106 protein-coding genes (1 of these 106 running past the window's edge) are annotated in these 115,343 nt (G+C 44.5%); 65 read left to right on the top strand and 41 right to left on the bottom strand.

Features of this window, described 5'->3' with window-relative positions:
- Positions 1-26: 26 nt before the first annotated feature.
- Positions 27-170 (top strand): hypothetical protein, encoded by a 144-nt coding sequence (locus tag BLS64_RS15195; protein ID WP_176763446.1) that lies wholly within the window; start codon positions 27-29, stop codon positions 168-170.
- A gap of 15 nt (positions 171-185) precedes the next feature.
- Here the strand turns inward: BLS64_RS15195 and BLS64_RS07615 are convergent, their stop codons facing one another.
- Positions 186-848, bottom strand: coding sequence for an endonuclease III domain-containing protein (locus tag BLS64_RS07615; protein WP_093112892.1), 663 nt, complete (start codon positions 846-848; stop codon positions 186-188).
- Positions 849-879: 31 nt separating this feature from the next.
- Between BLS64_RS07615 and bcp the strand changes: the two genes are divergently transcribed.
- On the top strand, positions 880-1,329 hold the full coding sequence (gene bcp, locus BLS64_RS07610) for a thioredoxin-dependent thiol peroxidase (protein ID WP_093112891.1): 450 nt from the start codon (positions 880-882) through the stop codon (positions 1,327-1,329).
- On the opposite strand, the gene BLS64_RS07605 is transcribed toward bcp, so the two are convergent.
- The 6 genes from BLS64_RS07605 to porX all read right to left on the bottom strand — a co-directional run bounded on the left by BLS64_RS07605 (position 1,326) and on the right by porX (position 5,917).
- Positions 1,326-1,700 (bottom strand): DUF4258 domain-containing protein, encoded by a 375-nt coding sequence (locus BLS64_RS07605; RefSeq protein ID WP_093112890.1) that lies wholly within the window; start codon positions 1,698-1,700, stop codon positions 1,326-1,328. The two genes, bcp and BLS64_RS07605, sit on opposite strands and share 4 nt — an antisense overlap.
- Positions 1,701-1,706: 6 nt before the next feature.
- Positions 1,707-2,906, bottom strand: coding sequence for an alanine dehydrogenase (locus tag BLS64_RS07600; RefSeq protein ID WP_093112889.1), 1,200 nt, complete (start codon positions 2,904-2,906; stop codon positions 1,707-1,709).
- A 53-nt stretch (positions 2,907-2,959) separates the two neighbouring features.
- Positions 2,960-3,529 carry a hypothetical protein gene (locus tag BLS64_RS07595; protein WP_245693391.1) on the bottom strand — a complete coding sequence of 190 codons (570 nt, stop codon included), beginning with the start codon at positions 3,527-3,529 and terminating at the stop codon, positions 2,960-2,962.
- Positions 3,492-3,635 carry a hypothetical protein gene (locus BLS64_RS15190; protein WP_176763445.1) on the bottom strand — a complete coding sequence of 48 codons (144 nt, stop codon included), beginning with the start codon at positions 3,633-3,635 and terminating at the stop codon, positions 3,492-3,494. The genes BLS64_RS07595 and BLS64_RS15190 overlap by 38 nt, the downstream gene beginning before the upstream one ends.
- Before the next feature lie 278 nt (positions 3,636-3,913).
- Positions 3,914-4,318, bottom strand: a complete 405-nt coding sequence (tsaE, locus tag BLS64_RS07590) for a tRNA (adenosine(37)-N6)-threonylcarbamoyltransferase complex ATPase subunit type 1 TsaE (RefSeq protein WP_093112888.1) — start codon at positions 4,316-4,318, stop codon at positions 3,914-3,916.
- A 48-nt stretch (positions 4,319-4,366) separates the two neighbouring features.
- Positions 4,367-5,917 carry a T9SS response regulator signal transducer PorX gene (gene porX / locus BLS64_RS07585; protein ID WP_093112887.1) on the bottom strand — a complete coding sequence of 517 codons (1,551 nt, stop codon included), beginning with the start codon at positions 5,915-5,917 and terminating at the stop codon, positions 4,367-4,369.
- 41 nt (positions 5,918-5,958) lie between these two features.
- Between porX and BLS64_RS07580 the strand changes: the two genes are divergently transcribed.
- From BLS64_RS07580 to hisIE, 19 genes are all read left to right on the top strand, one after another.
- The gene (locus tag BLS64_RS07580; RefSeq protein ID WP_093112886.1) at positions 5,959-7,188 is read left to right on the top strand and encodes an HD domain-containing protein; all 1,230 of its coding nucleotides are present in this window, start codon (positions 5,959-5,961) and stop codon (positions 7,186-7,188) included.
- A 24-nt stretch (positions 7,189-7,212) separates the two neighbouring features.
- Entirely contained in the window at positions 7,213-8,241 is a 1,029-nt protein-coding gene (gene lpxD, locus BLS64_RS07575) for a UDP-3-O-(3-hydroxymyristoyl)glucosamine N-acyltransferase (RefSeq protein ID WP_093112885.1), read from the top strand.
- The gene (locus BLS64_RS07570) at positions 8,234-9,622 is read left to right on the top strand and encodes a bifunctional UDP-3-O-[3-hydroxymyristoyl] N-acetylglucosamine deacetylase/3-hydroxyacyl-ACP dehydratase (RefSeq protein WP_093112884.1); all 1,389 of its coding nucleotides are present in this window, start codon (positions 8,234-8,236) and stop codon (positions 9,620-9,622) included. The genes lpxD and BLS64_RS07570 overlap by 8 nt, the downstream gene beginning before the upstream one ends.
- Before the next feature lie 5 nt (positions 9,623-9,627).
- The gene (gene lpxA / locus BLS64_RS07565; RefSeq protein ID WP_093112883.1) at positions 9,628-10,413 is read left to right on the top strand and encodes an acyl-ACP--UDP-N-acetylglucosamine O-acyltransferase; all 786 of its coding nucleotides are present in this window, start codon (positions 9,628-9,630) and stop codon (positions 10,411-10,413) included.
- A 10-nt stretch (positions 10,414-10,423) separates the two neighbouring features.
- Positions 10,424-10,990 (top strand): elongation factor P, encoded by a 567-nt coding sequence (gene efp / locus BLS64_RS07560; protein WP_093112882.1) that lies wholly within the window; start codon positions 10,424-10,426, stop codon positions 10,988-10,990.
- 55 nt (positions 10,991-11,045) lie between these two features.
- Positions 11,046-11,978, top strand: a complete 933-nt coding sequence (locus tag BLS64_RS07555) for a UDP-3-O-(3-hydroxymyristoyl)glucosamine N-acyltransferase (protein ID WP_093112881.1) — start codon at positions 11,046-11,048, stop codon at positions 11,976-11,978.
- Between the two features lies 1 nt (position 11,979).
- Positions 11,980-12,390: a nuclear transport factor 2 family protein gene (locus tag BLS64_RS07550; protein WP_093112880.1), complete on the top strand. Its 411-nt coding sequence runs from the start codon at positions 11,980-11,982 to the stop codon at positions 12,388-12,390.
- Between the two features lie 64 nt (positions 12,391-12,454).
- Entirely contained in the window at positions 12,455-13,327 is an 873-nt protein-coding gene (gene sucD, locus BLS64_RS07545; RefSeq protein WP_093112879.1) for a succinate--CoA ligase subunit alpha, read from the top strand.
- Between the two features lie 145 nt (positions 13,328-13,472).
- Complete coding sequence (gene fabG, locus BLS64_RS07540; RefSeq protein WP_093112878.1) at positions 13,473-14,219, top strand: 3-oxoacyl-[acyl-carrier-protein] reductase; 747 nt, start codon at positions 13,473-13,475, stop codon at positions 14,217-14,219.
- A gap of 82 nt (positions 14,220-14,301) precedes the next feature.
- Positions 14,302-16,332, top strand: a complete 2,031-nt coding sequence (locus BLS64_RS07535) for a vWA domain-containing protein (RefSeq protein WP_093112877.1) — start codon at positions 14,302-14,304, stop codon at positions 16,330-16,332.
- 21 nt (positions 16,333-16,353) lie between these two features.
- Positions 16,354-17,169 carry a prohibitin family protein gene (locus tag BLS64_RS07530; protein WP_093112876.1) on the top strand — a complete coding sequence of 272 codons (816 nt, stop codon included), beginning with the start codon at positions 16,354-16,356 and terminating at the stop codon, positions 17,167-17,169.
- Between the two features lie 208 nt (positions 17,170-17,377).
- Positions 17,378-18,235, top strand: a complete 858-nt coding sequence (gene hisG, locus BLS64_RS07525) for an ATP phosphoribosyltransferase (protein WP_093112875.1) — start codon at positions 17,378-17,380, stop codon at positions 18,233-18,235.
- Between the two features lie 11 nt (positions 18,236-18,246).
- On the top strand, positions 18,247-19,539 hold the full coding sequence (hisD, locus tag BLS64_RS07520) for a histidinol dehydrogenase (RefSeq protein ID WP_093112874.1): 1,293 nt from the start codon (positions 18,247-18,249) through the stop codon (positions 19,537-19,539).
- A gap of 1 nt (position 19,540) precedes the next feature.
- Positions 19,541-20,590: a histidinol-phosphate transaminase gene (gene hisC, locus BLS64_RS07515; protein WP_093112873.1), complete on the top strand. Its 1,050-nt coding sequence runs from the start codon at positions 19,541-19,543 to the stop codon at positions 20,588-20,590.
- Positions 20,587-21,723 carry a bifunctional histidinol-phosphatase/imidazoleglycerol-phosphate dehydratase HisB gene (hisB, locus tag BLS64_RS07510; protein ID WP_093112872.1) on the top strand — a complete coding sequence of 379 codons (1,137 nt, stop codon included), beginning with the start codon at positions 20,587-20,589 and terminating at the stop codon, positions 21,721-21,723. The genes hisC and hisB overlap by 4 nt, the downstream gene beginning before the upstream one ends.
- A gap of 45 nt (positions 21,724-21,768) precedes the next feature.
- On the top strand, positions 21,769-22,365 hold the full coding sequence (gene hisH, locus BLS64_RS07505) for an imidazole glycerol phosphate synthase subunit HisH (RefSeq protein WP_093112871.1): 597 nt from the start codon (positions 21,769-21,771) through the stop codon (positions 22,363-22,365).
- A 102-nt stretch (positions 22,366-22,467) separates the two neighbouring features.
- A complete protein-coding gene (gene hisA, locus BLS64_RS07500) occupies positions 22,468-23,187 on the top strand; it encodes a 1-(5-phosphoribosyl)-5-[(5-phosphoribosylamino)methylideneamino]imidazole-4-carboxamide isomerase (protein ID WP_093112870.1) in 720 nt (239 codons plus the stop codon).
- A gap of 90 nt (positions 23,188-23,277) precedes the next feature.
- Positions 23,278-24,033 (top strand): imidazole glycerol phosphate synthase subunit HisF, encoded by a 756-nt coding sequence (gene hisF, locus BLS64_RS07495; protein ID WP_093112869.1) that lies wholly within the window; start codon positions 23,278-23,280, stop codon positions 24,031-24,033.
- Between the two features lie 37 nt (positions 24,034-24,070).
- Positions 24,071-24,700 (top strand): bifunctional phosphoribosyl-AMP cyclohydrolase/phosphoribosyl-ATP diphosphatase HisIE, encoded by a 630-nt coding sequence (hisIE, locus tag BLS64_RS07490; protein WP_093112975.1) that lies wholly within the window; start codon positions 24,071-24,073, stop codon positions 24,698-24,700.
- A gap of 41 nt (positions 24,701-24,741) precedes the next feature.
- On the opposite strand, the gene BLS64_RS07485 is transcribed toward hisIE, so the two are convergent.
- Positions 24,742-27,291: an ATP-dependent Clp protease ATP-binding subunit gene (locus BLS64_RS07485; protein WP_093112974.1), complete on the bottom strand. Its 2,550-nt coding sequence runs from the start codon at positions 27,289-27,291 to the stop codon at positions 24,742-24,744.
- 257 nt (positions 27,292-27,548) lie between these two features.
- On the opposite strand from BLS64_RS07485, the gene gyrA reads away from it, so the two are divergent.
- Together gyrA and BLS64_RS07475 are read left to right on the top strand one after the other, a co-directional pair.
- Positions 27,549-30,125 (top strand): DNA gyrase subunit A, encoded by a 2,577-nt coding sequence (gene gyrA, locus BLS64_RS07480; RefSeq protein WP_093112868.1) that lies wholly within the window; start codon positions 27,549-27,551, stop codon positions 30,123-30,125.
- Positions 30,126-30,142: 17 nt separating this feature from the next.
- Positions 30,143-31,399, top strand: a complete 1,257-nt coding sequence (locus BLS64_RS07475; RefSeq protein WP_093112867.1) for a tetratricopeptide repeat protein — start codon at positions 30,143-30,145, stop codon at positions 31,397-31,399.
- A 47-nt stretch (positions 31,400-31,446) separates the two neighbouring features.
- Here the strand turns inward: BLS64_RS07475 and BLS64_RS07470 are convergent, their stop codons facing one another.
- A complete protein-coding gene (locus tag BLS64_RS07470; RefSeq protein ID WP_093112866.1) occupies positions 31,447-32,196 on the bottom strand; it encodes a C40 family peptidase in 750 nt (249 codons plus the stop codon).
- Positions 32,197-32,213: 17 nt separating this feature from the next.
- Entirely contained in the window at positions 32,214-33,392 is a 1,179-nt protein-coding gene (locus BLS64_RS07465) for an acetyl-CoA C-acyltransferase (RefSeq protein ID WP_093112865.1), read from the bottom strand.
- A 113-nt stretch (positions 33,393-33,505) separates the two neighbouring features.
- Here BLS64_RS07465 and BLS64_RS07460 point away from each other — a divergent pair, with 113 nt between their 5' ends.
- Positions 33,506-35,551: an HD family phosphohydrolase gene (locus BLS64_RS07460; protein ID WP_093112864.1), complete on the top strand. Its 2,046-nt coding sequence runs from the start codon at positions 33,506-33,508 to the stop codon at positions 35,549-35,551.
- On the opposite strand, the gene BLS64_RS07455 is transcribed toward BLS64_RS07460, so the two are convergent.
- Positions 35,552-36,004: a transcription elongation factor gene (locus BLS64_RS07455; RefSeq protein ID WP_093112863.1), complete on the bottom strand. Its 453-nt coding sequence runs from the start codon at positions 36,002-36,004 to the stop codon at positions 35,552-35,554.
- A gap of 110 nt (positions 36,005-36,114) precedes the next feature.
- Entirely contained in the window at positions 36,115-36,522 is a 408-nt protein-coding gene (locus BLS64_RS07450) for a glyoxalase (RefSeq protein ID WP_093112862.1), read from the bottom strand.
- A 161-nt stretch (positions 36,523-36,683) separates the two neighbouring features.
- Between BLS64_RS07450 and BLS64_RS07445 the strand changes: the two genes are divergently transcribed.
- From BLS64_RS07445 to BLS64_RS07435, 3 genes are read left to right on the top strand one after another with little or no spacing between them, the layout of a single operon-like run.
- Positions 36,684-38,042, top strand: coding sequence for an NAD-dependent succinate-semialdehyde dehydrogenase (locus BLS64_RS07445; protein ID WP_093112861.1), 1,359 nt, complete (start codon positions 36,684-36,686; stop codon positions 38,040-38,042).
- A 1-nt stretch (position 38,043) separates the two neighbouring features.
- Positions 38,044-38,466, top strand: coding sequence for an NUDIX domain-containing protein (locus BLS64_RS07440; protein ID WP_093112860.1), 423 nt, complete (start codon positions 38,044-38,046; stop codon positions 38,464-38,466).
- A 7-nt stretch (positions 38,467-38,473) separates the two neighbouring features.
- The gene (locus BLS64_RS07435; RefSeq protein ID WP_093112859.1) at positions 38,474-38,863 is read left to right on the top strand and encodes an acyl-CoA thioesterase; all 390 of its coding nucleotides are present in this window, start codon (positions 38,474-38,476) and stop codon (positions 38,861-38,863) included.
- On the opposite strand, the gene BLS64_RS07430 is transcribed toward BLS64_RS07435, so the two are convergent.
- The 3 genes from BLS64_RS07430 to BLS64_RS07420 all read right to left on the bottom strand — a co-directional run bounded on the left by BLS64_RS07430 (position 38,860) and on the right by BLS64_RS07420 (position 41,632).
- Positions 38,860-39,957, bottom strand: a complete 1,098-nt coding sequence (locus BLS64_RS07430; RefSeq protein ID WP_093112858.1) for an endonuclease/exonuclease/phosphatase family protein — start codon at positions 39,955-39,957, stop codon at positions 38,860-38,862. The genes BLS64_RS07435 and BLS64_RS07430 overlap by 4 nt on opposite strands.
- A gap of 106 nt (positions 39,958-40,063) precedes the next feature.
- Positions 40,064-41,344 carry a mechanosensitive ion channel family protein gene (locus BLS64_RS07425; RefSeq protein ID WP_093112857.1) on the bottom strand — a complete coding sequence of 427 codons (1,281 nt, stop codon included), beginning with the start codon at positions 41,342-41,344 and terminating at the stop codon, positions 40,064-40,066.
- Positions 41,345-41,347: 3 nt separating this feature from the next.
- Entirely contained in the window at positions 41,348-41,632 is a 285-nt protein-coding gene (locus tag BLS64_RS07420; RefSeq protein ID WP_093112856.1) for a DUF3817 domain-containing protein, read from the bottom strand.
- Positions 41,633-41,863: 231 nt separating this feature from the next.
- Between BLS64_RS07420 and galE the strand changes: the two genes are divergently transcribed.
- The gene (gene galE, locus BLS64_RS07415) at positions 41,864-42,916 is read left to right on the top strand and encodes a UDP-glucose 4-epimerase GalE (RefSeq protein ID WP_093112855.1); all 1,053 of its coding nucleotides are present in this window, start codon (positions 41,864-41,866) and stop codon (positions 42,914-42,916) included.
- Positions 42,917-43,036: 120 nt separating this feature from the next.
- On the opposite strand, the gene BLS64_RS07410 is transcribed toward galE, so the two are convergent.
- On the bottom strand, positions 43,037-43,180 hold the full coding sequence (locus BLS64_RS07410) for a YqaE/Pmp3 family membrane protein (RefSeq protein WP_093112854.1): 144 nt from the start codon (positions 43,178-43,180) through the stop codon (positions 43,037-43,039).
- Positions 43,181-43,404: 224 nt separating this feature from the next.
- Between BLS64_RS07410 and BLS64_RS07405 the strand changes: the two genes are divergently transcribed.
- The gene (locus BLS64_RS07405; RefSeq protein ID WP_093112853.1) at positions 43,405-44,517 is read left to right on the top strand and encodes a DEAD/DEAH box helicase; all 1,113 of its coding nucleotides are present in this window, start codon (positions 43,405-43,407) and stop codon (positions 44,515-44,517) included.
- A gap of 1 nt (position 44,518) precedes the next feature.
- Here BLS64_RS07405 and BLS64_RS07400 read toward each other — a convergent pair whose 3' ends face one another.
- The 3 genes from BLS64_RS07400 to BLS64_RS07390 form a co-directional block, all read right to left on the bottom strand.
- Positions 44,519-45,394: a cation diffusion facilitator family transporter gene (locus tag BLS64_RS07400; protein ID WP_093112852.1), complete on the bottom strand. Its 876-nt coding sequence runs from the start codon at positions 45,392-45,394 to the stop codon at positions 44,519-44,521.
- An 86-nt stretch (positions 45,395-45,480) separates the two neighbouring features.
- Positions 45,481-46,101, bottom strand: coding sequence for a YqaA family protein (locus tag BLS64_RS07395; protein ID WP_093112973.1), 621 nt, complete (start codon positions 46,099-46,101; stop codon positions 45,481-45,483).
- A gap of 67 nt (positions 46,102-46,168) precedes the next feature.
- Positions 46,169-46,546, bottom strand: a complete 378-nt coding sequence (locus BLS64_RS07390) for a hypothetical protein (RefSeq protein ID WP_093112851.1) — start codon at positions 46,544-46,546, stop codon at positions 46,169-46,171.
- A 254-nt stretch (positions 46,547-46,800) separates the two neighbouring features.
- Between BLS64_RS07390 and BLS64_RS07385 the strand changes: the two genes are divergently transcribed.
- The gene (locus BLS64_RS07385) at positions 46,801-47,520 is read left to right on the top strand and encodes an SDR family oxidoreductase (RefSeq protein ID WP_093112850.1); all 720 of its coding nucleotides are present in this window, start codon (positions 46,801-46,803) and stop codon (positions 47,518-47,520) included.
- Between the two features lie 34 nt (positions 47,521-47,554).
- Here BLS64_RS07385 and BLS64_RS07380 read toward each other — a convergent pair whose 3' ends face one another.
- Both BLS64_RS07380 and BLS64_RS07375 read right to left on the bottom strand, forming a co-directional pair.
- Entirely contained in the window at positions 47,555-48,448 is an 894-nt protein-coding gene (locus BLS64_RS07380) for an alpha/beta fold hydrolase (protein WP_093112849.1), read from the bottom strand.
- A 6-nt stretch (positions 48,449-48,454) separates the two neighbouring features.
- Positions 48,455-49,141, bottom strand: a complete 687-nt coding sequence (locus BLS64_RS07375) for a type 1 glutamine amidotransferase domain-containing protein (RefSeq protein ID WP_093112848.1) — start codon at positions 49,139-49,141, stop codon at positions 48,455-48,457.
- A gap of 186 nt (positions 49,142-49,327) precedes the next feature.
- Between BLS64_RS07375 and BLS64_RS07370 the strand changes: the two genes are divergently transcribed.
- The 3 genes from BLS64_RS07370 (at position 49,328) to cysM (ending at position 53,613) form a co-directional block, all read left to right on the top strand.
- Entirely contained in the window at positions 49,328-51,580 is a 2,253-nt protein-coding gene (locus tag BLS64_RS07370; RefSeq protein WP_093112847.1) for an FUSC family membrane protein, read from the top strand.
- 357 nt (positions 51,581-51,937) lie between these two features.
- Positions 51,938-52,729 carry a serine O-acetyltransferase EpsC gene (gene epsC, locus BLS64_RS07365; RefSeq protein WP_093112846.1) on the top strand — a complete coding sequence of 264 codons (792 nt, stop codon included), beginning with the start codon at positions 51,938-51,940 and terminating at the stop codon, positions 52,727-52,729.
- A complete protein-coding gene (gene cysM, locus BLS64_RS07360) occupies positions 52,726-53,613 on the top strand; it encodes a cysteine synthase CysM (protein ID WP_093112845.1) in 888 nt (295 codons plus the stop codon). Before epsC ends, cysM begins: the two co-directional genes overlap by 4 nt.
- A gap of 57 nt (positions 53,614-53,670) precedes the next feature.
- On the opposite strand, the gene BLS64_RS07355 is transcribed toward cysM, so the two are convergent.
- Both BLS64_RS07355 and BLS64_RS07350 read right to left on the bottom strand, forming a co-directional pair.
- The gene (locus tag BLS64_RS07355; protein WP_143019281.1) at positions 53,671-54,216 is read right to left on the bottom strand and encodes a hypothetical protein; all 546 of its coding nucleotides are present in this window, start codon (positions 54,214-54,216) and stop codon (positions 53,671-53,673) included.
- 71 nt (positions 54,217-54,287) lie between these two features.
- On the bottom strand, positions 54,288-55,034 hold the full coding sequence (locus tag BLS64_RS07350) for a Crp/Fnr family transcriptional regulator (RefSeq protein WP_093112843.1): 747 nt from the start codon (positions 55,032-55,034) through the stop codon (positions 54,288-54,290).
- Between the two features lie 210 nt (positions 55,035-55,244).
- Between BLS64_RS07350 and BLS64_RS07345 the strand changes: the two genes are divergently transcribed.
- Positions 55,245-56,762, top strand: coding sequence for a DEAD/DEAH box helicase (locus BLS64_RS07345; RefSeq protein WP_093112842.1), 1,518 nt, complete (start codon positions 55,245-55,247; stop codon positions 56,760-56,762).
- Between the two features lie 53 nt (positions 56,763-56,815).
- On the opposite strand, the gene BLS64_RS07340 is transcribed toward BLS64_RS07345, so the two are convergent.
- The gene (locus BLS64_RS07340; RefSeq protein WP_093112841.1) at positions 56,816-59,137 is read right to left on the bottom strand and encodes a transglycosylase domain-containing protein; all 2,322 of its coding nucleotides are present in this window, start codon (positions 59,135-59,137) and stop codon (positions 56,816-56,818) included.
- Positions 59,138-59,314: 177 nt separating this feature from the next.
- Between BLS64_RS07340 and BLS64_RS07335 the strand changes: the two genes are divergently transcribed.
- The 3 genes from BLS64_RS07335 to BLS64_RS07325 all read left to right on the top strand — a co-directional run bounded on the left by BLS64_RS07335 (position 59,315) and on the right by BLS64_RS07325 (position 61,468).
- Positions 59,315-60,166, top strand: coding sequence for an SdiA-regulated domain-containing protein (locus BLS64_RS07335; RefSeq protein ID WP_093112840.1), 852 nt, complete (start codon positions 59,315-59,317; stop codon positions 60,164-60,166).
- Between the two features lie 6 nt (positions 60,167-60,172).
- The gene (locus tag BLS64_RS07330) at positions 60,173-60,883 is read left to right on the top strand and encodes a TVP38/TMEM64 family protein (RefSeq protein WP_093112839.1); all 711 of its coding nucleotides are present in this window, start codon (positions 60,173-60,175) and stop codon (positions 60,881-60,883) included.
- Between the two features lie 180 nt (positions 60,884-61,063).
- Entirely contained in the window at positions 61,064-61,468 is a 405-nt protein-coding gene (locus tag BLS64_RS07325) for a hypothetical protein (protein WP_093112838.1), read from the top strand.
- Positions 61,469-61,535: 67 nt separating this feature from the next.
- Here the strand turns inward: BLS64_RS07325 and BLS64_RS07320 are convergent, their stop codons facing one another.
- Entirely contained in the window at positions 61,536-62,813 is a 1,278-nt protein-coding gene (locus BLS64_RS07320; protein WP_093112972.1) for a dipeptidase, read from the bottom strand.
- A gap of 249 nt (positions 62,814-63,062) precedes the next feature.
- On the opposite strand from BLS64_RS07320, the gene BLS64_RS07315 reads away from it, so the two are divergent.
- From BLS64_RS07315 to BLS64_RS07250, 14 genes are all read left to right on the top strand, one after another.
- Entirely contained in the window at positions 63,063-64,277 is a 1,215-nt protein-coding gene (locus tag BLS64_RS07315) for a hypothetical protein (RefSeq protein ID WP_093112837.1), read from the top strand.
- A gap of 374 nt (positions 64,278-64,651) precedes the next feature.
- The gene (locus BLS64_RS07310) at positions 64,652-65,470 is read left to right on the top strand and encodes a universal stress protein (RefSeq protein WP_093112836.1); all 819 of its coding nucleotides are present in this window, start codon (positions 64,652-64,654) and stop codon (positions 65,468-65,470) included.
- Positions 65,467-67,128: a cation:proton antiporter gene (locus BLS64_RS07305; protein ID WP_093112835.1), complete on the top strand. Its 1,662-nt coding sequence runs from the start codon at positions 65,467-65,469 to the stop codon at positions 67,126-67,128. Before BLS64_RS07310 ends, BLS64_RS07305 begins: the two co-directional genes overlap by 4 nt.
- Positions 67,129-67,321: 193 nt before the next feature.
- Positions 67,322-67,852, top strand: a complete 531-nt coding sequence (locus BLS64_RS07300; protein ID WP_093112834.1) for a GNAT family N-acetyltransferase — start codon at positions 67,322-67,324, stop codon at positions 67,850-67,852.
- Positions 67,853-67,923: 71 nt separating this feature from the next.
- A complete protein-coding gene (locus BLS64_RS07295) occupies positions 67,924-69,804 on the top strand; it encodes a S9 family peptidase (protein WP_093112971.1) in 1,881 nt (626 codons plus the stop codon).
- Positions 69,805-69,928: 124 nt separating this feature from the next.
- Positions 69,929-70,111 carry a hypothetical protein gene (locus tag BLS64_RS07290; protein ID WP_093112833.1) on the top strand — a complete coding sequence of 61 codons (183 nt, stop codon included), beginning with the start codon at positions 69,929-69,931 and terminating at the stop codon, positions 70,109-70,111.
- A 12-nt stretch (positions 70,112-70,123) separates the two neighbouring features.
- Positions 70,124-70,600, top strand: coding sequence for a hypothetical protein (locus BLS64_RS07285; RefSeq protein ID WP_093112832.1), 477 nt, complete (start codon positions 70,124-70,126; stop codon positions 70,598-70,600).
- Between the two features lie 33 nt (positions 70,601-70,633).
- Positions 70,634-71,095 carry a CD225/dispanin family protein gene (locus BLS64_RS07280; protein WP_176763444.1) on the top strand — a complete coding sequence of 154 codons (462 nt, stop codon included), beginning with the start codon at positions 70,634-70,636 and terminating at the stop codon, positions 71,093-71,095.
- The gene (locus BLS64_RS07275; RefSeq protein WP_218124604.1) at positions 71,082-71,462 is read left to right on the top strand and encodes a DUF2752 domain-containing protein; all 381 of its coding nucleotides are present in this window, start codon (positions 71,082-71,084) and stop codon (positions 71,460-71,462) included. The genes BLS64_RS07280 and BLS64_RS07275 overlap by 14 nt, the downstream gene beginning before the upstream one ends.
- Positions 71,463-71,472: 10 nt before the next feature.
- The gene (locus tag BLS64_RS07270; protein ID WP_093112831.1) at positions 71,473-72,306 is read left to right on the top strand and encodes an alpha/beta hydrolase; all 834 of its coding nucleotides are present in this window, start codon (positions 71,473-71,475) and stop codon (positions 72,304-72,306) included.
- A gap of 73 nt (positions 72,307-72,379) precedes the next feature.
- Complete coding sequence (locus BLS64_RS07265) at positions 72,380-73,009, top strand: cation transporter (protein ID WP_093112830.1); 630 nt, start codon at positions 72,380-72,382, stop codon at positions 73,007-73,009.
- Between the two features lie 17 nt (positions 73,010-73,026).
- A complete protein-coding gene (locus tag BLS64_RS07260; protein WP_093112829.1) occupies positions 73,027-73,563 on the top strand; it encodes a 2'-5' RNA ligase family protein in 537 nt (178 codons plus the stop codon).
- A gap of 76 nt (positions 73,564-73,639) precedes the next feature.
- Entirely contained in the window at positions 73,640-73,834 is a 195-nt protein-coding gene (locus BLS64_RS07255; protein ID WP_093112968.1) for a YgaP family membrane protein, read from the top strand.
- A gap of 76 nt (positions 73,835-73,910) precedes the next feature.
- Positions 73,911-75,911, top strand: a complete 2,001-nt coding sequence (locus BLS64_RS07250) for a monovalent cation:proton antiporter family protein (RefSeq protein WP_245693390.1) — start codon at positions 73,911-73,913, stop codon at positions 75,909-75,911.
- A 37-nt stretch (positions 75,912-75,948) separates the two neighbouring features.
- Here BLS64_RS07250 and BLS64_RS07245 read toward each other — a convergent pair whose 3' ends face one another.
- Positions 75,949-78,051, bottom strand: a complete 2,103-nt coding sequence (locus BLS64_RS07245; protein ID WP_093112827.1) for a multicopper oxidase domain-containing protein — start codon at positions 78,049-78,051, stop codon at positions 75,949-75,951.
- Positions 78,052-78,339: 288 nt separating this feature from the next.
- On the opposite strand from BLS64_RS07245, the gene BLS64_RS07240 reads away from it, so the two are divergent.
- Complete coding sequence (locus tag BLS64_RS07240; RefSeq protein WP_093112967.1) at positions 78,340-80,025, top strand: formate--tetrahydrofolate ligase; 1,686 nt, start codon at positions 78,340-78,342, stop codon at positions 80,023-80,025.
- 415 nt (positions 80,026-80,440) lie between these two features.
- Here BLS64_RS07240 and BLS64_RS07235 read toward each other — a convergent pair whose 3' ends face one another.
- Positions 80,441-80,884: a DUF2267 domain-containing protein gene (locus BLS64_RS07235; protein ID WP_093112826.1), complete on the bottom strand. Its 444-nt coding sequence runs from the start codon at positions 80,882-80,884 to the stop codon at positions 80,441-80,443.
- 242 nt (positions 80,885-81,126) lie between these two features.
- Here BLS64_RS07235 and BLS64_RS07230 point away from each other — a divergent pair, with 242 nt between their 5' ends.
- The 9 genes from BLS64_RS07230 (at position 81,127) to ftsH (ending at position 89,379) form a co-directional block, all read left to right on the top strand.
- Positions 81,127-82,584, top strand: a complete 1,458-nt coding sequence (locus tag BLS64_RS07230) for a RimK family protein (protein ID WP_093112825.1) — start codon at positions 81,127-81,129, stop codon at positions 82,582-82,584.
- A complete protein-coding gene (locus tag BLS64_RS07225; protein ID WP_093112824.1) occupies positions 82,581-83,831 on the top strand; it encodes a carboxylate-amine ligase in 1,251 nt (416 codons plus the stop codon). The genes BLS64_RS07230 and BLS64_RS07225 overlap by 4 nt, the downstream gene beginning before the upstream one ends.
- 15 nt (positions 83,832-83,846) lie before the next feature.
- Positions 83,847-84,530, top strand: coding sequence for an N-formylglutamate amidohydrolase (locus tag BLS64_RS07220; RefSeq protein ID WP_093112823.1), 684 nt, complete (start codon positions 83,847-83,849; stop codon positions 84,528-84,530).
- A 67-nt stretch (positions 84,531-84,597) separates the two neighbouring features.
- Positions 84,598-85,632 carry a hypothetical protein gene (locus BLS64_RS07215; RefSeq protein WP_093112822.1) on the top strand — a complete coding sequence of 345 codons (1,035 nt, stop codon included), beginning with the start codon at positions 84,598-84,600 and terminating at the stop codon, positions 85,630-85,632.
- A gap of 92 nt (positions 85,633-85,724) precedes the next feature.
- Entirely contained in the window at positions 85,725-86,168 is a 444-nt protein-coding gene (locus BLS64_RS07210) for a YbhB/YbcL family Raf kinase inhibitor-like protein (RefSeq protein WP_093112821.1), read from the top strand.
- 3 nt (positions 86,169-86,171) lie between these two features.
- Positions 86,172-86,357 (top strand): hypothetical protein, encoded by a 186-nt coding sequence (locus BLS64_RS07205; protein ID WP_093112820.1) that lies wholly within the window; start codon positions 86,172-86,174, stop codon positions 86,355-86,357.
- 1 nt (position 86,358) lies between these two features.
- Positions 86,359-87,399, top strand: coding sequence for a zinc-dependent alcohol dehydrogenase family protein (locus BLS64_RS07200; RefSeq protein WP_218124603.1), 1,041 nt, complete (start codon positions 86,359-86,361; stop codon positions 87,397-87,399).
- A 63-nt stretch (positions 87,400-87,462) separates the two neighbouring features.
- Positions 87,463-88,131 carry an ATP-dependent metallopeptidase FtsH/Yme1/Tma family protein gene (locus BLS64_RS15325; protein ID WP_245693389.1) on the top strand — a complete coding sequence of 223 codons (669 nt, stop codon included), beginning with the start codon at positions 87,463-87,465 and terminating at the stop codon, positions 88,129-88,131.
- Positions 88,132-88,134: 3 nt separating this feature from the next.
- Positions 88,135-89,379: an ATP-dependent zinc metalloprotease FtsH gene (gene ftsH / locus BLS64_RS07195; RefSeq protein WP_305367224.1), complete on the top strand. Its 1,245-nt coding sequence runs from the start codon at positions 88,135-88,137 to the stop codon at positions 89,377-89,379.
- Between the two features lie 53 nt (positions 89,380-89,432).
- On the opposite strand, the gene BLS64_RS07190 is transcribed toward ftsH, so the two are convergent.
- Genes BLS64_RS07190 through BLS64_RS07165 form a run of 6 tightly spaced genes read right to left on the bottom strand, consistent with a single transcriptional unit; the run spans position 89,433 to position 100,131 of the window.
- Complete coding sequence (locus tag BLS64_RS07190) at positions 89,433-89,846, bottom strand: OsmC family protein (RefSeq protein WP_093112819.1); 414 nt, start codon at positions 89,844-89,846, stop codon at positions 89,433-89,435.
- 37 nt (positions 89,847-89,883) lie between these two features.
- A complete protein-coding gene (locus tag BLS64_RS07185) occupies positions 89,884-90,939 on the bottom strand; it encodes an NAD(P)-dependent alcohol dehydrogenase (RefSeq protein WP_093112818.1) in 1,056 nt (351 codons plus the stop codon).
- Between the two features lie 11 nt (positions 90,940-90,950).
- The gene (locus BLS64_RS07180) at positions 90,951-91,997 is read right to left on the bottom strand and encodes an LLM class flavin-dependent oxidoreductase (RefSeq protein WP_093112817.1); all 1,047 of its coding nucleotides are present in this window, start codon (positions 91,995-91,997) and stop codon (positions 90,951-90,953) included.
- Between the two features lie 6 nt (positions 91,998-92,003).
- Positions 92,004-94,835, bottom strand: a complete 2,832-nt coding sequence (glgB, locus tag BLS64_RS07175; protein ID WP_456153881.1) for a 1,4-alpha-glucan-branching protein — start codon at positions 94,833-94,835, stop codon at positions 92,004-92,006.
- The gene (gene treS, locus BLS64_RS07170; RefSeq protein ID WP_093112816.1) at positions 94,828-98,139 is read right to left on the bottom strand and encodes a maltose alpha-D-glucosyltransferase; all 3,312 of its coding nucleotides are present in this window, start codon (positions 98,137-98,139) and stop codon (positions 94,828-94,830) included. The genes glgB and treS overlap by 8 nt, the downstream gene beginning before the upstream one ends.
- A 12-nt stretch (positions 98,140-98,151) precedes the next feature.
- The gene (locus tag BLS64_RS07165) at positions 98,152-100,131 is read right to left on the bottom strand and encodes an alpha-1,4-glucan--maltose-1-phosphate maltosyltransferase (protein ID WP_093112815.1); all 1,980 of its coding nucleotides are present in this window, start codon (positions 100,129-100,131) and stop codon (positions 98,152-98,154) included.
- A 200-nt stretch (positions 100,132-100,331) separates the two neighbouring features.
- On the opposite strand from BLS64_RS07165, the gene treZ reads away from it, so the two are divergent.
- From treZ to malQ, 4 genes are all read left to right on the top strand, one after another.
- Complete coding sequence (gene treZ / locus BLS64_RS07160) at positions 100,332-102,143, top strand: malto-oligosyltrehalose trehalohydrolase (protein WP_093112964.1); 1,812 nt, start codon at positions 100,332-100,334, stop codon at positions 102,141-102,143.
- 96 nt (positions 102,144-102,239) lie between these two features.
- A complete protein-coding gene (locus BLS64_RS07155) occupies positions 102,240-104,666 on the top strand; it encodes a DUF3536 domain-containing protein (RefSeq protein ID WP_093112814.1) in 2,427 nt (808 codons plus the stop codon).
- A complete protein-coding gene (treY, locus tag BLS64_RS07150) occupies positions 104,663-107,302 on the top strand; it encodes a malto-oligosyltrehalose synthase (RefSeq protein WP_176763443.1) in 2,640 nt (879 codons plus the stop codon). Before BLS64_RS07155 ends, treY begins: the two co-directional genes overlap by 4 nt.
- Positions 107,303-107,308: 6 nt before the next feature.
- On the top strand, positions 107,309-108,844 hold the full coding sequence (malQ, locus tag BLS64_RS07145; protein WP_093112812.1) for a 4-alpha-glucanotransferase: 1,536 nt from the start codon (positions 107,309-107,311) through the stop codon (positions 108,842-108,844).
- Between the two features lie 19 nt (positions 108,845-108,863).
- Here malQ and BLS64_RS07140 read toward each other — a convergent pair whose 3' ends face one another.
- The 8 genes from BLS64_RS07140 to BLS64_RS07105 all read right to left on the bottom strand — a co-directional run.
- Positions 108,864-109,184 (bottom strand): four-helix bundle copper-binding protein, encoded by a 321-nt coding sequence (locus BLS64_RS07140; RefSeq protein WP_093112811.1) that lies wholly within the window; start codon positions 109,182-109,184, stop codon positions 108,864-108,866.
- 91 nt (positions 109,185-109,275) lie between these two features.
- Positions 109,276-110,058 (bottom strand): ABC transporter permease, encoded by a 783-nt coding sequence (locus BLS64_RS07135; RefSeq protein WP_093112810.1) that lies wholly within the window; start codon positions 110,056-110,058, stop codon positions 109,276-109,278.
- Positions 110,036-110,758 (bottom strand): ABC transporter ATP-binding protein, encoded by a 723-nt coding sequence (locus tag BLS64_RS07130; protein ID WP_093112809.1) that lies wholly within the window; start codon positions 110,756-110,758, stop codon positions 110,036-110,038. The genes BLS64_RS07135 and BLS64_RS07130 overlap by 23 nt, the downstream gene beginning before the upstream one ends.
- Entirely contained in the window at positions 110,755-111,990 is a 1,236-nt protein-coding gene (locus BLS64_RS07125; RefSeq protein WP_093112808.1) for a nitrous oxide reductase family maturation protein NosD, read from the bottom strand. The genes BLS64_RS07130 and BLS64_RS07125 overlap by 4 nt, the downstream gene beginning before the upstream one ends.
- A 4-nt stretch (positions 111,991-111,994) precedes the next feature.
- Positions 111,995-112,435: a nitrous oxide reductase accessory protein NosL gene (locus tag BLS64_RS07120; RefSeq protein WP_093112807.1), complete on the bottom strand. Its 441-nt coding sequence runs from the start codon at positions 112,433-112,435 to the stop codon at positions 111,995-111,997.
- Positions 112,436-112,440: 5 nt separating this feature from the next.
- A complete protein-coding gene (locus BLS64_RS07115) occupies positions 112,441-113,055 on the bottom strand; it encodes a hypothetical protein (RefSeq protein WP_093112806.1) in 615 nt (204 codons plus the stop codon).
- Positions 113,056-113,145: 90 nt separating this feature from the next.
- A complete protein-coding gene (gene nosZ / locus BLS64_RS07110; protein ID WP_176763442.1) occupies positions 113,146-115,113 on the bottom strand; it encodes a Sec-dependent nitrous-oxide reductase in 1,968 nt (655 codons plus the stop codon).
- A gap of 10 nt (positions 115,114-115,123) precedes the next feature.
- Positions 115,124-115,343, bottom strand: partial view of a fasciclin domain-containing protein gene (locus tag BLS64_RS07105; protein WP_093112805.1) — the end only. 371 nt of this gene lie beyond the right edge of the window; 220 of the gene's 591 nt are visible here — the last part of the coding sequence; its start codon lies beyond the right edge, outside the window; it ends in the stop codon at positions 115,124-115,126.

Below are 115,343 nucleotides of genomic sequence, written 5' to 3'. Positions count from 1 at the left end.
TTCAATTGAAACCAAAACAAGTGATAATGGCAAAACTTTACTCCGCTTCTCCTGAAAAGGTGACAAAAATGACCCCAAAAAAGGAAACCATTGATTTTCTTTTGAACTATTCAAAAGCTTTGAAGGTAGAGACCTATAACAAAATGCCTTTCGAAAGTATTTTGAACTAACACAACAAGACCCGGTTAACGCCGGGTCTTCTTTTTATGATATTCGTTCAGAACTGTCTTTCTTCCGATGGTTTTCGTGATGATATCTTTCTCTAGGTCCCAGCCGCGGGCAGGAGAATATTCCCTGCCATACCAAATGATCTGCAGGTGAAGCTCATTCCAAAGTTCCTTCGGAAATAACCTTTTTGCATCCTTTTCGGTCTGTACCACGTTTTTGCCATTCGAGAGGTTCCACCTGTACATTAGCCTGTGAATATGTGTGTCAACCGGAAAAGCGGGTACATCAAAAGCCTGAGACATGACCACGCTGGCGGTCTTATGACCCACGGCAGGTAATTCTTCAAGGGCATCAATATCGGCCGGCACCTTTCCGTCATGTTTTTCTATCAGGATCTTTGAAAGTCCGTGAATTCCTTTGGATTTCATAGGGGAAAGCCCAACAGGTTTAATGATCTCCCTTATCTCTTCCACGGAAAGTTTCACCATGGCATAAGGATTATCTGCTTTGGCAAAAAGCAGTGGGGTGATCTGGTTGACCTTCACATCGGTGCTTTGTGCCGAAAGCAAAACGGCTATGAGAAGAGTATAGGGGTCTTTGTGGTCTAAGGGAATTGGAACGTGTGGGTAGATCTCATTTAAAGTGTCTATAACGAATTGAACTTTTTCCTGCTTGGTCATTTTATGTAACTTTGAGACAAAAGTAAGTATTATGACGACATTAAAGGTAGGGGATAAGGCCCCTGAATTTTCAGCAAAAGATCAGGACGGAAATGTTCACAGCCTGAAAGATTATAAAGGAAAGAAACTGGTGGTCTTCTTTTACCCAAAAGCCAGCACTCCAGGGTGTACGGCCGAGGCATGCAATCTGCGGGATAACTGGGAGAAATTCCAGGCTGAAGGTTATGAGATCCTGGGTGTAAGCGCCGACTCGCAAAAAAGGCAACAGAATTTCAAGCAAAAATATGAGCTGCCTTTCCCTTTATTGGCCGATGAGGACAAGGAGGTCATCAATGCCTTCGGAGTTTGGGGTCCAAAGAAATTCATGGGAAAGGAGTACGAGGGGATCCACCGTACTACATTTGTCATAGATGAGGAAGGGAAGATCTTTGACGTTATTTCAAAAGTAAAGACCAAAGAGCACGCTTCACAGATCCTTTAATTCACGACATCTACTTTTTGCAGGGTTGCAACACTGTCGCAGTTCTCAAAAAGCAGTTCCAGGTTGTGGATCTGACTTCGGCCGGTAACCAGATAGGTTTTACACGAATCGAGTTTGGTGTTGCTTCGGCTGAAGTCAACATCTCCTTTTTTAAGAATAGTAGAAATATCGGAAGTGTCGACCTGATACATTTCCATTCTTTCAAGGGCTTGTTCAGTGTAAGCCCTTTCTTTTATCCTGATATTTTTAAGCACCCGGGCATCGGGAGTATAGTCGCAGGATGTTTTCTTTCCGCTTAAAAAGAAAGCAAGTATAACAAGACCAATGGAAAATCCTCCAAGGTAGTAACCAAGACGGTGAATGAATTTCATGTAGATTTAAAAAATGAGCAAGTTGATATCTCTATAAGAAAGATCAAACCAATCTGCTATAGATTTGTTGGTTAAAATTCCGTGGTAAAAGTACAAACCATTTCGTAAACCTTTATCAAATCTCAGGGTATTTTCAAGTCCGCCCTGTTCAGCGATGTGCAGCAGGTAAGGAGTGAAGATGTTGCTTATCGAAAGCGAAGAGGTGCGGGCATATCTCGCCGGGATATTAGGTACGCAATAATGTACCACCCCGTGCTTTACAAAGGTTGGCTTTTCGTGAGTCGTCACTTCACTGCTCTCGAAACAACCGCCCATGTCAATGCTCACGTCAATGATCACGGCCCCTTTTTTCATGTTTTCAACCATGGTCTCTGTAACAAGAACGGGCGACCGGTTTTGTCCCCTTACTGCGCCAATGGCCACATCACATCGTTTTAATGCCTTGATGAGGTTCTTGGGCTGCACTGTCGAAGTATGTAATGGCCGACTTAGATTAGCCTGTACGGCTCTAAGTCGGGTAAGGGAATTGTCGAATATTTTAATGTTAGCGCCAAGTCCGAGTGCAGAGCGTGCCGCGAATTCTCCAACTGTTCCGGCTCCTAAAATGACCACTTCAATGGGTGGTACCCCGCTGATGTTCCCGAACATGAGTCCGTTTCCTGCCGGATTGTTGCTCATGATCTCTGAAGCGATAAGAATGGAAGCTGTTCCTGCTATTTCGCTAAGGGCTCGGACAGCAGGATAGGTGCCGTCATCGTCTTTGATAAATTCAAAAGCCAGGGCCGTAATGCGTTTGGCAGCAAGTTTTTGAAAATAGGATTTTTTCTGGGTCTTTAATTGCAGGGCAGAAATTATGGTCGTCTGCGGGTTGATCATTTCGAGTTCGGCAAGAGTTGCCGGCTCAACCTTAAGGATCATTGGGCAGGAAAAGACTTTTTTAGTGTCGGCTGTTATTTTGGCTCCTGCTTCAGAATAATCTTTATCGCTGAACTTAGCGCCGTCTCCGGCCCCGGCTTCTATGATCACCCTGTGTCCGTGAGCTGTGAGAGCTGCAACGGCATCGGGGCTAAGGCATACCCTTTTTTCCTGGTAAGCATTCTCCTTTGGGATACCAATGAACAACTGACCTTTATGCTTATAAACCTCCAGGGTCTCTTCCTGAGGGATCAATTGTTCCTTGGTGAAAGGGGAAACGTGCTCGGTCATAATTTTGGAATAACAGAAATTAAATTACGACTTTTTTTGACAGATACACAAAATCATAACTTCACGTAGTAGTCTTCCCTTATCTCGTCCTCTGGTTTTGTTTCTTGCTGGAAAGATTTAATCTCTTTATAATCTTTATCTGACAATGGTGAGAAAGGGGAAAGATTTTCCCGTTCTATCTCGCTGAGGTCTATTCCGTAGATACGGTCAAAGATTTTGATTCTGATTAAATAAACAAGTGAAAGAATAATGATAAAGGCAGGAGCTAAGTATATTAATTGATTTGTGTCAATAACAACTCCACCTAAATATAAATCTTCATATAAAGCTGAGGCTAACTGGTAAGAATACATTATAATTGGTACAAGAATGGCATGATACCACCAGTGTTTGCAGGTAAAGAACCAGATCAATAGGAGGAGAAGTGGAGTAAGTTTTCCGAGGAATGTCCAAGCAGCTGTCAGAACGTTTTCATAGTACTTACTCTCGTATGTAAAAAAAGAATTTTCCCAAACAGGACCGCTTGGGAAAATTTCGTATAAATAAAATAAATATGGTGAAAAAGCTATACAAATAGCAATTATACTACCCGTTAGTAGGAACTTTGATCGTTCTTGTGTCAACGGCTTGTTTTTTGATCTCATTTTTGTTGTCATTATCCTGGTTGGAAGTTACAAATAAAGTGGCTCCAAAAATAGATACTGCGAATAAGATAGCTTTGATTTTCATGATTATGTTTTTTAAAGGTTGTGTTTCGTTTTGTTTACTGAAGCAAACCTATAAAAAACTAATCCGCTAATAATTAATACATTATTCGTACTTTTGCGCCCTTTTTGAAAGAAAAATCTTCCTTTTCTTAAAATATTATATTAAATCAAAAATAGTTAAAAAAAAATGTTTTTTCGATAATCTACTGCTCTCATCCTCATTTCTTGAGGAAATCTATAGAATTTGAAGGATAAATCTTACACCGCCTTTCCAGATGATCAAGAAAAATTATTTTTAAATTAACAAAACTTTAACATTCTTTCCTCGGAATCCAATGTTATGATCTGCACTTTTTGGTACTCCTCTTCAATAAAATTCTGAATTTTTTCAGGCCATTCTATCAAATTCCAGGCATTGCTTTCCAGATATTCCTCAAATCCCAAATCCCAGGCTTCAGATTCGTCCTTGATCCTATAAAAATCAAAATGGTTAACCGTACCGTTCTCTGTCTCGTAAACGTTCACCAAAGAGAACGTGGGACTTGAACCGGCATCTTCTGCTCCCAGAATTTTAAGGATAGAATTGATCAAAGTTGTCTTTCCTGCACCCATTTCGCCATAGAACAGGATGGTTTTGCTACGCGAATTTTGCAGAAGTTCCTTCGCAACTGCGTCAATTTCAGACAGAAGGTAAGTTCTTTCCATTGAAGACTTATATATAGATTTGGGATTGTAAATATATATAAAATAGTGTTAACGAGGAGATAAGACCGTGAATGGAATGATCATTTCCTCCATAGACACCCCTCCGTGCTGAAAAGTGTTCCTGTAATAGCTCACATAATGATTGTAATTATTAGGATAGGCAAAGAACAGATCCCCCTTGGCGAAAATAAAAGAACTACTCATATTAATAGTAGGAAGATGAATGGTCTTAGGATTGGGCGCAGCCAAAACATCCTTATCTTCATAGGTAAGGCTTTTTCCTGTTTTATATCTTAGGTTTAAACTGGTTTGTTTATCTCCAATAACCTTGGATGGGTTCTTCACGTTGATGGTTCCATGGTCTGTGGTGAGGATAAGCTTAAACCCTAAATTCTGTGCCTGCTGAATGATCTCCAGTAATGGTGAGTTCTTGAACCAGCTTTGAGTAAGGGACCTGTAAGATTTATTTGTAGAGGCGAGTTCCTTGATCACTTCCATTTCGGTCTTGGAGTGAGAGAGCATGTCCACAAAATTGTAGACCACCACGGTAAGATCGTTCTCCTTCTGACTTCTAAAGTTTTCTACCAGTTTCTTCCCGGCCTTTAAGCTGCTTATCTTATGATACTCATGTTTGATGTCAACTCCCAGTCTTTTTAACTGTGCCTGCAGAAAATCATCTTCATGCAGGTTCTTTCCGCCTTCATCTGTATCGTTTTTCCAAAACTGCGGATAAAGTTTTTCCATATCACTAGGCATCAATCCGGAGAAAATAGCGTTCCTGGCATATTGGGTTGCAGTAGGCAGGATGCTGTAAAAAGGTATTTCTGACTCCTTCTTATAATAGTTGTTGATCACCGGTTCAAATGCTTTCCACTGATCATATCTCATATTATCTATAACCACGAGCAGGGTGGGTTGCTCTTTGCTGAGTTCAGGGATAATCTTTTCCTTAAATAAGGTATGGGACATTACCGGGGAATCTGCATTTTTCTCGAACCACTTGGGGTAGTTCTTGTCAATGAACTTGCAGAACTGGGAATTCGCTTCGGTCTTTTGGGATTCCAGGATCTCGAACATTCCTGTATCCTCGATGTTTTCCAGCTCCAGTTCCCAATAGATCAATTTCTGATATAATTCTGCCCAACCTTCAAAAGAATTGATCATGGCCATGTCCATGGCGATCTTTCGGAATTCCTGCTGATAGCTGGAAGTGGTCTTTTCTGAAACCAACCTCGAGTGATCAAGGTTCTTTTTAATGCTTAGCAGGATCTGGTTCGGGTTTACGGGTTTTATAAGGTAATCTGCGATCTTGGAACCGATGGCTTCTTCCATAATATACTCCTCTTCACTCTTCGTTATCATCACCACCGGCACGTTGGCCTGCTTTTCTTTGATCTCGGCAAGGGTTTCCAGACCGGTAAGTCCGGGCATATTTTCATCAAGAAAAATGATGTCGAAATTTTCCTTTTCCACCTCCTCCAAGGCTTCGGTTCCGCTCTGGCAGGTAGAGACCTGGTAGTTCTTTCCTTCCAGGAATAATATGTGGGGCTTTAACAGGTCGATCTCATCATCTACCCATAGTATTTTGATGTCGTTCATATATGTATCTTTGTTCAGATTAATAATTTAAAAAAAATCGCTTGATCTCCAGAAACAAACTCAAGATCCTTAATGATCCAATTTACGGATTTATCACCATACCTAACGAGCTGGTGTTCGATATCATCGAACACAGGTACTTTCAAAGATTACGCCGAATTTCCCAAATGGGGTTGTCCTACCTGGTCTATCCCGGGGCGCATCACACCCGTTTTCACCATGCTTTAGGATGTATGCATCTAATGCAAAAGGCCATTAGTGTGCTAAGGTTAAAGGGAGTGGAGATCTCTGAGGAAGAGGCAGAAGCCCTGCAAATCGCTATTTTACTGCACGATATTGGGCATGGACCTTATTCGCATGCCATGGAGCATAGTATTGTGGAAGGGGTGAGTCACGAAACCATTTCCTCCTTATTTATGAAGGAAATGAACGAAAAATTTAACCAAAGATTAACTTTAGCGATAGAGATATTCAGTGGCAGGTATGAACGCAAGTTCATGTGTCAGTTGATCTCCAGTCAGCTGGATATGGACAGGCTGGACTACCTGAAAAGGGACAGTTTCTACACAGGTGTGGCAGAAGGCAACATCAACAGTGAGCGTCTCATCAGCATGCTTACCGTAGTGGACAATGAACTGATGGTAGAGGAAAAGGGCATCTATTCCGTAGAAAAGTTCCTGCTGGCCCGTCGCCTCATGTACTGGCAGGTGTACCTGCACAAGACCGGGGTCGTGGCAGAGCAGTTATTGATAAGGGTGTTGAAAAGGGCAAAAGAACTGGTGGATGAAGGAAAACAGCTTTACGGCAGTACTGCCCTGCAATATTTTCTGTCCAGGCAGATCACTGCTGAAAATTTTTCTAAGGAAACCCTTCGGGTGTTTTCACAGCTGGATGATTACGATATACTTTCGGCCATGAAGGAATGGGTGCATAATGAGGATTTTGTACTTAGAAACCTGAGTGAAATGATCATCAATCGGGACCTTCTAAAGATCAAACTGAAGAAGAGGCCTATTAAAAAGGATAAACTTCAGAAGCATATCGAAAAATTAAAGGAGCGACATGATATTTCCGAAGAAGAGGCGCGTTACTTCGTATTTTCCGGAGAGATCTCCAACCTCGCCTATAAAAAGGAGGATGAGAAGATACATGTATTGTATAAGAGCGGAAAAGTGACAGATGTGGTAAAGGCTTCAGATCATTTCAATCTCAAGGCCCTGTCCAAACCCGTGACCAAATTTTATATCTGCTACCCGAAACAGAAAGATTAATCCATTTTTTTTACTTTTGCCAGAATGAAATTCACAGCAGAGCAAATAGCAGGTATATTAGAAGGTGACATTGTGGGAGATCCCAATGTAGGGGTCGATAAGTTGTCAAAGATCGAAGAAGGGACAGAAGGAGCGATCACTTTTTTAGCCAATCCTAAATATACATCCTATATATATTCTACAAAGGCTTCCATTACTATAGTTAGCAAGAGTTTTGAGCCGGAGGATGATCTTTCTACCACACTAATTAAGGTAGACGATCCTTATAAAGCATTTTCGAAGCTTCTGGAATATTATAATCAGGTGAAATTGAACAAATCGGGAATTGAAAACCCGAGTTATATTTCAGAAACCGCTAGCTATGGCGAAAACCTGTACCTGGGCGCGTTTTCCTATTTGGGAGATAATGTTAAGCTAGGGGATAATGTAAAGATCTACCCGAACGCATTTATTGGAGACAATGTACAGATAGGGGATAATGTGATGATCTTTCCGGGCGCCAAGATCTATTCGGAGACCGTGATAGGTAACAACTGTGTGATCCACGGGGGAGCCATAGTGGGAGCAGACGGGTTTGGTTTTTCGCCAGACCAGCAGGGAGTCTATTCGAAGGTGCCGCAGATAGGAAATGTGATCATTGAAGATCATGTTGATGTTGGAGCGGGAACGACCATAGATCGTGCTACCCTTGGTTCTACCATAATAAGAAAAGGGGTCAAACTAGATAACCAGATCCAGATCGCCCATAATGTTGAAGTGGGAGAACATACTGCCATCGCAGCTCAAACCGGGGTTGCAGGTTCTTCCAAGATAGGAAAGAATTGCCTTATTGGCGGGCAGGTAGGAATCGCAGGGCACATCCAGATAGGGGACCGGGTGAAGATCCAGGCCCAGTCAGGAATTGGAAGAAATATCAAGGATGATGAAGTGATCCAGGGTTCTCCGGCCTTTGGATACAATGACTGGAACAAAGCTTACGTACATTTTAGGAATTTACCGAAGATAGAAGATCGCTTAACCCAACTAGAAAAAAAAATATCGGATAATGGCTAAACAACAAACCATTCGCAAAGAAGTTTCCTTAAAGGGAGTAGGGCTTCACACCGGAAAAGAGGTGACACTTACCTTTAAACCTGCTCCCAACAACAGCGGGTACACATTTGTAAGAACAGACCTTGAAGGGCATCCGGCTATTGAGGCCGATGTGGCTTACGTGGTGAACACCCAGAGGGGAACCAACCTTGAAAAAGATGGAGTTAGTATCCAGACCAGTGAACACGTTTTGGCAGCCTGCGTTGGGCTGGAGATCGACAACCTGATCATAGAGCTCGATGCAGCAGAACCTCCCATCATGGACGGTTCTTCCAAATTCTTTGTGGAAGCACTTGAAGAGGCCGGTATTGAAGAGCAGGAGTGTGATCGCGAAGAATACGTGGTCAAGGAAGTGATCAAGTATACTAATGAGGAAACAGGAAGTGAGATCCTGGTGATGCCTGCAGACGAATACCAGGTGACCACCATGGTTGATTTTGAGACCAAAGTGCTGGGAACTCAAAATGCTTCTCTACATAAAATATCCGATTTTAAGACTGAAATTGCCGATTCCCGCACTTTCAGCTTTCTTCATGAACTGGAAACCTTATTGGAGCATGGACTTATAAAAGGAGGAGATCTCAACAACGCCATTGTTTATGTAGACAAAGAGCTTAGTCCTGACACCATGGAAAAGTTGAGGGGAGCTTTTAAAAAAGACAATATTTCCGTAAAACCAAACGGGATCCTTGATAATCTAACTTTGCACCATCCTAATGAAGCGGCACGTCACAAGTTGCTTGACGTAATTGGAGATCTTGCCTTAATAGGTACCCGAATTCGCGGAAAGGTGATCGCCAACAAACCCGGCCATTTTGTAAACACTGAGTTTGCTAAAAAACTGTCCAAGATCATTAAGGCCGAAAAAAGAAACAATATTCCTCATTATGATCTTGAAAAAGAGCCTTTAATGGACATCAACGAGATCATGAACATATTGCCGCACCGTCCGCCATTCGTGCTGGTCGACAAGATCATTGAGCTTACCGAAGACACTGTGGTAGGCGTGAAAAATGTCACTATGAACGAACCTTTCTTCGTAGGGCATTTCCCAGGTAAACCGGTTATGCCGGGAGTTCTTCAGGTGGAGGCGATGGCCCAGACCGGAGGAATTCTTGCGTTAAAATCTGTTCCAGATCCTGAGAACTACCTTACTTTCTTCATGAAGATCGACAATGTGAAGTTCAAACGCCAGGTAGTTCCCGGAGATACTCTGATCTTCAAACTTGAGCTAATGGCTCCAATAAGAAGAGGAATATGTCAGATGCAGGCTTATGCCTATGCAAACGGTAAGCTGGTTACCGAAGCCATTTTAATGGCACAAATCGTAAAACAAAAATAAATACTATGAATCAACCCTTAGCATACGTACATCCCGGTGCCAAGATTGCAAAAAATGTGGTGATTGAGCCCTTTACCACAATCCATAACAATGTGGTGATAGGAGAGGGTACCTGGATAGGATCGAATGTGACGATTATGGAAGGGGCACGAATTGGAAAAAATTGTAATATTTTTCCGGGAGCCGTTATTTCTGCTATCCCTCAGGATAAAAAATTTAATGACGAAGACACAACTACAGAGATCGGCGACAATACTACGATCAGGGAATGTGTGACCATCAATCGTGGTACTACAGATCGTATGACAACCAAGATCGGGAAGAACTGCTGGATCATGGCTTATTGCCACATAGCGCATGATTGTGTGGTTGGCGATAACTGTATCTTCTCAAACAACAGTACCCTTGCAGGCCACATCAATGTGGGTGACCACGTGGTACTGGCAGGAATGGCTGCCATTCAGCAATTTTGCAGCATAGGTAGCCACGCTTTCGTGACCGGCGGGTCATTGGTGCGTAAAGACGTGCCTCCCTTCGTTAAGGCCGGGCGTGAGCCGCTTTCATATGTAGGTGTAAATTCCATCGGGTTGCGAAGAAGAGGTTTTTCTACAGAAAAGATCCGTGAGATACAGGATATTTACCGAATCCTTTATCAAAAGAATTACAACAATTCCCAGGCAGTAGCCATCATTGAAGCTGAAATGGAAGCTACTCCCGAAAGAGACGATATTTTAGAATTTATCAAGAATTCCCAACGAGGGATCATGAAAGGATATTTTAGTTCAAATTAATTAAGAGATAATGGCAAGTACAAGTGATATTAGAAACGGTCTTTGCATTCGTTACAACCACGATATTTACAAGATCATTGAATTCTTACACGTAAAGCCGGGAAAAGGTCCTGCTTTTGTTCGTACCAAACTTAAAAGCGTTACCACCGGAAAGGTGATCGACAACACTTTTTCTGCAGGTCACAAGATCGACGATGTAAGGGTAGAAACCCACAAATTCCAGTTCTTATATAATGATGGGGAATTCTATCATTTTATGAATACTGAAGATTACACCCAGATCAGACTTACCGAAAGCGCTTTGGACGCTCCGGGTCTTTTAAAAGAAGGAGAAGTGGTGACCATTTTGATCAATACCGAAGATCAAATGCCGCTTTCTGTGGAGATGCCTGCAAGTGTGATCCTGGAAGTGACCCATACAGAGCCGGGAGTGAAAGGTAACACCGCTACAAACGCCACCAAACCTGCTACTGTTGAAACAGGGGCAGAGGTCAACGTTCCTTTGTTCATCAATGAAGGCGACAAGATCAAGATCGAGACGGAAAAAGGCACATATAAAGAAAGGATCAAGGAGTAAAGAAAAGGGCATTGAAAAATGCCTTTTTTCATGCTTTTTAATTTTACGGCAATAAATGAAGTTTCCTCAAAAATATACGCTTGAGCAGATCGCTACTATTATTTCTTCGGAATTTGTGGGAGCTGCCGATTTTCCCGTCTACGGAATGAACGAGATCCATGTGGTGACACCGGGAGATATCGTGTTTGTAGACCATCCGAAGTATTATGACAAGGCTTTGAATTCGGCTGCGACCGTGGTCCTCATCAACAAGAAAGTAGACTGTCCGGAAGGGAAGGCGCTGCTTATTTCAGATGATCCCTTCAGGGATTTCAACAAGCTTACTAAATACTTCAAACCTTTTGAAAAGGCTTCCGAAGCAATAGCTGCTTCCGCAGAAATAGGAGAAGGTACCGTGCTGCAGCCCAACGTTTTTGTGGGGAACAATGTGAAGATAGGGAAGAACTGTCTTATCCACTCCAACGTGAGTTTGTATGACAATACGGTTATAGGGAACAATGTGATCATCCACGCGGGAACCGTGTTGGGCGGGGACGCTTTCTACTACAAGAACCGCCCTGAAGGTTTTGATAAGTTGATCTCCGGCGGAAGAGTGGTCGTTAAAGACGACGTGGAAATAGGTGCAAATTGTACCATTGACAAAGGCGTGACCGGCGATACTACAATTGGGAAGGGTACGAAGCTGGATAACCTGATCCAGGTGGGGCACGATACCGTAATTGGTGAAAAATGTCTTATCGCCTCACAGGTAGGGATCGCAGGTGCGGTGGTCATTGAAGATGAAGTAACTGTTTGGGGACAGGTTGGATTCCGCAGCGGAATTACCGTAAAAAAAGGCGGCGTCATGATGGGCCAGGCCGGGATCACGAAATCTACCAAAGAAAATACTATCTATACCGGCAACCCGGCGATGGAATCAAGAGCAAAACTCAAAGAGTTGGCACTTTTACGGCAATTGCCTAAATTGATCCAAAATTTAAAAGGTTGATATGAGCTTAGAAGCAAAAGAATGCGTTGAAAAGTTTTACACGTCAGATTTTTACAAAAACCCGGAAACCATCAAGGATTACCTTCATCCCGATGCCCAGTTGTTTTGGAACAGCAGTGCAGGTTTCCATAAGTTGAAGTATCAGGAGATCTGTGACATGTCTAAGGAACTTACCAGGTCTTTTGAGTCGCTAAGAGCAGATATCAGTCACCTGTTGGACGATAACGATACCATCACCATCAGGTTTACCTATCACGTGAGAACAATTGAGAATCCCGATGAAGAACTTCCCATGGCCCATTTCATCGCCATTTGGGAAATGAGGGACGGGAAAATGTTCAAGGGGCACCAAATAAGTCAGCAGGCCGATGACAGCCCTGAAAATCTCGATTCTTTCCTCCCAATTAATTAGAAAATACCTATAGGTTTTCCTTAATAAAAACCTATTTTTGTAACACAAAATTCAAAAATCAACTATGAGCGTTTTAGTTAATAAAGATTCGAAAATAATTGTTCAGGGATTTACCGGAAGTGAAGGTACTTTTCATGCCGGACAAATGATAGAATACGGAACAAACGTAGTAGGTGGGGTGACTCCTGGAAAAGGTGGTCAAAAACACCTTGATAAGCCTGTTTTCAATACTGTGGAAGATGCAGTAAAAGAAACCGGTGCCGATGTTTCCATCATTTTCGTTCCGCCGGCTTTCGCTGCCGATGCTATCATGGAAGCTGCCAACGCAGGGATCAAGGTGATCATCACTATTACTGAAGGAATTCCAGTAGCCGATATGATCAAGGCTACAGATTATATTAAAGATAAAGACTGCCGTTTGGTTGGACCTAACTGTCCAGGGGTGATCACTCCAGAAGAAGCTAAAGTTGGGATCATGCCAGGTTTCGTTTTCAAAAAAGGTAAAGTAGGGATCGTTTCTAAATCAGGAACCCTTACTTATGAAGCGGCAGACCAGGTTGTAAAACAAGGTTTGGGAATTACAACAGCCATTGGCATTGGAGGAGATCCAATCATTGGGACCACTACCAAGGAAGCTGTAGAGTTGTTGATGAACGATGACGAAACAGAATGTATCGTAATGATCGGTGAGATAGGTGGACAACTGGAAGCCGATGCCGCAAAATGGATCAAAGAAAACGGTAACAGAAAACCTGTTGTAGGCTTCATCGCCGGTGAAACTGCGCCAAAAGGTAGAACCATGGGTCACGCCGGAGCTATTGTTGGTGGAAGCGACGATACTGCCGAAGCTAAAAAAGCCATCATGCGCGAGTGTGGGATCAACGTGGTTGATTCTCCTGCAGAGATCGGTAAAAAAGTAAAAGAAGTGATGGGTTAATTTAAACCCTGTTCTATAAATAAAAACCTCTGTGGGTCTGCGATCAAAAGATCGGGAACTTCCGGAGGTTTTTTCATTGTAAAACTCCTGTTTTAGTATATTTGATCTTAAAATAAACCTGACCAGGAAAACAGAATCCTACATTATGAAATTACTAGAAGGAAAAAACGCCATTATTACCGGTGCCAGCAGAGGGATTGGTAAAGGTATCGCAGAAGTATATGCCAAACATGGAGCCAATGTGGCTTTTACATACAGCTCGTCTGTAGAGGCGGCCAATGAGCTTGAAAAAGAACTTCAGCAATTGGGAGTAAAGGCTAAAGGATATAAATCTAACGCGGCCGATTTTGAAGAAGCCCAGGATTTGGTGAAGAACGTGGTTGAAGATTTCGGAAGCATAGATATTCTGGTGAACAACGCCGGTATTACTAAAGACAATCTTTTGATGCGCATGAGCGAGGAAGATTTTGACAAGGTGATAGAGGTGAACCTAAAATCTATTTTCAACATGACCAAGGCGGTACAACGCACTATGCTTAAGCAGCGCCACGGAAGCATCATCAACATGAGCAGTGTGGTGGGAGTCAAAGGAAATGCGGGGCAGGCGAATTACGCTGCTTCCAAGGCCGGAATGATAGGCTTCTCCAAGTCTATGGCTTTGGAATTAGGTTCCAGGAACATCAGGACCAACGTCATCGCTCCCGGATTCATTGAAACCGAAATGACCGGAAAGCTTGACGAGAAAGTTGTGGAAGGCTGGAGAGAGGCTATTCCTTTGAAAAGAGGAGGTACGCCCGAAGATATAGCCAATGCCTGTGTCTTCTTTGGAAGCGACCTGAGCGCCTATGTTACCGGCCAGGTGCTGAACGTTGACGGGGGAATGCTAACCTAAGATACATTTACCGCCTTTGCTTTTGTAAAGGCGGTTTTTTTTATGGCATTTTTTCAGGATATTAGTCTTTTACAACATCCTGATGCCGTTAACTACTGTTTTACTGATCACGCTCGCGTTTTTGACTGCCCTGGCACTGGCAGCTTTTCAGTATTTTTACAAGGCCAAAGGAAGCCGCCTTCAAAATACAATTTTTGCGGCGCTTCGATTCATCACGTACTTTTCAGTTTTTTTACTGCTCATCAATCCAAAGATCAGAAACACTGACTACTATACAGAAAAACCCCGGCTCATCCTGGCGGTAGATAATTCCGCTTCTATTTCCCATTTTGAAAAAGCAGGAGAGGTTCGAAATTTCGTAGATGATCTTAGCAATGATCCAGAACTTCAGGAACGCTTTGACCTGAATGTCTATGGCTTCGGAAAAGAGCTTGAACAGGCATCAGAATTCGATTTTTCAGGAGATCAATCCAACATATCCGGTGCATTGAAGGAACTAGAGCCTTTGACCGAAGGATCCACTGCACCTACCATCCTCATTACCGACGGAAATCAGACTTACGGAGAAGACCTTTTATATTCTGCCGGGAAGTACGGGCAACCCCTGTACCCGGTGGCGGTGGGAGACACCACTTCTTACAGGGACCTAGCGGTCTCACGGGTGAATGTGAACCGGTATGCCTTCAGAAACAATCGATTTCCGGTGGAAATAATGGTGAGATACGTGGGTGAGGGTGATGTGAACACGGAGGTTGAGATCACCTCAGGGCAGAGTACAGTATTTTCCAAGAGCCTTAGCTTAGGCAAAAATGAAAATTCAGCAGTGATATTGGCCGAACTGCCTGCTTCTTCGGTAGGAGTGCATACTTATTCAGTTAAACTGAAACCATTTTCCGAAGAAAAGAATGTTCAGAACAACCAACAGGATTTTGCCATTGAGGTGATCGATGAACGCTCTTCCATTTTGTTGATGTATGAAACCCTGCATCCCGATCTTGGAGCCATAAAGAAGACCATTGAATCCAATGAACAGCGGGAGGTTATCCTAAAAAATGCTTCGGAAGGAGTTGCTGACCTGGAAAAGTTTCAGCTGGTGATCCTTTATCAGCCTGAAAACCGAATGATCCCTATAATGGATCAGCTTCAGGAGAAGAAAAAGAATCACTGGATCATGACCGGCCCTCAAACCAACTGGCGAAGCCTGAATGAGCAGCAGGAACTTTTTCGGCAGGAGATAACGGGGCAGACCGAAGAATTTCTTCCTATTTTTAATCCCAATTTCAGTCTTTTCCAGGTTGAGGACATTGGCTTTTCAAAAATGCCACCATTGCTGGGGAGTTTTGGAAGCCTTTCTTCCGAAGACATTAATGAGATTCTGCTTTTCAAAGAAGTGCAGGGAGTTGAAACAACTGAGCCATTGCTAGCCATTTCTGAAGATAAGGACTTCAAAAGGGCGTTTTTGTTCGGTGCCGATATCTGGAAGTGGCGCAGTGCTTCCTATCTTGAAAATGGGAATTTTGAGGACTTTGACAGCTTCTTCGGAAAACTGGTGCAGTTCCTTTCTTCGGGTAGCCGCAAAGAACGCCTTACAGTTTCTTATGAAAATCTGTACCAGGGAACTGAGGAACTGCTGATCTCGGCCAGGTATTTTGATCGCAACTATGTTTTTGACAGTGAGGCAAAGCTCAGCCTTCGGCTTAAGCCCAAGAGTGGAGAGGAGCGCGAAATACCTTTTTTACTGCGGAACAATAACTATGAGGTTGATCTTGGCAACCTGCCCCCGGGACAGTATGATTTTACAGTGAAAGTGGCGGGTGAAGACCTTAGAAGATCGGGAACGTTCAGGTTGTTATCCTTTGATGTGGAGGAGCAGTTCAGCGGTGCCAACACAGAAAATTTGAAAGCTGTTGCAGCAAAAAAGGATCAGCAGCTGTACTTTTTGAATAAACCTGAAGTGCTAAAAGAACAGCTTTTGTCATCTAAAACATACCTGCCGGTACAGAAAAGCCGTGAAAACAACGTACCTTTGATCGACTGGTATTATTTGCTGGGAATCATCATTCTTGCCTTGAGCGGGGAATGGTTCCTTAGAAAATATTACGGGTATATTTAAAATTTATAACTTTTTCAAATTATGGACAGACTCCCCAAAATTGGATTACCGCTATTATTCGTAGGTATCATTCTCATTATCATTATTGCTAAATCCACAATTACTATTGATTCCGGAGAGGCCGGAGTTTTATATCAGACCTTTGGTGGCGGGGTCGTGACCGATGAACCTCCTTTGGGAGAAGGTTTTCATTTCGTTGCGCCCTGGAATAAGGTTTACGTTTATGAAGTACGTCAACAGTCGTTAGATGAAAAGATGCAGGTGCTTTCTTCAAACGGACTGGAGATCAAATTGGACGCTTCGGTATGGTACCAGCCAGATTACGAAGACCTGGGTGCCCTGCACAAGGAGAAAGGAGAGGCATACGTACAACGTGTTCTTCAGCCTGCGGTTAGATCTGCAGCCCGTGCCGTGGTAGGTCGTTACAACCCTGAGCAGCTTTACGCGAGCAAAAGAGAGGCTATTCAGAAAGAGATCTTTGATGAAACACAGCTGTTGTTGAAAGATCAGTATGTGCAGATCAATGAAGTATTGGTACGTGACGTATCGCTTCCGCCAACCATTAAAGAGGCTATTGAGCGTAAATTAAGACAGGAACAAGAGTCTTTGGAATATGAATTTAGATTGACCAAGGCAGAACAGGAAGCCGAACGTCAGCGAATCGATGCCGAAGGTAAAGCACGAGCTAACCAGATCCTTGCAGCATCCCTTACAGATAAGGTACTACAGGAGAAAGGAATCCAGGCCACGCTTGAGCTGGCACGGTCTCCGAATGCTAAAGTCGTGGTTATTGGATCTGGGGAAGATGGAATGCCATTGATCCTGGGTAACAATTAATTTATAAATAATTGTTTGGTTTTATAAATTAATTTCTACTTTTGCTTCAAATGAAAGCAAAACAATTAGATCATCATCATTCTCATTCGTTCGCTCTTGCGAGGTGAGATTGATATGTGTATAAATCATATATTTTTAAACCCGTTTGAGCAGCTCAAACGGGTTTTTTTATTTCCCTTTCGGACTGCTCAAACTAAAAATTTAATCAATGAAAAGATTACGAGTAGCAGTCCAAAAATCAGGACGACTTAATGAAGATTCTCTCAGGCTTCTTAAAGATGCTGGCATTTCCATTGATAATGGGAAGGAGCAGCTAAAGGCCGCATCAGGCAATTTCCCACTGGAAGTGCTCTACCTTAGAAATGGGGATATTCCGCAGTATCTTAGAGATGGAGTGGTTGATGTGGCCATCATAGGTGAGAATGTGCTCGTCGAAAAAGGGAAAGACATTATAATTGCTGAAAAACTCGCTTTTTCAAAGTGCCGTGTTTCTCTTGCCGTACCAAAATCCGCTAGATACAATGGTATAGAGGATTTTCAGGGGAAAAAGATCGCGACCTCTTACCCCAACACGGTTACTGAATTTCTGACCAAAAATGGAATTTCTGCTGACCTTCATATTATCAACGGTTCTGTTGAGATCGCACCGAATATTGGCCTTGCCGATGCGATCTGCGATATTGTTTCGAGCGGGAGCACCCTTTTCAAGAACAACCTTAAAGAGGTGGAGGTAATGCTGCAAAGCGAAGCTGTATTAGCTGTTTCTCCCTTGATCTCTTCGGAAAGAAAAGAGATCCTTTCAAAATTGCAGTTCAGGATACAGTCTGTATTGCGGGCACGAAAATCAAAGTACATTCTAATGAACGTTCCCAATTCAAAAATTGATGATGTGGTGAAGCTGCTTCCCGGAATGCGAAGCCCCACGGTGTTGCCTTTAGCTGAAGAAGGATGGAGCTCTCTGCACACAGTGATTTCTGAAGAAAGGTTCTGGGAAGTGATCGATGAGCTGAAAGAGAATGGGGCTGAAGGAATTCTGGTCGCCTCAATTGAAAAAATGGTTCTGTAAAAATCTTAGCAATGAAAAAAGTATATAATCCCGAAAAAGATGAATTGAACTCAATTCTTTTACGTCCTTCAAAAAATATGGAAGATGTGGAGCGAACCGTAAATCAGATCTTTGGTGAGGTGAGTTATAGGGGTGATGAGGCAGTAAAGAAATATACCAGCCTGTTTGATGGTGCTGTACCTGATAAAATTCATGTGACCGAGGAAGAGATCAGGGAAGCTGAAAATTCGGTTTCTGAAGAGCTTAAAAAGGCGATTTTTCTAGCTAAGTCCAATATCCAGAAATTCCATACTGCACAGAAAACTCAGAGCGTTTCGGTTGAAACAGTTGCCGGAGTGGAATGCTGGCAGGAAAAAAGACCCATTCAAAAAGTCGGGTTGTACATTCCTGGAGGAAGCGCTCCTTTATTTTCGACCATTCTCATGCTTGCGGTCCCTGCACAAATTGCGGGCTGTCGGGAACTGGTGCTTTGTACCCCTCCCAATAAGGAAGGCAGGATCAACCCCGTTATCATTTATACAGCCAAACTTTGCGGAGTGGATAAAATTCTTAAAGTTGGAGGAATACAGGCCATTGCCGGGATGACTTTCGGGACAGAAAGTATTCCAAAAGTGTATAAGATATTTGGTCCCGGAAATCAGTTCGTGACAGTAGCCAAACAAATGGCAACTAAATACAATGTTTCTATTGATATGCCCGCGGGACCTTCGGAATTGCTGGTGGTGGCCGATGATTCTGCTAATGCAGCCTTTGTGGCTTCAGATCTGTTGTCACAGGCAGAACACGGCGGGGATAGCCAGGTGATCCTGATCTCTCTTTCTGAAGCCTTAATGGAAGAAGTTGAAACCGAATTACAGAAACAGCTGGAGGACCTTCCGCGGAAAGACATCGCCAAGGCAGCAATTGAAAATTCCCGACTCATCTATATAGGTAGCAAGGAGAGGGCGCTTGAGATCATTAATGATTACGCTCCGGAACACTTTATTGTCTGTACAGAGGATACTGACTTTTTTGTCAGCGGAATCGAAAATGCGGGATCGGTGTTCATAGGGAACAATACCCCTGAAAGTGCCGGGGATTATGCTTCGGGTACTAACCACACGCTGCCTACCAATGGATATGCGAAACAGTACAGCGGGGTGAACCTGGACAGCTTTTTGAAGACAATTAGTTTTCAGAAAATTTCGGAAGAAGGTATCCGGAATATTGGCCCGGCTATTGAACTAATGGCAGAAGCTGAAGGTTTGAGAGCGCACAAAAAAGCGGTCTCATTACGACTGGAATCTTTCAAAAAGACGGAATAAAATGAATAGTTTTAAAATAGAAAATCTGGTTCGCACTAATGTCGCGAAGATGAAGCCTTATTCTTCTGCCAGGGATGAATTTAAAGCAGACGGGCGGAAAATGACATTCCTGGATGCCAACGAAAATCCGTTCGAGAATGGGGTGAATCGTTATCCCGATCCACAACAGGCAACATTAAAATCAAAAATCGCTGAGCTTAAAGGAATTTCCACTTCAAAGATCCTATTAGGAAACGGAAGCGATGAGGTTCTGGACCTGATCTTTCGGGCCTTTTGTGAGCCCAGCCAGGATAACATGATCAGTCTTCCGCCTACCTACGGAATGTATAAGGTCCTTGCAGAGCTTAATCAGATTGAGGATAGAGAAGTGCTTTTGAAGGTAGATTTTCAGCCGAATGTTGAAGAGATCCTGAACACAGTTGATGACAATACGAAACTGATCTTTCTATGTTCGCCAAATAACCCGACCGGGAATGTCTTTTCAATGACATTGGTGGAGAAGCTATTAAATGGCTTTAACGGACTTGTGGTGATCGATGAGGCCTATATAGATTTCTCAAATGAACCGGGATGGCTTCAGGCGCTGGAGGATTTTCCAAACCTGGTCGTTACTCAAACCCTTTCCAAAGCATATGGCCTTGCCGGGATCCGCCTGGGAATTGGTTATGCTTCCGAAGAGATCATTGAGATCCTGAACAAGATCAAGCCGCCATACAATGTGAACGAACTTACCCAGCAAAAGGCTGCGGAAAGACTGCGGAACCCGGAAGAGGTTGAATTTGAGATCAAGCAAATCCTGGAGCAACGAGAGTATTTGGAAAAAGAGCTTCAAAAAGTGGATTTTGTAAAGAAGATTTATCCTTCAAAAACCAATTTTTTACTGGTGCGGGTGGATAACGCCGATCTGCGCTACTCACAGCTTCTTGAAAAGGGCATTGTTGTAAGAAATCGCAGTAATCAGCCGCTTTGCGAAAACACCATACGATTCACAGTGGGGACCAAAACGGAAAATAACAGACTGATAAATGCTTTAAATGAAATAGCAGGATGAAAAAAGTACTTTTTATAGACAGAGATGGAACCCTCGTGCTGGAGCCGGAAGATTACCAACTGGACAGTTTTGAAAAACTGGAATTTTATAAGGACGCTTTTCAATACCTGGCGAGAATTGCCCGGGAGCTGGATTTTGAAATGGTCATGGTGACTAACCAGGATGGTTTGGGCACCGAATCTTTTCCGGAAGACACCTTTTGGCCGGTACAGAATTTCATCCTGAAGGCTTTTGAAAATGAAGGTGTGGAGTTCAGGGAAATTATAATTGACAGGACCTTTCCCGAAGAAAAAGCAGATACGCGTAAACCCGGTACAGGGCTGGTAAGTCATTTTTTGAATACTTCGGAATATGACATGAGCAGCTCGTTCGTGATCGGGGACAGGTTAACCGATATGGAACTGGCTAAAAACCTTCAGGCGAACGGTATTTTTCTTATCGGGCATGAAGATCTGGGAAGTGGAGAGCTTTCCGTGAAGCGAGATGAACTGGAAAGAATTATCAAACTGGAAACTGCTAGCTGGAAAGAGATCTATGAATTCCTGAAAAAGAATGAGCGCACCGGTGAGATAAAACGTAAGACCAATGAAACCGATATTTATATCAGGCTGAACCTTGATGGGACCGGAAAAAGCGATATTTCTACCGGAATAAAATTCTTTGATCATATGCTGGACCAGATCGCCAGGCACGGTCAAATGGATCTGGAGATCAAGGTTTCTGGAGATCTTGAGGTGGACGAACACCATACGATCGAAGACACCGCGATCGCCCTGGGAGAGGTGTTTTCAAAAGCTTTAGGTAATAAAATGGGAATTGAGCGCTACGGATTCTGCCTGCCAATGGATGACTGCCTTGCCCAGGTCGCCATTGATTTTGGAGGTCGAAACTGGCTGGTATGGAATGCAGAATTCAACCGGGAGATGATAGGGCAAATGCCTACCGAAATGTTCTATCACTTTTTTAAATCGTTCACAGATGGTGCGAGAGCAAATCTCAACATCAAGGCTGAAGGTAAGAACGAGCACCACAAGATAGAAGCTATTTTTAAGAGTTTCGCCAAAGCTATAAAAGCAGCGGTAAAGCAGGACCCGGAGAAGATGATCCTGCCCAGCACTAAAGGAATGCTCTAGACGTGAGACTTTAGATTTGAGATTTTAGAAATGACAATTAAAAAAATGGGACTACAAAAAATTGTAATTATTGATTACGGTGCGGGCAACATTCAAAGCATAAAATTTGCGCTGGAACGACTCGGTTACAACGGAATATTGAGCAGTAATGCTGAAGAAATAAGAATGGCTGATAGGGTTATTTTTCCGGGAGTGGGGGAAGCGAGTTCAGCCATGAAAAAGCTAAAGAGCACCGGTTTGGATAAAATGATCCCGCAGTTAAAGCAGCCGGTTTTGGGAATTTGTTTGGGAATGCAGCTTATGTGCAATTATTCTGAAGAGGGAAATACTGAAAGCTTGGGAATATTTGACGTAGATGTTGTGCATTTTGAGAAAGGATTGAAGGTGCCGCATATTGGCTGGAACCGAATAACTGATCTAAAAACTTCGCTTTTTAAGGATGTTCAGGAAAGAGAATTTATGTATCTGGTCCATAGTTTTTATGCCCCGGTTTGTGAAGAAACCATTGCCAAATGCGATTATGGAGTAGAGTATTCTTCGGCATTGAAAAAGGATAATTTCTATGGTGTCCAGTTTCACCCGGAAAAGAGCAGTGCGGCGGGAGAAAAAATTCTCGAAAACTTTTTATCAATTAATTCGTAAAAGAGGAGAGAGAAAAGAATAGAGAAAATAGAAAGTCTTTGCTCTCTATTCTCTGGTCTTTCATCTGTAATAACAATACAATTAAAATTATACCAATTCAAAATGAGAATAATACCAGCAATAGATATTATAGACGGTAAATGCGTTCGCCTTTCACAGGGAGACTATAATTCTAAAAAGATCTACAATGAGGATCCGCTGGAGGTAGCGAAAGAATTTGAAGATCACGGAATCGAATTTTTGCACCTGGTAGATCTGGATGGCGCGAAGTCAAAACACATAGTGAACCATAAAATTTTGGAAAAGATCGCAGGGAAGACCTCTCTTAAAATAGATTTTGGAGGTGGCCTTAAATCTGATAACGACCTGCGAATCGCTTTTGAATGTGGGGCAAATCAAATAACCGGCGGAAGTATCGCTGTCAAAGAACCGGAAACCTTCTTTTCCTGGCTGGAAAAGTTCGGAAGTGAAAAGATCATTCTTGGAGCCGATGCAAAAAACAGAAAAGTGGCTGTAAGTGGCTGGACAGAAGAATCAACCGAACACTTGCTTCCTTTTATTAAAAAGTACTTCGAAAAAGGAGTAGAATATGTGATCTGCACCGACATTTCCAAAGACGGAATGCTCGAGGGACCTTCAGTTGATCTATACAAAGAGATACTGAAGGAGGAAAACAGCTTAAAATTGATCGCTTCAGGCGGAGTGGCTGAATTTGATGATCTACCACAACTTCAGGAGATAGGATGTGAGGGAGTGATCATTGGAAAGGCTATATACGAGAACAAAATAAGTTTAAAACAATTGGAGGAATTTATTCTATAAAAGCCAGGAACCAAAAACTAAAAAAAGAGCAGATAACAGAGAAAAGAGAAATCCGAATTTCTCAATACTCACTACTCAATACTCACTACTATGTTGACAAAAAGAATAATACCCTGCCTGGATATCAAGAACGGAAGAACGGTCAAAGGAGTCAATTTTGTGGATCTTCGGGATGCCGGGGATCCGGTAGAACTGGCGGAGATCTATTCCAGGACGGGGGCAGATGAGCTCGTCTTCTTGGACATTTCAGCCACCGAAGAAAAAAGGAAAACCCTCGCCGAACTGGTTCGGAAAGTAGCGGCCAAAGTGAACATACCTTTTACTGTGGGAGGCGGAATTTCTTCCGTAGAAGATGTAGATATCCTGCTTCAAAATGGCGCAGATAAGGTCGCTATCAATTCATCTGCGGTAAAGAATCCGCACTTGATCAATGATCTCTCGGCGAAATTTGGGAAGCAATGTATCGTGGTGGCTATTGATGCCCGTAAGGTGAACAACGAATGGAAGGTGCATCTGGTTGGGGGAAAAGTGCCCACGGAGATCAACCTTTTCAAATGGGCAAAAGAAGTCGAGGCAAGAGGAGCGGGAGAAATCCTGTTCACTTCCATGGACCATGACGGTACAAAAGCCGGGTTTGCAAATGAAGCCCTGGCACAGCTATCCCATGAATTGACCATCCCGGTGATCGCTTCAGGCGGGGCGGGAAATATTGAGCATTTTTGTGAAGCTTTTTCAAAGGGGAAAGCCGATGCTGCCCTGGCGGCAAGTGTTTTTCATTTCAAGGAGATCGAGATAAAAGATCTTAAGGAGGAAATGAAAATTAAAGGAATTGAGGTTAGACTTTAAGGAGGAGTATAAAATAAAGAGAATAGAAAAGAGATCTATGAAAATTGATTTTGGAAAAAACAGTAATGGTCTAGTGCCGGCGATCGTGCAGGATTCAGAGACTAAAAATGTGCTCATGCTGGGGTACATGAATGAAGATGCCTTTAAGAAAACCCAGGAACTTCAAAAAGTCACTTTTTTCAGCCGCAGCAAGCAACGGCTTTGGACAAAAGGAGAAGAGAGCGGCAATTTCCTGAACCTGGTAGACATGAAGATCGACTGCGACAATGATGCCCTGCTCGTTTTTGCAAAACCGGAAGGACCTGTATGCCATACAGGAACCGACACTTGCTGGGGTGATGAAAATGATAAAATTCCCGGATTTTTGGGAGACCTGGAAAAGATCATTTCACAGCGGAAATCTGATCCTGAAGATCAAAAAAGCTATGTAGCCTCACTTTTCAGGAGCGGGTTAAACAAGATCGCTCAAAAAGTAGGAGAGGAGGCGGTTGAAGTGGTGATCGAAGCCAAAGATGATAATGAGGAGCTGTTTCTGAATGAAAGCGCAGATCTGCTATTTCACTATTTGATCCTGTTGCAGGCCAAAGGTAATTCGCTGAAGGACGTTATTAGAGTTTTGGAGGAAAGACATCAAAGACCCAATTCTAGTCATAAAAAAAGCCTGTGATGAAGATCACAGGCTTTGCAATTTATATTTAATCACTCAAATTAAGAATTCGTTTCCTTTTTGGCCTTTTCAACCTTAATGGTCAACTCTTTCTTGTCTTCGTCGAAATCCATGAAGATCTTATCACCTTCGGTAATGTGAGAAGTAATGATCTCTTCGGCAAGGGCATCTTCAATATACTTCTGTATAGCCCTGTTCAACGGACGGGCACCGTATTGTTTATCAAAACCTTTTTCAGCAATGAAGTCTTTGGCTTTCTTCGTCAGCTTCAGGTCGTAACCAAGGGCACCAATTCTCTTAAACAATTTCTCAAGTTCAATATCAATGATCTTGTAAATGTCTTCCTGCTCAAGCGGGTTGAAGATCACCACGTCATCTACACGGTTAAGGAATTCGGGAGCAAAAGCCTTTTTCAATGCGCTTTCTATCACTCCGCGGGCATTCTCATCAACCTGTGATTTTTTGGCTGCGGTACCGAATCCGACACCTTGTCCAAAGTCTTTCAGCTTTCTTGCTCCAATGTTAGAGGTCATGATGATGATGGTGTTCCTGAAGTCGATCTTGCGACCCAGACTGTCAGTGAGATACCCGTCATCCAAAACTTGCAGGAGCATATTGAATACATCCGGGTGGGCTTTCTCAACCTCGTCAAGCAAGATCACCGCGTACGGTTTTCTTCTAACCTTTTCGGTTAATTGACCGCCTTCTTCATATCCAACATATCCCGGAGGTGCACCTATTAATCGGCTCACGGCGAATTTTTCCATGTACTCGCTCATGTCGATCCTGATGAGTGCATCTTCGCTGTCAAAAAGTTCTCTTGACAGGATCTTCGCCAGCTGGGTCTTCCCAACTCCGGTTTGACCAAGGAAGATGAAAGAGCCAATAGGCTTGTTTGGATCTTTCAATCCGGCGCGGTTACGCTGAATGGCCTTCACCACTTTTCCTACGGCTTCATCCTGACCAATAACTTTACCTTTGATAAGGTCTGGTAATTTAGCCAGTTTGTTTATCTCTGTCTGTGCAATTCTGTTCACCGGAACTCCGGTCATCATAGAAACCACATCGGCCACGTTATCTTCTGTAACGGTCTCCCTGTGCAGTTTAGATTCTTCTTCCCAACGCTCCTGGGCTTTGGCAAGTTCTTTTTCGATGTTCTTTTCATCGTCCCTTAACTTGGCAGCCTCTTCATACTTCTGTTTCTTAACAACAGTATTCTTCAGCTCCCTTACTTCCTCAAGTTTTCTCTCAAGTTCCAGGATCTGCTTTGGAACATCGATGTTGGTGATGTGCACCCGGGACCCGGCTTCATCCAGGGCGTCAATAGCCTTGTCTGGCAAAAACCTGTCGGTCATATACCTGCTGGTAAGCTTTACACAGGCATCGATGGCCTCGGGAGTATAAGTCACATGGTGGTGTTCCTCATACCTGTCTTTGATATTGTTCAGGATCTGGATGGTTTCCTCGATCGTGGTAGGTTCTACGATCACTTTTTGGAAACGTCTTTCCAACGCCCCGTCCTTTTCAATATACTGTCTGTATTCGTCAAGCGTGGTAGCTCCAATACATTGAATTTCACCTCTTGCAAGAGCGGGTTTGAACATGTTGCTGGCATCCAGGCTTCCCGTGGCGCCACCGGCACCTACAATGGTGTGGATCTCATCAATGAACAGAATGATATCGTCATTCTTTTCAAGCTCGTTCATCACCGCTTTCATCCTTTCCTCGAATTGTCCGCGGTACTTTGTACCGGCAACAAGACTTGCAAGGTCAAGGGTTACCACTCTCTTGTCAAAAAGTATTCTTGAAACCTTCCTTTTAACGATACGAAGGGCAAGCCCTTCAGCAATAGCTGATTTGCCAACTCCCGGTTCTCCAATAAGGAGCGGGTTGTTCTTCTTTCTACGGCTAAGTATCTGGGATACTCTCTCGATCTCCTTTTCCCTTCCCACTACCGGGTCGAGTTTATCCAATTCGGCCAGGGCAGTAAGATCCCTTCCGAAGTTATCCAAAACAGGGGTTTTGGACTTCTTGTTGGATTTTCCAGGACTTCCGGCAAAAGGATTGCTTTTTCCGGTATCATCTGAAGTAGCATCTTCATCTGAGAAAGATTCCGCAGAAGGAGATTCTATATAATCGTCATCGTTTGTGATCATATATTTAAATTGGTCTTTTACCCCGTCATAATCTACCTTCAGTTTGTTCAAAAGCTTGGTAGTGGGGTCGTTTTCGTTTCTTAAGATACACAATAATAAATGCGCCGTGTTGATAGAAGAACTCTGAAAAAGTTTGGCCTCTAAAAATGTGGTTTTTAGGGCTCTTTCTGCCTGCCTTGTTAGGTGCAGGTTTCTTTTCTCGTTGGTTTCTGCCGTTACGTTAGGATTGGCGGGGCTTAATATCTCTACTTTTCTTCTTAAGTGACTAAGATCCACATCGAGAGCGTTCAGGATATTAATTGCTTTCCCGTCTCCATCTCTCAACAACCCAAGCATCAAATGTTCTGTTCCTATGAAATCGTGGCCTAACCTCAAGGCTTCTTCCTTGCTGTAGGCAATTACATCTTTTACTCTTGGTGAAAAATTATCATCCATGTTATTTCCTTTCTCTCTGGTTATTCTCAACTCATGTTTTCAAAAACCGTACCCGATTATTAGGGGAGTCATTGTGAGTTAAAGCTAATTGACAAAATTGGATTTATAAAACAAAGAAGAATGTAATGAACTTATTAACGAAGGACAACTAAAAATTTGTTAATAAAATGCAAGAAAACCTCAATTAATATGCTAGGTGGGTTAGGTAAAATGCGTAAATTGGCACGTTAGATTTTTAAACCAAAATAAACGAATTTATGGCTGAAGGAGAAAAGTTAATTCCTATCAACATTGAAGATGAAATGAAGTCGGCCTACATTGATTATTCGATGTCGGTCATTGTGTCACGTGCCCTGCCAGATGTACGTGATGGTTTAAAGCCTGTGCACAGAAGGGTTTTATATGGAATGTATGAGCTGGGTGTTCTTTCTAACCGGGCACATAAAAAATCAGCGAGGATTGTAGGGGAAGTTTTAGGTAAGTTCCACCCGCACGGAGATTCTTCAGTTTACGATACTATGGTGCGTATGGCCCAGGAATGGAGCCTGCGTTATATGCTGGTCGATGGTCAGGGTAACTTCGGTTCCATTGACGGTGACAGCCCTGCAGCGATGCGATATACAGAAGCAAGAATGCGCAAGATAAGTGAGGACATGCTGGCCGATATCGACAAGGAGACTGTAGATACCCAACTTAACTTTGACGATACCATTCATGAGCCGGTGGTGCTGCCAACCAGGATCCCGAACCTTTTGGTGAACGGGGCCAGTGGTATCGCGGTAGGTATGGCCACAAATATGCCTCCGCACAACCTTTCGGAAGTTGTTGACGGAGTAGTAGCCTACATCGATAACCACGATATAGAGGTTGATGAACTTATCGAACATATCAAAGCTCCCGATTTTCCAACAGGAGGTATAATCTACGGATACGACGGAGTAAGGGAAGCATTCAAAACAGGTAGAGGCCGCGTGGTACTTCGGGCAAAAGCTCATACCGAAGAGGTGAACGGCAAAGAAGCCATTGTTGTTACAGAGATCCCTTACCAGGTGAACAAGGCCGAAATGATCAAGAAGACAGCCGAGCTGGTAAATGACAAGAAGATCGAAGGTATTTCCCTCATCAGGGACGAGTCAGACAGGAATGGTATGCGCATCGTTTATATTCTGAAGAGAGATGCGATCCCAAATATTGTACTTAACACCCTATATAAGCATACCGCTTTACAAAGCTCATTTAGCGTAAACAATATCGCTCTGGTTGGAGGACGTCCTCAAATGCTTAACCTGAAGGATATGATCCACTATTTCGTGGAGCACAGGCATGAGGTGGTAGTGAGAAGGACCGAATATGAATTAAGAAAGGCTGAAGAAAGAGCACACATTCTTGAAGGGTTGATCATCGCTTCTGATAATATTGATGAGGTGATCGCGCTGATAAGGGCTTCAAACAATGCTGATGAGGCCAGAGCCAAATTGATCGAGCGTTTTGAACTGACTGAAGTGCAGGCGAAGGCGATCGTGGAAATGCGCTTGAGACAGTTAACCGGTCTGGAGCAGGATAAGTTAAGAGCCGAGTACGAAGAATTGATGGCTACCATAGAAGACCTTAAGGATATCCTTGCCAGAAAAGAGCGCAGAATGCAGGTCATCAAAGATGAGATGATCGAGGTGAAAGAAAAGTATGGTGACGAAAGACGCTCTACTATAGAATATTCCGGAGGAGATCTAAGCATGGAAGATATGATCCCCGATGAGCAGGTGGTAATTACCATTTCTCACGCGGGTTATATAAAAAGGACTTCCCTTACCGAATACAAGACTCAGAACAGGGGAGGAGTAGGCCAAAAAGGTTCTACCACCAGGAATGAAGATTTCCTTGAGAATTTGTTCGTAGGAACAAACCACCAGTACATGTTGTTCTTTACTGAAAAAGGAAAATGTTTCTGGATGAGGGTTTTTGAGATCCCTGAAGGAAGCAAGACTTCTAAAGGAAGAGCGATCCAGAACCTTATCAACCTGGAGCCGGATGACAAACTGAAAGCGTTCATCTGTACTCAGGACCTTAAGGACGAAGAATACATCAACAGCCACTATGTGATAATGGCTACTAAAAAAGGTCAGGTGAAAAAGACCTCTCTTGAGCAGTACTCCAGACCAAGAACTAACGGGATCAACGCGATCACCATTAGGGAAGGGGATGAGCTGCTCGAGGCAAGACTTACTACCGGAAACAGCCAGGTAATGCTGGCGCTGAAAAGCGGCAAAGCCATCCGATTCGAGGAGAGCAAGACCCGCCCAATGGGAAGGAACGCTTCGGGGGTAAGAGGTATCACTCTTGCCGATGATAACGATGAGGTAGTAGGAATGATCGCAATCCAGGACCCTCAGGAAGAAACGGTGCTGGTGGTTTCTGAAAACGGTTATGGAAAACGTACTTATATAGATGACCCTGAAGACGGGGAGCCTATCTACAGGATCACCAACCGTGGCGGAAAAGGTGTAAAGACCATTTCTATCACAGATAAGACCGGAAATCTTGTAGCCATTAAAAATGTGAAAGACGGGGATGATCTTATGATCATCAATAAATCTGGTCTTGCGATTAGAACTTCAGTAGACAGTTTAAGAGTTATGGGACGTGCCACCCAGGGGGTGAGATTGATCAACCTCAAGGGCAATGATTCCATCGCGGCTGTGGCTAAAGTGATGAAAGAAGAAGAGGATGTTGAGGAAATCGCGGACAGTTTAGAGGAAGATGGAATTGATGGAAACCTTGATAATACAGGTGATTCCAACGATGGCACAACTATTGCAAATGATAGTGAAGAATAATTAAATAAACCCTAAAAATGAAAACAAGAATACTGACAGCAGCCTTAGCCATGTTCACAGTAGTGGCATTTGGCCAGAAAAAAGAAATAAGACGTGCAGGTAAAGCAGTCGAAAAAGGTGAATATAAGGAAGCTAAAAATTATCTTCAGCAGGCAGAGGCACAATTAACCAATGCAGATGAGGATGAAAAAGCAGATTTTTATCTTTATAAAGGATACGCATTGATTGGAACAGGGGAAAACGTTCCTACAGCTGACCTTATGGCAGCTGCCGATGCATTTCAGAAAGCAGCTGAACTTGGACACGATGATGCTCAGCAGGGAATGATGGCAGCGAGTAACGCATTGGTAAATGGTGCGATCGCAGATCAGAATGCTCAGAAATTTTCTGAAGCGGCTGACAAATTGTTCACCGGTTACCAGCTTAACAAACAGGATACCGTTTATCTTTACTACGCGGCTTCAAACGCTGTGAACGCCAAGGACTATGGGAAAGCTCTAGAATATTACGAGGAGCTTAGAGATCTTGGTTTTACAGGAGAAGAAACAGTTTACACGGCTGTAAATAAAGAAACCGGAGAGGTTGAAAGAATGGCTAATAAAGAGCAGAGAGATCTTTTCGTAAAATCTGGGAACTATACCAACCCGAAAGACGAAGTTTCAGAATCTAAAAAAGGAGAGATTGCCAAGAACATCGCCCTTATCTATATTGAAAAAGGTGAAGATGAAAAAGCTATTGCGGCCATCGAAAATGCCAAGGAAGAAAATCCTGGTGATGTAAGTCTTATGCAGGCTGAAGCCGATATGTACTACCGCATGGATAACATGGCGAAGTACCGTGAGATCATGGAGAAGATCGTAGAGCAGAACCCAGATGACGCTGTACTATATTATAACCTTGGTGTAAGCGCTGCTCAAATGGGCGAGAATGACCGTGCAATGGACTACTATAAAAGAGCTATTGAGCTTGACCCTTCAATGCACAATGCTCGAATTAACCTTGCATACGTTATCCTGGCTAAAGAACGTCCTATTGTAGATGAAATGAACAGCCTTGGAATGAGCAAAGCCGATCAAAAGAAATACGACCAGCTTGCTGAGCAACGTAACCAGTTATACAGGGATGCTCTGCCACACCTTGAGAAGGTATTGGAGAAAGATCCCAACAACGTTGAAGCTGCAAGAACTATGATGAACATGTACTATCAATTGAATGAAACCGCAAAAGCTGAAGAAATGAAGCAAAAGGTTGCTGAAATTGAAGCACAGCAGTAATAAAATTTACAGGATAAAAAAACCCGCTCATTTGAGCGGGTTTTTTGTTATATGATCTTTTTGATGACCCTGAGCTTGTGGGTGTGCCGTCGTAGGTCTGCATTATATATTCCCGAATGATCAATACGGTCAAGCCTTACCTTTCCGTCGGCGTGAATGATGTAATTGTCATTCATCATGATACCCACATGGGTGATGACCCCGTCCTTATCGTCAAAGAACGCCAGGTCTCCCGGCTCGCTTTCTTCTATGAAACTTAATGACTCCCCCTGTTTTGCCTGGTCGGCAGCATTGCGGCACAACTTATGGCCGTTCAGCTTATAGACCATTTGGGTGAAGCCGCTGGAATCTATTCCAAAAGGAGTTTTGCCACCCCAAAGAAAAGGAGCGTTCAGATACAAAAAGGCGGTTTCAATAAGATTGCTCTTATCCTGTTTCCCCGAGATCTGGTTTCCACCATGGGAATGATTCAGAACAGAGGTAAAATTCAATACCGATCCTAATGGGACCGGCATTAAATTCTGATTTTCACCGCTTATAAATTCTATAAGGTCAGCAGATAATACAGCTTCCTCTGTTTCAAACCTGTTGTAGTCTTCTTCAGAGATCTTGTGGTACTGTTTGTTATCTACCCAGGCCTCACAGGAATCAAATGCTGTACGAATGCGAGACCATTTTCCTCTTTCTTCAAGGATCTTAAAGTACTCACCGTACAGCATCTGGCTCACCATCTCACTGGTGTTGGTAGGTTCTAACCTAAGCGGGACAATGCCTAAGTTGCAGATGGCGTATTGCATTCGATTTTAAATAACGATTATGCGCGTTCCAGGATCATGGCCGATGCACCTCCACCGCCATTACAGATCGCAGCCGCACCTATTTTAGCATTATTTTGCTTTAACACATTTAGAAGGGTAACAATGATCCTCGCTCCGGAACATCCCAGTGGGTGACCCAAAGAAACAGCACCACCGTTCACATTCACTTTTTCATCTTTTAATCCAAGGATCTTCATATTGACAAGACCTACAACAGAGAAGGCTTCGTTGAACTCGAAGTAATCAACCTTGTCCATAGAAATTCCCGCTTTATCAACTGCTTTAGGAAGCGCTTTTGAAGGAGCCGTTGTAAACCAGATTGGGTCTGTAGCAGCATCGGCAAAGCTCTTAATAGATGCCATTACTTCCAGCCCAAGTTCTTCGGCTTTTTCCCTGCTCATAAGAACTAGTGCAGCAGCACCGTCATTGATGGTGGAAGCGTTTGCGGCCGTAACAGTTCCTTCTTTTCCGAAGGCTGGTCTTAGAGCCGAAATTTTATCCATTTTCACGTTCCTGTATTCTTCATCCTCTTTTACAACTACAGGATCTCCCTTTCTTTGTGGTACTTCTACGGGAACTACTTCATCATTGAATTTGCCTTCTTCCCAGGCCTTTTTTGAACGGTTGTAAGACTGAATGGCAAATTTATCCTGCTCTTCACGGCTAAAGTTATGTTCTTTGGCGCAGTGGTCCGCAGCAACCCCCATGGCGTTGTGATCATAGGCATCTACCAAACCATCTTTCTGCATTCCGTCTATCATTTGTGCAGGGCCGAATTTCTGACCATTTCTAAGGTGCAGGTAATGCGGGATAAGGCTCATGTTTTCCATACCACCGGCAACCACGATATTGGCATCTCCAAGACTAATTGCCTGTGCAGCCTGCATTACCGCTTTCATTCCACTGGCGCACACTTTATTTACAGTAGTACAGGGAACGTTCGTTGGAATTCCCGCACCTAAAGCGGCCTGCCTTGCCGGTGCCTGTCCAACTCCCGCCTGGACTACATTCCCCATTAAGACCTCATCTACCATTTCGGGCTTTAACTTGATCTTATCTAAAGCTCCTTTTATGGCTATTGATCCCAATTTTGTGGCGGGAACAGTCGACAGGCTGCCCAGGAAACTTCCAATGGGAGTTCTCGCAGCGCTCACTATTACTACTTCCTTATTCATTGTTTGTGGTTTTAAATTTTAGTATTGCGAATTTAATCATTTTATAAGGAACAAACCAACCACATCGCCTTCAGCCGTCTTTTTTTACTACATTTGAAAAGAGATTAGTCTTTATGAAATCATTTGTGAGTTATCTTTATAAAAATCAGGATCTTTTTTATAAAGTATTTTTATTTCTTCTTACAACCTTTTTGATCGTTTACCTTTTCCCGAAAGGAGGAAAATTCCAATACGAGATTCCCAAAGGTAAACCCTGGCAGTACGAAAATCTTTATGCCCCTTTTGATTTTGCCATTCTGAAATCTCCCGAAGAGATCGCTGCGGAAAAAGAAAGGATCAATCAGGAGCACATTCCATATTACGAATATAAGGACCAGGTTGCCGCCGAGGTGACTGCAGACCTGGAAGAGCGTTTTTCAGAAACTTTTCCTGATACCCTGACGCCAAATCAACTAAACCAACTGGAGACGTTTGTGGATCAAACCGTGGAGGATATCTATGAGTACGGACTTATCCAGGAGATCGTTCCGCGAGATCCGGATCAGCTGGTGTTTCTCAAAAAAGGAAACGTGGCAAGCGAGATCCCTTATGAAAGGATAATCAAACAAAATGAGTTGCGGGATTTCCTTAATAAGGAGATCGATGAATCCCAATTGCAATTATTTAGGGAAGAATTGGTAGGGCTCTTTTTTGATACCCTTAGGCCGAATGTCTCATTCAATGAAAAATTGACCCAGGATGAACTGCAAAGCAGGTACGACCAGATCTCGTACACTCGTGGAAATATCGAACGTGGGACCATCATAGTAGCCAAAGGTGAAGTAGTTGAAGGTAATAAACTCCAGGTGCTTAATTCCTTAAAGGCCGAATATGAATCGCAGGTATGGAGCCAGGCCAATTACAACTGGATGATCCTGGGTTACAGCCTGCTTGTCTTCCTGGCCTTATTGATGCTGATGCTGTTCATAAAGAAGTACAGGTTTGACATTTTTCAGAACAACATCAAGGTCACCTTCATCTTTTTCAACCTGCTCCTCATGGTGCTGCTCACCGTACTGGTGATCAAGTTCAACGTTAAATATGTATATGTGGTGCCGCTGTGTATTTTGCCACTGACAATAAAAGGCTTTTTTGACTCGAGGCTGGGGCTGTTCACCCATGTGATCACCGTGTTGCTTTTAGGATTTATCGTGCCAGACAGTTACGAGTATATGTTCCTGCAGATCATAGCCGGGATTGTGACCATACTAACTGTTTCAGAACTCTACAAAAGAGCGAACCTCTTCATTACCGTGGGGCAGATAACTTTGGTATATATCGTCTCATACTTTGCTTTTACGGTGATCCAGGAAGGCTCCATATATGAGGTGGAACCTGAAACCTTTCTAATGTTCCTTTTCGGCGGAGTGGCTACTTTGTTCGTGCAGCCGCTTATCTATGCCTATGAAAAGGTCTTCGGGTTGATCTCTGACATGTCCCTGCTGGAACTTTCAGACACCAATTCTAAACTGCTTAAAGAGCTTTCAGATAAAGCCCCGGGAACCTTTCACCATTCCCTCAACGTGGCTAATTTGGCCGAAGCTGCCGCCAATGAGATCGGTGCCAATTCTATGCTCGCGCGGGTTGGGGCTCTCTATCATGACATCGGAAAAATGAAGAATCCGACCTACTTTACCGAAAACCAGACTACCTCGGTGAATTCTCATGATGAGCTTTCGCCAAAAGAAAGCGCAGAGATCATCATAGAACACGTGATCAACGGAATTGAGATCGCCAAGAAAAGAAATCTGCCCGACAGAGTTATAGATTTCATCCGCACTCATCATGGTACTACCACGGTATATTACTTCTTCAAGAAGGAAAAGGAGATAAACCAGCATGCAGATCCAGATGATTTCCGCTATCCCGGGCCCACGCCATTTAGCAAGGAAACAGCTATCCTCATGATGTGTGACAGTGTGGAGGCAGCCAGTAAAAGCATAAAGGAGCCTACCTCCAGACTCATCGATGACTTTGTAGAGAAAATAATCAACAAACAGATGGAGGAGGGGCAGTTTCTTAATTCCAATATTACGTTTATGGAAATTCAGCTGGTGAAGAAGGTTCTAAAGCGCAAACTCAAGAACATCTATCACTTGAGAATAGAATATCCCGAATGATCACAGTACCTGCACTACCTCTACATCGCTGTCGTTAAAGGTGAATTTGTCTCCTGCTTTTTTCCCTTCCAGGTGTTGGTAAATAGGAGCTTCGGTTGAGATCGCATAGACTTTTCGCCCGCTGTCCATGTCTATTTCCCCTAAGGGAACAGAGATAAAGTAATAACTGTTCCTGGTTTCCACGATGCTTCCCGGCCTTACAGTCTCACTTCTGTGGCTGTGGTCAAGGTTGGCCAGGGTTTCTTTCATGCTTTGCACGCGGTCAAGATAAGCGGCATTTTTTTCGTATTCCGTGAGCATTTCGCCCTTGTTCCCATACTCGTCAAAATCGGGATGAAAGTTGTTTTCTGAATCCTCTCCACTAATGGTTTCGAGTTTCTCATTATACTGTTCTATCCTTTTATTGATCTCATCCAGGCATTTGTTGTACAGTTCTTCCTTATTAAAGCTCATTTCTTAGTGTTTTCCTTTAAAATTAGAGAACAGAAATGCGAAAAAAGAACAATTAGCAAAAGTTTAATAATTGCTTTTCTTCGGAAGAAAATCAGGTAAAACCTCTGATTCTAAACCGCCGACAGCGGGTCGAACAGCTGGATGTTGCTCTTTAGTCTTTCGGTGACCAGGTGCATCATTCGCTTGTTCAAAGCTGAAGAATTGGTGATGTATTGCCTGTACTCTTCAATGGTGAACTGGCCAATGATCATTCCTTTAAGGCTGTTCCTGAACTTCATGTCCTTCTGAATGGCATTTTCAATGACCTTCAATCTTTTTTCTACAGAAATTTCGGCGAAATCAACTTTATGCTTCTCAAGGTAATTTCTGAAGGCCTCCACCAAAAGGTCATTTTGAAGCTTAACCACTGGCCTTAAAGTATTGTTCTGAAAAAGGCTATCTGGTTGCTGATTGCTTCCGGCATGTGCTCCCGGAACTTCGGGCCTCATCTCTAAAAGCTGTTGGTCTCTCTTTTTCATGGCTTTGGGTTTTCTTAAATGTAATTAATTAAACAGGACTCTGGCACTCTTTTATGGAAGATTTATAAACTGCTTATAAACAGGGTCCGCTTCCGTTAATTTCATTGAAATAGTTTTAATAGCTTTAGCCTTCTTTTTACCTTTAGGTAAAGCTTTACACAATGATCGTTTCCAAAAATCCTTATAACGGGAAAGTTCTGGCAGAACATAAAGAATTTTCTTCCGAAGATATCATCAAGGCGCTGAGCAAAGCCGACACAGCCTTCAAAGACTGGCGTAAAACCTCTTTTGAAGAACGTTCCCGGCTTCTGCTGAAGGTAGCCAAGGTACTGAAGGAAAATAAGCAGGAATATGCTGAGACCATGACAAAAGAGATGGGAAAACCCATTTCTCAATCCCTGGCAGAAGTGGAGAAGTGTGCCTGGGTGTGTGAATATTATGCTGAAAATGCTGAAAAGCAACTTTCAGAAGAGCAAATAACGACCGATGCAAAAGAGAGTTTTATAAGGTATGATCCTTTGGGGGTGATTCTGGCAGTGATGCCCTGGAATTACCCTTTCTGGCAGGTCTTCAGATTTGCCGCGCCTGCATTGATGGCCGGGAATGTATGTGTGCTCAAGCACGCCAGCAATGTTATGATGTGCGCTGCTAACCTGGAAGAGATCTTTAAAAAGGCCGGTTTTCCTGAAGGTTGTTTTAAGAACCTGGTAATAGGCAGCGACAAGGTCGAAGAAGTGATTAAAGATGCACGGGTGAAGGCGGTAACCCTTACCGGCAGCGGCCCGGCAGGGAGTGCAGTGGCCGCCACCGCAGGCAAGGAGATCAAGAAGACCGTTCTGGAACTGGGAGGCAGTAATGCCCTGGTCGTGTTCAAAGATGCCAATCTTGAGAAAACCGTGAAGGTGTGCGTGCAGGCCCGTTTTCAGAATACCGGACAAAGTTGTATAGCCGGGAAAAGACTGTTATTACAAGAATCTGTCGCCGATGAATTCCTGAAGCTCTTTAAGAACGAAGTTGAGAACCTCAAAAGCGGCGACCCTATGGACGAGGATACTTATGTGGGGGTGCAGGCCAGGGAAGATCTAGCAAAAGACCTCGACAAACAGGTGCAGGAATCAGTAAAAATGGGAGCTGAAATTCTCATGGGCGGGAAAAGGAAAGACGCCTATTATGAACCGACGATCCTTACAGGGGTTACCCCCGAAATGCCCGTTTTTAAAGAAGAAACCTTTGGACCTGCCATTGGAGTCACCACTTTTAAGGACGAGAATGAAGCCATAGACCTGGTGAACGCCTCTCAATATGGCCTGGGAGTTTCCCTTTTTACTAAAGATCTTGCCAAAGCCAAAGAACTTGCAGGGCAAATAGAGGACGGGGCAGTCTTTGTCAACGAGCTGGTAAAGAGTGATCCGCGGTTGCCTTTCGGGGGAACAAAGAATTCCGGCTATGGCAGGGAACTTTCTTTTGTGGGGATCAAAGAGTTCGTGAATATCAAAACCGTCTACATAAATCAATTTTAAGATGCCGAAACAGGAAATAGCCGTAACTACAGATGCCGTGATCTTCTGCGGAAAGAGCGGAGAGGAAAAAATTTTGCTGGTAAGGCGAAAAAAAGATCCGTTCAAAGATCAATGGGCTATCCCGGGAGGGTTTCTGGAGAATGACGAACCTCTTGTAGTAGGGGCGATGCGGGAGCTGGAAGAGGAAACAGGACTAAAGGTTGAAAAGTTGCATCAGATCCGGGCTTTTGGAGACCCTGGTAGGGACCCTCGTGGACGAACCATCAGTATTGCTTTTTGGGGAAAGATCCCTTCAGAAGAAAAAGTAGAAGGTAAAGATGACGCGGCCGAGGCTAAGTGGATCCCGATAAATGAACTGCCCGTACTGGCTTTTGATCATGATGAAATAGTCAGAACCGCTATAGAACAATATCGCTCAAAATAATTTAAATATGAGATTTCACACAAGAAAATGGGTCAAACCCGAAGATCTTAATCCCAACGGCACCTTGTTCGGTGGACGCCTTTTGGAATGGATAGACGAAGAAGCAGCGCTCTACGCCATCATTCAGCTTGAAAATCCCAAGACGGTGACAAAATACATGAGTGAAATAGATTTCCGCAGTTCTGCGCGACAAGGGGATATTATTGAAATAGGAATGGACGTGGTGACCTTTGGAAGAGCCTCTCTAACCCTTACCTGCGAGGTGCGTAACAAAATGACCCGGGAGAGTATTATTGTGGTTGACAGGATCGTAATGGTAAGCCTTGATGAGGAAGGAAAGGCTAAACCTCACGGGAAAACCCGGATAGAATACGTTAAGGACAGGTTGGGAGATTAAGACTTTCCTTCAGTCTTTTCTTTTTGATCTTTTTTCTCTTCTTTTTCTATTTGCTTTTCAGCTTCTTTTAATTCCTCTTTGGTAGCGGGCTCCCTTTCCTGTTCCGGCGCACCCGTTGGTTCCAGGCTAAGTTTGACATAGAGGGGAAAGTGATCTGATTCCACGTCATTACCAAGACGCAGGTCCATCACCCGGAACTCTTCAGAAACAAAAAGATGATCCAGTGGCCAGCGCATGAGCCAGCTGTTGGCGTTGAAGGTATTGTAAAAACCTCTTCCCACCCGCGGATCAAGCAGCTCGCTCACATTCTGAAACAGCGAAGTAGACTCAGACCAGGCCACATCATTGAAATCTCCGGCCACAATAACAGGATTAGGGGAATTCCTTGCCATTTTCGCCACCATCATCATCTGCGCATCCCTGTCGGTAGAAGATGCGTCATGTGGCGGCATGGGTGGAGTAGGATGAATAATATGCATTTCAATAAGCTTGCCCGAGGGAATTCTTAACCCCATGTGCATGGAAGGAATGCTGTCCTCCAGCAGAAAGCGTACCTGCGGATTGATCGTTTCCAGTTTAGAATAAAGCAACATTCCGTAGGTATTGTCCAGGGGCATTTCGGTTTTATAGATGTATCCAAATTCCTGAAGACTCGGTGCAAGAGCATCCCGCCAGCGGTGATTGGTTTCGGTAAGAATTACCATGTCTGGATCTTTGGTCAAGACCTCATCCAGTACCCGTTGGTGCTCGGTATTTTTCTGAAGCACATTTGAGACCATCAGGCTAAGGGTGTTCTCAGGGTCGACCATCTCATTGTTTTCCACCTCGTAACCGGCTAAAGGGGTGTAGGGGTAGATCTTGGTGAGCTGAAACAAAAAACACCCTGCCAGGATCACCACAAAGGCGTAGTCTCTCCAGGAGCGCAGGTCAAACCTGAAAAAATATACCAGCAGGGCCACCAGGGTGAAGGTGGTTAGCTGCACGTGCGGGTAATCGAACATTCTTATCCACCAGTAATCGGCGGCTACAAAAGGAAAAAGGGTAAGGATCACGGCAAGTATCCCTACGGCCTGTAAAAACGGTTTGAGGCTCATTTTCTGGTTAGCTGATGATTACGGTAGATGAAGGTAAGTAATATTTTTTCTCCTGCCCCGCAATTATCATTTTCTTCACGTTTGTGAAGCTGCAGAAGCCGAAAAATTATTCTTCTTTAAAGCTTTTCAGGGCCTTAATGATGTCATCTCCCGAAGGGGACTCAAACAGCTGCAGGTCGAAGAATGGGATAGCGGCGATAAGGTGATCAAAGATATCCGCAGTAATACCTTCGTAGAATTCCCAGAGTTTGTCTTTGCTGAAACAGTAGATCTCCAGCGGAATTCCCTGAGTGGTAGGAGCAAGGTGACGCACCATGATGGTCATCTCCTGGTTGATCTGAGGATGTGATTGCAGGAAGCTCAAGGCGTATTTCCGGAAAACGCCGAGGTTAGTCTGATGCCTTCCGTTTATTAGGAACTTTTTATTAATTCCCAATTTAGTATTGTAATCATTGATCTCCAGTTGTCTTTCTTTGATGTAGGAGCTTATCAGGTTGAATTCCTGGAACTTTTCTATGTCCTTCTCGTCAATGTACCTGATGGAATTCTGTTTGATGAAAAGCGAACGTTTGATCCTTCTTCCGGGCGATTCTTGCATTCCGCGCCAGTTGTGAAAAGAATCGGCGATAAGGTTGTAAGTGGGAATGGTCGTGTAGGTGTTGTCCCAGTTCTGGACCCTTACGGTGGCCAGGGTGATCTCGGTGACAAATCCGTCAGCCCCGTATTTGCTGAAGGTGATCCAGTCCCCGATACGAACAATGTCGTTAACCGAGACCTGGATGGAGGCGATGAAGCCCAAAATGGTATCCTTGAAAATGAACAGAATAATGGCCGATGCGGCTCCCAAAGAGATCAAAAATCCAACTACCGACTTACCCGTAAGTTCAGAAAAGGTGAAAATGATCCCTATAGACCAGAAAATGATCATGAGGATCTGGGTGTAGCTCTCGAGTGGCTTATCCCTGTAGCGCTCATGCCTTTTCATGTAATTGGTGGTCGTACGCAACAGGCTGCGGGCAATGAGCACCAGGAGGAAAATGATGTAGATGTCCACCAGGGTTTCAAAAACCTTGAGCAACTTCGGATAATCCTGGAAAACCACCGGGATGGTGAGGATCAAGAGAAGCAATGGCAGCACATTACTCACATACCGCGGAAAGTTGCTCTTGACCAGGAAATCGTCAAAAGTGGTCTTCGTCTTGTTGGTAAAGCGTTTGAAGGCTTTAAGCAGCAGGGTTTTCGTAAGGTAATGGATCATGTACCACAGCACGAAAACCACGGCTATGTTGATAAGCATGTTCAGGAAATGGGCTGCGTCTTCATCAAGTCCTTTTTCGATAAAAAAATTAGCCAGATAATTGCTTATTTCCCTGATTTGCTCCTGCATAGGTTACAGATATTTTTTTTCAACATAGAAAGGCCCAAGCGGTAGCACAGAACTTATGCATACCACAAAAAGAGTTTTCAGGTTCCATTCCAGTGCCTTTGCCATCCAAAAGGCGCCAAGAACGTAGAGTACGAAAAGAATTCCGTGGAGCATTCCCACAACTTCTACCATTTGCGGGGCTTCCCAGATATATTTCAGCGGCATGGCGATAAGAAGCAGTACAAGAAAGGAAACTCCCTCAAGAATGCTCACCCATTTAAAAGTTTTTACCTGTTGATCTAGCGTCATTTTTACTTCATTTTAAGTGGTGCAAATATACTTTTTTACGCCCGAACCCTCTTCGGAAATTTGATTTTTTCAAAAGAGAAACTTTACGAGGCCATTGCTGCAGAGCATACTAGCAGGTGTGTTCTCTTCGGGAACTGCGGAAAAGAGCAGGGGGGAAACTTAAATTTTAACTAATGCCGCTGGTAAAAAGGTGTATTTTCTTAATTTGCGGGTAATTCAGAAAAAATTGAAATGGGTAAAAAAATACTGGTTACCGGCGGACTAGGATTTATTGGTTCACACACGGTAGTAGCGCTTCAGGAAAGAGGTTTTGACGTAGTGATCATTGATAACCTTTCGAATTCTTCACTTGAAGTTTTGGGAGGTATAACCAAGATCACGAAGATCTCTCCTGAATTCGAGAACATGGACCTGCGGGAAAAAGAAGCGGTAAGTGCTTTTTTTGACAAGTATCCAGATATTGAAGGAGTGATCCATTTTGCCGCCTCTAAAGCGGTAGGCGAAAGTGTTGAAAATCCGTTGCTTTATTATGAGAACAACCTGAACACCCTCATTTACCTTTTACAGCAACTGAAGGAAAGAGAGAATTCAAAATTCATTTTCAGTTCTTCCTGTACCGTCTACGGTCAGGCAGACGAGTTGCCCATTACAGAATCTGCGCCGGTGAAAAAAGCCGAATCTCCTTATGGAAATACCAAGCAGATAGGGGAGGAGATCATTGCCGACACCTGTAAGGTCACAAAAAACATTAGCGCCATTTCATTGCGCTATTTCAACCCAATAGGAGCGCACCCAAGTGCGAACATTGGAGAACTTCCCATAGGAACCCCGCAAAACCTGGTGCCATTCATTACCCAGACGGCAATTGGAAAAAGGGAAAAACTTTCGGTCTTTGGAAATGATTATCCTACGCCTGACGGGACCTGCATCAGGGATTACATTCATGTGATGGACCTTGCGCGTGCCCACGTGGTGGCTTTAGAAAGACTTCTTGATGAGGAGCAGGAAACCAACTACGAGGTTTTCAATTTGGGAACCGGGAAAGGAAATTCTGTACTGGAAGCCATCAAGGCATTTGAAAAGGTTTCAGAAACAAAATTGCCCTACGTCATTGCTGCAAGAAGAGAAGGAGACATCACCGCGGCGTATGCAGATACAACAAAGGCGAACGAAGTTTTAAAATGGAAAGCCGAGTATTCTATTGATGATGCGATGGAAAGCGCCTGGAAATGGCAGCTTAAGTTGAAGAAGAAAGAAACAGAGGAAAAAAATAAAACTGTCTAAAATATAAGTTTAAGGGCTAATTCAAACTTGTCTTCCTTGGTGAAGGAACTTAATACCTGCTTTGGCAGGCTTATTAGGGAAATATATTTTAGACAGTTTTCATATAAACAAGACAGCAAATTAATTCACGATAAAAGCGTGTATCACTCCGGGTAACCACCCAATAAGGGTAAGGATGATACTAATTAACAATGTTGTGCCCACACCATGGTTTAGATATACCGCTAATGGGGGTAAAAGAATATTCAGAATTATCGTAAGCATGATTTAGGTTTTTGTTGATTATAACCTCAAATTAATATTAATTTGTCAGTTTTTATCCTAAAAAAGGAGGTTTAGCTTCACTTTAACAGGTAGCTTTTAAGTTCAATTTTGATCGTTCGTCGATCAAATTTTAGATGCGCCCGCTGTGATTGTAGGCTCAAGAAATTTAAGGTTTTCATCTTTCAGGTGTTGGATAAGAACTATCTTCGCAAAAAATTAACGACATGACATTTAAGGAGCTGGGAGTTTCAGAAAAGCTGGTAAAAGGACTGAACGAAATGGGAATCTATAACCCGACAAAGATCCAGGAAGCCGCGATACCTCTGCTAACTGAAGGAGAAGTGGATTTTGTAGGGCAAGCCCAGACCGGTACCGGAAAAACAGCCGCTTTTGGCCTGCCTATTTTGGCGCAAATTGATCCTTCCGCAGATCATGTACAGGCATTGATCCTTTCTCCAACCCGCGAACTGGGCCAGCAGATAGCCAAACAGCTCTTTAAGTTCACCAAGTATTCAGATAAGGTCTTTACTGAAGCGGTTTATGGGGGAGAAAAGATCGATATACAGATCGCACGGCTTGATCGCCCTACGCAGATCGTGGTTGCAACACCCGGAAGGTTGATCGACCTTATGAAAAGGAAAGCTGTCGATATTTCTCACATCAAAACCCTGGTTCTTGACGAGGCCGATGAAATGCTGAGCATGGGGTTCAAAAAAGATCTTACCGCCATCCTGGAGGCCACAGCTTCGGCTAAAAGAAATGTCTGGTTATTTTCAGCTACCATTCCGCAGGAGTTAAACGAGATCATCAACAAGTATGTTTCCAAAAAGGCCCGCCGGGTTAACATAGATAAGCAGGATGCGGTAAACACAGGCATTCAGCATCAATTCGTGGCAGGAGACGACAATAACAAGCTCGATACCCTTGCCTATTTTCTTAAGTCTAAAGGCAAGGAGAGAGGAATCATTTTCACCAGGACCAAGGCTGCTGCTAGGACTCTCGCCAAACAACTGGCAGCCAAGAATCATGAGGTAGGACTTCTGGAAGGCGATATGCTGCAGAAAGACAGGGATAAGGTAATGCGTGCCTTTAAAAATAAAAGTTTGAGGCTGCTGGTTTCCACAGATGTTGCCGCTCGCGGAATCGATGTGGCTAACCTCGCTTTTGTAGTGCATTATCAGCTGCCCGATCAAACCGACTACTATACCCACAGGAGTGGCCGTACCGCCCGTGCCGGAAACACGGGAATTTCTTTGGCTTTAGTCAATCAGGCGGAGATAAAACGGCTGCGACAACTAGAGAGGGAACTCGGGATCAGGTTCAACCAGATACGCTAATTTAGAGCAGGTCGCAGGTTTCCTCGTCCAGTTCGGTCTCAATGGTGTAGTGGTCAAAATGATATTCCTGTAAAACATTTTTTACCTGCCTCTTGACGTCCAGCAGTTGCTGGAACCTGTTAATGTTCTTCAGTTTGATATGGGTAGTAAAAACATGGTCTGTGCCTTCAAGGGACCAGACGTGCATATGGTGTAGAGAAGAAATGTTCGGGATCTTCTTAAGTCTTTCTTCGATCTCATCCAGATCGATCTCCTTGGGTACTCCCTGTAAAAAAATGAATAGCGTCTCCTTCAGTCGTTTAAAGACATTCCAAAGAATATAGAAAGTGATGAGCAGGGAAAGGGCAGGGTCCAAATACAGGATCTCCTTGAATTGCAAGATAATGGCAACGATCAAAACGGCCACCCAGCCCAGAACATCCTCTAAAAGGTGCCAGGAAACCACTTTCTCGTTGAGCGATTCTCCGCTACTCAATTTGTAGGCTGCAATTCCGTTTACGGCCACTCCCACTATAGCAAAGATCATCATTCCCTCAGCGTCTGAACGTTCGGGTTCAATAAGGCGGTTTACGGCTTCTGTGATCACAAAGATAGAGCCGCCCAGCAGCACCAGGCTGTTGATCAATGCACCTAACAGCGAAAAGCGCTTGTAGCCAAAGGAGAACTTGCTGTCTCTCTTTTGTTGGGACTTATTTTGAAGGTACCACGAAGTGCCCAGGGATAATGTGTCCCCGAGGTCATGCACAGCATCAGAAATGATCGCGACACTATTGACATAAAATCCCCCGATGAGCTCAAAAATCGTGAAGGCGGCATTGAGGAAGAAAGCGAATTTCAGATTCTTTCCTGCCGAATGGTGGTCGTGGTCATGCCCCATGAAATGCTCTGTTGGTTAACGCAGAACCAATTTACGAGAAATTTACAGGGATTAAAAAATAAAGAAATGGAAGTTGCTGCTGCTGCTTATACGATCTTAAAGATCACCAGGGCATACCCGTAAAAGCGTACGAATCTCAAAAGCCCGAAAAGCAAATAATGCCTGAACTTATAGTTGATGATACCTGCTGCGATACTTGTCATCGCGAAAGGAATGGGCAATAATGCTCCCACTACAATTAGAAAACCTCCCCATTTTTCAGTATTCTTGATGTGTTTGCTCATCTTGTTCTCCAGGTAGTTGTGCACTGAAGGTATCCTGGTAATGGCTTTTCCCATGAAATAGGAGAAGATCCCGCCCAAGTAGGATGCCAGCGCCAGCAAACTTAGGTTGAATACCGGGGAAGCAGATTTTCCTGCCCATGCTATGAATAGCTCCGGCGGTACCAGTCCAAGTAAAGATTCTGAAGCAAGGAATACGGCAAGTATGCCTAAAGGAGAAAAGGTTTCGGTAACTGTTACCAGAACCTGGTTAATGTTGACCACATATTCGTTGATCGCTAAAAGCGCCCCTATGAATAAAACAATGGGCAGAATGGCTTTTCTAAGGCTACCGCCAACGAATTTATAGAATCCGGTATAGTTATAATATTGGTGGAGTAATTTCCAGCGTGGTTTTTTATTCAAGACAACATTTTTCTTCTTCATATTCCTTTTCAACAGATATTTTTCAGCAGTAAGTTCAAATACCAAGCCAACAATGGGAAAGAAAAAGTTAATTCTCTTCTGCGTAAGCTATTAGGTTGTTACTGTATTCCCTTAATTCCAAAGCATTCACTTTGTTCTTCGGCTCGGCCATTAGAGAAAGCAGGTAATCCAGGCTTTCCTGCGGATCAACAGCAGATGTTTCTTCGTTTTCGCCTTCAAATCCTTCTACCGGCTCATCTTCAGGAATAGGAATATCAAAGGTCTGGTACTCTTCAATGTGCTCAAAAGTAAGGCGAATGACTTTTGCCAGTAACGGGTTTTGCTCCTCAACGGCATAAGGCCTTAGTTCCTTTAGATCATCAACAATCGTGTTTGTGATGATCCCGTTACGCATAAGATCGCGCTGTATTTTATTCAGAAGTTTTTGGGCTTTAGGATTTTCCAACGTAGCTATTTTTTTGAACTGTTACTTAATGTTTCCGAAGCTTCATCTTTGATCCGGGTTTCTTCGGAAGGAGTGCAAAGATAATTTATTCTTATTGTAAATTCCGTTAGGAAATTCAAAGATTTTTTCTTCCGAAGCTATTTTTTTCAGAAGAGGGATTTATATCGCCAAGAATTAACAAATTCTTAAAATTCCTGGTCTTCCTGATGGGGCCGGAATTTTTTAGCTTTAAGCTGAATCAAAAATCAGCATTAATGACAACATTAGAGGAAAAAGTGGCCTTCGTTACCGGCGGCAGTAAAGGAATAGGATATGGAATTGCAGCTGCCCTTGCCCAAATGGGAGTGAACGTGGGTATTACCAGCAGGCATAAAGATGAAGCCGAAAAAGCCGCCCGTGAACTTACGAATGAGGGTGGAGGCCAGGTAATGGGATTTGAAGCCGATGTGAGAAGCCTGGAAAGCCAGGAAACCGCCCTTAAAAAACTAACCGAAAAGTTCGGTCAACTTGACATTCTTGTGGCTAATGCGGGAGTCGGCCATTTTGGCTCCATAGAGGAACTTACGGCCGAGCAGTGGCAGCAAACCATAGATACCAACCTTACCGGGGTTTTTTACAGTATGAAAGCCGCGTTACCATACCTAAAGAGTTCTAAAGGTTACGTTTTTACCATTTCCAGCCTTGCGGGCACCAACTTCTTCGCAGGGGGCGCTGCCTACAATGCCAGCAAGTTTGGTGTGACCGGCTTTACCCAGGCTGCCATGCTTGACCTAAGGGAGCATGATATAAAAGTGACTACCATAATGCCGGGATCTGTGGCTACTTACTTCAATGACCACACCCCGTCTTCCGCCGATTCCTGGAAGATACAGATCGAAGATATTGGGGAACTGGTGGTTGACCTTTTAAAACTGAATCACCGCGCCCTCCCAAGTAAAATAGAGATGAGGCCAACAAAACCTCCAAAGAAATAAGCAATAAGAAAAAGGAGACGAAAAGCCTCCTTTTTTATGTCTTGAGGTGTACGCTTTTGGCCTGTTCCACTATCTGGTCGGCAATGGCCAGCCAGGTTTCTTCCTGCAGCAGGTGCCTGGAAGGCAATTTTATGATCTCTTTTAGGCCGGCTGCCTCCTGGATCTCTTTTCCAAAGGTATCTACCGTGAGCGCCGGATCTTTTTCGCCCCAAATGGCCTGCACCGGATATTTCACATTTTGAACTGCCCGCAGGCACAGATCCCTGAATTCCCGGGATCGCTCAAAATTTCTCATGATCTTCAAAAAGGCCTTGCCTTCATCATTTCTTTTCAGCAGGTCTACATAAGCGTTGACCTCTTCAAGAGGTATGCGCCCTGCATTGACCACGCCCATTCCTTTGAACATCACGGGCCAGGTAACGTGGCTGATCATTTTAAGCTCTGCCTCGCCCAGAAGCCTCTTTTCAAAAGGCCGCATTACAGCCGGCTTTTTGAAATTCACCACGTCTATCCACGAATTAAGAATGGTAAGCGACATGATCTTGTGCGGGTGACGGGCTGCCAGGGCAAACCCGATAGGCCCGCCAATGTCGTGAACCACCAGGTGAAATTTTTTCATTTTTAGAGCGATGCTGGCGCGGTAGAGGAAATCGGCGAAATTGGAGAAGGAATAGTCAAAATCCTTCGGCCGGTCAGACAGACCCAGCCCGGGCAGGTCTACCGAGACTCCTCTGTAACCCTTTTTGGCAAGAGAGGTCAGTACCTTTCTATAAAGGAAAGAAGAGGTAGGAACCCCGTGAATGCACAGCACAGCTTCTCCTCGCCCGTAGTTAAGGGCAAAGGTCCTTATTCCGTCTACTGTGATGTATTTGCCCGAAGCCTCGTGCTCTTCAATTACCGCCTGAATGTTACGTCCTTTTTTGGCCATACGCGATCAGACTGCTTTCTTTTGCAACATTTTTAATAGTTCCCTTGCCGCTTTTTCTGAAGATGCCGGATTTTGCCCTGTGACCAATCTGCCGTCAACCATCACATAAGAACTCCAGTCTTCTCCCTTGCTGAAGTTGGCACCCAACTGGTTCATTTTATCTTCAATGCTGAAAGGAACCACATCTGTAAGCTGCACGGCTTCTTCCTCTGTATTGGCAAAGCCGGTCACATTTTTCCCTCTCACAAGAGGTTTCTTGTGATCCTCAACGTTCGCGAGGGCGGCAGGCCCGTGGCAAACAAAAGCCATGGGCTTCATCTGTTCATTAAAAGCCTCTATCAGGGCAATTGACTTAAGGTCGTTGGAAAGATCCCACAGCGGCCCGTGGCCTCCGGGATAAAAAACGCCATCAAAATCTTCGGCTTTTACGTCTTCCAGTTTTTTGGTCATCGAAAGCTTTTTCTTAAGCTCCTCATCCTTGTCAAATCTCTTGGTCGCTTCTGTTTGGGCATCTTCCGTAGTGCTGGAAGGGTCTATGGGAGGTTGTCCGCCTTTTGGAGAGGCGAGGGTGATCTCTGCCCCGGCATCTGCCAGTACATAATAGGGTGCGGCGAATTCCTCTACCCAAAACCCCGTTTTTTTTTCTGTATCTCCCAGTTTGTCGTGTGAGGTAAGCACCATCAATATCTTCATAGCTTTATAATTTTTGGTTTTCCTTCCGCAGAACAAAGACCTGCAGAAAGGTTGATCTTATAGTTGTTATCTTTAAAATTACGACCTACAGCGGCCTTCACCAAAGCAGGCGTACTAATAAAAGGTTAAAAATCTAAGCGGGTAAGAGGAGCATCTATAACAGAAAGCTTCGTAGATTTGTTGGTAATGAAACTCAACCTGCTTTCCCACCTGAGATCTTTCCTGGAGCTGCTAAAAACAGCCGAGTTTTCCAAAGGCATCAGCTTTGCAGTGGCAGCCATACTCCCATTGCTTATCGCCAACCAATTTGGCGCCATGCAAGTAGGGATCCCAATGGCGATAGGGGTGCTATTGTCTTCTCCCAGTGATGTTCCGGGTAGTTTAAGGCGAAGGATGATAGGAGTGGGGTTTTCGGCAGTCATGGCCTTTGTGGGAACCTTACTGGCAGGTTATGCTGCCATGAACGCTGTCTTTTTTGTGCCGGTTCTTGCTGTGCTCATGTTCAGTTTTTCCATGCTTTCGGTTTACGGCTTCAGAGCCTCGCTCATCTCGTTTTCGGGCCTGTTTGCCGTTGTGCTGAGCCTGGCAAAAGTGCCTTCGGAAAGTTCTGTGCTTACCCACAGCCTCCTTGTGGGTGCAGGTGGCCTTTGGTATTTGATCTTTACGGTAACCCTGCATTACCTGACTCGCCGGAAGGAGACCGAAACCATGATGGCTGAAGGATTTGAACTTACTGCCCAGTACCTGGACATTAGGAACCGGTTATTACGCGCTACTCCCGCCCAACGGGAGGAGTTGAAAAAAGAACTGGCAGAAGTACAGAGTAGCATCAACGAAAAACATGAGATCATCAGGGAGATCCTCATTTCCCGCCGAAAGAATTCCGGAAGATCTGGGGTGGTGCAAAAGAAACTGCTCATTTTCATGGAGATGGTTGATATCCTGGAGCTGGCCATGGCCAATCCGGTGAACTATAACCGTATGGAGCAACTGTTCAGCAAAAGACAGGAACAGCTGGAGGTGATAAGGCTGTGGAGTGAAATGATGGCCCGGCAGGTGGAAAAGATCGGAGAGGTGTGGTCCAGGAACCGGAAATATCAGCCCAACCCCGAACTTGAGGCTCAACGTGAAAAAGTGTGGCAGGCCTTCGAAGATTTTGAAAGAGAAGCCGATCTGCCCGGCGAGCGCGAGGCGCTCCTGGTGTATCGAAATCTGCTGGTGTTCAAAGACCGGCAGTACCAGAAGATCTTATCCATTGAACGGTTTTTAAGAGAAAAGGAAGGCAAGCAGTACTTTTCCGGCAGGACAAAAGAGGCAGAAAAATTCCTCACTTCACAGGAGTATGATCTCAAAACCCTGACCGACAATCTTGATCTTAAATCTCCCATTTTCCGGCATTCGCTGCGGCTTACGGTCATCCTCGTAGCCGGATTTTTCCTGGGCAGGATCTTTCATTTCCAAAACGCATACTGGATCCTGCTTACCACGCTGGTGATCATGAGGCCGGGGTATGCGCTTACCCGCGACAGGTTCAAGCAAAGGCTTTATGGCACTTTAATAGGAGGTGCCATAGCAGTGACCATAGTGCTGCTGGTCCAAAATACGATCGTCTATGGCATTCTGGCGGTGATCACCCTGGTGCTGGCGTTTTCGATGATCCAGCGTAACTACAAGACAGCTGCAGCCTTCATCACCCTTAACGTGATCTTTGTCTACACCCTTATTAGGCCCAATGCCTTTGAGGTCATTCAATTCCGGGTTTTGGATACCATCATTGGCGCAGCCCTTGCTTTTTTAGGGAACAAATTCTTATGGCCCACCTGGGAATACACCGGCATCAGGAATTACATTTCGAAAAGTATCACCGCCAACATGCTTTATCTGCAAGAGATCGAAGAGTTCTACTCCAAAAAGGGGAAATTGCCGGCCGCTTATAAACTGGCGCGCAAAGAAGCTTTTCTGGCCATGGGTGACCTTAGCGCAGCCTTTCAGCGGATGGCCCAGGAACCTAAAACAGGTGAAACAGACATGGAGCAGGTGTTTCAGGTGGTCTCTCTTAACCAGGAACTGTTGTCTTCTGCGGCTTCCCTGGGGACCTTCATCAAAGCCAATCCAACCACTTCAGTTTCGGGGCACTTTTTGAATTATATGAAAGTCATCAGGTCAAATCTGGAATCTTCAGTAAGCGTTCTCCAGGAAAAAGTTCTGAGAGAAAAACAATTACAAAGTGAGATCGAAAAAGCTGAAACTTATTTCCGCGAAAAATATGGAGAACTGGCAGAGCTTCGGCGGCTGGAAAAAGAGCAGGGAATGACCGGGATCAGCGAGCAGCTAAGGGAGCAGTTCCAGGAGGTGCAAATCATCACCCATCAGCTGCGGTGGCTGTTGGACCTTTCTGAGAACCTGGGGGATCTGCTGGAAAAGAATTTTACCAATTAAAAAGCCACCCTTTTGAGGTGGCCTGAAAACAAACTCGCATGTAAATCTATAACACTAAAAACTATTTCTTTTCGTGTTTTTTTTGTTCAGATTTTTGCTGTTCTCCTCTTCTTGGAGCTGCCTTTTTTTCAGCTTCTTTCCGTGGTTGATTTTGTCTGGATTTTTCTTGCTGTGCCATGACGTTAAGGTTTTTTGATTAATGATATAAATTTACAACACTCTGGTTTTGAGTGATTTATAATTATGATATTTTAACTTTGATTTAGGAGTTCATTGACACGACGTAATTAAGCAGTTGCGTAAGGCACAATTGATAATGCTTTTATTAAATTTGAGAAAAAAGAAGATTCTTCAGCTATGATCGAGGATAAAGTAATTCAGGATATTATTTCTCAAAAAAAACTGCCGCATCTAAAATTACGGATTAAGGAAAGGGCAGAGGCTTTTACAAACAGCCTTTTTTACACCCTTTTCGATGAGGATACCCCGGTAAAGGAAAACATGGAAAAGCTGGCTTTTGATTTCAAGGAGCTGGCCGACCTGGTTTGCTGGGAACCCGAAAAACCCTGTGCAGAGATCTGGGAGGATTACTGCGGATTATTGCCCGGAATTCTGAGAAAACTGCACAAAGATGCCGTGGCCATTGCCGAAAATGATCCCGCGGCCAATTCGGTTGAGGAGGTGTACCTTTCCTACCCCGGATTTTTTGTGATCGCCGTGTACAGGCTGAGCCATGAACTTTACAAGTACAAATTTCCGCTGGTGCCCCGTCTTATGACCGAATGCGCCCATAAAATAACCGGAACAGATATCAACCCCGGCGCAGAAATAGGCGAATCCTTTTTTATTGATCACGCCACGGGTGTGGTGATAGGAGAGACCGCCGTCATAAAGAACAATGTGAAGATCTATCAGGGAGTGACGCTGGGGGCGCTATATGTGGAACGGGAACTACGAAACAAGAAGAGGCATCCTACCATTGAAGATAATGTAACCATCTACGCCAACGCCACAATTTTGGGCGGGGAAACCGTGGTAGGCGCCAACAGCATCATAGGAGGGAACGTATGGCTCACCGCCTCGGTGCCTGAAAATTCCTTTGTCACCCATTCCCCGCAGATCAAGATCAAAAACCGTCAGCAAAAATGAGCAAATCAGTATTAAACCTTATAGGAAATACGCCATTGGTGAAAGCAAAGCACCTGGTCAAAAACCCAAATGTTGAACTGTATTTCAAACTAGAAGGACAGAATCCCGGTGGCAGCGTAAAGGACCGGCCGGCATATAACATGATAAAAATGGCTTTGGAGCGGGGGGAGATCACAAAAGAGACCAAACTCATAGAAGCCACGAGTGGAAACACCGGGATAGCACTGGCGATGATCGCCGGACTTTTTAATCTGGATATCGAACTGGTGATGCCCGAAAATTCCACCGTGGAAAGAGTGCAGACCATGCGTGCGTACGGAGCCAAAGTAACATTGACTTCTGCTGAAGGGGGAATCGAAGGCTCGAGAGACTTTGCAGAAAATAAAATGAAAGAAGGCGGTTATTTTATGCTGAACCAGTTTGGGAATAACGATAACTGGCGCGCTCATTATCACACTACAGGACCGGAGATCTGGAGGGATACCAAACAAAAGATCACGCATTTTGTCTCTTCCATGGGGACTACAGGTACTATAATGGGAACTTCCACCTTTCTGAAGGAGAAAACATCTTCCGTAGAAATAATAGGAGTACAGCCTACAGAGAATTCGCGAATCCCCGGCATCAGGAAATGGCCAAAAGAATACCTGCCGTCTATTTTTGATGCCAAGAAGGTAGACCGCATCCTGGAGGTAAGCGAGCAGGAGGCCAAAGAGATGACCCGCAGGCTTGCAAAGGAAGAGGGCATCTTTGCCGGAATGAGCAGTGGTGGCGCCGCTGCTGCCGCCGTACGTCTTTGTGAAGAACTTAAAGAGGGAGTCGTGGTGAGCATTGTGTGTGACCGTGGCGACCGTTACCTGTCTTCAGATCTTTTTGAACAGTAAAAAAACCGCCCGGGTTGAGAGCCGGTGCGGTTCCTTCATTAAAATAAACACGTGATTTTATAAACCTACCAGGCTTAAGCCTTGAGTATTCCTGTCTATTCTCAGCCTTCTTACCTTATCGCCATCCTGGATCTTGACCTTATAAAATTCTTTGTCTATCATCCATTTCTTGGAGGTAACGACGTGGCTGTTCTTTAATACCCGTGAATTGCGGAACTGTTGCAGTATTTCCAGTTTCACGTCATCGGGAAGGTTCACGTTCTTGAAACGCTGGTAAGTAGACACCATTTCTCCGTCTTTGTCATAATTGGCCTTTACATCTCCTTTCATGCTTTTAAAATAGACTTCATAAGAATCGAAATCAAGTTCCTCGTTCTCACGAATGAACTGGTCAATGCTGAAGTTATCTTCGATAAAAGCCAGTGGGTCTTCCTGGAACTCTCCGTAATAGGATTCCGAAATCTTTAAGGTTACAGAGTTGGTAACAGGGTCAACTTTCATGGAGTAAGGGACGTAATCCACCCTTGTTTCCTCCAATACGATCTGCGAATGCCCGATGGCTGTAAAGCCCATCAAAAGCAAACAAAGAATTAAAGTTTTCATAGCACACACATTTTAGATTAACAATGGTATAAAGTTAGGATTTTGGTCCCCGGGGTCATACTACCTAAGTATCACTTCTCTGTTAAATCGTCAGCTGCTGTGTTAGGTTTTTTTTGTGAGGAAATGTTGGCCCGCTCCAGCAATAGCTGGAGGTTCTTGATCTCTACTTTTTGTCTTCCCAGGGACAGAATGCCGTCATTTTTGAAATCTTGCAGGTGCCTGTTAACCACTGCGCGGGTAGAACCAATAAGATTGGCCAGCTCTTCGTTGGAGAGGTCATTGATCAATTCCAGTTTTTTGGATTCTGAGTTGATGTGGGTGAGGATCAACTTGGCTAGCCGGGTAGAAATATCTATTAAAGTCACATTTGAAGCATATTCTTCCATGGTCTTCAATTGTTGCCCCAGGTAAGGCAACATATTACGGTTGATCTCGGGATTTTCCTGCACCCATTGTCTCATTTTGCCCATGGGCGCGCAGAGCAGACCTACCTTATCCAAAGTTTCGTAGTATACCGGATGTTCTGTTTGCTCTAGAAGACAAAGCACATCAAAAACATCATTTTTTGTGAGTATGAAAAGAGTGAATTCCCTGCCGGTATCCTTATCCACCTTATATACCTTTAATCGGCCGGAGAGGATAAAATAAAAATGGAAAAGCGACTTTTGCCTGTCTACCCTGCAGGTGTGTTTGGTCCAGGTCTCTTCCTCCAGGTCGTTCAGGATATTCTGGAGACGATACTCCGGAAGGCCTTTTAGCAATTTGTTGTTCTGCAACGCCTGAATATATTGCTTACGTTTTTTAATAGTCATCTCCATACTGCATCGGTCAAAATAGACAAACTCTGAATAGGAAACGATTTGGGGCCGGTTACTTGGTTGAGAAAGGTTGATATTAAAGATACACATTTTGCAGAGGAATAGTGAAGTTAAACTTCAGATTATTAGGGCGTAGGTTTTTATCCTGAAATATTTGACTGAACCCTTAAAATCAGCTATTTTTGCAAAATTGGAATTGAAAAAAACAGAATGACGCAGGACACTTTCGGAATTGAAGAAAAAACGGTTGATAAGGAACTTTACGACTATCAGCAGCAGGACATAGACAAAATTTTCAAAATACTTGAAGCCCACCCAGAGCGGTACAATCTTTTGTACCAGCTGCCTACGGGAGGAGGCAAGACGGTGATCTTTTCGCAGATCGTACGCGAGTACATTCAGCGAACCAATAAAAAGGTGCTTATCCTTACCCACAGGATAGAACTGTGCAAGCAAACCTCCAGGATGCTTACCGGTTTTGGTGTCCGCAACAAGATCATCAACAGCAAGATAAAGGAGCTGCCAGACCAGGATGAGTATATGTGCTTTGTGGCCATGGTGGAAACCCTGAACAATCGGCTTAATGATGAAAAAGTGGAGCTGGACAACCTGGGAATGGTCATTATTGATGAAGCGCATTACAACTCCTTTAGAAAGCTCTTCAAGTTCTTTGAAAAGTCTTTCATCCTTGGGGTAACAGCGACGCCGCTGAGCTCTAACATCAAACTTCCTATGAAGGACAATTACCGCGAATTGATCGTGGGAGATTCCATTAGTTCCCTTATCGAAAAAGGTTTTTTGGCAAAGGCCAACACCTACAGTTATGATGTGGGACTGTCTACTTTGAAAGTCGGGATCAACGGGGATTATACGGTAAAGTCTTCGGAAGAACTTTACTCCAATTTTTCCATGCAGGAAAAGCTGCTGGATGCCTATATGGAGAAGTCCCTTGGGAAAAAGACGCTTATTTTCAACAACGGTATCAACACTTCCAAGGAAGTGTATGAGACCTTTAGGAATGCCGGCTTTGATGTGAGGCACCTGGACAATACCACTAGCAAACAGGACAGGAAAGATATCCTGAAGTGGTTCAAGAAGAAACCTGATGCCATTCTTACTTCGGTGAGTATTCTTACCACCGGATTTGACGAGCCTACTGTGGAATCCATTATACTTAACAGGGCAACAAAGTCCCTCACGTTGTATTACCAGATGATAGGGCGTGGCTCCCGTGTGCTACCCGGCAAGAATGAGTTCACCGTGATAGACCTGGGTAATAACGCCGCACGCTTTGGCCTATGGAGCGCGCCGGTTGATTGGAAACAGATCTTCAGGTCACCCGATTACTTCCTGGAGAACCTGGTGAGCGATGAGGAGATCGAGCAGAACTTCAAGTACGAAATGCCTGCAGAGCTACGGAAGAGGTTCGCGAAGTCTGATGATGTTTCCTTTGATGTGGAAGCCGAATATGACGACATCATCTCAAAAGGCCTTAAATCCAAGACCGTTTTGGAGCGTTCCCTTGATCAGCACACCAAGATGTGTGTGGAGAACAGCGAGGATGTCTTTGACGCCCGCCTTTTGGCCAAAGAACTGGCTGAAGACATCGCGTACAGGATAAGACGTTATTCCTACTGCATTAGCAACAGTACAAAGAACTATCGTGACTGGCTTAAGGAAGATTACATGCGCAAGCTGAGGCTGCGCATCAACCAGGCTGAGTTTTAGAACTGAGCAGCTAAAAATTAAAAGGTCCGGAAACAATTTCCGGACCTTCTTTTTTAGTTCTTCTTTTTAAAGAGACCTTTGATCTTGGAGAAGAGGCCTTTTTTCTCTTTTTCCTGCTTATCGTTTTGTCCTGGGGCCACGTTTTTGGAGAAGAGGCGTTCCAGGAAGTTATCCCTTTCCATAGGCTCACAATCCAGCATCATTTGAACGTTGGCTGAAGGGGCTTCAAAACGCGCCTGGGTGATCTCTTTGAACTGCGGATCCTTATTCATTTTTTGCATCATGAGCGCGAAGGCCGGTAAGGCCGAATTCGCTCCCTGCCCCAGGGCAGTGGAAGGGAATTTTATCCGGGGATCATCGGCGCCTGCCCAGGTCACCGATACCAGGTTGGGCGTAATCCCCACGAACCAACCGTCACGGTTGTCCTGTGTGGTTCCGGTCTTTCCGGCTATATCATTGTTGAGGCCGTATTTGTAGCGCAGCCTTTGGGCAGTACCCTCGTTCACCGTGGCCTTCATCATCTCTATCATCACCTGCCTTGTGGTGTTCGAAAATGCGTGGTCTTTTGCCACTTTAGGCTCAAACTTAACCAGAGTGTTACCGTATTTGTCCTTTATCTCTGTAATGTAATAAGGTTGCGTTGGTTTACCGCCGTTGGCGAAACTGGCGTAAGAGCCTGCAAGATCAGCCGCGCTCAATTCGGCCGTACCCAGGGCGATGGACGGGTAGGGAGGAAGGTTAGGCGGAAAGCCCATTTTCTTTGCCTGGTCCAGCACATTATTAAGCCCTACATCAAACAACACTTTTACCGCGATGGTGTTAATGGAATTGGCCAGAGCCACAGCCATGGGATAATTGACGAACGGATCTTCCTCCTCGCCGGAGTTGGTAGGGGTCCAGCCGCCTTCGTAGGTGACTTCCCTTACCGAATAATAGGTACATGGATCTATGCCGGCTTCCACCGCCGCAGTGTAGACCACCGGTTTAAAAGTGGAACCTACCTGCCGTTTGCTCTGGGCTACGTGGTCATATTTAAAATACTTGTGATTGATCCCTCCAACCCAAGATTTGACGGCCCCGGTTGAAGGCTCCAGATTGATCATTCCCATGTTGAGGAACTTCATGTAATGCTGTATGCTGTCGGCAATGCTGGCGTTGACCATCTTTTTCTTTCCCCAGTCAAAAAGTTGCATTTCAACCTTTCTGTGAAGGGAATCCATGATCTTTTCCTGTTTCCAGCCGGCCTTGCTCAGCGACTTGTACTGCTCAGTTTGTTCGAGGGAAGCGGTGATCAGTCTTTCCTTTTTCCAGGGAGCCCACTTTCCGTACGCCTTTTCAAAGTTCTTCTGAAGGGCAGACATGTGCTCGGTCATGGCTTCTTCGGCCAGCAGCTGCATGTCATAGTCAAGCGTGGTGTAGATCTGCAATCCGTCACGGTAAATATTATACTTTTCGCCGTTTTCGTTCTCCAGTGTATCAAGTATGGCTGCTACATCTTTTTTAAGCTGTGACCTGAAATAAGGCGCCACTCCTTCATTGCTGTTGAAATACTGGTATTCAAGAGCCAGGGGCTGCTGTTTATACTGCGCGTATTTTTCCTCGGAAAGATAGTCGTACTTCTTCATTTGTGACAGCACCACATTTCTACGGGCAAGACTTCTTTCGGGAAAAAGCCTCGGGTTGTAATAATGGGAGGCCTTGAGGGTACCCACGAGGGTAGCTCCCTGGGTCAGCGTAAGTTCAGAAGCGGTGGTATTATAGAATTTTCTGGCCGCACTTTCAATTCCCCAGGTATTGTCGCTAAAAGGAACAGTATTGAAATACAGGCCGATTATCTCATCTTTGGAATAGATATCTTCCAGCCTTCCGGCAATGACCGATTCACGCAATTTGTTCACCACGATGCTGAGGTGTCCGTAATCCTTTCTTCCGAAGAGATTTTTGGCCAGCTGCAGAGTAATGGTGCTTCCCCCGCCCGATGACTCATCGCCCATGAGCAGGGTCTTAAAGAAGACCCGCATCAGGCTTCGGCTGTCAATACCCGAGTGTTCGTAAAACCGCACATCTTCGGTAGCCACGAGCGCGTCTATGAGATGCTGTGGCAGCTCCTCGTAAAGCACGGGCTGCCGGTCAAAAATGTAATATTTTCCTATAAGTTTTCCTTCCGAAGAAAAGATCTCTGTGGCCTCATTCTGTTTAAGGTCCTTTAGTTCCTGTTCAGAAGGTATCTTGCCCCACATCCCCCAGTAAATGCTAAGGTAAAAGAGCACTGAAAGGAGGATTCCCGCGGCTGGCAAACCAATAGCCCATTTTTTAAGCGTAGATCTGGGGATATTCTTAAGCTTAAGCAGTTGTAGCTTTATTTTTTCAAACATAATTGTTTAAGTGTCTGTCAAAGTAACGAAGCCTTACACAAAAACGTCTCCAAGTTTAATAAACTTTAAGAATTCATGAAAAAAAGGTCCGCGAGGAGTTGCTAAACCTTTACTAATTTGTGGTAAGAATCTTTTAAAGTCACTCTCTTAAATGGCTTTTTTAGTAACTTGAAGCTCATGGGGATAAACAAGACAGTGACATTGATTACCGTGGGCCTGGTAGCCATTATCAGCCTCATGGTCTTTGCCCTTGAGAGAAAGAGCAGGGGGCAGGCGAGATTGTTCACCGATGGGGTAAAGATCGAAAAGACCTGGGAATTGCCAGATGTTCTGGAAGAGGTTTCCGGTATCGTTTTTTTGGATGCCCAAAGAGTAGCCTGCGTGCAGGATGAAAAAGGGATGGTGTATATCTATGACCTTTCTTCGGAAGAGATCGTAAGGGAGATACATTTTGCGGGAAACGGCGATTACGAAGGCATCGCTGTCGCCAAAAATGTCCTGTACGTGGTGAAGAGCAACGGTAGCATCTATGAAATCACCAATTTTTCCTCTGAAGAACCCAAAGTGACCGAACATTCCACCCGGCTTAGCCGCAACAATGACGTGGAAGGGCTGTTCTTTGACAAGAACAAGAACCGGCTCCTGTTGGTGGTGAAGGAAAAAGATCCGCAGGCGAAGGATTATAAAGGCATCTACGCCTTTGACCTGGCACAGAAAAAGCTGCTGAAGGCTCCCGCTTATAAAATGCGGTTTGAGGGAAGGCCTTTTGGAAGAGCCGACAGAGACGATGTGCAAAATATCTTCAAACCTTCTGAAGTTGCCATGAATTCTGCGGGCGAGATCTTTGTACTGGAAGGGGAAAACCCGCAGCTGCTGGTGCTTGACCCTTCCGGTAAAACCAAAGCCCTTTACCGGCTTGACAAAGACGATTTTCCACAGCCGGAAGGCCTGGCCTTTGATCCTGCCGGAAACCTTTATATTTCAAATGAAGGAAAGCCGGGAACCATTCACAAAGTTAAAATCGATTAAGCCTTTATGCCAGAAACCATAGAGACCACATCAGTAAAGAAAAGCAAAGCCCCTTTATATATTTCGATAGGCATTATTGCCGCGGTGATCCTGAGTTACTTTTTTATTCCGCAGGTACAGGAATTCCTGGACAAAGGCTGGAGCGTGCTTACCAGCGGCGACAAGCAACGGACCCAACAGTGGGTGGCACAGTTCGGCTGGTTTGGTCCGCTTGTGATCATCCTCACCATGATTGTGCAGATGTTCCTTATCGTAATTCCCACGCCCATTCTCATGGTAGTGGCCATAATCGCGTACGGGCCGGTGTGGGGCAGCCTTATTCTGTTCACCGCCATCTTCCTGGCTTCCAGTTTCGGGTATTTCATTGGGCGGTATTTTGGCCCGGTGATCGTGGAGAAGCTTATTGGGCCTAAATCTGAAAAGAAGATCTCTTCCTTTATTGAGGACTATGGGTTCTGGACGGTCATCGTGATACGGCTTAGCCCTTTTCTTTCCAATGATGCCATCAGCTTTGTAGGTGGTGTGCTTAAAATGGGCTACTGGAAATTCATTGGGGCCACCATGATAGGGATTTCCCCGCTCATCATCTTCATCGCCTACCTTGGCGGGGACTATGAACGGCTCAAAACCGGCCTTATCTGGACCTCGGTAGTGAGCCTTATGCTGTTCATCCTTTTTGTGTGGTGGGACAAAAAAAAGCGAAAACACAAACCCTGATCTTTTTTTTAAAAAAAACACGTAAATAAATTCCTAATAATCAGAAGGTTGAAATTTAATTAGCCGTAAATTTAAGGTACGGAATGGCAAACCCCTGTCTCACCTAAGCCTGCTTCGACCCGACGGAGTGATCCGCCTTATCCCCAGTTGTTGATCAATGTAATTTAAAAAATGTGTGCGATGAAAAAGTTAGTAGGAGCGTTAGCAGCATTCTTTCTGTTAACAGGGTGTAATGTGTACCACTCCGGAAATGCGAGTGTCAATGAGGCCGTGGATTCAGATACACGGGTGAAGGTGGTGACCACAGACCATGTGGAGTACGAGTTCAAAAGATTGCTGCGGGAAAACAATCAACTGGTTGGGATCACCGGAAGGAATTCTGACGCAGTGAAACAACTGGCGCATTACCAGCAGGTGCCCAACGGCCATAATATCAAGATAATCCTTCCCGAAAATGATATCAAAGAGGTCCATCTCAAGGACAAGAAAACCTCAACCCTGGTGAATGTGGGAGTTCCCATTGTGGGGGCCGCGGGCATTATCGGACTTACTTCTGACGGTTTCAGAATGAACACGGGAAACTGATCGCTGTAGAAGAGAAAATAAAAAGCCGTGACTGGAGAACAGCCACGGCTTTCTTTTTTTGGGTAGTTTACAGCCTCTCGGCGACGGCCTGTACCTCGTCAAGCACCCGCAGCAGGTTCTCGCCCCAAAGTTTGGAGATCTCCTTTTCTGTATAGCCTCTTTTTACCAGCTCCAGGGTGATGTTGAAGGTTTCTGAAGCATCGCTCCAGCCTTCAATTCCGCCGCCCCCGTCAAAATCTGAGCTGATCCCCACGTGGTCTATCCCTATCTTCTCAACCATGTAATCAATGTGATCCACAAAATCTTTCACATCTACCGGTGGAACTTTTTCCTTTAATTTCTGAACCTTGGGTAGGGCCAGTTTCCGCACTTTTCTGTATTCCTTGTAGTAGGCTTGCCGTTCTTCGGGCTTCATGGCCCGTACTTCGTCTCTTTCCAGGAGCTTGAAGCCTATTTTTTTCCCCACGTCGGCATAGACCTCGTTGGCAGCGGCATTGAAGGCGTTGTGTTTTTCGGTGTTCACGTAAGAGGTGAAGGCCACGGTCTGTACCACACCGCCGTTCTCCTTGATCCACTGCAGCTGCTCGTCGTCAAGATTACGACTGTGGTTGCAAAGGGCGCGGGCAGAGGAGTGGCTGGCGATAAGCGGCGCCTGTGACAGTTCGATCATTTGCCGCATAGCCTCTTTAGACGGATGCGAAACATCGATCATCATTCCCAGGCGGTTCATTTCTTTTACCACTTCTTTACCCAGCGAACTAAGTCCGCCGTGCAGCCATTCGTCGTTCTCTTCTCCCGTATTGGAATCGCAAAGCTGACTGTGGCCATTGTGGGACAGGGACATGTAGCGGGCGCCCAGGTCGTAGAACTTCTTGACGTTACCAATATCGGTCCCAACGGGATACCCGTTCTCGATGCCTATCATAGCCACTTTTTTGCCCTGTGCCACCAGGTCCCGCACCTCCTGTGAGGTAGTGGCCAGGCCTATTTCATCAGGGGCTATTTCTTCGGTAAGCCTGTGAATGGCCTGGAATTTTGACATGGCTGTTTCATGGGCCTTTTTGTAACCTGCGGGTGTGAGCTCGTCCTGCCCGGTATAGACAATGAGCCAGGAAACGTCAACGCCACCCTCTTCCATCTTGGGCAGGTTCACCTGCGTGTCCAGGTTTTGGGTGTAGTTGGTCTCTGCGGTAAAATTGTCCACATTGATGTCGTTGTGCGTATCAATGGTGATCACGTTCTCGTGGATTCTTCTTGCTTTTTCCTCCAGCTGCTCCCCGTTGGACTGGGCCTGTGCCGCGAAGGCGGTGAGGAAAGCAAGCAGGTAAGTGTGCTTAATTTTCATGGTTTTGGGTTTTGAAGGCTCAAAATACTCATTTTTTTGAAATGCGGCTTTTGCTGAAGAAAGCATCCTGTTTATCAACCGTTTGTTGTTGAAAGCTTTTTTAGAAAAGAGATGCGGCAGCAGTAGCATCTTTGTAAATTAGCAGAAGAATAAAAAAATAATCTTCTATCCCTGAGAAGGAGCTGATGATAGAATGAGCTGGGGTTTAGGACGTTGTATGAATTTGCCCGATATTAAAATTAACTACTTATGCTAAAAAAGACCTTCTTCATTTCAGTTTTATCATTAACCTTTTTTTGTTGTTCAAAAAATGACACTACGGAGGAAGAAAATCCAAATATTTGCGAAGAAGGGATGAATTTTTCGCATGAGGTGTTGAAAACAATCAATTCTCTTGAATTAGTCGAAATAATTAAAACTAACGATGGGGGCTACATAGGTCTCCATCATGCTGAAGATTTTATCATTCATAAATTTGATCAAAATTTCAGTATTGTTTGGGAGAAAACTTTTAGTGGTTCAGATATAGATCGAGCACAATCAATTATCCAAACAAATGATAATGGTTTTATAGTTGCAGGATATTCTAGATCAAATGATGGAGATTTCGATCAAAATTACGGTGATTATGACATATGGATTTTAAAATTAAATCCACTTGGAGATTTAGAATGGAAAAAAAATTACGGTGGCAACTCTGCCGATGGACTTAGTGGCAAAAGATCTGTTGTCGAAAATGAAAATGGAAAACTTACTATAACCGGTTATACGAAATCTAAATTCGAAGGTTCGGAATATAAGGGCGGTTACGATGCATTGTTATTCCAAGTAACCTCTGAGGGTGAACTAGTTTTTCGAAAAACTTATGGTGGTACGAAAAACGATTTTGGAAGAGAATTGATCATAAATAATTCAAACTATAACGTTCTGCTAAAGTATGGTTCAAGTGATGGGAGTTTCAATAAAGAAGGAAATTGGATCCTAAATTCTGACGATGAAGGAAAAATTGTGTGGAATACTTTTCTTGGAGGTATAAATTCAGGTTCATTAACTATAGACTCTTCAAACAATATAATCTCTGCTAATACGAATTTTTATGAGCTCTTACTTCATAAAATTAACCTAAATGGAGAAATAATAGATACAAAAACTATTAACAGTTTAGGTTCTACTAAGCAATATTCTATAAATGACATTATTGTGGATCAAGAAGGCAATATTTCAGTTGTAGGAGATTTAGGCTTAGGAAATGATCAAGACGCATTTATAATGAATCTATGCACCTCATTTGAGCAGAAATTTGATAAAACCTTCGGAGGGAATGATTACGATAAAATAAGATCTATATTACCTCTTAGGGATGGTTATTTACTTACTTTCAATACATTTTCAAACAATCTTGAAGGGGTAAACAATAACAATACAATGTCGACTTTCTTTTGGAAAATAATAAAACCAAATTAAGCATTTCTGGAAGGGTTACTATATGATACCCTGCAGTTCCCTTTTTGGCAGGTGCAAGGAAGTTTTCATTCTCGGCCAATATTACTATTCTCTCATATTCAGCAGCCTTCTCAAACCCCTTTGTTATAATAAGAGTACCCACCATAAAAAAGAGGTTTTAAGTGAAACCTAAACCTCAGAAGTTCTCCGGAATAGGTTCAGAAGCAAAGTTTTTAAAATCAGGTTTTTGCTATTTTTTTCCCTGATAAATTAGCCGAAAAAAACGTAAATTTAGAGAGCTTTTATTCAAAAGATGATCCTGCAGAATCTCTCCCCATTCCCCTATTATGATCATCCTGGATTGCATTATTACATCTCATTAAGATCTAAAGGAAATGTACCAAAGGAACAGGATCTTCTTGCTTACCGATTTTTCTGAAAATTCAGAAAATCTTACCGACTTTGCCTTTGAACTTTCTGAGATCATAGGGGGCAAGGTTATTTTTGTGCACCAGGTTCCCGTTATGGCTCCTGCAATGGCCGACCAGGAGATCAGGGAGGTGATCATAAAAGAAAAAGCAGAAGAAGCCCTCTCGAACCTGCGTAAATTATCCAGGGGAAGAGTGTACAGTGAAGAATCCTTTTTTGTTAGTGAAAAACCCATTTTAAACATCCTTAAAGATCTTGAAAATGAATTTTTCTTTGACTGGGTTTTAGCAGGTTTAAAAAGTACAGGAACATTGAAGCGCTTGTTCATTGGCAGCACTACACTTTCCATCGTGGAAGAGTCAGATCATTTAACCGTGGCGGTTCCTGCACGAACCCATATCTCTGTCCCCAAAAAATTAATGGTTGGGGTAAGCCCCAAATATCCACTTAACAAAATTCAATTTGAAATTGTACTTGATTCATTAAAAGATCAGATCAGGGAGTTGGAATTCTTTACGATCCTTAAAGAAGGGGAAGATCAATTACCTGCCAGGGATCTTCTCCTGGGCCTTCAATCAGAATATGAAACTCATAAACCCGAAATTCAGTTATTCAAAGGGGAAGATGCCCTTACTCTTTTAAAAAAACGCATGGAGTTCTCAAAGAATGCCTTTCTGGTGCTCCAGCAAGGATCACGTGCTATCAACGATAAATTGTTCAGGAAATTCATGATTAATGAACTGGTATACCTTGGGCAGATCCCATTAATAGTTTTATCCAAATGAACTGGCTTCACAGTATTTTCGAGAATCCTTTTTATGAAATTGCCATTATACTCGCTCTTGCTGCTTTTTTAGGGGTACTGGGACAAATATTGAAGCAACCTTTGATCGTCATGTTTATTGCTCTGGGTATTTTGGTGGGACCTGCAGTTCTTGATATTGTTTCTTCCCGGGACCAAATCCATTTGCTGGCAGAGATAGGTATCGCACTCCTCCTTTTCATAGTGGGACTTAGACTGGATCTGCGTATAATCAGATCTATGGGGAAAGTTGCCCTTTTAACCGGGCTCGGACAAGTCATTTTTACATCCTTGTTTGGTTACATTATTGGATTACTTCTGGGTTTTCCAGATCTCCACAGTTTTTATATTGCCGTTGCTCTTACTTTTTCAAGCACTATCATCATAGTAAAGCTTCTATCAGACAAAAAAGAGATCGATTCCCTGCATGGGCAAATAGCCATTGGTTTTCTTATTGTCCAGGACATTGTCGTCATTGTCATGATGATTATATTATCCACCCTTCACCATGGTGAAGGAACAAATTTTGTAGAAGAACTTTTTCAAACACTTCTTGCCGGACTTGGCCTGTTGCTGTTTGCCTTTATCTCCATGAAGTGGGTTTTTCCACAGTTGAATAATTTTATAGGCCGGTCTCAAGAACTGCTAACCCTTTTTTCCATTGCCTGGGCAATATGGCTGGCATCGGTAGGAGAATTTATTGGTTTTAGTGGGGAAGTAGGAGCCTTTTTGGCCGGTGTGAGCCTCGCCTCTTCAGAATTTAAAGAAGTAATAAGTGTTAGACTGATTAGCTTAAGAGACTTCCTGCTGTTGTTTTTCTTTGTAAACCTTGGAGCTAATCTTGACCTTTCTGTAATTGGGAGCCAGATATATCCTGCCATGATATTTTCAGTTTTTGTACTAATTGGGAACCCTCTAATAGTTTTGATCATTATGGGATTGATGGGATACCACAGAAGAACCTCTTTTTTAGCGGGATTGACCGTCGCCCAGATTAGTGAGTTCTCACTGATCTTTGCCGGCCTGGGATTCACACTCGGTCATATAACTAATGAAGTAGTTGGGTTGATCACCCTGGTGGGACTTATCACGATTGGACTCTCTACATATATGATTCTCTACTCACATCAACTTTATGAAATGCTTTCCCCTACACTCAACCTGTTTCAGAGAGGTGAAATTGATGCTGAAAAAGAGTATATCTATGATAGGCATATAGATTATGATCTAATCATTATTGGGTTAGGAAGATTCGGGAGGAGGCTGGCTGAAAAGCTTGATGAACAATCAAAGATCAACTACCTTGTGGTAGATTTTGATCCAGGAGTCATCAGTGAATGTAAGGTAGGGAGAAAGGACGTCATGTATGGTGATATGGAAGATCCAGATCTTCTTGAACACATACCCTATTCGGAAAAAACTGTGATAGTCAGTACAGTGGCAAATAATAAACTTTCCTATCAGTTGGTAAAACTACTGCAGAAAAAACCGGTTAAGGGATATTTTGTGACGACCAGCACCTCTACAGATTACAGAGAATTACGCAGTTTCGGAATTAGTGAAGAACATATATTACGTCCCCATCAAATGGCAGCTCAATATTTTTATCATACTTTTTTGGAAGATAAAGATACCTCATGAGGTGAACAGTTAAAACAGGGTCAAATCCTACAGTTGACGTTGAGCCGAATTCAGAGAAATCTCAGATCAGCAATTGAGAAAATTCCATACAAAGGGGTGAGTAAGGATCAAAAGTTTAGCTTGCTTAGAAACCTGCTTTTTGCAGGCCCAGTAAATTATTGCAAATCGCTATCTTCGTTTTAAGTTGATTGGCATGAATTACAAAACTTTTGAAACAGAAAGGCTCCTCATACGGCCTGTAGAAGAGGAGGATGCCGAATTCATTCTGGAGCTGCTCAATACCCCTAAATTCCTGGAACTTATCGGGGACCGGGAGGTGCGTACGGCAGATGAAGCTAAGCAGTACATTCGTAAAAAAATGCTGCCGCAACTGTACCGGCTGGGCTTCGGAAATTATGCCGTTGTGCGAAAGACAGACGGGGAGTTACTGGGTACCTGTGGGTTGCATGACCGTGAAGGCCTGGAAGGGGTAGATATCGGATTCGCTTTTCTTCCGCAGCATGAAAGAATGGGCTATGCCTATGAGTCGGCGCTACGGCTGAAGCAGGCTGCCCTGGAGAATTTCGGGATAAAACAGATCCTGGGGATCACCTCAAAAGCCAACCTGGCCTCCCAGAAACTGCTGCTGAAATTGGGGCTTAAATTCGAACGTACCATCACCCTGCCCAATGAGGAGGAGGAGATCCTGCTGTACAGGTTCAGCGTAGAGGAGGAGGAAGAATAAATCCTGAAATACCGGTTTTTTCAGCCTTCCTGCTTATCTTTATGACCGTTAACAACCAATCTTTAGAAATTATGAAAAATATATACCTGTTCCTGCTCTTTTCGGGACTTTGTTTTACGGCCACTTCACAGGTCATGACCCCTGAAAAACTTTGGGAACTGCAAAGGGTTTCCGCAGTAGGCCTTACAGAGGATGGGACAAAAGTGATCTTTACCACCCGTACCTATGACGTGCAGGAGAACAAGAGCAGTTCAAAGACCTTTGTGATCCCGGTGAAAGGCGGCGATCCTGTGCAGGTGAGCAGCTATGACAGCATTTACAGGGATAAACACCTCTCGCCCTCGGGAAAATATAAAGTGATCCCAAAAGAAGTGGAAGTGCACCCGGTGACGGGACAGGATTTCTACCCGGAAATGGAAAAGTCTGAGGTCTACATTTACGACGACCTGAATTACAGGCATTGGGATAAATGGGAAGACGGCAAGTACAGCCATTTGTTCGTGCAGGACGTTTCCACGGGCGAGGAATGGGATATCATGAAGAGCGAACCTCATGACACACCCCTGCAGCCGTTTGGCGGCCCGGAGGATTACACCTGGAACAATGACGGCAGCAAACTGCTCTATGTTTCCAAGAAGCTAAAAGGAAAGGAGTATGCCGTGAGTACCAATACTGATATTTACGAGTACGACCTTTCTGCCCGCAGCACCAAAAATCTTACAGAAGAAAATAAAGGCTACGATACCAGCCCGGCTTACTCAAAGGACGGAGTACTGGCCTGGCTGCAAATGGATGAGCCGGGTTATGAATCTGACAAGAACGACATCATCCTGCTTAAAAAAGGGGAAAAGGTCAACCTGACCAAAGACTGGGATGGTACCGTAAGCAGCTTCCTGTGGAGCAGTGACGGCAAGAAGATCTATTTCACAGCCCCGGTAATGGGAACCAAACAATTGTTCCAGATCAACACTTCCGGAAAAAACGGAGTAAAACAGATCACCGAAGGCCAGTTCGACATCACCGGCATGGCCGGGCAGGTAGGAGAGACCATGGTGGTGACCCGCACCGATATGAACCATGCCGCCGAGATCTTCACCGTTGATCTGCGCAACGGAAAAATGACCCAGCTTACCCACGTGAATGATGAATTTTATGATGGAATTGAGCTGAGCAAGGTGGAAAAGAGGATGATCCCTACCACCGATGGCAAGGAGATGCTCACCTGGGTGATCTATCCTCCAGACTTTGATCCGAATAAAAAATATCCAACCCTGCTATACCTGCAGGGCGGCCCACAATCACCCTTGTCGCAGTTCTACTCTTTCCGATGGAACTTTCAGCTTATGGCAGCCAATGGGTACATAGTGGTGGCGCCAAACCGTCGCGGAATGCCGGGATATGGAGTGGAGTGGAATGAACAGATAAGCGGTGACTGGGGCGGCCAGAACATCCGGGATTATTTATCGGCCATTGACGAGGTAGCCAAAGAGCCATTTGTGGACAACGACCGGATTGGAGCCGTTGGTGCGAGCTATGGAGGATATTCGGTGTTCTTTCTTGCCGGAAATCACGAAGGCCGCTTCAAAAGTTTCATTGCCCACGACGGGATCTTTAACACCCGCAGCATGTACGGCACTACCGAAGAACTGTTCTTCGTGAACAAGGACCTGGGCGGACCTTACTGGCAGGAAAATGTTCCGGAATCTTACACCGAGTTCAACCCGATCAATTACGTTCAAAACTGGGATACGCCTATCATGATCGTGCAGGGCGGGAAAGACTTCAGGGTGCCGATAGGTCAGGGGCTGGAAGCTTTTCAGGCCGCGCAGCTGAAAGGATTAAAGAGCAAGTTGTTGTACTTCCCTATGGAGAACCACTGGATACTCACCGCGCAGAATGCCATTATTTGGCAGCGGGAATTCTTCAAGTGGCTGGAAGAAACCCTGAAATAAATGAAGAACAGGACCTGCCCGAATTGCGACTAAAGTCTACTCTGAAAATCTTCGTGCCTTCCGAAGGAAAAGAAGAAGAGGCTAAGAGCCGGTAATTCCTTATTTTATAGGGAAAATGAGAGATATGGAAAAGAATAAGATAATTAAGATAATACTTCTGGTGTTGGTAATATTTTCGTTTACGTCCTGTCGGCTGGGTGAGATATTAAGTGAGGCAGACCCGGAGACAAAGTCAGAAATTGAAAAAAAAGAGTCCGTTCCGCAGAACGAGGAGATAGATAATGACGCGCAGGGAGCCGGAATGTAATTATTAGAAATTATGGAATATTTTACCCTGGCGAGGGTACTGCATGTACTGGCGGTAGTGTTATGGATAGGAGGGGTGGCCATGGTCACCACGGTCATTATCCCAGCCGTAAAAAGAATGAGTTCAAAAGAGGAACAGATCGAAACCTTTGAACGGCTGGAGGGGCGTTTTTCCCTGCAGGCAAAAATAACCACCCTCATCACAGCAATTACAGGCTTTTACATGCTGCATGTGCTTAACGCCTGGCAGCGGCTGCTGGACCTGCGCTATTGGTGGCTGCACGCCATGATCCTGGTGTGGCTGCTTTTTACTATAGTACTGTTCGTGCTGGAACCCTTTTTTCTACACAAGATCTTCAGGAAATACGCGTATAAAGACCCAGAAAAAGCTTTCAGGATCATGCATCGAGCTCATTGGGTACTACTGCTGTTAAGCCTGGTAACCATATTCGGGGCTGTGGCTGGAAGCCATGGCTGGTACCTGTTCTAAAAATTACTATTTTAGAAGTCTTATAACTAATCAATGAAAAATTATTACTATTCTGATGGTCTTACCACTCACGGACCATTTTCCCTTGAAGAATTAAGAGCGAAAAAACTCAGCCGAAACGCCATGGTACGCGTGGAGTCTTCGGAAAAATGGCTTCCTGCCGAACAGTTTCCCGAACTGGAAGGCAGTTTTGGAGAAGAACCTGTTGCCGCATCACCCATTTACAGCAGAGAGACTGCCAATGTACCCATGCCGCGCACCTGGTTCGTGGAATCTATCCTGGTGACTATTTTTTGTTGTCTGCCCTTTGGTATCGCCGGAATTGTCAATGCTGCAAGGGTAGAGACCAAATACAATTGCGGGGATATTGCCGGTGCTCAAAGAAGTTCTGAAGAGGCGGGGAAATGGACACAGATAGGCTTCTGGATCGCCGTTGCCGGTTTCGTGATCTATTTGGCCTTCTTAGCTGTTGTCTTTGCGCTTGACCGTTACTAAAATAGGGAAGTGGGGAGGGCTTCTTCTTTTGGGATTGCTCCTGCTGGTGATCTACGGAAGTTTTGACCCTTCGGAAAGCGGGTATTTTCCTGCCTGCCCCTTTTATTCCGTTACCGGGCTGGAATGTCCCGGCTGCGGCTCCCAACGGGCCTTGCATCAGCTGCTGAAAATGGAATTTTTGAATGCCTTTAAACAGAATGCCTTGCTGGTGATCGCCATTCCTTATGTGCTCTTCGGGTTTTATCTTGACAGGCTTGCGAAACCTTCGGAAAAGACCTATACCTGGAAAAGGAAGTTCTACGGAAAAAAAGCCATTTACCTGGTGCTGGGCATAATTTGCCTTTTCTGGATCTTCCGGAATTTATAAAAATTGAAAAATGAGGAATCTTATACTTTTTATTTTCGCCTTAAGTTGTTGTTCAGGCTTTGCCCAAAGCACCGCCTCTGCTAACGTTTCTACTTTTGAGATTGAAGCTCCGCAATTGGATACCATTAAAAAGATATGGGTGTACCTGCCCGAAGCTTATGCCACTTCAGATAAAAGGTATCCGGTGCTTTACATGCACGACGCGCAGAATCTTTTTGACGCGAGTACTTCCTTCGTGGGGGAGTGGAAAGTCGATGAGGCTCTTGATTCCATGCAGCAACCGGAGGTGATCGTAATTGGGTTGGAGCATGGCAATGAGAAGCGGATAGAAGAATTAACCCCTTTTCCCCATGAAAAATATGGCGGAGGTAAAGCCGACGCTTATCTCGAGTTTTTGAGATTAACTCTGAAGCCTCACGTGGACGCTAGTTTCAGAACCCTGCCCGAAGCTGAAAACACCGCTATAATGGGATCTTCCCTGGGTGGACTGGTCTCCTTTTATGCTATTCTGAAGTATCCGGAAACCTTTGGCAGCGCCGGGGTTTTCTCGCCTTCTTTTTGGTTCAGCGAAGAGATCTTCAAAGCGGCAGATTCCGCTGAGATCGATCCAAAACACCGGTTTTACTTTTTAGGCGGTACAGCCGAAGATGAAAACATGGTCTCCGATCTTAGACACATGCAAGAACTGTTAAAAGCCAAAGAGATTCCTGTAAATAATTTAAAGCTGGAGATCATTGAAGGCGGGAAGCACGATGAAGTTTTTTGGAGAGAACATTTTCCTGCAGCCGTAAAATGGCTTTTTGAGGAAAGATCTTCCTCATTGATCTTCAGGATCAAGAATTAAAATTAACATCCTGAACCTTAGTATGTTGCTTACAAGTCATTAGCTTATTTTGTATCTTTAAACAAAAGGGGTTATGAAGGCGAAGGAGAGGTTTTTCTTTAGACTCGCATACGGCCTTGCGGTCTTCACCATCGTCTACAATATATTTGAAGGGATCTTTTCCTTATATTTTGGGCTTGAAGGAGAAAGCGTTACGCTTTTTGGTTTTGGTGTGGACAGCTTTATCGAAGTGGTCTCTGGTATGGGCATAGCTCATATGGTGCGCCGCATAAAAAGGAATCCGCAGGAAAAGAGAGGTCATTTTGAACGCAAGGCATTGCGAATCACCGGTACGGCTTTTTATTTCCTGGCCCTGGGACTAACCTTTGTAAGTGTTTTCAATATCATAATTGGGCACAGGCCAAAGGCCACTTTTTGGGGGGTGATGATCTCGGTATTTTCAATAGTGGTGATGTGGGCCGTAGTACTGGGTAAGAAAAAGGCTGGGGAAAAACTGCAGTCAGACGCCATTCTTGCCGATGCTTACTGTACTCTGGTGTGTCATTATATGTCTATGGTACTCTTGCTAAGCAGTGTGGTGTATGCGGTGACAGGCCTGGGCTATATTGACAGCCTGGGGGGGCTTGTTCTTGCCTGGCTCGCACTTAGGGAAGGCAAACGCTGCTTTCTTCGTATAGGCAGTGAACGGCCTTTGTTGTTCTAACAATTTAAATTTTTCCTATGCCACTTTGTTTTATCGCCCTTGTGCCGCCGGAAGATTTAAAAGAAAAAGTGAGATCCCTAAAGGAAGAGATACACAGGAAATACGGTGCAAAAAGAGCTTTGAGATTACCTGCACACATAACTTTGCAACCTCCGTTCAAAATGGAATCCTCGAGATTACCGGTGTTGCACAATACCATCAGGGAATTTGCCCTTGCCAGGCACGCTTTCCCACTAAAACTTGAAGGCTTCGGGGCTTTCCCGCCCCGGGTGATCTATATTGATGTGGTAGATCCCGGTCCATTAAAAAGTTTGCAAAACGAACTTTTAAAGGTGCTGCAAAAGGACCTGCTAACCCGGGAAGAGAATCTGCGAGAGTTTCATCCCCATATCACCCTTGCCACAAGAGACATTGCCAGAAATAGATTCAAGGCCGTCTGGGAAGATTTTCGGAACAGGGAATTTGATGAAACCTTTATAGCAGAAGGGATCTATCTTTTTCAGCATAATGGCAAGACCTGGGATATAAGCACGGAATTTACATTCGGAAACTGATTTTATGATCTCGATCAGTGTATAGGGTTTTTAAATGCCATAGGTTTGGGTGCTGAACCTCTTTAAGCTTCTCTTCATGGAAAGAAACATTGGAATTCCCGATAAGATCATAAGGATATCCCTCGCTCTTGTCATTACCGGATTGCTTTTCAAAGGGATCATCCCAGAATCCCTGGCTCTTATCGTGCTGGTGCCGGCGGGTATCTTCTTGCTCACCGGCTTATTTGAATATTGTCCGCTGTATACTGCTTTTGGAATAAGGAGCAGATAAAGGAACATATCTGCATAGGCACCAGTAAATTAGCTCGTAATATTCCCTGAAAAAGCCTTATTTTTAAGATGTCACATTGAAGTCTACACCGCCTATGGATTTTCCTTTACTACAGGACATCGTCATCTTACTCGGTTTTTCTGTAGTGGTCGTATTCGTGCTTCAAAAGATCAGACTGCCGAGTATACTCGGGTTTCTTATCACCGGTGTCATTATTGGACCCTACGGCCTGAGCCTTATTGAAAACCCCGAACAGGTAGAGGTCCTTTCAGAGATAGGGGTTATCCTGCTCATGTTCGTGATAGGTATGGAACTGACGGTAAATCAGCTGGCTTCCATAAAGCGCACGGTGCTCTACGGGGGCTTTCTGCAGGTGGGGCTTACCATTACAGTGGCTGCAGTAGTATATTATTTCCTTGGTTTTCCGTGGAATGAATGCGTTTTCATAGGCTTCCTGTTCTCACTTTCCAGTACCGCAATCGTCCTTAAGATCCTGCAGGATCGCAATGAGATCTCAGCGCCGCATGGCCGTACCGCCCTGGGCCTGCTTATTTTCCAGGATATCATTGTGGTGCCCATGATGCTTTTTACACCCATCCTTGCGGGCGGGGCAGTAGATATGGGCAGAGAGATCCTTTTGTTGCTGCTCAAATCTGGCCTGGTAATACTACTCACCTATATCGGGGCAAGATACATTGTGCCCCGTGCCATGTACGTGATCGCCAAAACCGGTAGTAAAGAGCTGTTCCTTCTTTCTACCATTACTTTGTGCTTTGCCGTTGCTTTTTTAACGGCTTCAGCCGGACTTTCACTGGCTTTTGGAGCTTTCCTGGCCGGGTTGATCATTTCTGAATCTGAATACAGTTTTCAGGCCACCAGTACCATCTTGCCCTTTCGAGAACTTTTTATCAGTTTCTTTTTCATATCCATAGGAATGCTGCTGCAGTTGGATTTTTTCGTGAAGAACATGGGCTTGATCCTGATGCTTGTCCTTGTCGTTTTCTTTGTTAAAGGAACTATAGTAGCCCTGGTCACGGCTATTCTAAAATACCCGTTGCGAACGGTGGTATTAACGGGCCTGGCTCTTTTTCAAATTGGTGAGTTCTCTTTTATTTTATCCCGAATCGGCCTTGAAAGCGGTCTTCTCACCCGAACAATGAACCAGTATTTTCTTTCGGTTTCTGTACTATCCATGCTAATCACACCTTTTGTGATTATTTTTTCTGATAAGCTTTCGAATTTTATTCTCAATTCCCCTCTTCAAAAACCATGGAAAATGATCATAAAGAACCCGAAGATGGAAGACCGCTCCACCTTGAAGGATCTTGATAATCACCTGTTGATTGTAGGTTACGGGATCAACGGAAGGAACCTGGCGCGGGCAGCGCGTTTCGCCAAAATCCCTTACGTGATCCTGGAACTCAATGCGCAGATAGTGAGACAGGAACGTATGAACGGCGAACCTATCTACTACGGTGACGCGGTACACGAACATATCCTGGAAAGGGTAAAAATGAAGAAGGCCAGGGTAGTAGTGGTGGCCATATCAGATCCGCAGGCAACTAAGATCATCGTTGCCAATATCCGGCATCTAAGTCCATCGGTCTATTTGCTGGTACGAACCCGTTATATAAAGGAAACAGAAAACCTCCTGGCCCTGGGTGCAGATGAAGTGATCCCCGAAGAGTTCGAGACTTCGGTAGAGATCTTCTCCAGGGTACTCTCCAACTATCTGGTGCCTGTTGATGACCTCGAGAACCTGGTCGATAGAATAAGGGCCGATAATTACAAAATGTTCCAGTCACAGAAAAGGGTTTCCAGGACCCTTACCACACCAAAGATTCCCGATTTTAAGATCACCTGCGTAAGGGTCATGGCCGATGCCGGGGAAGTAGCGGGAAAGACCATCAATGAAATTGACGTGAGGAAGAAATTTGGAGTGAACGTGCTGGCCATTAACCGCAAAGATGAAATGATCAATAGTATTACTCCAGATCAAAAGATCCTTAAGAACGATCTGGTTTTCATAAGCGGGGATCAGGAGCATATTGACCACTTTTTTAAGGCAGTTAATTAAAGGTGATCCGGCTGTTAAGAAACAGCCGGATCAACAGCTATTCTACTACGATCAATTTTTCATAAGACCTGCCATCATCTGTGCTTATTTTACAAATATAAGTTGACCCGGGAAGGCCGCCTCTGTCGAACATGACCTCGTAGTTCCGGTCTGTGGTTATTGATCCCTTAAATGGTGTTGCCACAATTTTTCCTGAAAAATCGTGGATCTGTATGATCACTTTCGAAGCTTTCCTGAAACTGAATCTGATTCTGGTCACATCTTTCACCGGGTTGGGTGAGATCTCAAATTTTTCAATATTTTCCTCCGAAAGATCTTTTATGAAAGTGCTAGAGGTTTCAAATGTATTGCCAACTGTGGCCACTTCTTCGGTTTTTTTAATAACTTCAAATGGCCTCATCATGTCATAGTCCTCATGAGAGAGGATATGGCAGTGCCACACGTACAGACCTTCCTTGTCGAACAAGGCCCTCACCCGGGCGACTTCTCCAGGGTAGACGATGAAAGTGTCTTTTCTTCCGGCATTTCCGGCTGAAGGGGGGTTGGGCTGTCCCAGGAGTTTAATGGAATCTGGATCGCCTTCCACAAATTTTTTTGTATTGAATTTCTGAGTGTTTATTACCTGAAAATGTACCAGATGCAGGTGAATGGGATGAGCATCTGCAGTAGTGTTATAGATTTCCCACTCCTCAACAGTATTCAGTTCCGGTTTTTCGGTCACCTCAGCGGTAAAGGGCAGCCGTCCTTCTTCAGCAGTTCCAAGCATGGGCTTTAAACGGCCGTATTCATCTGTGCCCTCAAACAGGACCAGCTTTCTTTTACTTACGGCTTCTTCCACTTCAAATGCTGCCGGCCTTAGGTTATGAGGAATGACGCTTTCGTCAACACTTCCTTCTTCCATGGGCAATACCACTTTGAAGGCCATGATCTGTCCGCTGGTTTGAGGAGTAGGGGTGGTCCCGAACGGAAATGGGGAACGGGCATTGTTCTTTAATATAAGGGTTTGTCCCCATAATCCTGGATCTGAAAAGTCCACGATCACATCCAGTCTTTCCCCGGGACCTACTAAAAGTCGGTTTCTTCTTACCGGTTCTGCCAGTAAACCTCCATCTGAACCTATCTGATAAAAAGTGATGCCTGGAAGAAACAGGTCATAAAAGCGGGAATCAGATCCGTTCAGCAGGCGGAGGCGGTATTTACGTGGCTCTACCTCCAGGAAAGGCCATGCCTTTCCATTGACCAGAATAAAATCACCAAACATTTCAGGCAGAACGGTTACTCCGTCTGTATTCAAAGGTTTTTCTAAAGGATCTTCCAGCTCTTCCACTTTGTAAGGGTAGTAAAGTTCTCCGTTTTCGTAAAACCTGCGGTCCTGGATCACCAGGGGGATCTCATATTCGCCTGAAGGCAATCCAAGATTTTCTTCCCAGGAATCCCTCAGAATATAGAATCCTGCAAGGCCTGCATATACATTTAGGCGGGTAATGCCCAGGGTATGGTCATGATACCATAAAGTGGCAGCTTCCTGATCATTATGGTAGGTAAAAAGACCACCGTTGTCATAGAACTGCGGCCCTGTTTCCATCAACCCAGGAGTGTACCAGGCTTCGGGGTGCCCGTCACTGGCGGCTTCAGAATGTCCTCCATGCAGGTGAGTGATAGAGGGTATGCCGCTAAGGAATTTTACTGCATGGCCCTCATTGCCATTTTCTGAATTGCCATTAACAGATCCGGCCCAGTGTATGGAGGGATCTATTCTAAAAAGATGTTTTTCCAGTACGTTTCCCTTTGGCAGGTCATTTACCCATTTTACCTGAATTTGAGTTCCGGTAGTGGCTTCAATGGTAGGCCCAGGATAACTGCCGTTATAGCCCCAAACTTTTGGTTCGAATTCTGTTGGCTCGGAATGGGAAAGTGTTGCCGGGTCAAAAACCCCTAAACCCTGTGTAAATTGAGAAAGCGTGAGCTCATGATAAGTTCCGGTAAGAGTAGCCGGAAAAGGAAGCGGATTCACGAATTTTGGCTGCGACAAGGGATCTAACTCCCCCGGCTCTAAATGTTCCTGGCCTGTTGATGGTATTGTAAAGCTCAGGCTGAGAATTAGAAGCGTCAGGCTTCGTTTGAGTAATGAAGTCTTCATATTGTTGCAAATTAATAGGTTACAGAACTTTTGGGAAGGCGGTACTGCGGGGAAGTAGATTCTGAAGATATTAACCGGAATAAAAATAATACATGACTAAAGTCATATTGCACAAAAAACAATTAACTGGTAATCAGTTATTTGTGAGATTTAGTAAAAGATCCTGGAACAGTGAAATATTCAGGAATTACTGACTCCCGTCATAATTTAAATGTTGTGTTTTCTCTTACTTTGATCCAGAAACAGGAAGTTAATCCACAGCGGCGTTTGTGGGAAACAAACAGAATTATGAAAAACACCAAACCCTTAAATGATCTGGAGATCGCTCAACAGGTAGAGCTGAAACATATAACCTTAATTGCAGCAAAACTTGGTCTTGATGCAGATGACATTGAAATGTACGGTAAATACAAGGCGAAGATCCCGCTTAATAAGATCGATAGAGAAAAGGTAAAGACGGGAAATCTTATCCTGGTTTCTGCTATTTCTCCAACCCCTGCAGGGGAAGGTAAGACCACGGTTTCCATAGGTCTTTCTGAAGCGCTTAACCGCATTGGAAAAAAGACCACTGTGGTTCTGCGGGAACCTTCTTTAGGTCCGGTCTTCGGGATCAAGGGAGGAGCAACGGGAGGCGGATTCTCGCAGGTGCTGCCTATGGAAGATATCAACCTTCATTTTACCGGGGATTTTTCAGCAATAGAAAAGGCACACAACCTGCTGGCAGCTTTAATCGACAATAACCTGCAGAGCAAGACAAATAACCTGGGGCTGGATGCCCGGACCATTTCCCTGAAAAGGGTGATGGACGTGAATGACCGCTCCCTAAGAAATATCGTGATAGGCCTGGGAGGAACAGGATCTGGTATACCCCGTGAAAGCGGATTTGATATTACGGCAGCGTCAGAGATCATGGCCATCATGTGCCTGGCTGAAGACCTGGAAGATCTTAAACGTCGCCTTGGAAATATTTTTGTAGGCTATACTTATGATAAGAGGCCGATTTACGCAAGAGACCTGCAGGCTGAAGGTTCTATGGCCGCCCTGCTGAAGGATGCGCTTAAACCTAACCTGGTACAAACCATAGAAGGTAACCCTGCGATCATCCACCTCGGACCGTTCGCGAACATCGCCCAGGGAACGAATTCTGTGATCGCTACCCGTATGGGCTTGAGCCTTTCAGATTATACCGTGACCGAGGCGGGATTTGGATCTGACCTGGGGGCAGAGAAATTCCTTGACATCAAATGCCAGAGTGCAGGTCTTGCACCTAAAGCCATTGTGCTGACCACAACCATAAGAGCTTTGAAATATCACGGTGGCGCTCCTTTAAGCAGTCTCACCACTCCAGATGTGGAGGCGTTGAAGAAAGGTTTGCCTAACCTTGAAAAGCATCTTGAGAACGCCCGTCTTTACAACATCACCCCGGTGATCGCTATCAACAAGTTCATAAGTGATAGTGAAGAAGAGATCGAAGTGATCAGAGAGCTGGCAGAGAGGATGCAGGTGAAAGTAGCCGTTGCCGATGGCTGGGCCCGTGGGGGAGAAGGCGCTATTGAACTGGCTGAAAAGGTTGTGGAGGTAGTAGAGCAAAGTGAGGATGAATTTACACCGCTCTATGACTGGGATATGGATGTTATCACTAAGATCGAGACCATAGCCACCGGAATTTACGGCGCAGAAAAAGTGGAATTCGGTCCAAAAGCCAAAAAGGATCTTAAGACCATCGCCAACCTCAAGTTGGATAATCTGCCGGTATGTATCGCGAAAACCCAAAAGTCACTGTCTGATGATCCCACGCTGCTGGGCAGGCCAAAAGGTTTTACCCTTACCGTTAGGGAGATAGAGATCGCAGCCGGGGCAGGCTTTTTAATTCCTATTACAGGAGACATGATGAGAATGCCTGGCTTGCCGGGGCATCCTGCATCAGAAAGAATTGACATAGATCAAGAAGGAAATATTTCGGGGCTAATTTAAGAGAGCAAGATCTATATCCTTTTAAGAACGGGAGTCCAATTATTGGATTCCCGTTTTGGTATAAAAAATAAGCAGGAACGAATAACGTTCCTGCTTATCTGAGAATTTAAACCCTTATGTAGCTGTATAGGAAACTATTACATTACCGGCAAGCTAAACTGGCGTTCTCTTTCTCTCAATTTCAATGATTTTAAAAGTAATTTTTGCCCCCCAGTAAAAATTACCCGATCATCGATTTCGAAAATTTACAGTTAAATCATCATACGATGTCCAACTGTTTTGCTATTCCAAAAGTAAAAGATATTTTATTTTTTCAAAACTTCAATTTATTGATTAACAGAAATTTGTGATTAAGAATAATCAATATGAAATGAAATGTGAAAAAACAATGAAGACTATTAAATTCTTATTAATCCTAGCTTACCAGTTCCTGTAGTTCTTTGGGCATCTGTTCCTTAAGCTGTTGGAGCTGTTCATCGTGCATGAAACGTTTCAGGGAATGTATAGTAATGGCTATGATCTCTTCTGTAGATTTGTTCCAGGGGAAATCTTCCTCACCATACTGCCGCTGGATGGCCTTCACTTCTTCCTTCATCTCATCAATGGTATGGAATTTCTTCGGCGGATGTTCAGAATATTTCCAGTCCTCTACATATATTCCCTTTAGGATCATGGGTAAAGGAGCGATAAGTTGCATTGATTCTCCCAGGTGTATCCTGTCTCTTATGCAATGCATTACCGCCCGCCAAATGATCAAAACCCGTTCTTTTTCATCTGGATGCCCAAGTTCTTTTGCCAAAAAGTTGATGTACTCATGTGCGTCCTTTGCAAATTTTTCAAAATTCAGATTGGTTGCCATAATTCTGTCATTTTTAGTTCAACTCTCAGTTTCTGTTTTTTCTTCGGAAATCATTCATTTTTCGAAGAACACATTTCTCGTGAAATGCACTATTAAATTACTAAAAATCAATGTTTTATTAAAAGGTTTTTATATCCATCTTTTGTTTTTCAGATCAGCAAAAAAATAATTCTGAAGCAGCAAATTATTTTAGAAAAGGGATTGATTTTTCATCTAATTTTGATCAACTATTTAAAACCTGAATGAATAAATATTTAGTTGTCAATAATCCCGCGCATTGGAACTTTACCCTTGAAAACATGAAAGTTATCTCGGCCCGGGAATACCTCACCCACCCCGGATTTTCCAAACTTAAAAAAGCCCGGATCTTCAATCTTTGCAAAGATTATTCATACCAGTCCAAAGGCTACTATGTTTCTTTACTGGCAGAAGCACGCGGACATTTGCCGATACCTACTGTGAAAAACCTGGTAGATCTGCGGGAACCAAGGCTGGTAAAGATCGTGTCAGATGAATTTGACGATCTTATTCAGAAAAGCCTTAAGGCTATAAAATCTCCCGAATTCACCCTGAGCATCTACTTTGGACAAAACGTGGCCCAGAAATACAGGGAACTGAGCGCGATGTTCTACAGGCACTTCCAGATCCCTTTCTTAAGGGTGAGATTTCAGTATACCAATAAATGGAACATAAGGTCAATAAAAGCCCTTTCTGAAGCTGAAATTCCTGAAGAGCACAAGGCCCTCATGCATAATTTCGCGGAAGAGTACTTTGCTAAAAAACGTTATGACACACCCCGCAACAGCAATTTTGAATATGACCTGGCCATTCTGGTACAACCGAACGATCCGGCCCCGCCAAGCAATCCGAAGGCCTTGAAGAAGTTCGCCGAACTGGCTGAGAAAATGAACTTTTATGTGGAATTCGTTTCACCCAAGGATCTCTCCAGACTTTCGGCCTTTGATGCCCTTTTTATTCGCCAAAGTACCGAGGTTAATAATGAAGCTTATGCCTTTGCGCGCAAGGCGCAGCAGGAAGATATCGCCATCATTGATTATCCCGATGCCATCCTGAAGTGCTGCAACAAGGTCTTTATGGCCGAAGCGCTTGAAAATGCCGGAATACCCACGCCAAAGACAGTTATTGTACATAAGGAGAACAAGAACAAGGTGATCCAAAAGACCGGATTACCCCTGGTGCTGAAATCTCCCGACTCAACCTTTTCCTTTGGGGTGAAAAAAGCGGAAACAGAGGAAGAGTATGAAACGCTCGTAAAAGCTATGCTGAAAAAATCTGAGCTGGTCATCGCGCAGGAGTTCTCCCCGTCAGAATATGATTGGAGGATAGGGATCCTGGATGAAAAGCCATTCTATGCTTCAAAATATTACATGGCAAAAGATCACTGGCAGATATACAACTGGGATGCCAGTAAAAAAGATGACCGCGATGGCAATGCAGATTCCCTGCCTATTGAAGAAGTTCCCGAAAAGGTGCTGGACGTGGCGCTTAGATCGGTCAAAATTATGGGAAAAGGCCTGTACGGTATCGATGTGAAAATGGTGAATGGACAGCCGATGGTCATTGAGATCAACGACAACCCTAACATTGATTTTGGGGTGGAGGACGTTTATTACGGGGATAAAGTATATCTTGAGATCTTAACTGCCCTCAAGAACAGGCTTGAAAAGAAACAGGAATGAGCTACCATTTATTTGAAGTTTACGGCATAGAACTGGAATATATGCTGGTGCGTAAAGCTGATCTTTCTGTGAACCCTATTGTAGACCAGTTGCTCACTAAAAAACACGGCTCCTTGACGTCAGACGTGGAGAATGGGGCAATAGAGTGGAGCAACGAGCTGGTGGCGCATGTGGTGGAGATGAAGACCAATGGTCCCACTGCCGATCTGGAGCATCTTGGAAGCCTTTTCGCAGATAACGTGCGAGAGATGAACGCGCTTCTCGCCGATCTTGATACCGAACTGTTGCCAACGGCCGCTCACCCGTTGATGAATCCTGAAAGGGATATGAAGCTATGGCAGCACAGCTACAGTAAGATCTACGCCCTGTATCACCGCATCTTTGACTGCCGTGGGCACGGTTGGAGCAATGTGCAGAGCATGCACATCAATCTGCCTTTTTACGATGATGAGGAATTTGAACGGCTCCATGCCGCAGTGCGATTGCTGTTGCCAATAATACCAGGTTTGTGCGCCAGTTCTCCTGTTTTTGAAGGCAAGTTTACCGGCTATAAGGATGCCAGAATGCAGGTATACAAAACGAACCAAAAGGAGATCCCGCAAATGACCGGAAAAGTGATCCCCGAGCAGGTATTTTCCCGCGGGGACTACTTTGAAAAAATATTCAAACCTATCAATGAGGCGATAAAACCTTATGATACGGAGAATATCCTGGACCACCATTTTTTAAATTCCAGGGGAGCGATAGCGAGGTTTGACAGACACGCGATAGAGATAAGGGTCATTGACCTTCAGGAATGCCCAAAAGCCGATGTGGCCATAGCTGTGTTCCTCGTAGAGGTGCTTAAGGTGCTGGTGAGCGAAGAACTGGTGTCTCTTGAAGATCAAAAAAAGTGGCATGAAGATGAGCTTTTTGAGATCTTTGACGAGGTGGTCAAAGATGCCGAGGATAGCATCGTGAACGATCTGCCCTACCTGGCACTGTTCGATCTGCATAAGCCGGTTGTGGTGAAAGAGATCTGGAAGAAGCTTTACTTGCGGGTAAAAGAAAATATTTGCGAAAATTACCGGGAAGCCATCGAGGTAATCCTTGACCAGGGCAGCTTGTCTACCAGGATCCTGAGAAGTCTGGGGCCAGAACCTTCCGAAGAAAAGATCAGAGAAGTTTACATGGAACTGGGCCGCTGCCTGCAGGAAAACAGGATGTTCTTACACCTTCCGGTTGAGCCGACCTTCAGGAAGAACTAAATCTCAAAATACTGATTGAAACTCATCCTCACCTGCGAACATGCCGGGAACGAAGTTCCGGCGAAATATTTGCCGCTGTTCAGGTCGGCCGGGGAAGTGCTTGGTTCTCACAGAGGCTATGATCCTGGCGCTCTTCAGCTGTTTAACGAGCTAAAGGAGCTTGCAGTGTTTGCCAAATATAGCACTATCAGCCGATTGTTGGTTGAGCTCAATAGATCTTTGCACCATCCTCAGCTGTTCTCAGAATTCACTAAAGAATTGCCTTCCGAAGAAAAAAAGGAGATTCTCGAGAATTATTATTTCCCATACCGAAATGAAGTAGAAGAAAATATAAGAGGTTTGATCCTTTCCGGGGAGAATGTGCTGCATCTTTCCATCCATTCTTTTACGCCCTGGCTTCATGGAAAAGAGAGAAATGCCGATGTAGGGCTGTTATATGACCCTGCCCGAACATTTGAAAAGGAAATCTCCCGGGATCTTAAGGCGTTTTTGGTAAAGGAAGATCCTGAGCTCAGGGTGCGGTTCAATTATCCTTACCTGGGAAAAGCGGATGGGTTCACTACTTATCTTCGGAAGAAATTTCCGAAGCATTATACAGGGATAGAAATAGAGGTGAATCAGAAATACTCCCAAAAAAGGTTTTTTGCCGAGCGCATGAAAAAGATTTTTCACAAGACTGTGACCGAATTCTTGGATTAAAAGAAAGATTCTCATTTTTCATGACATTGGTCGTTGAAAAGGCGTTAGAGATATCCTAATTTTAGGAATGGTACAAAGCGAAACGATCATTCTGGAAGCAACGAGCACCTCGAAAAAAGTGGCTTTTTTGAGCGATCCCGAGACATATCCGGAAAATCCACACAGCATTGAAGTCATTGAGACCCACATGTCTTTGCTCTTTCTTACGCCTACTTTGGTCTTCAAGCTCAAGAAGCCGGTCAAATTTGACGCTATAGATTTTTCTACTCCGCAGGCCCGCCACAGGAATTGCCTGGAGGAACTAAGGCTTAACAGAGAACTGGCAAAAGAGGTTTACCTGGAGGTCTTGCCATTGAGTCTGGACAAATTCGGAAAGCTAAATCTTGACCGCAGGGGGAAACCGGTGGACTGGCTGGTGAAGATGAAACGGCTTGATGAAAATAAGCTGCTGAATCATGTTCTAAAGACAAAGCAGGTAGATAAGAACCTACTATCAAAAGCCGCGAAGAAGCTGGTCTCATTTTATGAGTCCAGAGAAGCGATCTTATTTGAACCTGAGGATTACCTGTTGAGACTGGAAAAGAAGACCACAGCCATCTATGAGGAACTTCAAGATCCGCAATTTGGTCTATCCCGGGAACTGCTCACCAGGATCTTCGACAAACAGATGAAATTTCTTCGGGAGCACAAGGCTCTTTTCAGCAAAAGGATAAATAGAGGTGTGATCGTTGAAACGCATGGTGACCTAAAACCCGAACACATTTGTCTGGATGAGGAACCGGTGATCATTGACCGCCTTGAATTCAACCGGGATCTGCGGATACAGGACATAGCTGAAGAACTCGCTTTTTTGGCCACCGAATGCGAACTGCTGGGTAGTGCGCAGACGGGAGAGCTCTTTTTTAAAATTTATCAAAGGCACAGCGGGGACAAAGTTCCGCAGGCATTAAAGAATTATTACAAAAGCAGGCAGGCGTTTCTTAGGGCGAAATTTGCCATTTGGCACTTGCGGGAAGCGAGGTACAGGGAGGAACTCAAATGGAGGATAAGAACAGATCGTTGCCTGAAACTTTCCAAACTCTACGCAGATCTTTTGGACTGAAATAACCGTATTCCATATAGGATGACAAAACTCATTGAAATTCTGTTCGTTAAGAGCTAATTTTCTCATGTTATTAATATAATTGAGAGGTTATGGTGGCAACAATTAATTTGAGCAGCAAAGTATTTTCTGCGGGTGACGAGATCCCTTCCAGGTACACCTGTGACGGGGAAGATGTGAACCCGCCCCTGACGATAGGAAAACTCCCGGACAAGACCCAGAGCCTGACACTCATCGTTGAAGATCCCGATGCCCCGATGGGTACCTGGGACCATTGGCTGGTCTGGAACATTCCTCCCGCCGGTGAAATACAGGAAGACAGTATTCCCGGAACTGAAGGAAAAAATTCATTTCATAAACACCATTATGGCGGACCCTGCCCGCCTTCAGGGACCCACCGCTACTTTTTCAAAATTTATGCGCTTGATTCCCGGCTTGACCTGGGAGCTGATACCGAAAAAGAGGCTCTGGAAAAGGCGATGACCGGTAAGATCCTGGGCCGTGGAGAGATCATGTGCCTTTACAGTAAAAAATAGAAGATGAAAAAGCTAGACCAACAACCAAAAGACCCGCCTCGCGAACCTCCGTTCACAATGCCCGAAGAACCACCCACCACGGTTCCTCCGGAAAAGCAGCCTGATCCTGTGCCGGAGGATCCGGAGCCTATAGGACCCGAGATCCCGGGGCCACCCGACCCAGAAATTCCGAATGAAAATCCGCTGTAAAATGGAGCTGATGAAAGCTATGGTGTTGGACGGGGTTAAAGACCTGGAGAAGTGCGGGGAGCCGCTACGATTGGCAGAGCTTCCGGTTCCGGAACCGGGAGAGGGAGAGGTTTTGATAAAGGTCAAAGTGTGCGGTGTCTGCCACACTGAACTGGATGAGATCGAAGGCAGGACCGCGCCTGCTTTCTATCCCATTGTTCCTGGGCACCAGGCGGTAGGAAAGATCATAAAGACAGGAAAAGGGGTAGATGAGAGTGAACTTGGAAAAAGAGTGGGAGTGGCCTGGATCTTTTCCGCCTGCGGAAAATGCCGTTTTTGCAGGGAGGGCAGGGAGAATTTATGTGATGATTTTAAGGCGACGGGAAGGGACGCACATGGAGGTTACGCCGAATATATGACAGCTTCGGCGAAATATGTTCATTTGATCCCTTATGCTTTCTCAGATGCCCAGGCAGCACCCCTGCTTTGCGCGGGTGCCATTGGTTACCGCTCCATCCTAATTTCGGGACTTAAAAATGGAGAGAATCTCGGACTTACCGGTTTCGGAGCCTCTGCCCACCTGGTCTTCAAAATGGTCAAAGCCCGCTATCCTGATTCCCCGGTTTATGTTTTCACCCGCAGTGAAAAAGAGCGAAAATTCGCCCTTCAACTGGGAGCTGATTGGGCAGGAGGAATTTCAGATATTTCTCCCGAAAGAATGCACAAGATCATTGATACCACTCCTGCCTGGGAACCCATGGTACAAGCTTTGGGCAACCTTGAAAAGGGTGGAAAACTGGTGATCAATGCCATTAGAAAAGAGGTAAAGGACAGAAACTCCCTTTTACAGCTTGATTATCCACAGCACCTGTGGCTTGAGAAGCAAATTCAAAGTGTGGCAAACGTTACAGCTAACGATGTGAAAGAGTTTCTTCAATTGGCAGCCGGGGCAGGAATAAAACCCGAGTATCAGGAATTTTCATTGGAAAAAGCAAATGAAGCCTTACTGGAACTTAAAGGGGGTAAGATAAAAGGTGCCAAAGTTTTGCGGATTTCTGAATGATCAATATCATTTAAAAATAGTCTGAAGTAGGTGATATTTGTAAGGAGCCGTAATTGAATTACCATGCCTCTTGACCAGAATAATACACCAAAGTCTACTCCTCCTGCGAGGAGGCCGCATCTGGGCTGGTTATACATTATCTTCTTCGGAACCTTCGTTTGGTTATGGTTATTTAACCGGCAACCTGCCATTCCTGAGATCTCCTGGAACGAGTTTGAGCAAGAACTCCTGGTGAAAGGGCAGGTGGATAGGCTTGATGTGGTGAACAATCAGAGGGTAGAGGTTTACCTGAAAATGCCGGTGGAGGAAGCTTCCGAAGAGGAAGATACAAAAAGCCTTTTCGAAAGTCAGCAGCAGGCTACAGGTCCACAGTACTTCTTCAATATTGGTTCTGTGGAAGTCTTCCATGCCCAACTGGAAAAAGTCATGGAAACAGCCGCAATTGAACCGGTAAATGTTACTTACAGCACGAGGGAAAATTGGGGGTGGGAGATCTTTTCCTGGCTACTTCCTCTTGCCCTTATTATCTTATTCTGGCTCTTTTTGATAAGGAGAATGTCTTCCAGGATGAGCGGGGATTCTTCCATGATGAAATTCGGGCAGACCAAAGCCCGGGTGCTGGAGCAGGGTGAGCAGAGCCAGGTGACCTTTAAAGACGTCGCCGGACTAGAAGAAGCCAAAGAGGAGATCTTTGAGCTGGTCAACTTTTTAAAGGCACCAGACAAATACTAGAAACTGGGGGCAAAGATCCCCAAAGGAATTCTCCTTTTAGGACCTCCCGGAACAGGAAAGACGCTTTTAGCCAAGGCTGTTGCAGGCGAAGCAGGAGTTCCGTTTTTCTCCCTTTCAGGTTCTGAGTTCATTGAAATGTTCGTGGGGGTGGGCGCGGCCCGGGTAAGAGACCTCTTCAAAAAAGCTAAAGCACAGACGCCAAGCATTATCTTCATTGATGAGATCGATACCATTGGACGAGCCCGCAGCGGTACCTCTGTCTTCCACGAGAGCGATGAACGCGACAGTACGTTGAACCAGCTGCTGGCTGAGCTGGACGGTTTTGGTACTAACACGGGAGTGATCGTGCTCGCTGCCACCAACCGGGGTGATATACTCGACCCCGCTTTGTTAAGGCCGGGAAGGTTTGACAGACATATTCAGCTGGAGTTACCTAACCAGACTGAAAGAAAGGCCATTTTTGAAGTGCACATGAAGCCCCTGGCTTTGGATGCTGATGTGGACGTTGGCATGCTGGCAGCCCAAACTCCCGGATTCTCCGGGGCAGATATTGCCAATATCTGTAATGAAGCTGCTCTTATCGCGACACACCGGCAGAAAGAATTGATCCAAAAACAGGATTTCCTGGACGCTATAGACAGGGTGATAGGAGGTATGGAAAAAAGGAGTAAGATCATCTCTCCTGAAGAGAAAAAGAGGATCGCTTTTCACGAAGCAGGTCATGTCACCACTTCCTGGTTCCTGAAACACGCGCAGCCGGTGCATAAAGTTTCTATCATACCCAGGGGGAAATCTTTGGGTTCTGCATGGTATTTACCCGAAGAGCATCAGATAGTCACCAAATCTGAATTTTTTGACGCGCTGTGCACAGCCTTGGGCGGACGGGCTGCAGAAGAGATCTTTTTTGAAGAGATCTCCTCCAATGCCGTAGATGATCTTGAAAAGGCGACCAAACAAGCTTACAGCATGGTGATGAACTACGGATTGAGCGATGTGCTTCGGAACCTGAGTTTCTACGATTCTACCGGAAAACTGCGGCAATCCCTTCATAAACCCTACAGCGAGAAAACGGCTGAAAAGATAGATGAAGAAGTGCAGGCTATAATAGACAAGGCTTTTGCAACTTCTAAAGAGATCCTTACTACACACAGGGAAAGGGTGGAAAACCTGGCCGCCCGGTTAATGGAAAAAGAGACCTTGCAAAAAGAGGAAATCAAAGAAATTCTGGGAGAGCGGGTCACCGCATAAAAAAACGGGAGCCTAATGAAGCTCCCGTCTATCTTTTCTGGTGTCTACTTCTATTACTCGTTGAGTGTAGCGTCCACAGAAATATCAGCATTTAATAATTTTGAAATAGGGCAGTTCTCTTTGGCCTTGTTCACCAGTTCATGGAACTGGTCGCGATCAATGCCCGGGACTTTGGCTTTTAAGGTGAGATGGGAACTGGTCACGGTGCCGCTTTCAAGGGTTACTTCGGCATGAGTTTCAAGTTCCACCGGATTATGACCTTTTTCTCCCAGGTAGGCGGAGAGCTGCATGGTAAAACATCCCGAATGGGCTGCGCCAACCAATTCTTCGGGATTGGTACCCTTTTCGTCTTCAAAACGCATTTTATAAGTATATGGCGTTTGTTCAAGTGCGCCACTTGCAGTTGATAATTGACCTTTTCCTTCTTTTAATGTTCCGTGCCAAACGGCGGTAGCTTTTCTTTTCATTTTTATTGGTTTGGTGTTTGGATTAAATTTAATGAATTTATTCTTCTTTTAGCGACTTCATGTCAATTACAAAGCGATATCTCACGTCTGATTTAAGGGTGCGTTCATAAGCCTCATTGATCTGGTCAATATTGATCATTTCCACTTCTGAAACTATTCCGTGTTCGGCACAATAATCGAGCATCTCCTGGGTCTCTTTGATACCACCTACCAAAGAACCTACCAGGCTTCTTCTTTTCATGATCAGCTGGCCTGCCTGCACTTCAGAAGGTTTAGGGGGTACGCCTAACAGTACCATGACTCCGTTGGTTTTCAGCAGGGCCAAATATTGATTGTAATCGTGCTGAGCAGATACTGTATCTATGATCAGGTCGAAGCTGCCCGCAAGGCGTTTCAAAGTTTCTTCATTTGTGGTAAGTTCAAAATGGGCCGCACCCAGATCTGATGCGTCTTTTTCCTTTTCGGGAGAGCGGCTGAGCATGGTGACTTCAGCTCCCATGGAAGAAGCCAGTTTTACGGCCATATGTCCCAGGCCTCCCAGGCCTACCACACCAACTTTGTCGCCTTTTTTTACGTTCCAGTTACGCAAAGGGGAATAAGTAGTGATTCCTGCGCATAATAAAGGTGCAACCGCGTTCAACGGCAGTTTGTCTGAGATCTTCAGAACAAAATCCTCTTTGACCACAATATGAGTGGAATACCCGCCATAGGTGATCACATCTTTGTCCAGCCTTGAAGGCGAATTATAAGTGGCTGTAGGACCATTTAAGCAATATTGTTCCTGGTGCTCTTCACAGTTTTCGCAATGACCGCAGGAATCCACAAAACAGCCAACACCCACGGTGTCTCCTTCTTTGTATTTGGTTACTTCACTGCCAAGGCCGGTTACCTTTCCCACGATCTCATGGCCGGGAACAACAGGATACTGCGTTCCGCCCCACTCATTGCGGGCGGTATGTATGTCTGAATGACAAATACCGCAGTACAGGATCTCGATCTCAACATCTTCCGGCCCCGGTAAACGGCGCTTGATATTTAATGGTTCCAGTTCTTTTTCCGCAGCATGGGCTGCATAGGCTTTTACTTCTTTCATTTTTAAAATTTTTATTCAATAGGTGGTTGGGAGTCAAAAAACGGATCTTTTAGAGGTTCTTTTATTTCTGAAAGGATCTCGTAAGACCGTATACGGCTTTCATGATTAAAAATGTGAGAAACCGCCATGATCTCATCAACTTCTGTTTCTTTTATAAACTCCGAAAGCCGGTCTTCAATGGTGGTTTTTGAACCCACAAAGCTGTACTTCATCATTTGCGAGATCGCTGCTTCTTCGCCTTTGTTCCACAGTTCGCTTAAGTTATTTACCGGAGGTGGCATCGGCTTCCGCTGATTTCTGATGATCCCCAGGGCAAACAGCTTCTGACTGCTGGCCAGGAATTCGGCTTCTTCATCAGTTTCTGCCGCGATAACATTCACACATGCTATACTGTAAGGTTTTTTCAGGTTTTCTGAAGGTCTGAACTTTTCCCGGTAAAGTTGTAGTGCCTCCTGCAGATAAGCCGGTGCAAAATGACTGGCAAAGGCATAGCTCAATCCGAACATAGCCGCCAGCTGCGCGCTGAATGTACTGGAACCAAGCAGGTAGAGGGGAATGTCCAATCCCTCTCCCGGGATGGCACGAACTGCAGCATTTTTATTGGCTGCTGAAAAATACTTTTGCAAGGCAGCGATATCTTTTGGAAAATCTTCTACGGTCTCTGTACGTCCTCTCCTAAGAGCGGCAGCGGTCTGTTGGTCTGTTCCCGGCGCTCTTCCCAGGCCAAGGTCGATCCTGCCAGGGAATAAGGTTTCCAGCGTACCGAATTGTTCTGCGACCATTAATGGAGAGTGATTTGGCAACATAATACCACCCGAACCTACCCTGATGCGCGAAGTATTCGCCGCCACCTGTCCCAGAAGAACGGCCGTAGCCGAACTCGCCACACTTTCCATATTATGATGTTCCGAGATCCAGAAGCGGGTGAAACCAAGTTCGTCACAACGGTTCGCAAGGTCCAGCGTATTCTTAAAAGAATCTGCTATGGTATTACCCTTAATGACAGGTACGAGATCTAATACTGAAAGATCTATTTGCTGTAGGGGTTTTGGTGTCATATTTAATCAATCTCTTTTTAAATAGATGACTGCCATTGGAGGAATTGTCAATGCCAGGGAATACTCCTTACGGTGCGCCGGAAGAGATTGTGCCTCGATAACCTCCTGGTTCTTCACATTGCTGCCTCCAAATCTCTCATCATCACTGTTGAAGATCTCCCGCCAATTACCTGCTTCAGCCACACCCAGGCGATAATTCTCCCGAGGTACCGGTGTGAAATTACAAACCACCATCACATTGTCCTTAGGATCTTTTCCCTTCCGCAGAAAGCTGATGATGCTGTTCTCTTCATCATTGATATCTACCCATTCAAATCCTTCAGAAGAAAATGCTTTTTCATAAAGGGCAGGTTCAGATCTGTAAATGTTGTTCAGTTCCTTTAGGGTTTCCTGAACCTTATGATGAAGATCCTCATTGGTGAGGTGCCATTCCAGGCTACCGTCATGATTCCACTCTGAAGGCTGTCCAAATTCAGCGCCCATGAAGAGCAGTTTGGTTCCGGGGTGGGCAAACATATACGCATACAGCGTCCTTAAGTTGGCAAACCTGTTCCAGGTGTCGCCGGGCATTTTATTCAGTATTGAACCTTTTCCGTAGACCACCTCATCATGAGAAAGCGGCAACATGAAATTTTCTGAGAAGGCATAATTGGAACTGAAAGTAATGGTGTTTTGATGGTGTCTCCTGTAAACAGGGTCTTTGCTGAAATATTCCAGGGTATCATGCATCCAGCCCATCATCCATTTTTGCCCGAATCCAAGGCCACCAATATACGTAGGCTTTGAAACCATGGGCCACGCCGTAGATTCTTCGGCAATGGTAATGGCATCGGGGAATTCCTTATATACAGCCTCATTAAATTCTTTGAGGAAGCTGATGGCTTCAAGATTTTCCCTTCCTCCGAATTCATTTGGCTCCCATTCGCCCTCATTCCTGGAATAATCCAGGTAGAGCATAGAAGCCACCGCATCTACCCGCAATCCGTCGGCATGGAACATGTCCAGCCAGAAAAGGGCGTTACTAATGAGGAATGCCCGTACCTCATTTCTTCCGTAGTTAAAGATATAGCTCTGCCAGTCCGGATGGAATCCTTTTTTTGGATCGGCATGTTCATAGAGATAGGTACCGTCAAAGTAGTGCAGGCCGTGGAGGTCTGAAGGGAAGTGGGAGGGAACCCAATCCAGGATCACTCCAATTCCTGCCTGGTGCAGACTGTCTATGAGGTACATAAAGTCCTGCGGAGTCCCGTACCTGCTGGAAGGCGCAAAGTAACCCGTGATCTGGTAACCCCAGGAACCAAAGAAAGGATGTTCCATTACCGGCATGAACTCTACGTGCGTAAAGCCCATTTCTTTGAGGTAACCGGGAAGATCTTCGGCCAGTTCACGGTAGGAGAGGGATCTAAACCCGTCTTCGGGAACCCTTTTCCAGGAACCCATGTGGATCTCGTAAACGGAATAAGGTGCAGGTTCTTCTTTTTTGCTGCGCGCTTCCATCCAGCTTTTATCTTTCCAGGTGTTCTCCAAGTCCCAGACCATGGAAGCCGTATTGGGCGGAGTTTCCCAGGAAAAGGCGAAAGGATCACCTTTTTCGGCTTCATATCCATTGTTTGAGCGGATGAAATATTTGTACAGGCTGCCTTTTTTTGCCTCCGGAATAAAGACCTCCCAAATCCCGGAATGGTCCCAGCGTGCCTTCATCATATGGGCATCTTTGCTCCAGTTGTTGAAGTCTCCCATTACGGCGATCTTTTCGGCGTTTGGTGCCCACACCGCGAAATATACTCCCTGCGTACCCATATATTCCATTAGGTGCGACCCGAATTTCTTATAAAGGTGATAATGTTTCCCCTCCTTAAAAAGATGAACGTCATAATCTGTAATAAGGGTAGCCTCTACAGGTTTATCCTTAGAGGACTCCTGTTTCTCCTTTTTAGTGGGTGTCGCTTTTTTAGCTACAGTGCGGGCTTTTTCTGCCATCTCGCTGAGGTCTTCCTCGTCGGGAATTATTTTTTTCATCAGTTCCCGGGCCTTTTCGGGTGTGGAAGCCAGGGCAGCGGTAAGTTTCTCTGCCGCTCCCTTGACATCATCGGCATCAGGAATGAGCTCACGTGCCATTTTTTCTATATCACTCCGCGTTTTCTCATCGGGAGATAACTTCTCGGCCAGCTCTTTAGCAAGAGATTCGGTGGTATGCTTCAGGTCTTCGGAAGGGGAAGTATTAGGCTGCTTCATCTTCTCTTCGGCACTTATGGCGGGATCGGCCTTGTGCCGAGACATTTTCCTAGGGGCTTCCTTATCTTCAGGTTCAGGTGCCTTTTTTGTGGCTTTTTTTCTTCTGGTAGGATCTTCTGAAGCTTTTATGGCTTCTTTGGTCTTTGCAGTCTTGCGAGTTCTCTTCTTTTCCTCATCGGGCGTGGAAGTTTGTTTGGATGCCGGCGCTGCCACATCTGGCAGTTCCTCGTCTGTCAACGGCTCATGGAACTTCGCGGGCTTCTTCGAGATCTTTGTTTTTTTATCTGCTGTACCCGCAGTTTTCTTGCCCGAAGTTTTGGCTTTAGCTGTAGTACCGGACTTAGAAGTTTTCTTCGGAAGACTTTTTTTGGGCTTAGGAAGACTTGCGGTTTCCTTTGCTGTGCTTTTCTTCTTGGGAACATCTTCAGCTGAAGGTCCGGCGTCTTTTGCCGGTTTCTTGACCTTAGCTGTATCCTCCGTTTTCTTTCGGTCCCCAACATCTATAGGCCCCTTGACCTGCCCCGATCTTTCGGGTTTAGGGGAAGCCTTTTTTGCTGTGGTCTTTTTATCTTTATCTGTGGTGTTTTCCTTTTTCTTAGCCATTTTTATACCTCCTTACAATAGATTTTATGCCCCGTAATGGGATCAATACCCAGTCAGGACGATTGTTCAATTCATAATTCAATTCGTAGATCGCTTTTTCAAGCAGGAATGTTTCCATCAGGATCTCGATATCTTCAGCCTCATCTGGTATGAAATTGTTGTCTCCAACATTTTCATAATATCCCTGCAGGAACATCCTCGTGACCAGGTAATACCAGGTCTCTGCCCAGACTTCCAGGTCACCTTCTTTCTTTTGCTGCTCCAGTTCGGTATCAATTATACTGCTGTAGGCAGCGTAATGGAAGGATCTTACCATCCCCGCAACATCACGCAGAGGAGAGCGTTTGAGCCTTCTTTCGCTGAAGGATCGAGCCGGTTCACCTTCAAAGTCAATGATTACAAAATCCTTTCCGGTCCATAATACCTGTCCTAAATGATAATCGCCATGCGTACGTATCTTCATGATGGGGATCTTATGGTCAAAAACCCTTTTAAAGCATTTCAGCACATCGGTCTTCATGTCCAGTACTTCCTTGGCTTCTGGCCGCAGTTCTTCGGGCAGATGTTTCAGGTTCTTCTGAAGGTTCTGAAAAGCGTTCCTGGTTAGCGACTGAAGCGAGGAGAACAATGAACGCTGGTAATGCAGTGAAAAAGGCTCGTGTTCAAAGTCCTTTTCCTCAGGATGTGCTGCAAGGGCTTTGTGCATTTCGGCCGTACGCTGACCCAAAAGCGAAATCCTTTCAGGAAAGATCACTCCCATCAATTCTTTCATTTGTTCAGAAAGGTCCTGGTAATTTAGAGGGGTAAGATCATGTTCTATGAACTCCTCTTCAGCATCTTTTGGCCGGGTCAATACCCTTTCAAAAAAGCGCTTTAGAGAGTCTTTGGTGTAGTCCCAAGCATCTCCCTGGTTGGGCACCAGGTCCTGCATCATTCCCAGCACAATAATATTTTTTGGATCGGGCTTGTACTCGATCGCCCCTACAAAACGCGGAGAGTTCTTATATTCTGTCTTTTCGGTAAGATAGCGGGTGATCTCTAAATCTGGGTTTATAGTATTATCCAGCTTTCTGTAAAGCTTCAGGAAATACTTGTTGTCAAAAATGAGGGAAGTATTGCTTTGTTCCGCATTTAGGATCTTTGAGTGGATGTGATGGTGATCTGCCTCCATTCCATTTTCACTGTGATAGAACACTAAGTTTCCTTTTCCACTCTTTAATTTCCGACCTTTCCTGATGTTCTTGAAAAGCTCATTTCTGAAGCTTTCATTATAAACAGTATCAAACAAATGCCCTTTTTTATCATCAATGATAAGTTCTGCCAAAATACCTTTTTGGGGAATTTCCTTGTACTCTTCTTCATTACTTTCTTCAATAAACCCAAGCGGAAGCTGATACACTTCTGGCAGACCGTCGTTGTAGTTCACCTCAATTGTGATAAGTGTCGCCGGCACATCCTTTACCGGAATAGGCACCTTATTGATAACTGAAATGTTCTGGATCACGCGAGATTTTCCCCCAAACCAGCGGCAGCTGTTGAGGTAAGAGGGCAGAACTTCATTTTCGAAGCGGGAAAGCATCTTGTTTTCCAGCAATTTTTCCCACTCGGAAACTTTCAGGATGGGCGTAATTGCTTTTTCGGCATGTGGTTTTTCCTTTTTCAACTGAAACCAGTAATAACCATGCGGCGCCATGGTGAAGAGGTAGGGCTGGTCTGTGATCCTTGGGAACTTGTTATGGCTGAACACTTCCACCGGAATGTAATCTTCATAGGGTTCCAGGTCAAGTTCAGCAGCCTGAGGGAACCTGGAAAGGTTACCCAACACCAAAATGTCTTCGTCCTCAAAGGTTCGCGTATAAGCAATGATCTTGGCATTGCTCGGCGACAGGAAATTGATGTCTCCCCGGCCAAAAGCCTTGAACTTCTTCCTCATGCTTATGATACGCTTCATCCACCAGAGCAATGACGAAGAATTCATTTGTTCGGTTTCCACATTGACCGATTCATATTTATAAGCGGGATCAATGATCACCGGTAGGTATAGTTTATGCGGATTGGCTGTGGAGAATCCCGCATTTCTGTCGGCTGTCCATTGCATTGGGGTTCGCACCCCGTCACGGTCCCCCAGGTAGAAGTTGTCTCCCATCCCTATTTCATCTCCGTAATAGATCACCGGTGTCCCCGGTAAAGAAAACAACAGCACGTTCATGAGCTCGATCTTACTGCGGTTGTTCTCCAGCAGGGGTGCCAGCCTGTGCCTTATTCCCACGTTGATCTTTGCCTGCGGATCTTTAGTGTACACCTTGTACATGTAATCCCGTTCCTCATCGGTCACCATCTCAAGAGTGAGCTCATCGTGGTTCCTTAAAAAGATAGCCCACTGGCAGGACTCCGGAATTTCGGGAGTCTGATCGATGATGTCCATAATGGGATATCGATCCTCCATTTTAATGGACATGAACATGCGCGGCATGATGGGAAAATGATAGTTCATGTGACATTCATCTCCATCGCCAAAATACGCAGCGGAATCTTCGGGCCACATATTGGCTTCGGCCAGCAACAACTTATTGTCGTAGAATTTATCTACGTGCGCCCGAAGTTTTTTCAAAAATCTATGGGTTTCGGGAAGGTTCTCACAGTTGGTGCCTTCGCGTTCGTACAGGTACGGCACGGCGTCAAGCCTGAAGCCGTCAACTCCCAAATCACACCAGAAGTCGAGAATATTGAAAACCTCCTTTTGTACCTTCGGGTTATCAAAATTAAGGTCGGGTTGATGGGAAAAGAATCGGTGCCAGAAGTACTGATTGGCCTCGGGATCCCAGGTCCAGTTGGAAGGTTCTGTATCGGTAAAAATGATTCGGGTATCCTTGTATTTATTAGGGTCGTCTGTCCAGACGTAAAAATCCCGTTCCTCAGAACCGGGTGGGGCTTTGCGTGCCCTCTGGAACCAGGGGTGCTGGTCTGAGGTGTGATTGATGACCAGTTCGGTAATAACCTTAAGGCCCCTTTCATGCGCCTCATTGATGAACCGATGAAAAGTTTCCAGGTCTCCGTACGAAGGGTTGATACTATAATAATCGGCTATGTCATAACCGTCATCTTTTAAAGGGGAAGGGTAAAAGGGGAGCAACCAAATGGCCGTGACTCCCAGGTCTTCCAGGTAATCCAGCTTTTGCAGCAGGCCTTCAAAATCACCTACCCCATCTCCATTGCTGTCAAAAAAAGCTTTGATGTGCAGCTCGTATATGATGGCATCTTTATACCAGTTTTCCTGATCTTCTGAATTTATGGCTTTAACCATGGTTAAATTATTTTATCTAAGTGGTTTTTTGGTTTCTACTTTAAAAATATGAGCCGGGATCGCCTGGGGATGAAGTTCAACGTAATTCCATTCATCCTGCCAGATGTAACTCGAGCCGGTAAGCAAATCGGTCACTGAATAAGATTCATGGGCCTCGATCTTTAGATCATGCAACGGCACCTTCACCCAGCCTGACTGCACGTGGTTAGGGTCCAGGCTCACCACAATGATGAGCTTGTTGATTCCTTCCTGGTCTATTTTACTGTAGCAGATCAACTGGTTGTTGTCTGTATGGCAGAATTCGATATTCCATGTGCTTTGCAGGGCCGGATTTTCATTACGAACCCGGTTAAGGATACTGATCACCTCCTTGATCTTTGTATTTCTGTGCCAGTCCCAGTGGTAGATCTGATATTTTTCAGAATGAGTGTATTCCTCTTTTCCGGGATAGGCTTCATTTAAACCGAATTCAAAAACAGGTCCATAGATCCCGTAGTTAGAAGACAGAGTTCCGGCAAGGATAAGCCTTATTAAAAATGAAGGTTCGTGCCGGTTTTCAAGAGAGATAGGCAGAATATCGGGAGTGTTTGGCCAGAAATTAGGCCGGTAATACTCCCTCACTTCAGTTTTGGTAAGCTGTGTAAGGTATTCTACGAATTCTTCTTTGGTGTTCCTCCAGGTGAAGTAGGTGTAGGACTGGTTAAATCCTATTTTTGCCAGTTCTTCCATCACCCGGGGCCTGGTAAAGGCTTCCGCGAGGAAAATTATCCCGTCATATTTTGCATTGATCTCTTTGATCATCCATTCCCAGAACAAAAAGGTTTTAGTGTGCGGATTATCAACTCTGAATATCTTCACGCCTTTATCTATCCAGAACTCTACAATGCTTTTTAGTTCGTCCCACAGGTTTTCCCAATCTTCGGTCTCAAAGTTCACTGGTAGCACGTCCTGGTATTTTTTGGGAGGATTTTCGGCATATTGTACCGTGCCATCGGGTCTCCATTTGAACCACTGCGGATGTTCCTTTACGTAAGGATGGTCTGGCGAACATTGAATGGCAAAATCAAGGGCGATCTCCATGCCCAGCTCTTTTGCTTTTTTCACCACGCTCTTAAAGTCATCCATGCTGCCCAGTTCTGGGTGAATGGCCTTATGGCCTCCCTCTTTCGCACCTATGGCCCAGGGGGAGCCAGGATCGCCTTCTTCGGCGTCCACGGCGTTGTTCACTCCCTTTCTGTGGCTTCTTCCAATGGGATGAATGGGCGGAAAATAGATGACGTCAAAGCCCATTTTTGCCACCTCCGTAAGCACGTTCTCACAATCTTTAAAAGTACCGTGACGGCCTTTTTCGGGAGAGGCTGAACGCGGAAAGAATTCATACCAGGCGCTGAAAAGGGTCTTTTTCCGTTCTACCCGAACCTCCAGGATCCTGTCATATTTATAAGCTTTGGAGCGGTCTCTTGATTCATACATCACCCTGGATGCGCTATCGCTCAGGGCTTCAGAAATTGCCTGCCCTTCTTTTTCCTCATCCCTCAATAATTCGATCCAGGTATTCAGTTTTTTCTTGTTAGCGGCTGTAGCTTGTGGCAGGGCTGCTTCCATGAACTGCGCTCCTATGAGTAGTTCCGTCTTAAGATTTTGATTCGCGGCCGCCTTCTTCTTAAGATCTTCCTGCCAGGTGGTGAAGTGGTCTACCCATGATTCAATAGTGTACTCGTAGAGGCCGGTCTCGTCAAAACTAAAAGTAGAGGTCCAGTGGTCATTTCCCTGGAATTCCATATGCTGTTCCTGCCATTTCTTCTCGCGCCCGCGACCTTTCTTTTTGGGTCTGGTAAGCAGCACCGCGTCTACTTTATCATGTCCATCGCCAAAGATATCGGCATGAACTTCCACTTTTTCGTCTATTACTCTTTTTATGGGGTATTTTCCACAATCTATTTCGGGGGAAACATTTCTAATACTCACTCGCTTATGACCGTCCAACTTCATACATCTTTGTTTTTTAAAAAATCTATGTTGATTATTACCTGCGCTGGTTGGTAACTACAGGTGTTATGGTAATCTAAATCACTTAAATTTAGACAAGTAGAGGGACAAGCTTAGTTAAAAAACTATTAAACATTCAATCTTCCGTCTTATCCTTCTTAGCTTTGAAAGTGTTGATTTTGAAGGAAAAAGGCATAGGAAATATGGGAAGAAAAGTAGGGGCTGAATATTTGAAGAACGATACCTGCCAGTTCACGGTTTGGTCACCTTTAGCCGAAAAGGTAGAGGTGGTTTTAAAAGATAGAAATGAACCTGTTTCCTTAATCAAAGATACCCAAGGCTACTGGGAGGCAGAAGTGCCTGAAGTACCACCGGGTTCTTTATATAAGATACGTCTTGATGAAGAGGATGAATTTCCAGATCCTGCCTCGCGCTCTCAGCCTGAAGGCGTTCATTCCTGGTCACAGGTAATAAATCATTATTCCCACGATTGGCAGGACCAAGGCCATGAAAGCCGAAACCTGGAGGACATGGTCATATATGAGCTGCACGTAGGAACATTTACTTCTGAAGGAACATTTGAAGGCATTATTGAGAAGCTACCACATCTTGAGGAGCTGGGGGTTAATACTCTGGAAATAATGCCTATTGCACAATTTCCGGGAGATCGAAACTGGGGTTATGACGGGGTCTATCCTTATGCCGCGCAGGATAGCTATGGCGGGGCTACCGGTCTAAAGAAGCTGATTGAGGTCTGTCATCAAATGGGTTTTTCAATCCTGCTTGATGTGGTTTATAACCACATGGGGCCGGAGGGGAATTACCTCTCGCAGTTCGGACCTTATTTTACCGATAAGTATCATACTCCCTGGGGCAGTGCCATTAATCTCGATGACAAATACAGCGATCACGTGAGGAATTTCTTTATCCAGAATGCGATCATGTGGCTTGAAGAATTTCATTTTGATGGCCTGCGTCTTGATGCCGTGCATGAGATAATAGATCGCGGGGCCAGGCACTTTTTAAAAGAATTGAGCGAAGAAGTGGATGCACTGGAAAAGAAGACGGGAAAACATTATGTACTTATCGCCGAAAGCGATCTGAACGATAACCGTCTTGTGACTGATTATTCAAAGGGCGGTTACGGTCTTGAGGGCCAGTGGATCGACGACTTTCATCATGCAGTGCATACGCTGCTTACAGGGGAAGATGCCGGCTATTATCAGGATTACGGAAAAGCGGAGTACCTGGCAAAGACCTTTGAGCAGGGTTTCATTTACGACGGCATATATTCTAAATTCAGGAAAAGAAGAGTGGGGAACAGCCCGAAGGGAATAGCAAAAAATAAATTCGTCGCCTGTATTCAGAACCATGACCAGGTGGGAAACCGGGTGCTGGGAGAACGGCTTGGCCAGTTGATCACTTTCGAAGAACAGAAACTGGCTGCCGGTACTTTGCTCACTTCTCCCTTTGTGCCATTGTTGTTCATGGGAGAGGAGTTTGGAGAGACGAATCCCTTTAGATATTTCATTAGCCACGGTGATCCGGAACTGGTAAAAGCGGTGCAGGAGGGGAGAAAAAGGGAATTTGAGTACTTTGATCAGAAGGCAGAGGAATTTCCTGATCCGCAGTCCAAAAAAACCTTTGAGGAGTCCCGCCCAAACTGGAACTTTAAAGAAGATCAGTCAAAAAACACCCTTTTTGAAATGTATAAGCTTCTGCTGAAAATGAAAAAAGAAGGCGCATTCCACCTTTTTGGGGCTGAAGATACTCAGACAAAATTTGACGAAGAAAATAAGGTACTGCAGGTGATCGCTTCCGATAAGGAGACGAACCTTATGGGAATATATAACTTCGGAAAAATGCCTTTTAGAGTGACTTTTTCCGCAGAGAAAAAAGGCGAGATCCTTATAGCCTCGGCCGATAAAAAATGGCTGGGAGAAGAAGAATTTCCGAAGGAAAGGATCAAAGAAACTGAAGTTCCTCCAAAATCGTTCATGATCATTAAAATATAATTAAAGTCTTTGCGGAGTGCAGGATTAAGTCCTATATTCTAAAGACTTTTCAACCTGAGCAGCAAAGGGTTAGCTGCGAAATCTAATTTTGAGAACATGAGTAGAAAATACATATGCATTCACGGACATTTTTATCAACCTCCACGGGAAAACCCATGGCTTAACAAGGTAGAGCTGCAGGAATCTGCTTACCCATACCACGATTGGAACCACCGCATCAACGCGGAATGTTATGTGAGAAATTCGGCTTCCCGAATTCTCGATGAGGATGGAAAGATCGAAGCCATTATGAACAACTATGCCTGGATGAGCTTTAACATTGGGCCCACCCTTCTGGCATGGATGGAGAACGAAACGCCGGAAACCTATAAGGCGATCCTTGAGGCCGATAAGGAAAGCATGGAACTATTTTCAGGCCACGGATCGGCACTGGCACAGGCCTACAATCATCTCATCATGCCTCTCGCCAATGAGCGGGACCAGGAGACCCAGGTTATTTGGGGAATTGAGGATTTCAGGTCTCGTTATAAAAGAGAGCCTGAAGGTATGTGGCTGGGGGAAACCGCGGTAAATACTAGTACCCTGGAGATGCTGGCCAAACACGGCATTAAATTTACTATCCTGAGCCCTTACCAGGCAAAAAGGGTGCGAAAAATAGGAACTAAAGAATGGAAAGATGCCACCCATGCTAAAGTAGATGCCAAAAAGGCTTATAAATGCAAGCTTCCTTCTGGCAACGAGATCGGCCTTTTCTTTTATGATGGTCCGGCTTCCCAGGGGGTCGCTTTTGAAGGGCTGTTGAACAACGGGGTTCGTTTTGCCGAAAGGCTGCAAGGCCTGTTCTCGAACAACCAGGATCTGGAACTGGCGCACATTGCCACCGACGGAGAAAGTTACGGGCACCATCACAAACTCGGCGAAATGGCCCTTTCTTACTGCCTGGACCACCTGGAGAAACAGGAGGGGATCAATCTGACCATTTATGGCGAATTCCTGGAAAAATTTCCACCCGAATATGAAGCAGAGATCATTGAAAACACTTCCTGGAGCTGTTATCACGGGGTGGAACGCTGGCGCAGTGACTGTGGCTGTAACACCGGGGGTCATGATGATTGGAACCAGAAATGGCGCGCGCCTCTTCGGGAAGCCTTTGATAAGGTGCGGGAGAAGCTCATCACGCTGTATGAAGAGCAAATGCAACCTTACACGTCAGAGCCATGGGAAGTAAGGAACAGGTATATCAAGGTGGTCCTTAACAGGGATAATGAAAATGTCGCTAACTTTTTAAAGGAAAATTTTGGAGATCAGCTTTCCGAAGATGACAAGGTGAAACTGCTAAAACTTCTGGAAATGCAATACCATACAATGCTCATGTACACCAGCTGCGGATGGTTCTTTGATGAAGTTACCGGGATTGAAAGCATGCAGGATATTTTCTATGCCACACGGGCCGTGCAGCTGGCCGAAGAGGTGAGCGGGAACAAGTACGAACCCGATTTTATTGAATCGCTCAAAAAGATCCCCAGCAACCTTCCTGAGTATGGAAATGCCTATGCTGCTTATGAAAAGGTGGTAAAACCGATGGAGCTGGACATGATACGTATCGGAGCTCACTATGCGATTTCTTCTCTTTTTGAGGAGTTTCCGGAAGAGGTCACCCTTTACAACTTCAGTGCTACCGTTAAATCCAGTCATTATTATGAAGCAGGAAAACAGAAACTGATCATTGGCCGCACTGAGTTCAGATCGGACATTACCTGGGAAAAAGTGGATATTTCTTATGCCGTTCTGCACATGGGTGACCAACATCTTTTTGGCGGCGTGCGTAAATATATGGGGGCAGAAGCCCTGGAAGGTCTGCATACGCAGATCGCCGAATATTTTGAAAAAGGGAATGTTTACGAGATCTTCAATCTAATGGATACTCATTTTGGGAACCACAATTATTCCTTCTGGCATTTGTTCAGGGATGAGCAGCACCATATAATGAAACTGGTAATGGAAAACAATCTTACCGGCGCCGAGGGGGCCATGCAGCAGCTGTACGACAACACCTATCCGTTGTTGAAGACTTTTCAGGAGATCAACATGAACGTGCCCGCCCGGCTAAAACTGCCGGTGGAAATGGCCGTGAACAACCGGCTGGTCAAAGAGCTCAAAAAAGAGGAGCTCAACTTCAGGGAACTTGAAAAACAGTTGAAATCTGCTGTGGCCATAGGTGCCAACCTGGATCTGGTTACCCTTGACTTTCTTGTAGATCAAAGGCTTACCGAGTTGATGAAAAATTTTAAGGAAAGCCCTGAGGATCTGGAACAGTTGCATTTCAGCAACCGACTGATCAAGCTAATTGATGAGTCCCCATTGAACCCTGAAAAATGGGAATCCCAGAACATCATTTTTGGGATCAAAGAAAAATATTACACCCAGATGACCGAAAAAAGCGCGGCAGGTGATGAGGATGCGACCCAATGGGTAGAAGCCTTCAGGCACCTGGAAGAGTCTGTAAACCTGGTGGTGGAATGAAATGTCCTGCTTCCACATATCGCATCCAGCTTTCCCCGGAATTCACTTTTGAAGACCTTAAAGGGATCCTGGATTACCTGGAGCAATTGGGCGTCTCCACGATCTATTCCGCACCTTTTTTTAAAGCCCGGAAAGGAAGCACACACGGGTATGACATTACCGACCCTTTTTTGCTGAACCCTGAAATAGGAAAACTAGAAACCTTTAAGGTGATAGGAGAATGGCTTCGGAAAAATAAAATGAGCTGGTTGCAGGATATCGTTCCCAATCATATGGCCTATGACGGCAGCAATAAATGGCTTAAGAATATCCTGGAACTGGGACCGGAGTCACCGTACTATGGATACTTTGATATAGACTGGCAGGAAGAGAAGGTGATGGCCGCTTTTTTAGGAGATCCGCTGGACGAGGTGCTTCAGAATAAAGAACTAACCATATCTTTGAATGAATCTGGTTTTAGCCTGAAATACTACGACAACTCTTATCCGCTTTCCGTAAGATCTTATGCGGCGATCTTTGCTGAGGCAAATCAAAAGGACTGGCAGGAAAAATTTTCAGGTCAGCGGCAAAATTGGAAAGAACTGAAAACTTCTTTTTTAAAAGAGGTTCAGGAAAATGAGGATCTGAAGGATTCTATTGCTGCAGCGATACGAAAGATCAATGCTACTGAAGCAGAACTCAAAAAGATCCTTAAGCTCCAATACTTTGAACCCGTTCATTGGAAAAAGACCGAAGAAAAGATCAATTACAGGAGGTTCTTCACCATTAATGGCCTTATCTGCTTAAAAATGGAAAAACAGGAGGTATTTCGTACCTACCACGGCTTTATAAAGGAACTGGTGGACGAGGGCCTCATCAACGGATTGCGAATAGACCATATCGACGGACTGTTTGATCCACCGGGATACCTGGAGCAGCTTCGGGAAATGGTGGGAAAGGATTATTATATCATCATTGAGAAGATCCTGGAATGGGATGAAAAACTGCCAAAACATTGGCCGGTACAGGGTACCAGCGGGTATGGCTTCCTGGCTGAAGTGAATCAACTTTTTACCCAAAGTAATGCTGACGAATTGTTTACTGAAAATTACCACAATATCAATCCGGTAAAAGAAGAGTATGAAGACCTGGTTTACCATCAAAAACTATTCATTCTGTGGGAAAGAATGGGAGGGGAGTTCAATAATCTATGGCAGCTGGCTTTTCAGCTGGAACTGCTTACTTCAAAAGAAAACACCACCAATCATAAGAACGCCCTGGGTGCCTTTTTAGCGGCTTTTCCGGTTTACCGTATCTATCCGGAAGAATTTCCGCTGAAAAAAAAGCAAAAGAAGATCATTGAGCAGGCATACCAAACAGCATTGGAACATGGGCAGCATCTGGAAGCCGAACTTGGCCTGCTGAAGGAACTTTTCCTGGGCGAAGCCAATAAAGACAGGGAAAACATGTTCCATTTCCTCCAGAGATGCCAGCAATATACAGGGCCATTGGCCGCAAAAGGAGTAGAGGATACTACTTTTTACATTTTCAACCGGCTGATCTCTCATAACGAGGTGGGAGATTCTCCCGAAAATTTCGGCCTGTCCGTCCCCGGATTCCATCAGCGAATGGAAATGAGATTAAACGATTTTCCGTTATCTATAAACGCTACGGCAACGCACGATACCAAGCGGGGGGAGGATGCCCGCATGAGGATCAATGTGGTGAGCGAATTGGGAAACGAATGGTTCCAAAAAGTGGAAGAATGGAAAGGGATCTGCGAACAAAGGGACCAGGATTTTACTCCTGACATGAATGAAAAATATTTCATTTTCCAGATGTTGGTGGGGGCTTTTCCCTATGATCTGGAAATTGGCCAGGAATTCGTGGAAAGATCTGAGGCCTACCTGCAAAAGGCTTTGCGCGAAGCAAAAGTTCATTCCTCCTGGGCCGAACCTAATACAGATTATGAAACAGCTGTCTTCGATTTCCTGAAATGCCTTTTACGGGAGGAAAAATTTTTGTCATCATTTTTACCATTTCAGAAGAAGGTGATGGCTTACGGAGTTTTGAAGTCATTGGGACAGTGTCTCATAAAAGTGACCGCTCCGGGCATTCCGGATATCTATCAGGGCACCGAATTGTGGGACCTAAGCTATGTTGACCCGGATAACAGGCGCCCCGTTGACTATGAACTTCGGAAGAAATACCTCTCAGAGATCAGCGGGTTGGGATCAGAGGATACACGGGAGTATCTTCAGAACTTAAAAAAACGGTACTCTTCGGGAAAGATAAAAATGTATTGCCTTTTTAAAGCTTTAAAGGAAAGAAGGCAATTTCCGGGGGTTTTTGAACAAGGAGAATACCTGGCTTTAAAGCTTAAAGAGCCTTTAAGGGACAAAGTGCTCGCCTATGCCCGAAAATTCCAGGATCACTGGTATCTTGCAGTAGTTCCGGTGATGGTAACCGATCTTTTTAATGAACAACTACAGCCGAAAGAACAATTTTTGGACGAACCGGTCTTAGAGCTGCCAAACGAGTTTCCTGGGAACTGGAAAAACCTTTATACGGAAGAAATTCTTGAGACTTCGGAAAAGTGGACCGTAAACCAACTTTTTGGGAGTTATCCGGTTGTTTTGTTAACCAATAAATATTGATCAATAATGGAAAGGAGCAGTGGAATTCTTATGCATATAACCTCCTTGTGGGGACCTTACGGAATGGGCGATCTTGGGCAAAACGCCTATGATTTCCTTGACTTTTTAAAGCGAACCGGGCATTCTTACTGGCAATTGTTGCCGCTCAATCCTACAGACAAGATCTACAAACATTCACCTTACAGCACACATTCCGCCTTTGCGGGCAATCCTTTACTGATAAGTCCGGAGTTACTAGAAAAAGATGGCTATGTGGACCTCAAGGAGGTACCGTTGCCAAAAGGGATTAGGGAAGACAAAGTCATTTTTGGTCCTGCAGAAGAATATAAAGAAGAAGTGCTGAGTCTGGCTTGGAAGCAACATAAAAAAAAGAAGTCTTCAGAACCTGATTTTGAAAACTTTAAAAAGGAACATGCCCACTGGCTTGATGACTACTGCATTTATCTTGCCCTGCGGGAAAAGTTCGGGAATATCAACTGGATCGACTGGCCGGCAGAGCTAAGGGACCGCGAAGAGGAAGCCCTTACGACTGCCGAAAAAGAACTGCAGGAGCCTGTGGAAAAGGAAAAGTTCATTCAGTTCCTTTTCTTTTCTCAATGGTCCCGGTTAATGGCTGAAGCCCATCACCGGGGAGTGAAATTCTTTGGGGATGTTCCATTTTACATCAATCACGATAGTGTAGATTGCTGGGTGAATCCTTCGTTGTTCAAGCTGGATGAAGAAAAAAAGCCCACCCACGTTTCCGGAGTGCCACCTGATCTTTTCAGCAAGACCGGGCAGTTGTGGGGCACGCCGGTCTATGACTGGAAGGAGATGAAGAAGAATGATTACGAATGGTGGATCTCCCGGTTGAGGCAGAATCTGCTCTTGTTCGATGTGGTGCGTTTAGATCATTTTAGGGCCTTTTCAGCTTACTGGGAAGTAGAGGCTTCAGAAAAAACAGCTATCCGCGGAAAATGGGTGAAAACGCCGGGGGTTGATTTCTTCAATTCCCTGAAAAAAGAATTTCCCGAAATGCCTTTTATAGCTGAAGACCTGGGATCCCTGGACCAGCCGGTGTATGATCTTCTGGAAAAATTCAATTTTCCCAGAATGAAAGTGCTGCAATTCGCTTTTGGAGACCATTACCGGGAGAATCCTTACCTGCCGTTCAACCACCTCCCGAACGATGTAGTGTACACCGGTACTCATGACAATAATACTTCCATTGGCTGGTTTTCAAATGCCGGTAAGGAGGAGAAAGAGCATTTAAAGGAATATACAGGTATGAAAGTTACGCCCAAAAATGCCCATAAGGTTCTCTATAGGCTTGCACTGCAATCGGTTTGCGATCTGGCGATAGCGCCTTTTCAGGATATAATTGGGCTGGGAGAGGAGGCTCTTATGAACATTCCCGGCAGCACGGAAGGCAACTGGACCTGGCGGGTCAAAGAAGAGGAACTTCCAAAGGATTCCGAGATCGAAGAAGTATTTAAGTTGAATGAGCTTTATGGAAGGGTAGTTCAGGAAGAGGAGGAAAAAGAAAAAGGGGATGATAAATAGACCATCCCCTTTGAAGCATTTAAGCTGAATATTTTCTGCATGCAGCTGCACATTCCCTGCAGGCTTTTGCACACTGCTGACAATGGTCTGAATCAAACTTCTCACATTCTTCTGCACAGTCTTCACAGATCTTGATGCAATAATCTATGAGCCCCTGGATATTTTCATACTTCGTATCCAGAATGTTAGCTGTGGCCGCGCAAACATAGGAGCAGGCGCGATCTAACCTAATGCATTTTACCATGTCCTTTACATTGTCTTCATCAAGACAGGCATCTGCACACCAGTTGCAGTAATTGATACAATTCGATAAGCTTTTAAGCATTTCCTGATTTTTCATTTTTCACAATTTTTTGGTTAAAAATCCTTTTCTTCAAGATAAGAAGGATTTTTATTTTAGTTGTGTAAAATGCTGTTAAACAGGGAGATGTTTAAAAATCTTTTTTCCTGATCACTTGCCTCATTCGTAACAGGGGGAATACTACCCAAAGGATGAGCATACCCATGGAAGTAACGGCTCCCAATGGTGTGCCGAAGAATTCTTTAAAGACCGCCCCGGTGTAACTTAACAAGGCCGAAATATCCAGTTTTAGAAGGATAAGAATTCGGGAAAGATCAATAGGATTGAACATGGTCGCGATGAGGGAAAACTTATCTAATGGATAATCCTGAAAATATACCAGGCTCAGAAGGAAAAGTCCGTCATAGATCACTGCCAGAAATAACCAGAGTAAAATGGCATATCCAAATCCTTTTATCTTGTTCTCGTGCGAAAGGGCAATATTAAAAGCCAAAGCAGAGAAGATCAGGGTTAGGAACAGTCCAGTGATCAGCAACATCACAAAATCCCATATGACCGCAGATTTGAAAAGACCATAGGCCACAAAGGGAATTCCCAGTCCCAGAATAAGACTTAAGGAAAGGGAAATGGCCACTCCAAAGTACTGCCCCAAAAATATCGAACTACGTTTTACAGGCTGGGCTAGAAGGAGTTCGGTAAATTCTCTAGAGTTATAATAGTACATAACGCCAAAAATAGTCCCAATGAGCGGCACGATCATGATGATCACGTTCATAAGGGTGATCACGGCCGTAGAAAGGTCATTGTTAAGGAATAACAGTGTGATGCCTAAAAGAAGATAGAAGAAGAAGTAAACATAGCTCCAGCTACTTCTTGTAAGGTCGAAAAAACTATATTTTAAAATCTTGTACATATTCTTCAGATAAAAGATTGGCGATGGCACGTTCAAAATCCTGTTGGCGGGTGTTGGTCTTAAGCTGGGAAACCGTTCCGTCAAAATAGATCTTTCCTTCAAGCAGAAAGACGATCCTGTCTGCGACCTCTTCCACAAAGTTCATTATATGGGAGGTGATGAGAATGGTCTTTCCTTTCTCCTTTTCCTGCTGTATCAGGTCCCTGAGGTGTAAAAGGGAAATGGGATCAAGGCCCGAAGTCGGCTCATCCAAAATGATCAGCGGGCTGTCAAACATGAAGCAAAGTACCAGGTTCACTTTCTGTTTTGTACCACCGGAGAGTTTGTTCAGCTTTTTATCCAGGTAAGGCTGCAGTTTGAAGAACTCAATAAGCTCCTGGTCCCGCGCTTCCTTGCCTCTAAGGTCTTTGATCATGGTTATAAGCTCCATCACCTTCAGGTTACCGGGAAAGTTGGCGATCTGTGGTAAATAATCGATGTTTTGGCGGTATTTCCAGCGTTTGATCACGATTTCTTCATAAAGGTCGATCTGGCCTTTATCTGGAACTACCATTCCTAAAATGCTTTTTATGAGAGTGGTCTTTCCGGAGCCGTTAGGACCCAGCACGGCAATAATTCCCTGCTCTTCAATATCAAGGTCCAAACCGTTCAGCACCACCTGGGAACCAAATTTTTTATGCAGGTCTTTAATTCTTATCATTTGATTTTTCTCATTTGCGGTTGTGGGTCGATGAGTTCTGCAGGGGTAAAGATCGGAGATACTTTTTCTGAGAAATCCAGCAGCCCAATAAATATGCTTCTTAACAGGATGATCGCTTCGGGGGTTCTGTTCACAAGGTATGAAAACAACTTTACCGGGCGATAGGGAACATCTCCCGTCCCGTCCTTGTCCAGATCATAACCCGTGTATTCACTCCAGTAGTTTTTAAGAAACTCGTTCTCATTGATATTTCCGGTATAGGCAACATCAAAAGAGTTTGCCAGGAAGTTGTTCTCTGTAAACACATTTTTGTAACAGGCTCCGCGTATTCTCACAGCATATCCATTACTGATGAAATCGTTATGTCTGTAATTGATCCTGTTGGTATTGTCTGCGCTAATGGCGATGGTATTGTCTTCAAAAGTATTGTTGATCAACTCAGAATCGCTTATTTCTTTCAGCAACAGTCCATAAGAAGCGCTGCCCCAGTTCTTTCTAAAAAGGTTTCTGCGCATCTCAATGAACTTGGAATACATTACCGCTACGCCAGCGCCATTATTCTCGAAAGTGTTCCCGAGATATTCGTTGTGGTCTGAGAACATGAAATGCAAACCGTACCGCAGGTTATCTTTGCACAGGTTTTCCTTTATCACACAATTATTGACGAATTCCAGGTAGATCCCATCCCGCACGCCAATTATCTCGTTGTTCTTTACCGTAAGGTCTTCGGAATGCCACATATGGATACCATTTCCTGACTTCGCCTGAATCCTGGATTTGCTTTTCATTTTGTTTCCTGAAATGGTTCCGGCCGAAGAACGTTCTATCAGTATCCCGAAAAAGATATTTTCGAATCTGTTATTGACGATCCTGAAGTTCTTTGACCTGGAGACCAGGATGGCCGCAAAATCATTGGTATGGCTGGTGCCAATGTTTATGATCTTAATGCCTTCTATTGAAAAATTTTCGGCCTTTACCGTAATGGCAGTTCCCTGCATTTCGGCATCAATGACCGGGTATCCCTCCCCAATGATCTTGATGGATTTGTTCAGGATCTCTACACCATGCTCTTTATAAATTCCGCTTTTTATTCTAATGACATCCCCGTCCACAGCCATATCCACGGCCTGTTGCAAAGAGTTTACTTCACAACTCGTGCAGACCTGGATCTCTTTGGCCTGTAAGGATGAGAAACAAAAGAAGAAAAAGAGGAGAAAAGAAAACTTCCTCATTATCTTAGTAATTGGTGATCACAGAATCCTTTTGAAGAAAGTGATCGTTTAATTCTGCCCAGGTCAGAACCATCCCGGATTCGTTATTTGGTGAAACTTCTGATCTTTTCAGAGCAGCCAGGTTGGCGCCCATGGGACTTTTTATGCTGTCGTTAATGATAAAAGCAGCTTTTTCAGCGTCTATCATACTTCCGGGGCGGGAGTGATCTGCCACCTTTAAAACAGCCATTTCAATGTCTTTTTGAAGAAGATCATTTACCATGCATTCAATTGCATCATATTTATACTGCTTTCCTTTGGTGCTCACTGCCTGTGCAGAAAAAGCAGGATTGACTATGGTCATTTCACAAAAGTGACAGGCTTCGTTCCCGTAATCAATGGGTTCGGGTTCCTGGCTGCAAGAGACCAGTATCGTTAGAAAAACAAGGTAAATGATCTTTTTCATTGGTTTTAAATTCTATTCTTTTTGGCTTTTCTTCCTGTAAACCAGGCAACCAACGTTAAAAACATTCCCGTAAACATCATGTAGGCGCCGGTTTCGGGATAGGAATGTGCTGTAAAGTTCAAAATTCTTTCAGAGCCTAAAAGCGGCGGCTTATAGCTCAATGGATTTCCTTCGGCATCGGTAAGTTTGATGATGGCTTTAGGGTCCAGGTCTGTACCGTACTCCAGCAGCCAGCTGTTGAAGTCATACATTCCTAACAATCCCAGGATCGCCATTAGAACCAGCCAGGCTAAAAACCAGTTTGGGCTTATCTTTCCGAAGAAACCTAAAGCTCCCAGGAGAATACCAAGGCCGGCCATTCCGCCAATCACGAGTGGAAAAACATTAAATTCCCACATTTCTGAGGGTTTAGGGATCTTTTTCATCCCAATATAGTGATTGATCCCGTCAATGTTCTGGATGTCAAATTCTTCCTCGCCTTCAATCCCCGCAATATAGATATCCATCCCAAGAGGGTCTGGATACTGAGGGGCTTCAAGGCGTATATTCCATAACGGATATAAGAAGAGCCCGAGCAACAAAGCAGAACCAATGACCATTAAGATTCCAGATAGTTTCATATTAAAACTTTTTTTAGAAAAGAAAGCGGGTAGTTTACCCAACCCGCTTTCTTGTAAATGAAGAGTTACATTATTAACTAATTAAACATACTACTCTCCGTCCAGCGTCCATTTAAGCGGTACATTGGAATTTTTTCCGGATACTCTCACGTATCCCTGCATTTCCTGGTGAAGCGCAGAACAGAAATCTGTACAATAGAATGGCCAAACTCCTTCTTTCTTAGGTTCCCAGGTAACTGTTTTGGTTTGTCCCGGCATGATCAACAACTCTGAAGTGTTCGCACCGATCATTGCAAAGCCGTGTGGTACATCAAAATCCTGCTCAAGGTTGGTCACGTGGAAGTAAACTTTATCGCCCACTTTAATTCCCTCAAGGTTATCTGGAGAGAAGTGGCTTCTTACAGTGGTCATGTAGATGTGTACTTCGTTTCCATTACGTACCATTTTAGTATCGTCTTCGCTTAGTGCAGCGTACTCGTGCTTGTTCTCATCCAAACGATAGATCTTTCTGGAATTCGCTTTCACCTTATCAGCAGAGATACCGGCCGCGTAGTGAGGCTCCCCGTGAGTTGGGAAATCCAGAAGCAGTTCCATTTTGTCACCAGAGATGTCATACAACTGTGCAGAGTGCTCTAATTCAGGACCTGTTGGCAGGTAACGGTCTTTGGTGATCTTGTTCATGGAGATAAGGTATTTACCTTCAGGTTTTCTCGAGTTACCTCCAGGGATCATCAAGTGACCTACAGAGTAATAACTTGGCTGTCTGTCCAGTACTTCCCAGGTTCCTAATTTCCACTTCACAACTTCAGAAGAGATGAAGAAAGTGGTGTAAGCGTTTCCTTGTCCGTCAAACTCAGTGTGCAGTGGTCCAAGACCTCCTTCTTTAACAGTTCCTGCCAAAGTAGATTCAAAGTTAAGGATAGGAATGCCGTATGCTTCTCCGTCGAATTCTTTGTTTTCGATGGCTTTCAGCATTTTAGAGAAAGAGTGAACGGTAAGGTCTGTAGAAAGTTTTCCGTTACCCACTATATATTCTCCAGAAGGATCTACATCACAACCGTGTGGAGATTTAGGAGTAGGCATAAAGTATACAGCTCCTTCCACGTCTCTTGGATCAACTGTAAGCACTTTGTTCATCATGGTAGAAGTGGCAGTATGCGTTTCGTGGTCATACACGTTATGGGCATACTCAGCATCGATCTCTTCACCTCCGCCATTGGCTACATATTCCTGGATCTTTTTCCAGTTCACGGCAGCAATGAAATCCTTGTCATTTTGAGAAGCATTCACCTCCTGTAGGGTATGGGCTTCTTCAGTATTGTAGGTGGTGAAGAAGAACCATCCGTGAGAATCCCCACGCCCTGGGTGAGAAAGGTCATAGTTGAAACCTGGCATTTTCAGCTGGAAATCGATCTTCATGTGGCCTTCATCGTCAACAGCGATAAAAGTAAGAGGGCCTTTGAAGTTACCTTTCATATTCTCAATAGCCACATCTTCCTGAGGATAAGGAACAGAGAAACGGGTACCTGCCACAACATACTCGGTATTTTCGGTCACGAAAGAAGAAGAGTGGTTTCCTGCACTGTGCGGAACTTCAATGATCTCTTCGGTCTCAAACGTCTCCAGGCTAATACGGGCGATCCTCGGGGTGTTGTTCTCATTGATGAAAACCCAGCGACCATCTGTCTCTCCATTTGTTTGGGAAATATCAGGGTGGTGAGAATCTCCCCAGGGCACAAATCCGAAGGAAGTGTTCAGCATTGGTTTTGTTTCTTCAGAATAACCATATCCTGAAGTTGGGAACTGAGAGAATACAGGGATCTCCTTAAGCATCCTTCCTGAAGGAAGTCCGTACACCGTAAGGTTACCGCTATAACCACCTGAAATGAATGCGTAGAATTCATCGTGTTCACCCGGTGCTACATAAACCCTTTCTGCAGCGTTGGAGGCCATGGCACCACCTGTTTTACTTTGCTTGGTCTTGGTGTCATCCTCTCCGCAACTTATCATTAGCAGAGACAGAAGGGTAATTGATAAAAAAGAACTTATTTTTTTCATTGGTTTGTAATTATTTATTTTTTGGTAAAATGACTGCATCTACAATATGTACCCATCCATTGCTGGCTTTTACGGTACCTAAAATCCTGGCTTCCCCAACAAGAATATCCTCTCCATCGCGGCTCACTTCCACATTCTCCCCAGAGGCCATGTAAAGAGTACGCCCTTTTTTAATGTTCTTCTCAAGCATATCAATAGGATAGTTACTTGGAGCAACATGATTGGTAAGG

Origin of the sequence: Salinimicrobium catena, assembly GCF_900102915.1 — a bacterium.
GTDB lineage: Bacteria > Bacteroidota > Bacteroidia > Flavobacteriales > Flavobacteriaceae > Salinimicrobium > Salinimicrobium catena.
The sequence above is the reverse complement of the archived record's forward strand: the minus strand, read 5'-3'. Positions and strand labels throughout refer to the sequence as shown.

Coding starts and splice junctions, on each gene's coding strand:
- BLS64_RS07420 (WP_093112856.1), bottom strand. CDS start 41,632: ATGACGCTAGATCAACAGGTAAAAACTTTTAAATGGGTGAGCATTCTT.
- BLS64_RS07285 (WP_093112832.1), top strand. CDS start 70,124: ATGGAATATTTTACCCTGGCGAGGGTACTGCATGTACTGGCGGTAGTG.
- BLS64_RS07215 (WP_093112822.1), top strand. CDS start 84,598: ATGGTACAAAGCGAAACGATCATTCTGGAAGCAACGAGCACCTCGAAA.
- BLS64_RS07235 (WP_093112826.1), bottom strand. CDS start 80,884: ATGGCAACCAATCTGAATTTTGAAAAATTTGCAAAGGACGCACATGAG.
- gyrA (WP_093112868.1), top strand. CDS start 27,549: ATGGCTGAAGGAGAAAAGTTAATTCCTATCAACATTGAAGATGAAATG.
- hisG (WP_093112875.1), top strand. CDS start 17,378: ATGAAAAGATTACGAGTAGCAGTCCAAAAATCAGGACGACTTAATGAA.
- BLS64_RS07120 (WP_093112807.1), bottom strand. CDS start 112,435: ATGAAAAAGATCATTTACCTTGTTTTTCTAACGATACTGGTCTCTTGC.
- BLS64_RS07325 (WP_093112838.1), top strand. CDS start 61,064: ATGAAAAAGTTAGTAGGAGCGTTAGCAGCATTCTTTCTGTTAACAGGG.
- BLS64_RS07370 (WP_093112847.1), top strand. CDS start 49,328: ATGAAACTCAACCTGCTTTCCCACCTGAGATCTTTCCTGGAGCTGCTA.
- BLS64_RS07265 (WP_093112830.1), top strand. CDS start 72,380: ATGAAGGCGAAGGAGAGGTTTTTCTTTAGACTCGCATACGGCCTTGCG.
- BLS64_RS07335 (WP_093112840.1), top strand. CDS start 59,315: ATGGGGATAAACAAGACAGTGACATTGATTACCGTGGGCCTGGTAGCC.
- BLS64_RS07535 (WP_093112877.1), top strand. CDS start 14,302: ATGCCGTTAACTACTGTTTTACTGATCACGCTCGCGTTTTTGACTGCC.
- BLS64_RS07270 (WP_093112831.1), top strand. CDS start 71,473: ATGAGGAATCTTATACTTTTTATTTTCGCCTTAAGTTGTTGTTCAGGC.
- BLS64_RS07300 (WP_093112834.1), top strand. CDS start 67,322: ATGAATTACAAAACTTTTGAAACAGAAAGGCTCCTCATACGGCCTGTA.
- treY (WP_176763443.1), top strand. CDS start 104,663: ATGAAATGTCCTGCTTCCACATATCGCATCCAGCTTTCCCCGGAATTC.
- BLS64_RS07230 (WP_093112825.1), top strand. CDS start 81,127: ATGAATAAATATTTAGTTGTCAATAATCCCGCGCATTGGAACTTTACC.
- nosZ (WP_176763442.1), bottom strand. CDS start 115,113: ATGAAAAAAATAAGTTCTTTTTTATCAATTACCCTTCTGTCTCTGCTA.
- BLS64_RS07200 (WP_218124603.1), top strand. CDS start 86,359: ATGGAGCTGATGAAAGCTATGGTGTTGGACGGGGTTAAAGACCTGGAG.
- hisC (WP_093112873.1), top strand. CDS start 19,541: ATGAATAGTTTTAAAATAGAAAATCTGGTTCGCACTAATGTCGCGAAG.
- lpxA (WP_093112883.1), top strand. CDS start 9,628: ATGAATCAACCCTTAGCATACGTACATCCCGGTGCCAAGATTGCAAAA.
- BLS64_RS15325 (WP_245693389.1), top strand. CDS start 87,463: ATGCCTCTTGACCAGAATAATACACCAAAGTCTACTCCTCCTGCGAGG.
- BLS64_RS07185 (WP_093112818.1), bottom strand. CDS start 90,939: ATGAAAGAAGTAAAAGCCTATGCAGCCCATGCTGCGGAAAAAGAACTG.
- BLS64_RS07350 (WP_093112843.1), bottom strand. CDS start 55,034: ATGGAGATGACTATTAAAAAACGTAAGCAATATATTCAGGCGTTGCAG.
- tsaE (WP_093112888.1), bottom strand. CDS start 4,318: ATGGAAAGAACTTACCTTCTGTCTGAAATTGACGCAGTTGCGAAGGAA.
- BLS64_RS07435 (WP_093112859.1), top strand. CDS start 38,474: ATGAGATTTCACACAAGAAAATGGGTCAAACCCGAAGATCTTAATCCC.
- BLS64_RS07355 (WP_143019281.1), bottom strand. CDS start 54,216: ATGAAAACTTTAATTCTTTGTTTGCTTTTGATGGGCTTTACAGCCATC.
- BLS64_RS07315 (WP_093112837.1), top strand. CDS start 63,063: ATGCTAAAAAAGACCTTCTTCATTTCAGTTTTATCATTAACCTTTTTT.
- BLS64_RS07225 (WP_093112824.1), top strand. CDS start 82,581: ATGAGCTACCATTTATTTGAAGTTTACGGCATAGAACTGGAATATATG.
- BLS64_RS07320 (WP_093112972.1), bottom strand. CDS start 62,813: ATGAAAATTAAGCACACTTACCTGCTTGCTTTCCTCACCGCCTTCGCG.
- BLS64_RS07205 (WP_093112820.1), top strand. CDS start 86,172: ATGAAAAAGCTAGACCAACAACCAAAAGACCCGCCTCGCGAACCTCCG.
- glgB (WP_456153881.1), bottom strand. CDS start 94,835: ATGGCTAAGAAAAAGGAAAACACCACAGATAAAGATAAAAAGACCACA.
- BLS64_RS15195 (WP_176763446.1), top strand. CDS start 27: ATGGCAAAACTTTACTCCGCTTCTCCTGAAAAGGTGACAAAAATGACC.
- BLS64_RS07460 (WP_093112864.1), top strand. CDS start 33,506: ATGAAATCATTTGTGAGTTATCTTTATAAAAATCAGGATCTTTTTTAT.
- epsC (WP_093112846.1), top strand. CDS start 51,938: ATGATCGAGGATAAAGTAATTCAGGATATTATTTCTCAAAAAAAACTG.
- BLS64_RS07425 (WP_093112857.1), bottom strand. CDS start 41,344: ATGCAGGAGCAAATCAGGGAAATAAGCAATTATCTGGCTAATTTTTTT.
- BLS64_RS07180 (WP_093112817.1), bottom strand. CDS start 91,997: ATGACACCAAAACCCCTACAGCAAATAGATCTTTCAGTATTAGATCTC.
- BLS64_RS07210 (WP_093112821.1), top strand. CDS start 85,725: ATGGTGGCAACAATTAATTTGAGCAGCAAAGTATTTTCTGCGGGTGAC.
- BLS64_RS07125 (WP_093112808.1), bottom strand. CDS start 111,990: ATGAGGAAGTTTTCTTTTCTCCTCTTTTTCTTCTTTTGTTTCTCATCC.
- BLS64_RS07340 (WP_093112841.1), bottom strand. CDS start 59,137: ATGTTTGAAAAAATAAAGCTACAACTGCTTAAGCTTAAGAATATCCCC.
- BLS64_RS07570 (WP_093112884.1), top strand. CDS start 8,234: ATGGCTAAACAACAAACCATTCGCAAAGAAGTTTCCTTAAAGGGAGTA.
- treS (WP_093112816.1), bottom strand. CDS start 98,139: ATGGTTAAAGCCATAAATTCAGAAGATCAGGAAAACTGGTATAAAGAT.
- BLS64_RS07290 (WP_093112833.1), top strand. CDS start 69,929: ATGGAAAAGAATAAGATAATTAAGATAATACTTCTGGTGTTGGTAATA.
- BLS64_RS07310 (WP_093112836.1), top strand. CDS start 64,652: ATGTACCAAAGGAACAGGATCTTCTTGCTTACCGATTTTTCTGAAAAT.
- hisF (WP_093112869.1), top strand. CDS start 23,278: ATGTTGACAAAAAGAATAATACCCTGCCTGGATATCAAGAACGGAAGA.
- BLS64_RS07345 (WP_093112842.1), top strand. CDS start 55,245: ATGACGCAGGACACTTTCGGAATTGAAGAAAAAACGGTTGATAAGGAA.
- lpxD (WP_093112885.1), top strand. CDS start 7,213: ATGAAATTCACAGCAGAGCAAATAGCAGGTATATTAGAAGGTGACATT.
- BLS64_RS07485 (WP_093112974.1), bottom strand. CDS start 27,291: ATGGATGATAATTTTTCACCAAGAGTAAAAGATGTAATTGCCTACAGC.
- hisA (WP_093112870.1), top strand. CDS start 22,468: ATGAGAATAATACCAGCAATAGATATTATAGACGGTAAATGCGTTCGC.
- BLS64_RS07305 (WP_093112835.1), top strand. CDS start 65,467: ATGAACTGGCTTCACAGTATTTTCGAGAATCCTTTTTATGAAATTGCC.
- BLS64_RS07330 (WP_093112839.1), top strand. CDS start 60,173: ATGCCAGAAACCATAGAGACCACATCAGTAAAGAAAAGCAAAGCCCCT.
- hisB (WP_093112872.1), top strand. CDS start 20,587: ATGAAAAAAGTACTTTTTATAGACAGAGATGGAACCCTCGTGCTGGAG.
- BLS64_RS07115 (WP_093112806.1), bottom strand. CDS start 113,055: ATGAAACTATCTGGAATCTTAATGGTCATTGGTTCTGCTTTGTTGCTC.
- efp (WP_093112882.1), top strand. CDS start 10,424: ATGGCAAGTACAAGTGATATTAGAAACGGTCTTTGCATTCGTTACAAC.
- BLS64_RS07465 (WP_093112865.1), bottom strand. CDS start 33,392: ATGAATAAGGAAGTAGTAATAGTGAGCGCTGCGAGAACTCCCATTGGA.
- BLS64_RS07140 (WP_093112811.1), bottom strand. CDS start 109,184: ATGAAAAATCAGGAAATGCTTAAAAGCTTATCGAATTGTATCAATTAC.
- BLS64_RS07135 (WP_093112810.1), bottom strand. CDS start 110,058: ATGTACAAGATTTTAAAATATAGTTTTTTCGACCTTACAAGAAGTAGC.
- BLS64_RS07600 (WP_093112889.1), bottom strand. CDS start 2,906: ATGACCGAGCACGTTTCCCCTTTCACCAAGGAACAATTGATCCCTCAG.
- BLS64_RS07405 (WP_093112853.1), top strand. CDS start 43,405: ATGACATTTAAGGAGCTGGGAGTTTCAGAAAAGCTGGTAAAAGGACTG.
- malQ (WP_093112812.1), top strand. CDS start 107,309: ATGGAAAGGAGCAGTGGAATTCTTATGCATATAACCTCCTTGTGGGGA.
- BLS64_RS07605 (WP_093112890.1), bottom strand. CDS start 1,700: ATGAAATTCATTCACCGTCTTGGTTACTACCTTGGAGGATTTTCCATT.
- hisD (WP_093112874.1), top strand. CDS start 18,247: ATGAAAAAAGTATATAATCCCGAAAAAGATGAATTGAACTCAATTCTT.
- BLS64_RS07240 (WP_093112967.1), top strand. CDS start 78,340: ATGAAAAACACCAAACCCTTAAATGATCTGGAGATCGCTCAACAGGTA.
- BLS64_RS07190 (WP_093112819.1), bottom strand. CDS start 89,846: ATGAAAAGAAAAGCTACCGCCGTTTGGCACGGAACATTAAAAGAAGGA.
- BLS64_RS15190 (WP_176763445.1), bottom strand. CDS start 3,635: ATGAAAATCAAAGCTATCTTATTCGCAGTATCTATTTTTGGAGCCACT.
- cysM (WP_093112845.1), top strand. CDS start 52,726: ATGAGCAAATCAGTATTAAACCTTATAGGAAATACGCCATTGGTGAAA.
- fabG (WP_093112878.1), top strand. CDS start 13,473: ATGAAATTACTAGAAGGAAAAAACGCCATTATTACCGGTGCCAGCAGA.
- BLS64_RS07455 (WP_093112863.1), bottom strand. CDS start 36,004: ATGAGCTTTAATAAGGAAGAACTGTACAACAAATGCCTGGATGAGATC.
- hisH (WP_093112871.1), top strand. CDS start 21,769: ATGGGACTACAAAAAATTGTAATTATTGATTACGGTGCGGGCAACATT.
- BLS64_RS07280 (WP_176763444.1), top strand. CDS start 70,634: ATGAAAAATTATTACTATTCTGATGGTCTTACCACTCACGGACCATTT.
- BLS64_RS07245 (WP_093112827.1), bottom strand. CDS start 78,051: ATGAAGACTTCATTACTCAAACGAAGCCTGACGCTTCTAATTCTCAGC.
- BLS64_RS07410 (WP_093112854.1), bottom strand. CDS start 43,180: ATGCTTACGATAATTCTGAATATTCTTTTACCCCCATTAGCGGTATAT.
- BLS64_RS07430 (WP_093112858.1), bottom strand. CDS start 39,957: ATGAGCCTCAAACCGTTTTTACAGGCCGTAGGGATACTTGCCGTGATC.
- BLS64_RS07400 (WP_093112852.1), bottom strand. CDS start 45,394: ATGGGGCATGACCACGACCACCATTCGGCAGGAAAGAATCTGAAATTC.
- sucD (WP_093112879.1), top strand. CDS start 12,455: ATGAGCGTTTTAGTTAATAAAGATTCGAAAATAATTGTTCAGGGATTT.
- BLS64_RS07470 (WP_093112866.1), bottom strand. CDS start 32,196: ATGCAATACGCCATCTGCAACTTAGGCATTGTCCCGCTTAGGTTAGAA.
- porX (WP_093112887.1), bottom strand. CDS start 5,917: ATGAACGACATCAAAATACTATGGGTAGATGATGAGATCGACCTGTTA.
- BLS64_RS07130 (WP_093112809.1), bottom strand. CDS start 110,758: ATGATAAGAATTAAAGACCTGCATAAAAAATTTGGTTCCCAGGTGGTG.
- BLS64_RS07475 (WP_093112867.1), top strand. CDS start 30,143: ATGAAAACAAGAATACTGACAGCAGCCTTAGCCATGTTCACAGTAGTG.
- BLS64_RS07555 (WP_093112881.1), top strand. CDS start 11,046: ATGAAGTTTCCTCAAAAATATACGCTTGAGCAGATCGCTACTATTATT.
- BLS64_RS07530 (WP_093112876.1), top strand. CDS start 16,354: ATGGACAGACTCCCCAAAATTGGATTACCGCTATTATTCGTAGGTATC.
- BLS64_RS07395 (WP_093112973.1), bottom strand. CDS start 46,101: ATGAAGAAGAAAAATGTTGTCTTGAATAAAAAACCACGCTGGAAATTA.
- BLS64_RS07550 (WP_093112880.1), top strand. CDS start 11,980: ATGAGCTTAGAAGCAAAAGAATGCGTTGAAAAGTTTTACACGTCAGAT.
- BLS64_RS07155 (WP_093112814.1), top strand. CDS start 102,240: ATGAGTAGAAAATACATATGCATTCACGGACATTTTTATCAACCTCCA.
- BLS64_RS07295 (WP_093112971.1), top strand. CDS start 67,924: ATGAAAAATATATACCTGTTCCTGCTCTTTTCGGGACTTTGTTTTACG.
- BLS64_RS07165 (WP_093112815.1), bottom strand. CDS start 100,131: ATGAAGTTGGACGGTCATAAGCGAGTGAGTATTAGAAATGTTTCCCCC.
- BLS64_RS07445 (WP_093112861.1), top strand. CDS start 36,684: ATGATCGTTTCCAAAAATCCTTATAACGGGAAAGTTCTGGCAGAACAT.
- BLS64_RS07385 (WP_093112850.1), top strand. CDS start 46,801: ATGACAACATTAGAGGAAAAAGTGGCCTTCGTTACCGGCGGCAGTAAA.
- treZ (WP_093112964.1), top strand. CDS start 100,332: ATGGGAAGAAAAGTAGGGGCTGAATATTTGAAGAACGATACCTGCCAG.
- BLS64_RS07450 (WP_093112862.1), bottom strand. CDS start 36,522: ATGAAAAAGAGAGACCAACAGCTTTTAGAGATGAGGCCCGAAGTTCCG.
- hisIE (WP_093112975.1), top strand. CDS start 24,071: ATGAAAATTGATTTTGGAAAAAACAGTAATGGTCTAGTGCCGGCGATC.
- BLS64_RS07615 (WP_093112892.1), bottom strand. CDS start 848: ATGACCAAGCAGGAAAAAGTTCAATTCGTTATAGACACTTTAAATGAG.
- galE (WP_093112855.1), top strand. CDS start 41,864: ATGGGTAAAAAAATACTGGTTACCGGCGGACTAGGATTTATTGGTTCA.
- BLS64_RS07440 (WP_093112860.1), top strand. CDS start 38,044: ATGCCGAAACAGGAAATAGCCGTAACTACAGATGCCGTGATCTTCTGC.
- bcp (WP_093112891.1), top strand. CDS start 880: ATGACGACATTAAAGGTAGGGGATAAGGCCCCTGAATTTTCAGCAAAA.
- BLS64_RS07380 (WP_093112849.1), bottom strand. CDS start 48,448: ATGGCCAAAAAAGGACGTAACATTCAGGCGGTAATTGAAGAGCACGAG.
- BLS64_RS07260 (WP_093112829.1), top strand. CDS start 73,027: ATGCCACTTTGTTTTATCGCCCTTGTGCCGCCGGAAGATTTAAAAGAA.
- BLS64_RS07375 (WP_093112848.1), bottom strand. CDS start 49,141: ATGAAGATATTGATGGTGCTTACCTCACACGACAAACTGGGAGATACA.
- BLS64_RS07255 (WP_093112968.1), top strand. CDS start 73,640: ATGGAAAGAAACATTGGAATTCCCGATAAGATCATAAGGATATCCCTC.